The sequence below is a fragment of the Myroides sp. DW712 genome, from assembly GCF_046557355.1.
In the GTDB taxonomy this organism is placed as follows: domain Bacteria; phylum Bacteroidota; class Bacteroidia; order Flavobacteriales; family Flavobacteriaceae; genus Flavobacterium.
This window is the reverse complement of sequence record NZ_JBKFDO010000002.1, coordinates 115,344-230,686: the sequence shown is the minus strand read 5'-3', so window position 1 is coordinate 230,686 and position 115,343 is coordinate 115,344. Positions and strand designations below refer to the sequence as shown.

At 37.7% G+C, this 115,343-nt stretch carries 97 protein-coding genes and 3 tRNA genes (2 of these 100 cut by a window edge); 50 read left to right on the top strand and 50 right to left on the bottom strand.

The features are described from left to right. Nucleotides 1-144, bottom strand: the beginning of a protein-coding gene (panC, locus tag ACLJX0_RS02560) for a pantoate--beta-alanine ligase (protein WP_410878118.1). Its footprint begins 705 nt before the window's first position; the window shows 144 of its 849 coding nt (coding positions 1-144); it begins with the start codon at nucleotides 142-144; the stop codon falls past the left edge of the window. Nucleotides 145-253: 109 nt separating this feature from the next. Between panC and ACLJX0_RS02555 the strand changes: the two genes are divergently transcribed. The 5 genes from ACLJX0_RS02555 to ACLJX0_RS02535 all read left to right on the top strand — a co-directional run bounded on the left by ACLJX0_RS02555 (nucleotide 254) and on the right by ACLJX0_RS02535 (nucleotide 6,562). Then, complete coding sequence (locus tag ACLJX0_RS02555) at nucleotides 254-1,057, top strand: glycogen/starch synthase (protein WP_410878116.1); 804 nt, start codon at nucleotides 254-256, stop codon at nucleotides 1,055-1,057. 26 nt (nucleotides 1,058-1,083) lie between these two features. Further along, nucleotides 1,084-2,742, top strand: a complete 1,659-nt coding sequence (locus ACLJX0_RS02550) for a DUF4270 domain-containing protein (RefSeq protein ID WP_410878114.1) — start codon at nucleotides 1,084-1,086, stop codon at nucleotides 2,740-2,742. Between the two features lie 6 nt (nucleotides 2,743-2,748). Continuing rightward, nucleotides 2,749-4,593 carry a glutamine--fructose-6-phosphate transaminase (isomerizing) gene (glmS, locus tag ACLJX0_RS02545; protein WP_410878112.1) on the top strand — a complete coding sequence of 615 codons (1,845 nt, stop codon included), beginning with the start codon at nucleotides 2,749-2,751 and terminating at the stop codon, nucleotides 4,591-4,593. A gap of 152 nt (nucleotides 4,594-4,745) precedes the next feature. Continuing rightward, nucleotides 4,746-6,257 (top strand): F0F1 ATP synthase subunit beta, encoded by a 1,512-nt coding sequence (atpD, locus tag ACLJX0_RS02540; RefSeq protein WP_410878110.1) that lies wholly within the window; start codon nucleotides 4,746-4,748, stop codon nucleotides 6,255-6,257. 23 nt (nucleotides 6,258-6,280) lie between these two features. Continuing rightward, nucleotides 6,281-6,562, top strand: a complete 282-nt coding sequence (locus ACLJX0_RS02535) for a F0F1 ATP synthase subunit epsilon (RefSeq protein WP_410878108.1) — start codon at nucleotides 6,281-6,283, stop codon at nucleotides 6,560-6,562. Between the two features lie 312 nt (nucleotides 6,563-6,874). On the opposite strand, the gene ACLJX0_RS02530 is transcribed toward ACLJX0_RS02535, so the two are convergent. From ACLJX0_RS02530 to ACLJX0_RS02500, 7 genes are all read right to left on the bottom strand, one after another. Then, on the bottom strand, nucleotides 6,875-8,269 hold the full coding sequence (locus tag ACLJX0_RS02530; protein WP_410878106.1) for a hypothetical protein: 1,395 nt from the start codon (nucleotides 8,267-8,269) through the stop codon (nucleotides 6,875-6,877). 292 nt (nucleotides 8,270-8,561) lie between these two features. Next, nucleotides 8,562-9,932: a hypothetical protein gene (locus ACLJX0_RS02525; protein WP_410878104.1), complete on the bottom strand. Its 1,371-nt coding sequence runs from the start codon at nucleotides 9,930-9,932 to the stop codon at nucleotides 8,562-8,564. A gap of 435 nt (nucleotides 9,933-10,367) precedes the next feature. Continuing rightward, nucleotides 10,368-10,961 carry a hypothetical protein gene (locus ACLJX0_RS02520; RefSeq protein ID WP_410878102.1) on the bottom strand — a complete coding sequence of 198 codons (594 nt, stop codon included), beginning with the start codon at nucleotides 10,959-10,961 and terminating at the stop codon, nucleotides 10,368-10,370. A gap of 221 nt (nucleotides 10,962-11,182) precedes the next feature. Continuing rightward, nucleotides 11,183-11,256: transfer RNA gene (locus tag ACLJX0_RS02515), tRNA-Asn, on the bottom strand. A 48-nt stretch (nucleotides 11,257-11,304) separates the two neighbouring features. Further along, nucleotides 11,305-11,378, bottom strand: a tRNA-Asn gene (locus ACLJX0_RS02510). An 82-nt stretch (nucleotides 11,379-11,460) separates the two neighbouring features. Then, the gene (locus ACLJX0_RS02505; protein WP_410878100.1) at nucleotides 11,461-12,111 is read right to left on the bottom strand and encodes a trimeric intracellular cation channel family protein; all 651 of its coding nucleotides are present in this window, start codon (nucleotides 12,109-12,111) and stop codon (nucleotides 11,461-11,463) included. Nucleotides 12,112-12,135: 24 nt separating this feature from the next. Further along, the gene (locus ACLJX0_RS02500) at nucleotides 12,136-13,428 is read right to left on the bottom strand and encodes an aldehyde dehydrogenase family protein (RefSeq protein ID WP_410878098.1); all 1,293 of its coding nucleotides are present in this window, start codon (nucleotides 13,426-13,428) and stop codon (nucleotides 12,136-12,138) included. Nucleotides 13,429-13,620: 192 nt separating this feature from the next. Here ACLJX0_RS02500 and ACLJX0_RS02495 point away from each other — a divergent pair, with 192 nt between their 5' ends. Continuing rightward, complete coding sequence (locus tag ACLJX0_RS02495; RefSeq protein WP_410878096.1) at nucleotides 13,621-13,797, top strand: hypothetical protein; 177 nt, start codon at nucleotides 13,621-13,623, stop codon at nucleotides 13,795-13,797. Between the two features lie 136 nt (nucleotides 13,798-13,933). Here ACLJX0_RS02495 and ACLJX0_RS02490 read toward each other — a convergent pair whose 3' ends face one another. Further along, nucleotides 13,934-14,887: an NAD-dependent epimerase/dehydratase family protein gene (locus ACLJX0_RS02490; RefSeq protein ID WP_410878094.1), complete on the bottom strand. Its 954-nt coding sequence runs from the start codon at nucleotides 14,885-14,887 to the stop codon at nucleotides 13,934-13,936. A gap of 196 nt (nucleotides 14,888-15,083) precedes the next feature. Between ACLJX0_RS02490 and ACLJX0_RS02485 the strand changes: the two genes are divergently transcribed. Both ACLJX0_RS02485 and mfd read left to right on the top strand, forming a co-directional pair. Further along, entirely contained in the window at nucleotides 15,084-15,683 is a 600-nt protein-coding gene (locus ACLJX0_RS02485) for a hypothetical protein (protein WP_410878092.1), read from the top strand. A 3-nt stretch (nucleotides 15,684-15,686) separates the two neighbouring features. Further along, nucleotides 15,687-19,061: a transcription-repair coupling factor gene (gene mfd, locus ACLJX0_RS02480; protein WP_410878090.1), complete on the top strand. Its 3,375-nt coding sequence runs from the start codon at nucleotides 15,687-15,689 to the stop codon at nucleotides 19,059-19,061. Nucleotides 19,062-19,151: 90 nt separating this feature from the next. Here mfd and ACLJX0_RS02475 read toward each other — a convergent pair whose 3' ends face one another. Together ACLJX0_RS02475 and pafA are read right to left on the bottom strand one after the other, a co-directional pair. Beyond that, the gene (locus ACLJX0_RS02475; RefSeq protein WP_410878088.1) at nucleotides 19,152-22,076 is read right to left on the bottom strand and encodes a M16 family metallopeptidase; all 2,925 of its coding nucleotides are present in this window, start codon (nucleotides 22,074-22,076) and stop codon (nucleotides 19,152-19,154) included. A gap of 112 nt (nucleotides 22,077-22,188) precedes the next feature. Continuing rightward, nucleotides 22,189-23,838 (bottom strand): alkaline phosphatase PafA, encoded by a 1,650-nt coding sequence (pafA, locus tag ACLJX0_RS02470; protein ID WP_410878087.1) that lies wholly within the window; start codon nucleotides 23,836-23,838, stop codon nucleotides 22,189-22,191. A gap of 302 nt (nucleotides 23,839-24,140) precedes the next feature. On the opposite strand from pafA, the gene ACLJX0_RS02465 reads away from it, so the two are divergent. Both ACLJX0_RS02465 and ACLJX0_RS02460 read left to right on the top strand, forming a co-directional pair. Further along, nucleotides 24,141-24,701, top strand: coding sequence for a Crp/Fnr family transcriptional regulator (locus ACLJX0_RS02465; protein ID WP_410878085.1), 561 nt, complete (start codon nucleotides 24,141-24,143; stop codon nucleotides 24,699-24,701). 76 nt (nucleotides 24,702-24,777) lie between these two features. Next, nucleotides 24,778-25,464, top strand: a complete 687-nt coding sequence (locus ACLJX0_RS02460) for an HAD family hydrolase (protein WP_410878083.1) — start codon at nucleotides 24,778-24,780, stop codon at nucleotides 25,462-25,464. 221 nt (nucleotides 25,465-25,685) lie between these two features. Here the strand turns inward: ACLJX0_RS02460 and ACLJX0_RS02455 are convergent, their stop codons facing one another. The 9 genes from ACLJX0_RS02455 to ACLJX0_RS02415 form a co-directional block, all read right to left on the bottom strand. Next, nucleotides 25,686-26,387: an outer membrane beta-barrel protein gene (locus ACLJX0_RS02455; RefSeq protein ID WP_410878081.1), complete on the bottom strand. Its 702-nt coding sequence runs from the start codon at nucleotides 26,385-26,387 to the stop codon at nucleotides 25,686-25,688. Between the two features lie 10 nt (nucleotides 26,388-26,397). Continuing rightward, a complete protein-coding gene (locus tag ACLJX0_RS02450; RefSeq protein ID WP_410878079.1) occupies nucleotides 26,398-27,663 on the bottom strand; it encodes a TolC family protein in 1,266 nt (421 codons plus the stop codon). Between the two features lie 34 nt (nucleotides 27,664-27,697). After that, complete coding sequence (locus ACLJX0_RS02445) at nucleotides 27,698-30,811, bottom strand: efflux RND transporter permease subunit (protein WP_410878078.1); 3,114 nt, start codon at nucleotides 30,809-30,811, stop codon at nucleotides 27,698-27,700. A 22-nt stretch (nucleotides 30,812-30,833) separates the two neighbouring features. Continuing rightward, a complete protein-coding gene (locus ACLJX0_RS02440; protein ID WP_410878076.1) occupies nucleotides 30,834-31,949 on the bottom strand; it encodes an efflux RND transporter periplasmic adaptor subunit in 1,116 nt (371 codons plus the stop codon). A gap of 200 nt (nucleotides 31,950-32,149) precedes the next feature. Next, a complete protein-coding gene (mgtE, locus tag ACLJX0_RS02435; protein WP_410878075.1) occupies nucleotides 32,150-33,547 on the bottom strand; it encodes a magnesium transporter in 1,398 nt (465 codons plus the stop codon). Between the two features lie 19 nt (nucleotides 33,548-33,566). Continuing rightward, nucleotides 33,567-34,262, bottom strand: coding sequence for an MgtC/SapB family protein (locus ACLJX0_RS02430; RefSeq protein ID WP_410878073.1), 696 nt, complete (start codon nucleotides 34,260-34,262; stop codon nucleotides 33,567-33,569). Nucleotides 34,263-34,490: 228 nt separating this feature from the next. Next, nucleotides 34,491-35,849, bottom strand: coding sequence for an ATP-binding protein (locus tag ACLJX0_RS02425; RefSeq protein ID WP_410878071.1), 1,359 nt, complete (start codon nucleotides 35,847-35,849; stop codon nucleotides 34,491-34,493). Next, nucleotides 35,839-36,528, bottom strand: coding sequence for a response regulator transcription factor (locus ACLJX0_RS02420; RefSeq protein ID WP_410878069.1), 690 nt, complete (start codon nucleotides 36,526-36,528; stop codon nucleotides 35,839-35,841). Before ACLJX0_RS02420 ends, ACLJX0_RS02425 begins: the two co-directional genes overlap by 11 nt. A gap of 99 nt (nucleotides 36,529-36,627) precedes the next feature. Next, nucleotides 36,628-36,951: a single-stranded DNA-binding protein gene (locus tag ACLJX0_RS02415; RefSeq protein ID WP_410878068.1), complete on the bottom strand. Its 324-nt coding sequence runs from the start codon at nucleotides 36,949-36,951 to the stop codon at nucleotides 36,628-36,630. Between the two features lie 137 nt (nucleotides 36,952-37,088). Between ACLJX0_RS02415 and ACLJX0_RS02410 the strand changes: the two genes are divergently transcribed. The 3 genes from ACLJX0_RS02410 to ACLJX0_RS02400 all read left to right on the top strand — a co-directional run bounded on the left by ACLJX0_RS02410 (nucleotide 37,089) and on the right by ACLJX0_RS02400 (nucleotide 40,316). Then, complete coding sequence (locus ACLJX0_RS02410; RefSeq protein ID WP_410878067.1) at nucleotides 37,089-38,624, top strand: GNAT family N-acetyltransferase; 1,536 nt, start codon at nucleotides 37,089-37,091, stop codon at nucleotides 38,622-38,624. A 220-nt stretch (nucleotides 38,625-38,844) separates the two neighbouring features. After that, entirely contained in the window at nucleotides 38,845-39,702 is an 858-nt protein-coding gene (locus ACLJX0_RS02405; protein ID WP_410878066.1) for a methylated-DNA--[protein]-cysteine S-methyltransferase, read from the top strand. A gap of 5 nt (nucleotides 39,703-39,707) precedes the next feature. Next, nucleotides 39,708-40,316: an alpha-ketoglutarate-dependent dioxygenase AlkB family protein gene (locus ACLJX0_RS02400; RefSeq protein ID WP_410878065.1), complete on the top strand. Its 609-nt coding sequence runs from the start codon at nucleotides 39,708-39,710 to the stop codon at nucleotides 40,314-40,316. Between the two features lie 111 nt (nucleotides 40,317-40,427). Here ACLJX0_RS02400 and ACLJX0_RS02395 read toward each other — a convergent pair whose 3' ends face one another. Beyond that, nucleotides 40,428-41,846 carry an MBL fold metallo-hydrolase gene (locus tag ACLJX0_RS02395; protein WP_410878064.1) on the bottom strand — a complete coding sequence of 473 codons (1,419 nt, stop codon included), beginning with the start codon at nucleotides 41,844-41,846 and terminating at the stop codon, nucleotides 40,428-40,430. A gap of 161 nt (nucleotides 41,847-42,007) precedes the next feature. Here ACLJX0_RS02395 and acnA point away from each other — a divergent pair, with 161 nt between their 5' ends. Beyond that, entirely contained in the window at nucleotides 42,008-44,740 is a 2,733-nt protein-coding gene (gene acnA / locus ACLJX0_RS02390) for an aconitate hydratase AcnA (RefSeq protein ID WP_410878063.1), read from the top strand. Nucleotides 44,741-44,776: 36 nt separating this feature from the next. Here acnA and ACLJX0_RS02385 read toward each other — a convergent pair whose 3' ends face one another. The 6 genes from ACLJX0_RS02385 to ACLJX0_RS02360 form a co-directional block, all read right to left on the bottom strand. After that, nucleotides 44,777-45,436, bottom strand: coding sequence for a DNA-binding response regulator (locus ACLJX0_RS02385; protein WP_410878062.1), 660 nt, complete (start codon nucleotides 45,434-45,436; stop codon nucleotides 44,777-44,779). 277 nt (nucleotides 45,437-45,713) lie between these two features. After that, complete coding sequence (locus ACLJX0_RS02380) at nucleotides 45,714-46,703, bottom strand: aspartate-semialdehyde dehydrogenase (RefSeq protein WP_410878061.1); 990 nt, start codon at nucleotides 46,701-46,703, stop codon at nucleotides 45,714-45,716. Nucleotides 46,704-46,739: 36 nt separating this feature from the next. Then, nucleotides 46,740-48,440 (bottom strand): single-stranded-DNA-specific exonuclease RecJ, encoded by a 1,701-nt coding sequence (gene recJ, locus ACLJX0_RS02375; protein ID WP_410878060.1) that lies wholly within the window; start codon nucleotides 48,438-48,440, stop codon nucleotides 46,740-46,742. A gap of 2 nt (nucleotides 48,441-48,442) precedes the next feature. Beyond that, nucleotides 48,443-48,865: an OsmC family protein gene (locus ACLJX0_RS02370; RefSeq protein WP_410878059.1), complete on the bottom strand. Its 423-nt coding sequence runs from the start codon at nucleotides 48,863-48,865 to the stop codon at nucleotides 48,443-48,445. 42 nt (nucleotides 48,866-48,907) lie between these two features. Next, nucleotides 48,908-49,582, bottom strand: a complete 675-nt coding sequence (gene rsmI / locus ACLJX0_RS02365; protein WP_410878058.1) for a 16S rRNA (cytidine(1402)-2'-O)-methyltransferase — start codon at nucleotides 49,580-49,582, stop codon at nucleotides 48,908-48,910. Nucleotides 49,583-49,586: 4 nt separating this feature from the next. Further along, nucleotides 49,587-50,756 (bottom strand): hypothetical protein, encoded by a 1,170-nt coding sequence (locus ACLJX0_RS02360; RefSeq protein WP_410878057.1) that lies wholly within the window; start codon nucleotides 50,754-50,756, stop codon nucleotides 49,587-49,589. A gap of 100 nt (nucleotides 50,757-50,856) precedes the next feature. On the opposite strand from ACLJX0_RS02360, the gene ACLJX0_RS02355 reads away from it, so the two are divergent. The 3 genes from ACLJX0_RS02355 (at nucleotide 50,857) to ACLJX0_RS02345 (ending at nucleotide 53,026) form a co-directional block, all read left to right on the top strand. Then, entirely contained in the window at nucleotides 50,857-51,468 is a 612-nt protein-coding gene (locus ACLJX0_RS02355; RefSeq protein WP_410878056.1) for a thymidine kinase, read from the top strand. Nucleotides 51,469-51,489: 21 nt separating this feature from the next. Further along, nucleotides 51,490-52,725 (top strand): MFS transporter, encoded by a 1,236-nt coding sequence (locus ACLJX0_RS02350; protein WP_410878055.1) that lies wholly within the window; start codon nucleotides 51,490-51,492, stop codon nucleotides 52,723-52,725. A 227-nt stretch (nucleotides 52,726-52,952) separates the two neighbouring features. Next, nucleotides 52,953-53,026 (top strand) — tRNA-Met (locus ACLJX0_RS02345). 172 nt (nucleotides 53,027-53,198) lie between these two features. Here ACLJX0_RS02345 and ACLJX0_RS02340 read toward each other — a convergent pair. After that, entirely contained in the window at nucleotides 53,199-56,075 is a 2,877-nt protein-coding gene (locus ACLJX0_RS02340) for a tetratricopeptide repeat protein (protein WP_410878054.1), read from the bottom strand. A gap of 591 nt (nucleotides 56,076-56,666) precedes the next feature. Between ACLJX0_RS02340 and ACLJX0_RS02335 the strand changes: the two genes are divergently transcribed. Together ACLJX0_RS02335 and ACLJX0_RS02330 are read left to right on the top strand one after the other, a co-directional pair. After that, nucleotides 56,667-57,074 carry a hypothetical protein gene (locus ACLJX0_RS02335; RefSeq protein WP_410878053.1) on the top strand — a complete coding sequence of 136 codons (408 nt, stop codon included), beginning with the start codon at nucleotides 56,667-56,669 and terminating at the stop codon, nucleotides 57,072-57,074. Nucleotides 57,075-57,139: 65 nt separating this feature from the next. After that, nucleotides 57,140-57,448: a hypothetical protein gene (locus tag ACLJX0_RS02330; RefSeq protein ID WP_410878052.1), complete on the top strand. Its 309-nt coding sequence runs from the start codon at nucleotides 57,140-57,142 to the stop codon at nucleotides 57,446-57,448. Nucleotides 57,449-57,747: 299 nt separating this feature from the next. Here the strand turns inward: ACLJX0_RS02330 and ACLJX0_RS02325 are convergent, their stop codons facing one another. After that, complete coding sequence (locus tag ACLJX0_RS02325; protein WP_410878051.1) at nucleotides 57,748-58,245, bottom strand: DUF6265 family protein; 498 nt, start codon at nucleotides 58,243-58,245, stop codon at nucleotides 57,748-57,750. Between the two features lie 145 nt (nucleotides 58,246-58,390). On the opposite strand from ACLJX0_RS02325, the gene ACLJX0_RS02320 reads away from it, so the two are divergent. After that, entirely contained in the window at nucleotides 58,391-58,753 is a 363-nt protein-coding gene (locus tag ACLJX0_RS02320) for a hypothetical protein (RefSeq protein WP_410878050.1), read from the top strand. A 158-nt stretch (nucleotides 58,754-58,911) separates the two neighbouring features. On the opposite strand, the gene ACLJX0_RS02315 is transcribed toward ACLJX0_RS02320, so the two are convergent. From ACLJX0_RS02315 to ACLJX0_RS02290, 6 genes are all read right to left on the bottom strand, one after another. Then, the gene (locus ACLJX0_RS02315; RefSeq protein WP_410878049.1) at nucleotides 58,912-60,885 is read right to left on the bottom strand and encodes an OmpA family protein; all 1,974 of its coding nucleotides are present in this window, start codon (nucleotides 60,883-60,885) and stop codon (nucleotides 58,912-58,914) included. Between the two features lie 17 nt (nucleotides 60,886-60,902). Further along, nucleotides 60,903-61,835, bottom strand: coding sequence for a type IX secretion system membrane protein PorP/SprF (locus tag ACLJX0_RS02310; RefSeq protein WP_410878048.1), 933 nt, complete (start codon nucleotides 61,833-61,835; stop codon nucleotides 60,903-60,905). A gap of 8 nt (nucleotides 61,836-61,843) precedes the next feature. Beyond that, nucleotides 61,844-63,097: a gliding motility-associated C-terminal domain-containing protein gene (locus tag ACLJX0_RS02305; protein WP_410878047.1), complete on the bottom strand. Its 1,254-nt coding sequence runs from the start codon at nucleotides 63,095-63,097 to the stop codon at nucleotides 61,844-61,846. An 11-nt stretch (nucleotides 63,098-63,108) separates the two neighbouring features. Continuing rightward, nucleotides 63,109-63,714, bottom strand: coding sequence for a hypothetical protein (locus ACLJX0_RS02300; protein WP_410878046.1), 606 nt, complete (start codon nucleotides 63,712-63,714; stop codon nucleotides 63,109-63,111). An 89-nt stretch (nucleotides 63,715-63,803) separates the two neighbouring features. Next, nucleotides 63,804-65,498 (bottom strand): hypothetical protein, encoded by a 1,695-nt coding sequence (locus ACLJX0_RS02295; RefSeq protein ID WP_410878045.1) that lies wholly within the window; start codon nucleotides 65,496-65,498, stop codon nucleotides 63,804-63,806. 30 nt (nucleotides 65,499-65,528) lie between these two features. Next, nucleotides 65,529-71,201 (bottom strand): DUF11 domain-containing protein, encoded by a 5,673-nt coding sequence (locus ACLJX0_RS02290; protein WP_410878044.1) that lies wholly within the window; start codon nucleotides 71,199-71,201, stop codon nucleotides 65,529-65,531. 1,149 nt (nucleotides 71,202-72,350) lie between these two features. On the opposite strand from ACLJX0_RS02290, the gene ACLJX0_RS02285 reads away from it, so the two are divergent. The 4 genes from ACLJX0_RS02285 to ACLJX0_RS02270 all read left to right on the top strand — a co-directional run bounded on the left by ACLJX0_RS02285 (nucleotide 72,351) and on the right by ACLJX0_RS02270 (nucleotide 75,273). Then, complete coding sequence (locus tag ACLJX0_RS02285; protein WP_410878043.1) at nucleotides 72,351-73,112, top strand: enoyl-CoA hydratase/isomerase family protein; 762 nt, start codon at nucleotides 72,351-72,353, stop codon at nucleotides 73,110-73,112. A gap of 65 nt (nucleotides 73,113-73,177) precedes the next feature. Beyond that, entirely contained in the window at nucleotides 73,178-73,960 is a 783-nt protein-coding gene (locus ACLJX0_RS02280; RefSeq protein WP_410878042.1) for a hypothetical protein, read from the top strand. An 81-nt stretch (nucleotides 73,961-74,041) separates the two neighbouring features. After that, nucleotides 74,042-74,494, top strand: a complete 453-nt coding sequence (locus tag ACLJX0_RS02275; protein WP_410878041.1) for a 6-pyruvoyl trahydropterin synthase family protein — start codon at nucleotides 74,042-74,044, stop codon at nucleotides 74,492-74,494. 8 nt (nucleotides 74,495-74,502) lie between these two features. Next, nucleotides 74,503-75,273 (top strand): UDP-2,3-diacylglucosamine diphosphatase, encoded by a 771-nt coding sequence (locus ACLJX0_RS02270; RefSeq protein WP_410878040.1) that lies wholly within the window; start codon nucleotides 74,503-74,505, stop codon nucleotides 75,271-75,273. Between the two features lie 95 nt (nucleotides 75,274-75,368). Here the strand turns inward: ACLJX0_RS02270 and ACLJX0_RS02265 are convergent, their stop codons facing one another. Next, on the bottom strand, nucleotides 75,369-76,679 hold the full coding sequence (locus ACLJX0_RS02265) for an HTTM domain-containing protein (RefSeq protein WP_410878302.1): 1,311 nt from the start codon (nucleotides 76,677-76,679) through the stop codon (nucleotides 75,369-75,371). Further along, nucleotides 76,651-77,604, bottom strand: coding sequence for a bifunctional riboflavin kinase/FAD synthetase (locus tag ACLJX0_RS02260; protein WP_410878039.1), 954 nt, complete (start codon nucleotides 77,602-77,604; stop codon nucleotides 76,651-76,653). The genes ACLJX0_RS02265 and ACLJX0_RS02260 overlap by 29 nt, the downstream gene beginning before the upstream one ends. 143 nt (nucleotides 77,605-77,747) lie before the next feature. Between ACLJX0_RS02260 and ACLJX0_RS02255 the strand changes: the two genes are divergently transcribed. Then, on the top strand, nucleotides 77,748-78,560 hold the full coding sequence (locus ACLJX0_RS02255; RefSeq protein ID WP_410878038.1) for an endonuclease/exonuclease/phosphatase family protein: 813 nt from the start codon (nucleotides 77,748-77,750) through the stop codon (nucleotides 78,558-78,560). Between the two features lie 60 nt (nucleotides 78,561-78,620). Here the strand turns inward: ACLJX0_RS02255 and ACLJX0_RS02250 are convergent, their stop codons facing one another. From ACLJX0_RS02250 to rimP, 4 genes are all read right to left on the bottom strand, one after another. After that, entirely contained in the window at nucleotides 78,621-79,292 is a 672-nt protein-coding gene (locus ACLJX0_RS02250) for a zinc metallopeptidase (protein ID WP_410878300.1), read from the bottom strand. A gap of 131 nt (nucleotides 79,293-79,423) precedes the next feature. Continuing rightward, entirely contained in the window at nucleotides 79,424-82,411 is a 2,988-nt protein-coding gene (infB, locus tag ACLJX0_RS02245) for a translation initiation factor IF-2 (protein ID WP_410878037.1), read from the bottom strand. A 51-nt stretch (nucleotides 82,412-82,462) separates the two neighbouring features. Beyond that, nucleotides 82,463-83,701, bottom strand: a complete 1,239-nt coding sequence (gene nusA, locus ACLJX0_RS02240) for a transcription termination factor NusA (protein ID WP_410878036.1) — start codon at nucleotides 83,699-83,701, stop codon at nucleotides 82,463-82,465. 11 nt (nucleotides 83,702-83,712) lie between these two features. Beyond that, nucleotides 83,713-84,180, bottom strand: coding sequence for a ribosome assembly cofactor RimP (rimP, locus tag ACLJX0_RS02235; protein ID WP_410878035.1), 468 nt, complete (start codon nucleotides 84,178-84,180; stop codon nucleotides 83,713-83,715). A gap of 180 nt (nucleotides 84,181-84,360) precedes the next feature. Here rimP and ACLJX0_RS02230 point away from each other — a divergent pair, with 180 nt between their 5' ends. Next, nucleotides 84,361-85,188, top strand: a complete 828-nt coding sequence (locus ACLJX0_RS02230; RefSeq protein WP_410878034.1) for a universal stress protein — start codon at nucleotides 84,361-84,363, stop codon at nucleotides 85,186-85,188. 370 nt (nucleotides 85,189-85,558) lie between these two features. On the opposite strand, the gene ACLJX0_RS02225 is transcribed toward ACLJX0_RS02230, so the two are convergent. From ACLJX0_RS02225 to ACLJX0_RS02210, 4 genes are all read right to left on the bottom strand, one after another. Next, a complete protein-coding gene (locus ACLJX0_RS02225) occupies nucleotides 85,559-86,386 on the bottom strand; it encodes a mechanosensitive ion channel family protein (protein WP_410878033.1) in 828 nt (275 codons plus the stop codon). Beyond that, complete coding sequence (locus ACLJX0_RS02220; RefSeq protein ID WP_410878032.1) at nucleotides 86,367-86,600, bottom strand: hypothetical protein; 234 nt, start codon at nucleotides 86,598-86,600, stop codon at nucleotides 86,367-86,369. Before ACLJX0_RS02220 ends, ACLJX0_RS02225 begins: the two co-directional genes overlap by 20 nt. Beyond that, nucleotides 86,597-87,181: an RNA polymerase sigma factor gene (locus ACLJX0_RS02215; protein ID WP_410878031.1), complete on the bottom strand. Its 585-nt coding sequence runs from the start codon at nucleotides 87,179-87,181 to the stop codon at nucleotides 86,597-86,599. The genes ACLJX0_RS02220 and ACLJX0_RS02215 overlap by 4 nt, the downstream gene beginning before the upstream one ends. Nucleotides 87,182-87,247: 66 nt before the next feature. Further along, nucleotides 87,248-87,841 (bottom strand): riboflavin synthase, encoded by a 594-nt coding sequence (locus ACLJX0_RS02210; RefSeq protein ID WP_410878030.1) that lies wholly within the window; start codon nucleotides 87,839-87,841, stop codon nucleotides 87,248-87,250. 57 nt (nucleotides 87,842-87,898) lie between these two features. Here ACLJX0_RS02210 and pdxA point away from each other — a divergent pair, with 57 nt between their 5' ends. From pdxA to ACLJX0_RS02090, 24 genes are all read left to right on the top strand, one after another. Next, nucleotides 87,899-88,969, top strand: coding sequence for a 4-hydroxythreonine-4-phosphate dehydrogenase PdxA (pdxA, locus tag ACLJX0_RS02205; RefSeq protein WP_410878029.1), 1,071 nt, complete (start codon nucleotides 87,899-87,901; stop codon nucleotides 88,967-88,969). A gap of 50 nt (nucleotides 88,970-89,019) precedes the next feature. After that, nucleotides 89,020-89,592: a YceD family protein gene (locus ACLJX0_RS02200; RefSeq protein ID WP_410878028.1), complete on the top strand. Its 573-nt coding sequence runs from the start codon at nucleotides 89,020-89,022 to the stop codon at nucleotides 89,590-89,592. Nucleotides 89,593-89,601: 9 nt separating this feature from the next. After that, nucleotides 89,602-89,799, top strand: coding sequence for a 50S ribosomal protein L32 (gene rpmF / locus ACLJX0_RS02195; RefSeq protein WP_002989043.1), 198 nt, complete (start codon nucleotides 89,602-89,604; stop codon nucleotides 89,797-89,799). A 161-nt stretch (nucleotides 89,800-89,960) separates the two neighbouring features. Further along, complete coding sequence (locus ACLJX0_RS02190; RefSeq protein WP_410878027.1) at nucleotides 89,961-90,956, top strand: beta-ketoacyl-ACP synthase III; 996 nt, start codon at nucleotides 89,961-89,963, stop codon at nucleotides 90,954-90,956. 36 nt (nucleotides 90,957-90,992) lie between these two features. Further along, the gene (gene accB / locus ACLJX0_RS02185; protein WP_410878026.1) at nucleotides 90,993-91,478 is read left to right on the top strand and encodes an acetyl-CoA carboxylase biotin carboxyl carrier protein; all 486 of its coding nucleotides are present in this window, start codon (nucleotides 90,993-90,995) and stop codon (nucleotides 91,476-91,478) included. A 66-nt stretch (nucleotides 91,479-91,544) separates the two neighbouring features. Beyond that, nucleotides 91,545-92,897 (top strand): acetyl-CoA carboxylase biotin carboxylase subunit, encoded by a 1,353-nt coding sequence (gene accC, locus ACLJX0_RS02180; protein WP_410878025.1) that lies wholly within the window; start codon nucleotides 91,545-91,547, stop codon nucleotides 92,895-92,897. A gap of 176 nt (nucleotides 92,898-93,073) precedes the next feature. Next, nucleotides 93,074-93,451, top strand: a complete 378-nt coding sequence (locus ACLJX0_RS02175) for a hypothetical protein (RefSeq protein WP_410878024.1) — start codon at nucleotides 93,074-93,076, stop codon at nucleotides 93,449-93,451. Nucleotides 93,452-93,530: 79 nt separating this feature from the next. Beyond that, nucleotides 93,531-94,820, top strand: a complete 1,290-nt coding sequence (locus tag ACLJX0_RS02170; RefSeq protein ID WP_410878023.1) for a hypothetical protein — start codon at nucleotides 93,531-93,533, stop codon at nucleotides 94,818-94,820. 146 nt (nucleotides 94,821-94,966) lie between these two features. Continuing rightward, nucleotides 94,967-95,167 (top strand): cold-shock protein, encoded by a 201-nt coding sequence (locus ACLJX0_RS02165; RefSeq protein ID WP_410878022.1) that lies wholly within the window; start codon nucleotides 94,967-94,969, stop codon nucleotides 95,165-95,167. A gap of 208 nt (nucleotides 95,168-95,375) precedes the next feature. Next, nucleotides 95,376-95,741: an NADH-quinone oxidoreductase subunit A gene (locus ACLJX0_RS02160; protein ID WP_410878021.1), complete on the top strand. Its 366-nt coding sequence runs from the start codon at nucleotides 95,376-95,378 to the stop codon at nucleotides 95,739-95,741. A gap of 12 nt (nucleotides 95,742-95,753) precedes the next feature. Continuing rightward, on the top strand, nucleotides 95,754-96,308 hold the full coding sequence (locus tag ACLJX0_RS02155) for an NADH-quinone oxidoreductase subunit B (RefSeq protein ID WP_182625874.1): 555 nt from the start codon (nucleotides 95,754-95,756) through the stop codon (nucleotides 96,306-96,308). 2 nt (nucleotides 96,309-96,310) lie between these two features. Beyond that, nucleotides 96,311-96,832: an NADH-quinone oxidoreductase subunit C gene (locus tag ACLJX0_RS02150; protein WP_410878020.1), complete on the top strand. Its 522-nt coding sequence runs from the start codon at nucleotides 96,311-96,313 to the stop codon at nucleotides 96,830-96,832. A 21-nt stretch (nucleotides 96,833-96,853) separates the two neighbouring features. Continuing rightward, the gene (locus ACLJX0_RS02145) at nucleotides 96,854-98,089 is read left to right on the top strand and encodes an NADH-quinone oxidoreductase subunit D (protein ID WP_410878019.1); all 1,236 of its coding nucleotides are present in this window, start codon (nucleotides 96,854-96,856) and stop codon (nucleotides 98,087-98,089) included. 3 nt (nucleotides 98,090-98,092) lie between these two features. Further along, the gene (gene nuoE / locus ACLJX0_RS02140; protein WP_410878018.1) at nucleotides 98,093-98,623 is read left to right on the top strand and encodes an NADH-quinone oxidoreductase subunit NuoE; all 531 of its coding nucleotides are present in this window, start codon (nucleotides 98,093-98,095) and stop codon (nucleotides 98,621-98,623) included. A 4-nt stretch (nucleotides 98,624-98,627) separates the two neighbouring features. Continuing rightward, the gene (gene nuoF / locus ACLJX0_RS02135) at nucleotides 98,628-99,986 is read left to right on the top strand and encodes an NADH-quinone oxidoreductase subunit NuoF (RefSeq protein ID WP_410878017.1); all 1,359 of its coding nucleotides are present in this window, start codon (nucleotides 98,628-98,630) and stop codon (nucleotides 99,984-99,986) included. 34 nt (nucleotides 99,987-100,020) lie between these two features. Continuing rightward, entirely contained in the window at nucleotides 100,021-101,046 is a 1,026-nt protein-coding gene (locus ACLJX0_RS02130) for a 2Fe-2S iron-sulfur cluster-binding protein (protein WP_410878016.1), read from the top strand. An 11-nt stretch (nucleotides 101,047-101,057) separates the two neighbouring features. Further along, nucleotides 101,058-102,089: an NADH-quinone oxidoreductase subunit NuoH gene (gene nuoH, locus ACLJX0_RS02125; RefSeq protein ID WP_410878015.1), complete on the top strand. Its 1,032-nt coding sequence runs from the start codon at nucleotides 101,058-101,060 to the stop codon at nucleotides 102,087-102,089. Between the two features lie 6 nt (nucleotides 102,090-102,095). After that, entirely contained in the window at nucleotides 102,096-102,644 is a 549-nt protein-coding gene (locus ACLJX0_RS02120) for a NuoI/complex I 23 kDa subunit family protein (RefSeq protein ID WP_410878014.1), read from the top strand. A gap of 2 nt (nucleotides 102,645-102,646) precedes the next feature. After that, entirely contained in the window at nucleotides 102,647-103,162 is a 516-nt protein-coding gene (locus ACLJX0_RS02115) for an NADH-quinone oxidoreductase subunit J (protein ID WP_410878013.1), read from the top strand. A 2-nt stretch (nucleotides 103,163-103,164) separates the two neighbouring features. Beyond that, a complete protein-coding gene (nuoK, locus tag ACLJX0_RS02110; protein WP_410878012.1) occupies nucleotides 103,165-103,485 on the top strand; it encodes an NADH-quinone oxidoreductase subunit NuoK in 321 nt (106 codons plus the stop codon). A 6-nt stretch (nucleotides 103,486-103,491) separates the two neighbouring features. Beyond that, nucleotides 103,492-105,378 carry an NADH-quinone oxidoreductase subunit L gene (nuoL, locus tag ACLJX0_RS02105; RefSeq protein WP_410878011.1) on the top strand — a complete coding sequence of 629 codons (1,887 nt, stop codon included), beginning with the start codon at nucleotides 103,492-103,494 and terminating at the stop codon, nucleotides 105,376-105,378. 9 nt (nucleotides 105,379-105,387) lie between these two features. Continuing rightward, a complete protein-coding gene (locus ACLJX0_RS02100) occupies nucleotides 105,388-106,821 on the top strand; it encodes a complex I subunit 4 family protein (RefSeq protein ID WP_410878010.1) in 1,434 nt (477 codons plus the stop codon). Nucleotides 106,822-106,869: 48 nt separating this feature from the next. Then, entirely contained in the window at nucleotides 106,870-108,255 is a 1,386-nt protein-coding gene (locus ACLJX0_RS02095; RefSeq protein WP_410878009.1) for an NADH-quinone oxidoreductase subunit N, read from the top strand. Nucleotides 108,256-108,768: 513 nt separating this feature from the next. Next, complete coding sequence (locus ACLJX0_RS02090) at nucleotides 108,769-109,014, top strand: hypothetical protein (protein ID WP_410878008.1); 246 nt, start codon at nucleotides 108,769-108,771, stop codon at nucleotides 109,012-109,014. 118 nt (nucleotides 109,015-109,132) lie between these two features. Here ACLJX0_RS02090 and ACLJX0_RS02085 read toward each other — a convergent pair whose 3' ends face one another. The 5 genes from ACLJX0_RS02085 to ACLJX0_RS02065 all read right to left on the bottom strand — a co-directional run. Then, entirely contained in the window at nucleotides 109,133-109,549 is a 417-nt protein-coding gene (locus tag ACLJX0_RS02085) for a hypothetical protein (RefSeq protein ID WP_410878007.1), read from the bottom strand. Between the two features lie 472 nt (nucleotides 109,550-110,021). Beyond that, nucleotides 110,022-112,382: a TonB-dependent receptor domain-containing protein gene (locus tag ACLJX0_RS02080; RefSeq protein ID WP_410878006.1), complete on the bottom strand. Its 2,361-nt coding sequence runs from the start codon at nucleotides 112,380-112,382 to the stop codon at nucleotides 110,022-110,024. 392 nt (nucleotides 112,383-112,774) lie between these two features. Next, on the bottom strand, nucleotides 112,775-114,883 hold the full coding sequence (gene feoB, locus ACLJX0_RS02075) for a ferrous iron transport protein B (RefSeq protein WP_410878005.1): 2,109 nt from the start codon (nucleotides 114,881-114,883) through the stop codon (nucleotides 112,775-112,777). Between the two features lie 18 nt (nucleotides 114,884-114,901). Further along, nucleotides 114,902-115,141 carry a ferrous iron transport protein A gene (locus tag ACLJX0_RS02070; RefSeq protein WP_410878004.1) on the bottom strand — a complete coding sequence of 80 codons (240 nt, stop codon included), beginning with the start codon at nucleotides 115,139-115,141 and terminating at the stop codon, nucleotides 114,902-114,904. A gap of 201 nt (nucleotides 115,142-115,342) precedes the next feature. Further along, a protein-coding gene (locus ACLJX0_RS02065) for an SCO family protein (RefSeq protein WP_410878003.1) crosses the window boundary here: on the bottom strand, nucleotide 115,343 shows a 1-nt sliver of it. 707 nt of this gene lie beyond the right edge of the window; only 1 of the gene's 708 nt is visible here; its start codon lies beyond the right edge, outside the window; only part of the stop codon is in view: it crosses the right edge, with 1 base visible at nucleotide 115,343.

The following is a 115,343-nucleotide window of genomic DNA, read 5'->3' as shown; positions in this document are numbered from 1 at the left end:
ATTTTCTTGTAAGGATTGCTCCATCAAAGAAAGGTGTCCACGGTGTATAGCCCCCATTGTAGGCACTAAACCAATGGTTTGGTTTGCCTGATGAAAAGTCTCTAAATAAGCTTGTAATTCGACTTTTGTATGAAAAAGAAACATTTGCTTCGCGTTTTAAATAATGGCAAAATTAGTTAATTCGCGAAATAACTCCATAAAATTTCGTAAATTTGCACAGTTTTATTTATTTCAACAGAAACTATTTTTGAAGATGAAAGATAAGAGGATATTGTACGTATCATCGGAAGTGGTACCTTATTTAGCAGAAAATGAAGTCTCATTAATGTCTTATGATGCGCCTAAAATGATTAATGAACAGGGAGGCCAAATAAGAATTTTTATGCCGAAATACGGTAGCATCAATGAACGAAGACATCAATTACATGAAGTAATCCGCCTATCAGGGATGAATCTCGTGGTCAATGATATGGATATGCCTTTGATTATCAAAGTGGCTTCTATCCCCAAAGAGCGAATTCAAGTGTACTTCATTGATAATGATGAATACTTTAAACGAAAATCAACCTTTTCGGATGAAGATGGGGTTTTATACCCTGACAATGACGAACGAGCGATTTTCTTTACCAAAGGTGTGATTGAAACCATTAAGAAATTAAATTGGGTTCCTGATATCATCCACGTACAAGGTTGGATGGCATCCTTATTGCCTACCTATTTAAAAAATTACTATAAAGACGAAGCTATTTTTGCAGACACAAAAATCGTTACCTCTATATTTGAAGAAGGTTTTGAAGGCACTTTAAGCGCATCCATGCACAACAAAGTGGCTTTTGACAACTTGCCAAAAGAAGATATTGCAGATTTTGAAAAAGCAACCTACCAGAACATCATGGTTAATGCTATAAAAAATTCAGACGGTGTGATTCTTGCGTCAGCGAACATCCCTTCAGATTTAACAAAATATATAGAATCTTCTAATAAACCTTTCTTACCTTACGCTACTAAAGAAGCTTTTGCAGAGGCTTATACTACTTTTTACAACCAATTTTTATAATACTAACGCATATATCGATTTAGTAGATGAATTATAAAAACATCATAAAGACATTCGTAATCTTAGCTAGTATCGCAAGTTTACAATCCTGTGACAAAGATTTCAGCGAAGTTGGAGGAGATATTATCGGAGATAACAATTTAAACATTGATACCTATCAAGTTCAAGATATAAAAGCTTATACGCAACCTTATGGCGCGTTAAGTACCAAAAATTTACCCAACGTTCCTTTTGGTTCGATTGATAACGGCGAATTTGGTCGTACAAACAACAGTTTCGTAACGCAAGTATTGTCCGCATCAACTTCTTTTGACTTGATGAAAAGCAATGCAGTCATCGACTCTGTCTATGTTTATATTCCCTACTATTCACAATATGACAAAGTAGAAGATGAAATTACCTGGTATAAATTACAAAACGTAACAGGCGAAGGAAGTTTCAAATTAGAAGTTTACGAAAACGGGTACTATCTCAACGATGTTAATCCAGGAACAGGAAAAGATTTGACTTATTTTTCTGACGCACAACCGCAATTTGAACAGTTCAAAAAACCAACGGTTTTGAATAATTCAGCGGACATCAAACAGAATAACGAGTTCACCTTCACCAAGAAAAACATTATCATCTACAAAAGAGACGAAAATGGAAACATGGTTTATGATGAAAATACGAATAAACCCGTTGAAGCAGAACGATTGGCTCCAGGTGTATGGCTAGATTTAGACAAGGATTATTTCAAAAAATTCGTAGATGATAAGGATCTTTTAAAAGATCAATCACAGTTTAAAAATTACTTCCGCGGCTTATATTTCAAAGCGACAGGAAATAGTTCAACAGGAATCGTAGGTTTACTGAATATGGCTCAAGGTAAAATGGTGATTAAGTACCACCAAGAGACTGAGGAAACTAATAGTGAAGGAGAAAAGATAAAAAAAATCCAACGTGTTGGTGTTACCCTACCTTTTACCAAAGAAGCAGTACAAGATGGGGGAACTTCTTTTGATTCTCATATCAACGTGAGTTTAACAACAACCGAAGGAAATACCCACAACCAAGAAGGAGATAAAATTAACGGAGATTCATTCTTATACATCAAGGGAAGCGAAGGAAACGTAGCAGTCATTAATTTATTTAGCGCAAATGATTTTGAAGAATTAAAAGCATTAAAAGAAAAAGAATATTTAATTAATGACGCTATTTTAACCGTTCATGTAGATCAATCCGCCATGAATAAGAATCAAATTCCACAGCGTTTATACTTGTATAATTACGATAATGGCACGCCTATTTCTGATTTCTTAAATGACAATACAGCCAACGCAGACTACAGTAAATTACTGTATGGAGGGATTTATCAAGCTGCAAGTGAAGCTAATGCCATAAAAGGAGACTTCTACAAATTTAGAGTTACGGAATACATCCGCGCCATGTTAAAAAGCAAAGAATTAAAAAGTCCTAAGCTGGCTATTGCAGCGACCTATAATTACAACGATGCCTTATTGAATACCGTAACTAAAGGAATAAACAGTAAATTAAAAACTGAAATACCCAACACACCTGAAAATGTAACCTATGTACCTACACTATCAGCCATCTATCCGATGGGTACCGTAGTTTACGGAACGAATACTAGCTCAGACAAAAAAATGACACTGCAAATATTTTATACTAAAACTAAAAACTAATTATTTATGTGTGGAATCGTTGGATACATAGGTCATAGAGATGCATATCCAGTAATCATCAAAGGACTAACTAGACTAGAATATCGTGGGTATGACAGCGCTGGATTGGCTGTTTTTGATGGAGAAACGATTAATCTTTGCAAAACAAAAGGTAAAGTAGCTGATTTAGAAGAAAAAGCTACAGATGCTATAAAGAAAGGAACGATTGGAATTGGTCACACGCGTTGGGCAACCCACGGTGTACCAAACGACGTAAACTCACATCCTCATTTTTCCAATTCAGGTGAATTAGTTCTAATTCACAATGGTATTATTGAGAATTATGATTCGCTAAAACAAGAATTAATCAAACGCGGCTATACGTTTCAATCAGAAACCGATACAGAAGTATTGATTAACCTGATAGAGGACGTTCAAAAAACGCAAAAAGTAAAACTAGGAAAAGCCGTTCAAATTGCATTAAACCAAGTGATTGGAGCTTATGCAATTGCAGTAATGGACATCAAGAAACCCAATGAAATTATTGCGGCTCGTTTAGGAAGCCCCTTAGCTATTGGAATTGGAGAGAACGAATATTTCATCACCTCCGATGCTTCTCCATTTATTGAATACACCAATAATGCCATTTATCTTGAAGATGAAGAAATGGCAATTATCCGCTTACACAAGCCTCTAAGTATTCGAAAAATCAAAGATGACTCTTTGGTTAATCACTATGCACAAGAATTGCAATTAAACTTAGAGCAAATAGAGAAAAACGGATATGATCACTTCATGTTAAAAGAGATCTACGAGCAACCAGATGTCATTCGCGATACCTTTAGAGGGCGTTTACTGGCTGACCAAGGATTGATTAAGATGGCTGGAATTGAAGACAACTTGGATAAATTCCTCAATGCCAAACGCATCATTATTGTGGCTTGTGGAACTTCTTGGCATGCTGGATTAGTAGCGGAATACATCATTGAAGAATTCGCAAGAATTCCTGTTGAAGTAGAATATGCCTCTGAATTCAGATATAGAAATCCAATTATCAGCAGTGATGATGTCATTATTGCCATCTCACAATCGGGTGAAACCGCTGATACATTAGCTGCAATTAAATTAGCGAAAACCAAAGGAGCCTTTGTCTTTGGTGTATGTAACGTAGTAGGGTCATCCATTTCTAGAGAAACACATGCAGGTGCTTATACCCATGCAGGACCGGAAATTGGAGTAGCTTCAACCAAAGCATTTACGACGCAAATTACAGTACTTACGTTAATTGCTTTGCGTTTAGCAAAGTCAAAAGGAACCTTATCTCATTCGGAGTATTTGAAATACTTACGTGAATTAGAATTGATTCCAGAGCGTGTAAAAGAAGCTTTAGTACAAAACGAAGAAGTTTTAAAAATTGCCGAAGTCTATAAACAAGCGACAAACTGTTTATATCTAGGAAGAGGATACAACTATCCTGTAGCTCTAGAAGGTGCTTTAAAACTAAAAGAAATATCATACATTCACGCTGAAGGCTATCCTGCAGCAGAGATGAAGCACGGCCCTATTGCCTTGATTGATGAACATATGCCTGTTATTGTTATTGCGCCTGATCAAATGCACTATGACAAAGTGGTTAGTAACATCCAAGAAATCAAAGCTCGCCGTGGAAAAATCATTGCAGTGGTGACAAAAGGCGACAAACAAGTAAGAGCATTAGCGGATCACGTGATTGAAGTGCCAGGTATTTCAGAAGCATTGACGCCAATTTTAACGACAATTCCCTTGCAATTACTATCGTATCACATTGCCGTTTTAAGAGATTGTAACGTGGACCAGCCTCGTAATTTAGCGAAGTCGGTGACGGTTGAATAAATACAAAATGCGATTCCTTATTGGGCTCGCATTTTTTATATATAAATAAATTTTTAATCATTTTCATATTAAGAGAAAAAAACTATCTTTGCACTCTGAAAAAGTAGTTTTTTTCACTAAACGTAAATAGCTGTTAAATAAATACATAAGCAATGTCTAAAGTTACAGGAAAAGTTGCGCAAGTTATCGGACCAGTAGTTGACGTAGTCTTCAACACTGAGAACGCCGAACTTCCAAAAATTTATGATTCATTAGAAATCACTAAACCAGATGGTTCTAAATTAGTACTTGAAGTACAATCACACATTGGAGAAGATACAGTTCGTACAATTTCAATGGACTCAACAGACGGATTAAGTAGAGGTTACGCAGTAGCTGCTACAGGATCTCCTATCCAAGTTCCAATTGGAAAAGAGGTATTTGGTCGATTGTTTAATGTTGTGGGAGACGCTATTGACGGTCTTGGAAACTTACCAAAAGCAGGAGCTAACGGATTACCAATCCACAGACCTGCACCAAAATTCGAAGACTTATCTACTTCTACAGAAGTATTATTCACAGGAATTAAAGTAATCGACTTAATTGAGCCTTATGCAAAAGGAGGTAAAATTGGATTATTCGGTGGAGCTGGAGTAGGTAAAACAGTATTGATTCAAGAGTTAATTAACAATATCGCAAAAGGTCACGGTGGACTTTCTGTATTCGCAGGAGTTGGAGAGCGTACACGTGAAGGAAATGACTTACTTCGTGAGATGTTAGAGTCAGGTATTATTAAATACGGAGACGATTTCATGCACTCTATGGAAAATGGCGGATGGGATTTATCAAAAGTAGACCGTGAGTTAATGAAAGAGTCTAAATGTACATTCTTATTCGGTCAGATGAATGAGCCACCAGGAGCACGTGCACGTGTTGCTTTATCAGGATTAACAATTGCGGAATTCTTCCGTGATGGTGCTGGAGACGACCAAGGAAAAGACGTTCTTTTCTTCGTTGACAACATCTTCCGTTTTACACAAGCAGGATCTGAAGTATCGGCTTTATTAGGTCGTATGCCATCTGCAGTAGGATACCAACCGACATTAGCAACAGAAATGGGTGCGATGCAAGAGCGTATTACTTCAACTACAAAAGGATCTATTACTTCGGTTCAAGCGGTTTATGTACCTGCGGATGACTTAACTGACCCGGCGCCAGCTACAACATTCGCCCACTTAGATGCTACAACTGTATTGTCTCGTAAAATTGCTGAGTTAGGTATTTACCCTGCAGTAGACCCATTGGATTCTACTTCTCGTATCTTATCTCCAGAAATTTTAGGAAAAGAACACTATGCTTGTGCACAACGTGTGAAAGAAATCTTACAAAAATACAAAGAACTACAAGATATCATCGCAATCTTAGGTATGGAAGAGTTATCTGAAGAAGATAAACTAGCGGTACACAGAGCACGTCGTGTTCAACGTTTCCTATCTCAACCGTTCCACGTTGCTGAGCAATTTACAGGTATCCCAGGTGTTCTTGTAGACATCAAAGATACAATCAAAGGGTTCAATATGATTATTGATGGTGAATTAGACCATTTACCAGAAGCAGCTTTCAACTTGAAAGGTTCAATCGAAGAAGCGATTGTAGCTGGAGAGAAAATGCTTGCTGAAGTTTAATCATCACTTAAAACAGAACTATTATGAGATTAGAAATTGTATCACCGGAAGCTACCTTATTTGCTGGAGAAGTTACTTCTGTATCGGTTCCAGGTGTTAATGGTGAGTTTCAAATGTTAAACAATCACGCGGCTATTGTTTCTTTATTGACAAAGGGTAACGTGAAGTTTACAGGAACTAACATTTCTATTGCAGAACCATTTAATTCAAAATTCGTGAAAGTGAGTAACGATACCTACCACCTGCCTATTACGATGGGAACAGTTGAATTAAGTGACAACAAGATTATCATTTTAGCGAACTAAATCGCTATACCACATAAAAAAAGCCCGATTCATTCGAATGAATCGGGCTTTTTCTTTTACACACTACTTATTTCACCTTAATCTATCCTTTATCTCGCATTTAAACACCTATCTCAAAAAAAATAGAGCAACCTTGCTAAAGAATAAAGCATTCGCTTTACAGCTCCTTTAATGCGCTATATCTACAAAACCAAACGCCCTACAGCACAAACATTCCTTTTCGTCTTACCTACAAACAAAATAGGGGACCGAAGTCCCCTATTTTCAATTTTTAATACACTTTCTTACCAATAAAAAAGTTTCATTTATTCGTTATCTACTTAACGCACGAAGTGTATTTGTTTTTTTCACCATACGACCTGCATTTACCGGAAGATTTCCTTGTCCAGCTTTCGCTGAAACTGCGCCTCTAATTCCTTGAGAACTATCATTTACAAAATTCGTTGATCCATTGAAATTCATGCTAAAAGGTGCTCCTCCCATATCTGCAGCAGCAGCGTCATATCGTCCCACATACACCAAACCATTAGAAGTTGTAGCACTAAATGCAAAATCAATATTATCTTCTGCAAAACCTAATGTACTTTCACCTTGAACCACTCCTGCTAAATAAGGAACCGTATTCGTAGGGCCTGGTCTCTGATAGCTAAAATCTCCATTCCCATTATGAGTAGCAGCTGTTAAAAACATAACAATAGCGATCTTACCACCAGCTTCAGCAGCTTCCACTTGCCAAGAAGCAGCAAATACAGTCTCATTTTCATCTATAGCTACAATACCTGAAAAGAACAACGTACTTTGTGCAATATTATACGTACGTCCAAGAAAACTAAAACTATTAGCCACTACTTGCTTTTGCTTCACCGTAACATTTACCCCATTACTTTCCACACCCTCTTGAACAGCTTTTAACGCATACGTACCAACAGCATCCAACGTTACATCAAACACTCCATTTACAGAGGTCATCGCAGTAGGCATTTCATTTTTATACAAAATCGCATTCGAAACAGCTGCTCCTTGTCCGTCTTTAATTGTCAAACGGAATCTTTCATTTACATATAGTTCATTGGGATTTCCTTCTAAAGCTAAAACTAATTTTTTTTCTACTTTCTCTTTTACCGTTATAATAACTCCTTCACTTTTTTCATATCCATTCTTAAAAGCAAATGCTTTATAAGTACCTGGTGCTGAAGGGGTCCAACGATACCCAACCTGCAAACCATCAGACAACTCAATTGATGCAGTTGTAATATTAATTCCTTCTTCATCTTTCACTTCAAACTTAACTTCATCGTCAACTTCTACCTCTGTTACTCCCCCAACAACACTAATCGTTAATTTCCCTTTATCCTCAGGCCCTACAATATATCCTTCAACTACTTTAATAATCAAGGTATTACTATCTTTGTATCCTTTTTTCTTTGCCACCACTTTGAACTCGCCAAGTTCCGTAAATGTATAGGGATTTGTAACTTCCTTCCCGTCCACGTAGAAACTCACGCCTTCTTCAACCTCAACAACATCCCCATTTGCTTCTGCCATCACAGTAAATTCAACTGCTGTTCCTTGGTAGATTCCATCTTCATCAGCGTCAGAGAAAAGCGCTAATTCCTTGTTACTTCCTCCTTTGCTGTCATCGCTACTACAAGCCGTACCCAGTACCGCTAAACTAGCCATCATAAAAAATAGTAATAATTTTCTCATAAATATTTGTTTAAATTTTGTTAGTAAAATTGCCTGCGAAAGTACAAATAAATCCAATACCACCAAACAAAAATAACTTAAAAATCTGAAATACAATACAATAAATGCACGAGGCCCCTAAAAACGGTACGTGAATAAAAACAGAAAAATAGCATCCTTTTCAAATTCACTTGTTAAAAAAAGAAAACACAGCAACCCATCATAAAAAAACGGACAAACTTCTCAGTCTATCCGTCTTTCTATTTCCCTTTGATTGGTAATGAAACCAAGGAACAAACACCTTATATTTCTTTTAGATACGGCCTAATTGACGAAGTGTTTTTGTTGTTTTTTTAACACGATCTACCTTCACCGTAAGATATCTTCCTGTACCTGTAATTCCTTGCGACTCTGAATCATCGATATACTTAGTATCTCCATTATAATTTAAACTAAAGAAACTCCCTCCTATATCTAATGCACTAGCAAGATATTGTCCCGTATAATTCGTTGGACTATTGGAAACTGCTCTAAAAACAAGTTGAAGATCAGTCGTTGCTATCCCTAAAACATTGCCATTATGCATGACACCCATAGCTATAGTCACTGTATTTTCAGCATTTGGATTTTCAAAATCAAACACTCCCTCACTGCGTTGAGTAGCCGGTGTATAAAAAACCACAACGGCTGTTTTTCCATCTGCATCATAAGCTTCCACTTGCCATTCTGCTTTAAAAACTGCTGTTCTAACCTCTACGATTCCAGTATAAAATAAGGTACTCTTTATAATAGTATACGTATCCTCTTTAAATACAAACGTATTAACTGCTGCAGTCTTTTTTACCGTAATGGTCACTGTATTACTTTCTAACTCATCCACTTTAGCCTTTAATTCATACGTCCCGGCCTCAGTAAAGATTACATCAAAAACACCTTCAACAGAAACAGTAGCTAAAGCAATTCCATCTTTATATAATACCGCTTGAGAAACCCCTCTTCCTCTTTCATCTTTAATACTCATCTGCAAGGTATCATTGACAAATAAACGATCGGAATCAGAGATCAAAGCCAAAATCAGCTGTTTTTCTGGTTTTTCTTTTACGGTAACAACAATAACGTCACTTTTAGTGTAGCCTTCTTTTTTGGCAAAAAGTTCATACGTACCAGGCTCCTTAGGAATCCATTCATACCCAACATTCGTTTTATTGTCTAACACAATAGTTGCATCCTTAACAAGTGCCCCATCCTCATCTACTACCTCAAAAACTACTTTATCTTCTGCCATGACTTCCGTTACTTCTCCTACAACACGAATAGTTAACTTTTCCTCATCTATAGCTTCTTTCTCTTCCACTACTATGATGGTCAATGTATTACTATCTTTATAGCCATTTTTCTTAGCCACAACATCAAATGTTCCAAGTTCCGTAAAAGTATAAGGATTCTTTACCTCTACGTCATTAATATAAAAACTTACGTCTGTATCAATTTCAATTACTTCTTCTCCTTCTTCTGTTGTCACCGAGAACTTAACCGTTGATCCTTGAGTCACTTTACCCTGCTTGCCATCAGCAGTAAGGAATAATTCTTTTTTATTATTTTCTCCTTTACTATCATCACTACTACAAGCTAAACTAAGCACAGACAAGGTAGTCACCATTAGAAATAGTACTAGTTTTTTCATAAATATTTGTTTTAAAAATGTTATAAAAATTAACATTTTGAATTTACTAACTTTTTCCATAAAACAAACTATTTTTTAAATAAAAATAAAAACAACAATAAAAAAACTAAAAAACAAAGAATTTACTAATACAAAATCAATCCGTGATGAGGTAAACTTTCAGATTTGAACATTATATTTGTCTTTCTTATTGTTTGGTTGTACCTTGAAGATATTTGTTTTTGAGGACAAACAATGAAAAAACCCCGTCTAAAAAAGGCGGGGTTTTGTTTTTCAGGCTTTTTAGACAGCCTCATTTTTTATTTTTTACTAAACCTTTTTATCCCTAAAAAAGTCTAGTACTCTTCTTAACTACTTAACAAATGAAGTGTTCTTGTTGTTTTTTTTAACACAACCTACTTTTATCCTAGAATTTTGCTCTAAAACAAGAGCTACTTATTTGTTTACTCTCTCTTTTACTGTTACGATTAATCCTTCACTTCTTTCATACTCATCTTTAAAAGCAAATATTTTATAAGTACCTGAAGCTGATGGAGCCCAAATATACCCTATATACGTATCATCTGACAACACAATTGTTGCATTTGTAATATTTATTCCTTCTTCGTCTTTTACTTCAAAATTAGCAATACCGCCATATTCTATCTCCGTTACTCCACCTACAACACTGACAACTAATTTCCCCTTATTAATTTGCTCAATAACTTTAATAATCAGCGTATTGCTCTCTCTATATCCTTTTTTCTTAGCTACAACTTTGAATTCACCTAATTCATTAAATGTATAAGAATCTCCAACTTCGGTTCCATCAACATAATAACTAACTCCAGAATTAATCCATACAAGCCCATCTTCTTCTTCACCCATTACCGCAAAAACTACCTTTGTTCCTGGGTAGATTCCATCATAATTAGCATCAGAAGAAAGTGCCAACCTCTTGTTACCTCCATCATTGCTGTCATCGCTACTACAAGCCACACCTAGTGCCACAAAGCTAGCTATCATAAAAAATAATAATAATTTTTTCATAAATATTTGTTTAAATTTTGTTAGTAAAATTTACGAGCAAAAGTAGAAACAATTTCGACAAACACAAAAGATTAATCAAACAAAACATTAAAAGTCAGTAGTATACAAATTTTTCATCGTATATCAGCATAAAAAAAGGGAGATTATTTCTTTTAAAAGAGAAAAATTATTTCTTAACTATAAAAAAAAGCCTTACAAGAAATCTTGTAAGGCTTTTTTTGCTCCCCCTCTTGGGCTCGAACCAAGGACCCTCTGATTAACAGTCAGATGCTCTAACCAACTGAGCTAAGGAGGAAGGTATTTTATACCTACCTAAAGGTTACACGTTTAAAGCATTGCTTTGCTCCCCCTCTTGGGCTCGAACCAAGGACCCTCTGATTAACAGTCAGATGCTCTAACCAACTGAGCTAAGGAGGAAGGTGTGTTACCTTTATTGCGATGCAAATATAGTGTGTTTTCTGCTTTCTGCAAATATTTTATACAAAAAAACGTACTTTTTTCAGCTCTCTCCTTTGAGTGTAGGTAGTCCTAATCGATAACGGGTTGCTATCAAACGAATTACAAAAACAGCTGCTGCTGTAGAAATTTGGACAATAACAGCATCGAACCCTATTGATTGGAGAATATAGTAAATAAACACGCCAAAAATACAAGCTAAGGCATACCATTCTTGTCTAAAAATAGCGGGAATCTCATTAATCAAAATATCGCGAATCATTCCTCCTACCACGCCCGTAATTGTTGCCATAATAACAACCACCCAAAAGGGATAGCCCAAAGCTAGTGTCTTCTCGGTTCCCACCACAACAAACAAGCCTAATCCAATACTGTCAAACCACAAGAAAGTATTGTTTAAGCGTATTAATTTTTGCGGAAATATTATAACAAGCAAAAGCGCCACGATGGTACACCAAACATACACACTGGTCAACATCCAAAAGGGCGTTACGCCAAGGAGTAAATCACGCAATGTTCCACCTCCTGTTGCGGTAACAAAGCCAACTACAAACGCGCCAAACCAATCCACGCTCTTAGCAGAAGCAAGGCGAATTCCCGATATAGCAAAAGCAATTGTGCCAAAAAACTCAATAACATCGACAAATTCAATTGTCAACCAAAACTTTACAAAGGTGTCCATTAACTCATTCATAGACTCAACCGTATTACAGGCTATTTACTTAATTACAACCGTTTTCTTATTGACGAAAGCAAGCAAACCTTCGGCGGACATTTCCCTACCTATACCAGAAAACTTACTTCCTCCAAAAGGTACACGGGGGTCAGAAATCACCATTTCATTGATAAAAACAGCCCCATCGTCAAACAAATGAACATATTTTTTCATTTGCTCAAGGTCTTTCCCAAAAATGGAAACCCCTAATCCAAAATGCGAATCATTACTCAGGGCAATAGCTTCCTCTATCGTATCAAAACCAACGACAACCGCTAAAGGTCCGAATGTTTCTTGGATAAACACGGGCATATTAGGAGTAACATCGGTGACCACGGTAGGTTCAAACCAGTTTTTGTCTCGTTTTCCTCCACAAACAACACGGGCACCTAAGGCTACAGATTCTTTTAAGAGCGTTTCGAGTTCCATAGCGAGATCTTCTCTAGCCATGAGTCCTATTCTTGTATCGAGATTCATTAAATCGCCCTGTTTAAATTTTTTAGCTTCTTTTGCTAGGCGACGAGTAAATTCTTCCTTCAACGATTCATGAACTAAAAAGCGCTTGGCTGCGATACAACTTTGTCCCGTATTTTGAAAACGCGCATTTACTGCAACGGGGATAATTTCATCCAAATCAACTTCCTTTGTAACAATAAAAGCATTACTCCCCCCTAATTCCAATAGCACAGGTTTAATCAAACTACCCGCTTTCTGAGCAACAGCGCTTCCCGCTGGTTCACTTCCCGTGAGGGATACTCCTTTTACTGCGGCATGTGAAATAATTTCTTCTACTTCCTTTCCAGGAACTGTTAGATTGAAATACACCTGTTCAAATCCCTCTATTGCAAAACAAGATTCGAGTGCTTTAGCTGAAAATGGAACATTACTCGCATGTTTCAACAAAACGGTATTTCCGGCTAGCAACGTGGGTATGGCAAAGCGAAACACTTGCCAAAAGGGAAAGTTCCAGGGCATCACCCCTAAAATTACCCCCATCGGATCGTGAACAATATAAGTCTCAGACCAGTTGGTTTGAATATGGCGTCCCTGTAAAATTGCCTTCCCTTCTTGAATATAGTATTCAATTAATGTGGCGCATTTTTCTACTTCGGCAATAGCTTGCCCTAGAGGTTTAAACATATCCTGTGTCATCACCGCTCCATATCGCTCTTTATTCAGCAATAATTTTTCCTTTACTTTTTTAAGATATTCGATGCGATCATCAAGCGACACGCTGCGCCATCTTTCATAAGCTTCTTGTGCTTCATCTATCTTACTTTCAATTTCTTTTCTCATAGTATAGCTCTTTTATTAGCTAAATTTACAACATCATCTACACTAATCTCAATGATTCTACAAAAAAAAGATAGATTCTTTTTATTTTAGGTTCCTATCTCCCCTCCTTGAAAAAATATATCCATCACTTAAAAGTAGAAAGTCATCCTTTTCAATATAAGGCTTATCTTTGTGGAATCAAATTATACTGTCATGGATAAAAATGCAAAATTACTGACCTTCGGATTAGTGCTATTCGCCCTAAGTCTCATTTTAAAAGCCGTGCAAATCATAACGAATACAATTAGTACCATACTTATTCTACTTGGTTTCGCCTTTGTTGTAGTAGCCTTATACAATTTGGTTTTTAAACGCTTGCGCAAGAAGTAAGCGCATTTTTATTCTTTTCTACTCACTCTTCGATAAGAAAAAACACATTCTCGACGTTTGAAAAAACAAATCATAAAAAAACAGCAGTAAATGTCTATTTACTACTGTCTTTATTTTATTTCGACTTTTAATGTTCTTATTTCTTTAAAACTTTCCCTAAGTTCTCCAACATTACTTCAGTCATTGCTGCTAGATCATACTTGTGCTTCCAGTTCCAATCTTGTTGTGCACTGCTGTCATCAATACTTGCTGGCCAGCTATCTGCAATGGCTTGACGGAAATCGGGTTCATAAGCAATGGTAAAATCGGGAATATGCTTGGTAATTTCTGCCGCAATTTCTTCTGGTGTAAAAGAAATTCCGCCTAGATTGTAGGACGAGCGAATTTTAACGGCTTCTTTGGGCGCTTGCATAATACCAACCGTAGCATCTAGTGCATCATCCATATACATCATCGGCAAACCTGTTTTTTCCGATAGAAAACAGTTGTAGTGTTTATCTTCAATTGCTTTATAGAAAATATCTACAGCATAGTCTGTTGTTCCCCCTCCTGGAGGTGTTGTCCAAGAAATTAATCCAGGATAACGGATACTGCGAACATCTACACCATATTTATTGAAGTAATATTCACACCAACGTTCTCCCGTTTGTTTAGAGATTCCATATACCGTACTTGGTTCCATTACAGTATACTGAGGGGTATTTTCTCTTGGCGTTGTTGGACCAAAAACCGCAATGGAAGAGGGCCAAAATATTTTTTTAATTTTTCCTTCTTTCGCTAAGTTTAACACGTGAAACAACGAGTTCATATTCAACTCCCAAGCAAAAGCAGGATTTTTCTCTGCTGTTGCAGAAAGCAAGGCAGCCATTAAATAGACTTCTTCTACTTGATGTTTTTCAATCACCTGAGCAACGGCATCAAACTCCATTGCATTGACGATTTCAAAAGGTCCTGAACGCATTAATGCTTCATTTCCCTCACGAATATCTGAAGCGATAACTTGTTCATTTCCATAGATACCACGCAACTTTAACGTCAGTTCAGAGCCAATTTGTCCACAAGCTCCAATAATTAATATTTTGGTTCCCATTTGTTTTGTATTTAGTGCCACAAATATAGCCGTTGCTAGACAATAAATCAATGTAAAAAGGGACAATTCTACAAGAGAATAAATAAAATAGTCCTGTATCACGCTCTAAATTGGTTGAAATTCGCTATGGTTTATCGCAAAGCAAGTCAAATAAATACAATAACATTCGTAAATTTGAGGTTTGAAATTCAAGCATATGAAAAATAGTTGGACAATTATCCTGTTGATCCTTAGTTTGCATCTTACTTCTTGTAAAAAAGAAGTGGACCAAAATGCCCTAGAACAAACCAAACTACAACAGTACAACGATAGTATTTTTAGCCATTTAATGAAGGAGTGGAAATTCAAAATTCCCAAACCATCCAAAGAGCTTAATCCTATTCTTGAGGATTGGAAAGCTTGGACAACGCTAATTAATGAACTAAAATTGCGCCCTGTATCAACGATTGGCGCCTTTCAAAAAAAGGCCGTTACCCTAAGTGAAGTTGCCGAAAACCTAACGTATATGGGATATCCGAGCCAACTCGATTCACCTGATATACGGATTCGATATTCTACTTTGTTGACTGCCTTCCAGAATTTGGATATGTATATTCATCTAAATCCCATTGATGTCGAAAAAGTCGATTATTGGTTGGACAATATTCAAATTAGTTTGGATGATATTGTCCGCATGATGGACGAAAACTTAGTGCGTCAAAACTACGTTAAAGAAGCAGGAGAAGAGGAGATGTTGGAAGAAATGGAAGAATTAAGAAATGAGGCGCGCCGAGCGAATCCCGAAGAAGTAGAATAAACTATGGAAGTAAAGCAATATTTTAATGAGGCTGTACAAACGCAACAGGTTGTACACGATTTATTAAATAGTCGTCAACCTATCCTTTTCAAAGGGCTAATTGGATCCGCACTTTCTTTTCAATTTGAGAGTCTATTTCGACAGACGGAACTGCCTTTTTTATTTATTTTTAATGACAAAGAAGAAGCCGCTTATTACCTCAATGACTTAGAGCACTTTATCAACAAGCAAGATGTGCTCTTCTATCCTGGATCATACCGCCGTCCCTATCAAATTGAAGAGACGGACAATGCGAACGTCTTGTTACGTGCTGAAGTATTGAACCGCATTAGCTCTCGTAAGAAACCCGCGATTATCGTTTCCTATGCTGAAGCTATTTTTGAAAAGGTGGTGACTAAAAAAGTACTGGAAAAGAACACCTTAAAAGTGCATGTGGGAGACCAGTTATCGATTGATTTTGTCAATGAAACGTTGTTTGAGTACAATTTTAAACGCGTAGATTTTGTTGCTGAACCGGGGGAATTTTCTGTACGTGGAGGAATTATTGATGTATTTTCTTTTTCTAATGATAACCCCTATCGCCTTGAATTTTTCGGAGAGGAAATTGACAGTATCCGAACCTTTGATGTGGAAACGCAATTATCAGTCGATAAGCAAAAGAAAATAACTATTATTCCCAATGTAGAAAACAAATTTACAGCGGAAAACAGGGAAAGTTTTTTGGAGTATATTCCCGAAAAAACGGTAATTTTTGCACAAAACACAGCTTTTATTGTCGATCAATTGAATCACAATTTTGAAAAAGCCCAAACTATTTTTGAGAAATTAAACAAGGAGCTCAAATACTCTAATCCCAACGAAATGTTCTTGCGAGGCGATGTATTTTTGCACCAAGCAGAACGCTTTAATTATATTGAGCTAACGGATAGTCAATACATTGTACCAAAAAAGGAATATGTATTTCACACCAAACCTCAACCATCATTTAACAAGCAATTTGATTTACTCGTTCGCAATTTGAACGACAACTCCGATAATGGGTATACGAATTATCTATTCTGTGCCAACGAAAATCAAGCGCGTCGATTCAAAGACATTTTTGATGCCATGCGTGATGAGCATCAACAGCAAGTGGTTCAGCAATATAAAACGATTGTCACACCTATTTATCAAGGGTTTATCGATGAAGAGAAACAAATTGCTTGTTATACGGATCACCAGATTTTTGAGCGATACCACAAGTTTTCCCTCAAAAATGGCTACACCAAAAAACAAACCATCACGCTAAAAGAGATTAATTCTTTAACTGTTGGTGATTATGTCACCCATATTGATCACGGCATTGGAAAATTTGGTGGACTACAAAAAATACAAGTAGAAGGAAAAACGCAAGAGGCGATTAAGCTAGTCTATGCGGATAATGACATTGTTTATGTCAGCATCCACTCCCTCCACAAGATTGCCAAATACAACGGTAAAGATGGAGCTATACCTAAAATTCACAAATTAGGTTCCTCTGCATGGAAGAATTTAAAAACCAAGACAAAGGCACGTGTCAAACACATTGCCTTTAATTTGATTCAATTATACGCCAAAAGGCGAACACAAAAAGGATTTGCTTGTGCTTCTGATAGCTACTTGCAACACGAATTAGAGAGTTCCTTTATTTATGAGGATACACCCGATCAATTCAAAGCAACACAGGAAGTAAAAGCAGATATGGAGCTTGATCGTCCCATGGATCGCTTGGTATGTGGAGACGTAGGATTCGGAAAAACGGAGGTTGCGATTCGCGCGGCTTTCAAAATGGTAGACAATGGCAAACAAGTTGCCATCTTAGTTCCCACGACCATCTTGGCTTTTCAGCATTTTAAAACATTTTCCGAGCGGTTGAAAGATATGCCCGTTCGCGTGAGTTACATCAATCGCTTCCGAACCGCCAAACAAAAGAGTGAGATTTTACGCGATTTAGAGGCTGGCCAGATTGATATTCTCATTGGAACCCATCAGTTGGTAAATAAGAATGTGATATTCAAAGACCTGGGCCTCTTAATCATTGATGAAGAGCAGAAATTTGGAGTTGCTGTGAAGGATAAATTAAAGACAATTTCAGAAAATGTAGATACGCTAACCCTAACCGCGACACCGATTCCGAGAACCTTGCAATTTTCGTTGATGGCTGCGCGAGATTTGTCAGTCATTACGACACCTCCACCAAATCGATATCCTATTGAAACGAGTGTGGTTGGATTTAATGAGGAGATAATACGCGATGCGGTAGCTTACGAACTAGAACGCGGTGGTCAGGTGTATTTCATCAACAACCGCATTGAGAATATTCGCGAAGTTGCGGGAATGATTCAGCGCTTAGTACCCGATGCAAAAGTTGGGGTTGGTCATGGTCAAATGGATGGTAAAAAACTCGAAGAGCTCATGTTGGCCTTTATGGATGGGGAATTTGATGTATTGGTTGCCACGACGATTATCGAGAGTGGTTTGGATGTTCCCAATGCCAATACGATTCTCATCAACAATGCCAATAACTTTGGGTTGTCGGATTTACACCAAATGCGCGGTCGCGTAGGGCGCAGCAATAAAAAAGCCTTTTGTTATTTTATTTGTCCTCCTTACTCCGCTATGACAGAAGAGGCGCGTAAACGCATCCAAGCGCTGGAGCAATTTAGTGACTTAGGCAGTGGATTTAATATCGCGATGAAAGATTTAGAAATCCGTGGTGCTGGAGATATCTTAGGAGGTGAACAAAGTGGATTCATCAATGAGATTGGCTTTGAAACCTACCAAAAAATCATGCAGGAGGCCATTGAAGAGTTAAAAGAAAATGAATTCAAGGATTTATACCTCGAAGAGCAAAAAGAAGAAAACAAAGTATTCGTTCGCGATTGTCAAATCGATACGGATTTTGAAATTTTATTTCCCGATGAATACGTCAATAATATTACGGAGCGCTTGAACTTGTATAACGAGTTGAGCACAATTACCACCGAAGCGGTATTACAAGAATACGAACAACGCTTGATTGACCGTTTTGGTCCCCTTCCAAGGCAAGCAATTGCCCTTTTAGATAGCTTGCGCATCAAATGGCATGCAAGTAACCTGGGAATAGAAAAAGTGATTTTAAAGCAAGGAAAAATGGTATGCTATTTTATCGGGGATCAAAAATCAGGATTCTATTCGTCACCAAAATTTAGACAGGTCTTGACTTTTGTTCAACAGAGCTCCCACTTGTGTAAAATGCGCGAAAAAGAAACGAAAAATGGCTTACGCCTTATGCTTTCTTTTGATCAAGTAAAATCAGTGAAAAAAGCATTAGAGTATTTAGCTGGAATCGATATGATGGAAACGGGGAAAGGAAGATAGGCTATTTTTTGGCTTTTGGCTTTTGTTATTTGGCTTTCGTGAAAACCGTTAACTATAAAAAAAGCCAGCTCGATGAGCTGGCTTTTTTTATTAATATCCGAATAAATCCTCTAAGGTTAATTCTTTGATTGTTCCGAATTTTTTCACGGCTTCCCAATCTAAGTTTTCTTTCTTCCCTAAAAGACCTACGTTAAACGTTTTCCCTTTTACGTGTTGGTTAAAGAAATTCACGAGATCAGACAGTTGCATTGTTTGCGTTTGTTTGTAAATATCTTTGTTGATATCGTAGTTAATTCCTCTTTCTTGTAGACTTAACCAATAGTAGAAAATTTGCGCTTTGGTATAACGTTGAGCTGCAATGTTTTTCAAGGCTGAATTCTTTGCATTTTCAAACTGGTTTTGTGCTTGTGGCATATCGTTCATCAATTCCATCATTGCATCAACCGCTTGTGGCAATTTATTTGCTTGTGTTCCCACATAAGCCATTACGTAGTTGTATTTATCTGATTTTCCAGCATTTGCATACGCGGCATAAGCCGAATACGCCAATGATTTAGATTCTCTAATTTCTTGGAAAACCACAGAAGCCATTCCTCCACCAAAGTAGCTATTGAATACGCTTGAAGTTGCTAATAAGTTTTTATCAAACTTAGATTCTCTACCACGGTATGAAATTTCTGCTTGTACCATGTCATAAGGAGCAAAATAAACCGTTCCGTCTGTAGCAGGTTCAGCATATACTCGTTTCACAGGTGTTACCTTTCCTTTTCCTAAGTTATGATTGGCAACAATGGCTTTTTTCACTGTCGCTAAATCATTTCCGTAGTAGAATACTTCTTGATTATAATCAAAGAAATTGTGCAATAATCCTACTAATTCTGTTGGTTTAATTGCTTTTAATTCTGTTTCACTCAAGATGTCTTTGAATCGACTCAACTGATTTCCAGACATAATATAACTATTCAAAGCACGTTGGATTCCTCCTTTACTAGACTTTGCATCAAAACGAGCTTTTAAAATTTGATCTACTAAATTGTCATACGACTCTTGATCTGCTTTTGCATCAGTCAATAGGTGCTCTAACAATTTAATTCCTGCAGGTATATTTTCCTTTAATCCAGATAAGCTGATATAGGATTTATCTACTCCCGTATTCAAGGCATAATCCACACCTAATTTGTAGAATTCTTTGCGAATATCAGCTGGTGAATATTTATTCGTTCCGATATAATCTAGATATTCTAACGCTAAGCTTAATTTTTTATCATGATCTGATCCAACTGGCGTGATATATGTAACTGTTGCTAAATCATTAGTTACATTTTCAATGCTGTACAACGTTGTTTTGATTTTTCCGATCGTTTCTTTCTTTAACGCTTTGTTGAAATCAATGAATTCTGGTTGGATATCTTTTACCGCTACTTTATTTAGTGCTTTATAGAATTCTGATTCACTATCTCTATTTAAATCAATAGGTGTAATTCCTGGATTTTCAACGCGAACTAAATCTTTATTCTCTCCTTGGCGTTTGTACACAATGGCATAATTGTCTTGGTAGTTTGCCTTAACAAAGTTTACAATATCTGCCTTTGTGATTTTTTCCATACGGTCAATTTCACTCACGGCTTCTTCCCAGGTTCTACCTTGGATAAATGCTTGATACATTTCTGTAGCCATAGCATCAGAATCTTCCAAGGCCTTCATTGAATTCTTTTTCAATTCATTAATTACCGCTTGTAACAACCACTCATCAAATTCACCTTTTTTCAGCTTTTCAATTTGCTCTAGCATAATATCTCTTACCTCTTCTAAGGTTTGTCCTTCATTTGGCATTCCTGTCAATTCGTGAACCGAGTAATCTTTCATAATCATCGATGAACTACCCGCATACAATGCTCTTTGTTTTTGGTTGATGTCTAAGTCGATCAATCCCGCTTGACCGTTGCTCAACAACATATCAATCATGGTGATGTACAACGCATCTTGTGTTTTTGCCCCTCCTACACGGAAGCCCATTTCCACGCGCTCTGCTTGTGGACTAAATACCTCAGCCGATTTAATTCCTTGAATCGGTTGTTCTACCGCAACATATTCTTTCGGTTGAACGCCTTTTTTCATCGCACCGAAATACTTATTTACCATTTGAATCGTCTCATCAAACTGGATATCTCCCACTAAAACAACCGCAATATTATTTGGCACATAATATTGATCAAAATAGTTGTGAATAGCCACCATGGATGGGTTTTTCAAGTGCTCTGAGGTACCGATAGTCGTTTGTGTTCCATAGTGTGAAGCAGGGAACAACAAAGCCATCATCTTCTCGTGAGAAGCCCAAAAATCATTATCTTGACCGCGGTTAAATTCTTCATATACCGCCTCTAATTCCGTATGAAATAAACGCAACACCAATTGAGAAAAACGCTCCTTTTCAATCATTAAGAATTTTTCTAACTCATTCGATGGAATTACGTTTTTATATACCGTTTCATCAAACCAGGTGTGTGCATTGGTTCCCGTTGCTCCAATTGAAGCTACAGATTTATCATATTCATTCGCTACAGCATATTGAGACGCTTCTTTCGAAATTTCATCAATGCGTTTGTAGATTTCCTTTTTCTTTTCCGGATTTGTTTCATTTTTATGTTGCTCATACAAGTCTGATATTTGTTTAATCAGCACTTGTTCTACTTCCCAATTAACGGTTCCCAATTTAGACGTTCCCTTAAACAACATATGTTCAAGGTAATGTGCTAACCCTGTACTGTCTTCTGGGTCATTATTTGAACCTGTACGGACAGGGATATAGGTTTGAATTCTTGGCTCATCTTGATTTTGAGCTAAGTAAACTTTCAGTCCATTATTTAACGTGTAAATTCTCGCTTTTGCTGGATCATTTTCTACGTACTCATACGTAAATCCGTTAGCATCTGTTTTTGTAAGCGTTTTATACTGAGCGTGTAATACACTACTCATTGAAAATATAAAACCAAACAATAGGTATCTTTTTTTCATAAATAGTAATTTGTCAGCCCAAAGCTAAACATAATTCTTCGTTCTCCTGCAAAAATAGTATACGGTAAAAAAAGAAAATGCCTCTAGTTTCGTACTAAAGGCATTTTCAATATTATTTCTGTTCAATTGCTTCTTGAATTGGCGTTCCAATGTTACCATTTGGAAATTCAATTTTCAGGATTTGAGCAATGGTGGGCGCAATATCCGTCATATGGGTTTGACGGGTCGTTTTACCTGGTTTTACTCCCCATCCTAAAAAGACAGCTGGAATATGAGCATCATACGAATTCCAACTTCCATGTGTGGTTCCTTTTCCGTCTTTCGATCCACTAAACCACTGCGGTTCTAAAATAATTTGAATTGCTCCGCTGCGTTTATAGTTATATCCATTGACAATGCGCTCTCGTAAGATAGCAGGAATCGCTGCAGAAGCTGCTTTATTCATATCCACTACAAAAGCCACACCGTCTACTTTTTTCAGCCATTGGATGGCCGCTTCAATCACCTCATCTTCTTCTACGTTGTTGGCCTTAATCGCCTCGTAGTTTAAATGTACTTGATAATTCGCTAAGCTTTTTACCAGATCGGCTATACCAAACTTTTCCTGTAATTGTTCATTCAAATTTTGGCGAACTATTCTCGTCTCAAAATAGCCCGAATTCCCTTTTTGATCTGCAAAGAACTTTGGATTGTGTGCTGCTCCATGATCTGCACTTAGAAATAAGGTATAATTTCCTTTTCCAATATGTTGATCTAAATAGGTTAAGAAATCAGCGATATCGCGGTCTAAACGCAAATAGGTGTCTTCAATTTCAATTGAGTTAATTGCAAATTGATGGCCAATATAATCCGTTGAGGATAAACTAATCGCTAGAAAATCCGTTACGTTTAAAGGATTATTTCCCAATTGTTCACTTTCAATCGCGCGTTTTGCAAAATCAAGTGTTAGTGTATTTCCTTGCGGTGTACTCTTAATCAATTCATACCCATTTTCTTTTTTTAGCTTCACGAGATCACGTGGGAAGATTGGCGTTTTTTCTCCCTTGAAGGTTTCTTCATACAGATTATCATCTGCTGTACTCAATACATAGGTATCGATAGGGTATAGCGTTTTCCACCCTTGTTTATAATATTGATCCACTAGCTTTTCTTTGTTGAATCCCTTTACCCATTTTGGTAAATCCTTCATATAATACGTACTTGTAATCCAATCACCTGTTTGACCGTCTAACCAATAAGCCGCATTGGCAAAATGCCCAGCCGGAAGGATTCCTCCTCTATCTTTGATGGCAATTCCAATAACTTTCGATTGAAAATTAGTCGCTAATTTCAACTGATCCGTCACGGTAGAAACCAATAAGTTCTTTGGTGATTGTTGGCCTACTTTTCCCTCTCCACCAACAGCTTGTACACTGTCATCTTGGGTACAGTACATATTTTGTCCTGTGGCTTGAATGATAAAATCATTTCCTGCAATTCCGTGTATGGCAGGGACACTTCCTGTATAGATAGTACTGTGTCCAATAGCAGTATAGGTAGGTACATAATCAATTAAGGTATTTTCACTAGAAAATCCTTCATTTAATAGCCGTTTAAATCCATTTTCACTGTATCGATCGTAATAACGATATAAATAATCCCAGCGCATTTGATCTACAACAAGCCCCACCACTAATTTAGGTTTCTCTAATTTCTCACTCGCTAGCACAGCAAAGGAAAACAAGCTGCACAACGCTGTAATGACTATTGATCTACTATTCATCTTTTCTTTATTTGGGTGTTATTTAAGTATTTAATAAGGATTAACAAAGCTATTAAAGACATTCTACATAGAAAACATCTGGCATCATAAAGTTTGTTAGCATATTGAACGACTTCAAAAAATCATTTTGACAAATAAAGACCTTTTGCCCTAATTTCATATTATCTAAATATTAAATATCAATAATACAGGAGATAAATTAAATATCTTCTTGTTTTACACGCTTGCAATTCCTCTTACCCTTTTCTCGCAGAATTCCTATCTTTGTATCTTCTCAACCCATCAATTTCATTCCTTTTATTATGGATATTGACCAAATTCTAACGACGATTTACCCGCTACCTGAGCCCTCACTGACTGCACTAAAGCAGTTGTGTCATAAATTACATCTACCCAAAGGGCATATTATCTTGCAAGCCGATCGCATTGAGCACAATATCTACTTCATCAAACAAGGAGTCGTTCGCGCTTTTTCGTCTCATGAGGAGGGAGAGATTACCTTTTGGTTTGGGGAAGAAGGGAGTACGATTCTATCAATGAACAATTATGTTGAAAATCGAAAAAGCTATGAAAGTATTGAACTTTTAGTGGATTGTGAACTCTATCAGGTAAATGTTCACGAACTTGGAGCTTATTACCTCACCGATATTCACATTGCCAATTTTGGACGAAAATTAGCAGAAAAGGAATTAATGCGGGTAGAAAGACGAATTATCTCTCGGGATTTACTTTCTGCCACCGAACGCTATAAGGATCTAATCACCAACTATCCCACGATTATTCAGCGCGTGCCGCTCAAACACATTGCTTCTTATTTAGGGATTACCCAAGTGAGTTTAAGCCGCATTCGCAAAGATGTATAAGAAGCGTTAAAGTTCGATTCTCTTATACTTGTAGCTAAATCTTTACTTATCTTTAAGCTCATTCTAACAACACGCCATGAATAAACTTAAAGTTGTTGCATTTGATGCAGACGATACCCTATGGATTAATGAGCCCTATTTCAAAGAAGCTGAACAACAGTTTTGTATTTTGTTAGAGGATTACTTAACTCATCAAAGTATTTCTCAAATTCTTTTTAAAACACAGATAGATAATTTACCACTTTATGGCTACGGAATCAAAGGGTTTACTCTATCGATGATTGAAGCAGCTGAAATTATATCCAAGGGAACACTCAACATAAAAATCATTGATAAAATTGTCAAAATAGGAAAAGAATTACTAACCAAACCGGTCGAATTGATTGACGATGTAGAGGCAATCCTTCAAGAATTACAAGGCAAATACCGCTTAGTCGTGGCGACAAAAGGTGATTTAAAAGATCAACACCGCAAACTCCACAAATCAGGGTTAGGATCCTATTTCCATCACATTGAGGTCATGACAGACAAGGAAAAAATCGATTATGAAAAATTGCTTAAACGCTTAGATGTACAACCAGAAGAATTTATCATGATTGGCAATTCCCTGCGTTCAGATGTTTTGCCCGTTTTAGAACTAGGTGCTTATGCGGTACATGTGCCTTTTCATACGACTTGGCTACATGAACACATTGATCATGCAGTAGTACATGAAAATTTCACATCGATTAAGAAATTGTCAGAAATAAAGGAATTGTTGTGAGGGTTTGGTGAGGGTTTAGTGAGGTTGGGTGAGGGTTGGTGAGGGTTGGTGAGGGTTGGGTGAGGATTGGGTGAGAATTGGTGAGAAATCGTAGGGGGTGGATGGCAATCCGCCCTGTTATTGAGAATCGGTGAGGATTAAACAAAATCAAGTAACAAAAAACAGAAAAAGGAAACCGTTACGGTCTCCTTTTTCTGTTTCATAAGCAATTTTATTTTTCATTAAAAACGGTATCCTACATAAACACCAAAATTCTGATTGTATATTTTGAGGTCATTTGCTCCTGTATTTTCTTCGACACCAAAGGTATTGGAGTTGTCGAAAATAGAGGCAAATCCACGGGTATATTGCGCCCCTAAGATTAAACCAAATTTGAACTGGTACTCAATCCCTGCTGTAAACCCATAATCCATTTTTTGTAGGTATTTACTATCTTCTTGATCATCTTCTGTTGAACCAAAAATACCGTGATCTTTATAGGTTTTTCCATTTTCATCAACAGAAGTAATGGAAGAGTACAACAACATATTGATATAAGGTCCTGCGTAAACCTGCAATCCTCCAACTTTAAACGTTGGACTGATTGGATTCAATCGCAAGCTGTGCATTTCTAACGTTGCATTAAACGTATGATCCTCTAATTCGCGTTTGAAATCTGCACCATAGTTTTGGTAAAACAATTCATGCTTCAATCCGAAATACGTTCCGATACTGTTATCGACACTAATCCCTGCAAAGAAATTATTGCGATGGTCTATTTTTCCATCTACGGCTAATTCACTTACGTCATCGCCTTTTAAAGTAGATTGCAACCAACCTGCTTTTATGCTAAACGATGTTCTGCCTTTTAAATCATCCTTGAAATCCTGTGCTTTCACAGAAAGCCCAGTTAATACTAGTAAACTGAATATAATGTGTTTCATGCTGCGCTTCTTAAAAATCAATATCCCAAATTCCAACGGCCTTCTCTAGCTCCACTAACGATTCAGCATAACCAAATAAGGTTTCTGCATACGCTTGTTGTGTTTCATTATAAGTACGCTGTGCATCTAACACTTCCAACAAGCTACTTGCCCCTCGTTGGTAGCTGTACTTAATTCCTTCAAATACTTGTTTCGCCTCTTCTAACATCCCATTTTCAAAGCGTTGGATTTGCTTTTGCTTAGTTAAATAATTGCGATAAGCCTGCGTAATTTCCTTTTCTAGTTCCAGCTCCACCATCTCATATTCCAATTCAGCTTGTCTTTCTTCGTATAATGCCGTTTTCAATCCAGCATCACGTCGATTCGAGAATTTTAAAGGCACTGAAATTCCTGCTTTTACTACCGTATTTCCTGGTGTAGGTGCCACTGCATTTTTTACAAAGGAATTGTTCTCTACTCCTACATTTAATCCTAGATCAATGACGCGTTCTGCACGAGCCAAGGCTACTTGACGCCCCGCTACTACTTTATTTTGCTGTGCAACTAAGAAGTCGGCGCGATTATTCTGTGCAGTTACAATTAAATCTTCCAAGGCAAACAAACGCACAAATTGACTAAAATCACCTTGAGGGAGATAAACCGAATCAATGCGACGAGCACTAATAATATTGCGCACTTCCATCAAACTATTTTCCCAGGCGTCATCCGCATCTTGCAGATCATTCAACATGGACTTGGCTTCCAACTTACTTTGGATCGCATCAACTTTGCTAATTTGCCCTAGTGAATAGCGAATACTATCCGATTGAGCTACTTGTAACATGGATGCATAGGAATCTCGTTGGATATCATACAGCATTTTATTTTGCATGGCTTCAAGGAAAGTCACCGTAGATTCTGCTCGTAGGGTGTGAAAAAACTCTTGCAATTCTAACTCTGCCAATACTTTTTGATCGTATGCTAAATTTTTTCTTGCTTTTCGTTTTCCTCCAAGCTCTAAGTCCCAAGATAATTCTGCTTCAAATCCATACCCCATCTGCATGCGCTTCTGTTGGTTATCCGCCCAACCAAAACTCAACTCTGGATCTGGGAAAGCTTTGGCTGCCTGTACTTCCGCCTCTGCAATGTTAATATTGTATTTTTCAGCTGCATAGCTCAAGTTGTTTGTTATCATTTTCGATAGAAACTCCTTGTAGGTCAATGGACTCTTGTTTGGGGCTTGCTCTGTATGTCCTTCTTGTGCATACAAAGTAGATCCACCAACGAGAACCATCATACTTATATATTTTTTTAAAATATTCATCTCAATGCTAGTTTTCTTCTATTTCTTCTTCTTTTACAAAGTCGCTATCTTTGCCCCATTTGCGCTCTACTAGATAGTACAAAGCAGGCAATACAAACAGTGTTAATATTGTAGCGAATAATAATCCATATACGATTACTGTAGCTAGTGGACGTTGTACATCCGAACCAATTCCAGTAGCCATAGACGCTGGGAATAACCCCAAAATAGCCACGGTTGCAGTCATTAATACGGGTCTGAATCGTTGTTCCGCTCCCAGTAAAACCGCTGCTAACAAGGCATGTCCTTTTTTTCGTAAATCGTTAATATGCGAAATCATAATAACCCCATTTTGAATAGCCACCCCAAACAAAGCGATGAATCCAACAGCCGAAGATACGTTTAATGACATCCCTCTGACATTCAAGGCTAACATTCCTCCAAACAGCGCTAAAGGAACCACAACCATCAATAACCCCGCTTGTCTAAATTGGCCAAAAGCTCCGTATAACAAAACAAACATCAGACACAGCGTCAACGGTACAATAATCGCCAATCGGTTATAAGCACGGTGTTGATTTTCAAACTGTCCCCCCCATTCAATATGGAACTTATTGTGATCGTAGGTAATATTGTTTTCAATTTTTTGTTGAGCCTCTTTCAATAAAGAACCTAAATCGCGGTTGCGCACGTTCAATTTCACGGTTAAGTGACGTCGATTCATCTCACGAGTAATCGTACTTTCCCCTGTACTTGTTTTTACATCAGCCACTTGTGAAAGAGGAATCTTCGCTCCTGTACTTGAGGTCAACATTAAGTTGGCAATTTTTTCGGGTGTATTTCTGCTTTCTTCCGTATAACGTGCACTAATATCGTACACTTTATTCCCGATAAAGATTTGAGAAATAGCTTTCCCTCCGATTGCTACTTCGATCAACTCTGCTACATCTGCTACGTTTAGTCCATATTGAGCAATCTTATCACGGTTGGCGTGAATCTGTAACTGTGGCAATGGTGGTTCTTGATCAATCGCCAAATCTACTGCTCCGTCCACTGTTTTTAACGTGCCTAAAACTTCATTGGCAATACGTCTTGTTTCGTGAAAATCCTCTCCATATACTTTGACTACTAATTCACTGTGTGCTCCCGAAATCTTATCCATTACCCCATCAATCATCGGCTGGGCGAATCCAACTGTAAAACCAGGAAGCGATTCATATTCTGCTGCTAATTCTTCAATTAAATCGTTTTTCGTTTTACCTCTTGGCCATTCCTTATAGGGTTTAATTCCAATCGAGCACTCAAAGTGAGAAGGCGTAAACGGATCCGTTCCATCGTCATTTCTACCCGCTTGTACCATCACATAAGTTACTTCCTCATATTTCATGGTACGCGCTCTCAAGGTATCACTCATTTCTTTGGATTTCTCTAAAGAAATGCCTGGTGGTAGTGTTACCTGTAACCAAATGGACCCTTCATCCAATGGCGGCAAGAAATCCTTTCCCACTTTAGCTGTCAAACCAATAGTAATAGCCAATACAATCACGATAGGCAAAAACACTTGTTTGGGCTTTTTCATAATCTTTTCAATGCGATTATGGTATAAAGCCGTTAGTTTTTCCAACCATTTGTTGTGGTATATTTTTCTCGGTTTTTTATACACCGCATAGGCTAATCCTGGGATTAAAAACAAGGCTACTAAAAGCGCACCTAACAAGGCAAATCCAACCGTAAAAGCCATAGGTGTAAACAGCTTCTTCTCTACGCGTTCAAACGCAAACAGCGGTAAATAAGCTGTGATAATAATAATCGTAGCAAAGAACACGGGTTTCGCTACCTCTTTGGTGCGTTGAGCAATGGATTTTTCTTTCAATTCTTCCTTTGGATTATCCTCTCGTTTCTTGAGTATGGACTCCATCATAACAATTGCTCCATCGACAATAATACCAAAGTCAATTGCTCCTAGTGATAATAAGTTTGCTGGGATATCTGTGAAGTGCATCAAAATAAAAGCAAACAACAAGGATACAGGGATGGTAATTGCTACAAGCAAAGCTCCTCTCCAGCTACCCAAAAAGACAATTAATACAATAATGACCAAACTGATCCCCTCGATTAAAGTCGTCGATACCGTATGTAACGTCGTGTCTACTAATTCTGTGCGATCTAAGAATGTGTGAATTTTCACACCTTCTGGCAGTAATTCATTGTTTAATTCATCTACATATTGGTGGATTTTCTCCAAAACTACCGATGGATTTTCTCCTTTTAACAAGAGTACAATTCCCTCAATACTATCAGAGTAATTGCGCTCTTTATCAGAATAACCTAAGATTCCTTTGCGCTCAACGTTTCCATATTTTAAACGACCTAAATCCTTCAAAAAGATTGGAATTCCATTGTCAGCCTTTACGACAATTTTCCCTAAATCTTCTAAATCCTTTACCAGTCCGATTCCGCGAACCACATAGCCTAAGTCTCCACGTGTTAATACACTTCCACCTGAGTTTACGTTATTTTCCTCAATAGTTTCAGTAACATCACTTAAGGATAAATCATATTGTTCTAATTTATGTGGATCTAATTCGATTTGAAATTGGGTTGTAATTCCTCCGAAGTTCGTTACCTCAGCAACCCCAGACACTTGGTTAAGTTTAGGGATAATCACAAAGTTTTGAATATCCGTTAACTCGCGTAAACTATAGCCATCCCCTTCAATAATATAGCGGTATACCTCTCCAATAGGCGAAGTTAACGGGTCTAGTTCAGGTATAGCTTCGTAGGGCAATTCTACTCCATTGAGTCGTTCTTGAATACGTTGACGGGCAAAGTAGTCATCCACTCCATCTTCAAACACAATGGTAATCATGGAAAGTCCGAACGTACTATTGCTACGCATCACGTGCATACCTGGCATTCCATTTAGCGCACGTTCAATGGGAATGGTAATTTGCAATTCAATTTCTTCTGCAGCGAGTCCTGGTACTTGCGTCACGACTTGTGAGGTTGTATCTGCAATATCGGGATACGCTTCTATGGATAACTGTTTCCAAGAATAATAGCCGAAGATACACAGTAAGCCAAACAAAGCAGCAACAAGCCATCTTTTGTGTATAGCTGTATCAATTATATTTTTTTTCATTTTTGCTGTTTTTATAGGATTACTACAGTTGAGGTAAGTAAATACCCCCTTCGCTTACTACTTTATCTCCTTTTTCTAGTCCTGATAGAATTACGGTTTGATTGCCTGATACCCCACCAATGGTTACATTTTTTCGGATGTATTCATTCGATGCTACCTCCACAAAAACAAAAGAATCATCTTCTCCTTGTAAGACCGCACGAGAAGGCACTAAAATTACTTTTTCGGGTTGATCAATAAAGCGTACATTCACGTACATGCCTGGTTTTAAGATGCGTTTGTCGTTGGTCACTTCAATCAATACATCAATACTTCTTGTTTCTTCATCTACCATTTCATTCACATGGTATATCGTTCCCTCAATAGGTGCACCTGGATACGCTGATAACTCAATTTGAACTTTGTTTAACTTGGCTAAATGCTGAATGTCTTTTTCCTTCACTTTACCAACAATCCAAATTTTGTTCAACGATGCAATCTTCACTACAGGATCTGCATCATCGTTGATGTATTGTCCTAAAACGATAGTATTTTCTAAGACTTCTCCTTCAATAGGAGAACGCACAATCAAGGGCTGTCCTAAAACAAGAGAAGAAGGTTGTACATTGTAGATTTTAATCGCTGCAGAAGCATTGTCAAAAGCCGCTTTTGCAATCGAATTTTCTGTTTCTGCTTCTTCGTATTCTTGACGAACGCCGACGCCATTCGCTAGTAAATCCGCTTGTCTTTTTAAATTTAAAGACGCTTGTTTGTATTCTTGTTTAGAGTCAAAATAATCTTTCTGTGCTTCAAAATAATCGGGGGAAGAAACTTCAAATAAAGGTTGATTTACTCCCACTTTTTGACCTAATTTGACAAAGGATTTAATAATCCTTCCAGAGAAAGGAGACGCAATTTCCGCATAATGGTTCGGTATTGCTTTTACTAAACCCGCAGTTACTAAATCAAATGTAAAGTCTTCCTCCCCTACCTCTGTAACTTTAATTCTACTTTTAAGGTTTGAATTTTCTGTTAAGGAAATCACTTGATTGTTCACTTGATACTGTGCAACATCACTGCTTTGTTCCTTTTTATCCGAGCAAAAACTCAATAAGATACTCAAGCTTAAAACACCTGCTAATTGTACTTTTTTTGCCATTATGATTGTTTTAAATTTTTACTTTATAATATTCTCTTAATTTACGAAACTTTACACTATAATTTTCATTATAAAAATAAAACATTACGTTTATTTAACAATAAAAACAAGCATCTATTAGCCATAAGGGGTCAAATCACAGCGAAACCGTCCTTTTTTCATTTTATTCAATTTTATAATAGCGTTTACATGTAAGATACTTAGTGTAGATCAAAGATATAAGCAGCCAAACCAAAGTAGATTAACAGTCCAAGGATATTGACAATAGTACGAATCGCTGGACTAGCAACTACGGCAGGATCGGCTCCCATTTTTTTGACCAATAAGGGCAGAGCTGCTCCAATTACTGTTGAAAAAACAACTTGTAGAAATAAGGCTACCGCAATTACACCGCCAATAATCCACAAAGCTGTTGTTTCTGGCGACTCGGTTTCCCAACTAAAAAAGACCACTTTACCAAAAGCTAACACGCCAAGACACAGCGCTAACATCAGTGCAATTCTCGTTTCTTTCCACAGCACACGCATCCATGATTTTACCGTTATTTGTTCCAGAGCCATAGCCCGTACCACTACAGTGGCAGATTGGCTTCCGGCATTTCCTCCAGCATCGGCTACCATGGGCATATAGAGTGCTAGAATAACCATTTGAGCAAGAGCTCCCTCAAAACTGTGAATAATTAATCCTGAAATTAACCCAACAATTGCCAAGGTAACTAGCCAAAACACTCGTTTTTTAAAGTGTCCAAAAATCGACGTTTGCTCATAATTTGCATCTTCACTACTCCCCATCACCCCCATAAATTTCTGCATGTCTTCGGTATGTTCGGCCTGAATAATATCTAGTGCATCGTCATGGGTAACAATCCCCACCAATTGCTTCTTTCGATTGAGGATAGGCAACGCCACCAATTCATATTTATCGATTTTAGCTGCCACGAGTTCATTGTCTTCGTCTACATAACCAAAGACAAAATCGCGGTGCAATTCTTCCTCTACCAACTGATGGGGTTCGGCGATAATCAAATCTTTCAAGGTAATGAATCCCAATAGTGTTTGGTCTTCATTGACTACATAGATATAATAAATCGTCTTTTTTGACGGGGCATCTAAACGCACCTTATGGATGGCCTCAAAACAGGTCATATCCTTAGAAACGGTTGCAAAATCCGTACTCATAATCCCTCCAGCCGTATCTTCTGGATAGGAGCTCAATGCCAATACATTCTCTCGCACTGGTTTAGTCAAAAAGGGCAAGAGATCAATCTGCTCCTGTTGAGTTAAAATTTGAAATAAATCTGCGCGATCCTCCGAGGGCATTTGCTCAAATAATCGAGCAAATCGCTTCATGCTTAACTGTTGAAAAACGGAAAGCTGTTTCACCAAAGGGAAGGAGGCAAAAATTTCCGCTTGATGTTCTAAAGGGAATTCGCGCAAAATGAGAAATAGCTCTTTGGTTTCCATCAAAGACAGAGCCTCACTGACGTCAATAACAGGCATTTTCTTCAATACAGGCAACATCTTAATCATCTGATCCAATCCCTGAAAATCTTGTGCGATTTTACGTAAACTTGTTGGTTCATACTTCATTGTTCTCATGACCTTTCACTTTTAACGATTAATAGGTAATTAACTCCCAGGATACTTCAGAAACACCAAATTCTAAAGATACTTTCTGTGTAATCTGCTCTAAAATATCATCTTTACGTCCGATGCAGTACACCTCAAACTTGAGGTAAGAAAAAGCGGGATTCCCATTATCCGAACTTTTTAACGAACGCATTTGCAATTCTTTTTGCGCCTTGAGGTGTTTGAGCACCATCACGCGAATATCATTTTCTACTTGCTCTTTGCATCCCACGACAATTTCATAAAACACCTCTGCAGAATCACTTTCAGTCTCAAACGACATTTTATTCATGAGGTTTCCGATGGGACGTAGTAGCAAATGTGCACCTACAATAAGGATGGTCATGGCGATAGCTTCTTGCCATAATCCTACACCACACATAGAGCCAACCGAAGCCGAGCACCAAATCGTCGCTGCCGTATTCAATCCACGGATGCTAAATCCATCCTTCATAATCACGCCAGCTCCTAGAAAACCAATTCCACTTACAACATAAGAAGCCACACGCCCCACTGCAGTTCCACCAATTTGATACGACATTAATACAAATCCAGCGGCACCAATACAAACCAACGTATTGGTTCTCAATCCAGCGCTTTTTTGTCTTACTTGACGCTCAGCCCCAATCAATGCTCCTAAAATAAAAGCTAGTAATAATCTTAAAATAAATACTGTAATTGCCATAACTTCATCTCTTTTACTCCTACTTACTGCATATCATCTTCGTTATAAACAAGTAACAGGAGAATTAACATTCTTTTCTTCGAAAGGATTCTGTGTCCATCTTTTATTTTTTTTGCTGGGACAAAAGTAGAAGTTATGAGGCTTGACGGCTATTAGAAAGCCTTTAGAATAAAATTAGAATTCTATTAGAATAAAAAAGCGCTTGTTAAAAAACAAGCGCTTGATGTATTATAGTTGTATGGTAAACGTCGTTCCTTCTCCTACTTGAGACTCGACCTTCAACTTGCCTTTGTGTAAGTTGATAATTTTATGCGTTAATGGCAATCCAATCCCGTTGCCTTCTTTGTAGTTTTGATTCTTACCACGGTAAAAAGGAATAAAAATAGACTCCAAGTCTTCTTCCGCAATACCAATGCCTTTGTCTCGCACACGAATAGTCAACTGATAATCTTCATAGGCAATTTGAATCGTACACGCTTTCTGTTCTGAAAACTTACAAGCATTCTCCAATAAATTAACCAAAGCCACCTCTAATAAGTAGGGGTTGGCATTTACAATCATCATTTCTTCCGCCGTGACCGATTCATCTATGACAAAATTAAATTTGTATGAGGCATCCATCTTTTGTAACTTCTGACAGGCATCTAAAATCACCTCATCCACGCGAATAGGTTTGAATACAATTTCAGTAGGATCATAACTCGCCTTAGCAAAATCCAATAGGCTATTGGATAAACGCACGATTTTTTGCGAATCGTTTAATGCATTTTCAATCGTCTGTATGTAATAGGCTTGATTTTGTTCTTTACTTAAAGCCAGCTCCAATTCCGCAATAATAGCGGCCAAAGGAGTTCTCAATTCATGTGAAATATTCGATACAAATTGCTTCTGTGCATCAAAAGAATTCTCTAATCGATTGAGCATTTCATTGAAGGTATTGGCTAGTGCTCCAAGTTCATCCTTATTTTTCTCCGTACTGATGCGCAAATCTAAATTTGTTGCCGTGATTTTATTTACCTCATCATTCATCTTTTTGATGGGCAACAATACTTTATCTGCAAAAAACAGCCCGACAAAATAAATAACCAAAAGAGAAATGACCACTAAAACAACAATGGTTACAAACAAGTTTTGCAACTTAGTGTAGCCATACTCATCATAAGCTGTTGCAGTTATCACATAATCTCGATTATTCAGCGAATACGTAATTCCAATGACTTGCCAATCCTCTTGAGTGCAGTGTAAACGTCCCTTTTGGATAATGCTGCCGATCATCTCTTTCGTTTCTTTCACTCGATCAATTTCCTCTGCATCGTGATACAACAGGTTGAAATCATAATCATAAACAGCAACTTCTACTTCATTGATAATTTCGCTATTGTTGAGGTAAATCTTGTGTAAAGTTGTTGGTTTGACTTGAGCTTCCAAAAAGAGTTTGGCTTTGGTAATGGCCTCTTTTTCTAATTCTTCATAAAACTCAACTTCTCTGCCTTTGGAGGACGACCAATAGATGACACTGGCGAAAACCAGTAATATAGAAGCCACTAATAACGTAAACAACAGGGTCAGTCTCGTTTTAATTCTCATGACTTTTTAGTATAAAACCCATACCTGATTTCGTATGAATCAATTTATTTGCTGCATCTAGCTCAATCTTCTTTCTCAGGTAATTGATGTACACATCGATAAAATTGGTTCCTGTATCAAAATGCGTATCCCATACTTTCTCTGAAATCTCTGCACGCGACAATACCCGTTCTGGATTTTCCATCATGTACTGCATCAAGTTAAATTCCTTAGGGGTTAGGTGAATCTCTTTTCCTGCTCGTTTGAATTTTTTCTGATTGAGGTCCATTTCTAAATCCGCATAGTTCAAAATGGGATTATTCGCTTCCGTTGCCTTTTCGAAGCGCTTAAGCAACGCGCGAATACGCACATAAAGTTCTCTTAATTCAAAAGGTTTCACCAAATAATCATCCGCTCCTGCATCAAATCCCTCCACCTTATCGTCTGTTGTTCCCAAAGCGGTCAACATGATAATAGGTGTATTGGGTAATGATTGCTTGAGTTCTTTACACAAATCAATACCATTAATCTTGGGTAAAATAACATCAGTAATAATCAGCTGATATTTTTTTTGTAGGGCTAATTTCTTCCCCATATAGCCATCATAAGCCACATCAACCGTAAAGTTTTGATCTTGCAAGCTGCGTTGAAGCAGTTCTGCCACGCGAATATCGTCTTCAATTACTAATAGTTGGCTCAAAAGAAATTCCTTTTAAATTAATTGGGACCAAGATAAGTCTTTTTGCAAAAAAAGAGGTTATTTATGCGGCAAAACAACCTCTAATTCTTTTTCAAACCACTAAAAAAGCAATTCAGAAACAACGATTTCGGTTATGTATCGCTTGTTATTTGCTTTGTCTTCGTACGAGCGATTCACCAATTTTCCTTCAATTGCTACTTCTTTCCCTTTGACTACATACTTCTCCGCAATGTCTGCTAATTTTCCCCAAGCGACTACCTGGTGCCACTGCACATTTTCAATCTTTTCTCCTTTATCGTTGAAATAAAATTCATTGATAGCAATTGAAAAAGTCGCTCGCTTTTTCTCTGATCCAAAGACGATGATTTCTGCATTTTGTCCTGCTCGTCCAATTAATTGAACGCGATTTCGTAGTGAACTCATAATATGTACTTTTAAATTATAAAAAACCTTATCTGTTTTTTAGCAAAAAACACACCAAACACCAGCCCTTTCCTTCATTTAGCTTTCAAAATATTTACTTGTTACAAGTATTATTTGTAATTTGCAATAAAAAATTCATGGAAACGACAATTAACAAGATTGAACTTCGCAACCTCCAATTGGATGACTACTTGGAGCTTAAAAATTCAATGCTTGAATCCTATACGGGCATGGAAGATCCGTATTGGGATAAAAGTGAAATAGAAAACCTACTGAGTATTTTTCCTGAAGGGCAACTAGTCGTTTTAGTTGACGATATTGTTGTAGGGTCAGCGCTTTCTATTATCATTGATGAGAAAAAAGCCATGTCCACCCATAATTACGATCAAATTACGGGCTATTCTTCTTTTAGTACACATAATCCCAAAGGCAATGTTTTATACGGAATTGATGTATTCATTCACCCCAAGTATAGAGGCTTGCGCTTAGGTCGTCGTTTATATGATGCGCGTAAAGAATTGTGTGAACAACTAAACTTAAAATCAATTGTATTTGCGGGACGCATCCCGAAGTACGCAAAATATGCCAATGAGCTTACTCCTAAACAGTATTTAGACAAGGTAAAAGCGAAAGAAATCAACGATCCGGTGATGTCTTTTCAAATGTCAAATGACTTTCACATGGTGCGTTTGATGCGCAACTACCTCGACGGGGATAAGGAATCTAAAGATTATGCGGTGCTTTTGGAGTGGAATAACATCTACTATGAAAAGGACGTTCAACTCATCAACACCAGAAAGAGTGTGGTGCGTTTGGGGTTAATTCAATGGCAGATGCGTCCGTTTAATGATTTAGAGGAATTCTTTGATCAAGCGGAATTCTTCATCAACGCGGTTTCTGATTACGAAAGTGACTTTGCCATGTTCCCAGAACTATTTACAGCTCCTTTGATGGCAGCGTACAACCACTTGTCCGAAGCGGATTCAATTCGCGAGCTTGCGCGTTATACAACACCTATTCGCAAGCGATTCCAAGAGTTTGCCATTTCGTATAACATCAATATCATCTCAGGTAGTATGCCGTATTTGATTGATGGAACCTTATACAATGTCGGTTTCCTTTGCAAACGTGACGGAACCTATGAGATGTATTCCAAAATTCACATTACGCCCAATGAGGTACACTATTGGGGAATGCAAGGCGGATCGGGTATTCAAACCTTTGATACCGATTGCGGAAAAATCGGAATTATCGTTTGTTATGATGTAGAATTTCCCGAATTGCCACGTCTACTTGCAGAAGAAGGTATGGAAATTCTTTTCGTTCCTTTTTTAACGGATACACAAAACGGTTATACCCGCGTGCGTAACTGTGCTGCTGCACGAGCCATCGAAAATGAGTGTTATGTAGCCATTGCAGGCTGTGTAGGAAACCTTCCAAAAGTGAATAACATGGATATTCAATTTGCTCAAGCCGCCGTATTCACCCCTTCTGATTTTGCCTTCCCAACCAATGGAGTCAAAGCAGAAGCAACTCCGAATACAGAAATGACCTTGATTGTAGATGTTAACCTCGATTTACTAAAGGAATTACACGAGCACGGAAGTGTGCGAATTATGAAGGATAGACGACTGGATTTATACGATTTGCAGAAAAAAAACAGTCCAAAATAACCCAAAAAGCTTGAGCCAACACTCAAGCTTTTTTTTAGTCCTTTTTTGCGTGAATAATTAGCATATTTCGGATTTTAGAATTGAGGAAATAGCAAGATCTTTGTTGGGCGGTTGACGGTTGACAGTTTATAGTTGGCAATGAAAATAAAGTATGAAACAGAAATGACAAACCTCACCTAATTCTCACCAAAAACAAAAAAACCTCACCAATCATTAGAAAATGAATGACCAAGCCCATATAAATTATACCCGTATTGCTGAAGCCATTGCGTACATTCAGCAAAACTTCAAGCAGCAGCCTCATTTAGATGTGGTGGCGGATGTCTTGCATTTGAGTCCGGCGCATTTTCAGCGTTTATTTACGGAATGGGCAGGCACGAGCCCGAAGAAATTCTTGCAGTTTACGAGTTTAGAATATGCGAAATCCCTATTGAAAGACAAACAAGCCACTTTATTTGATGCCACTTTTGAAACGGGTTTATCAAGTACGAGTCGCTTGCATGATTTATTTATCACTTTAGAAGGAATGACTCCTGCGGAGTATCAAAATGGTGGTCAACACCTAACCATCAACTACAGTTTTGCCTCTAGTTTTTTTGGTCCACTGTTGATTGCGTCAACTGCGAAAGGGATTTGTCATTTGGTTTTTGTGGAAGAGGAAGAAATTGCGAAACAAGAACTAATCGCCAAATTTCCACAAGCGAAGTTTATCGAACAAACGGATGCCTTACAAAACCAGGCCTTGCAATTTTTTCAAAGCAAGACCCCTGATTTACACCAAATTAAATTGCACTTAAAAGGAACCGATTTTCAGCTCAAAGTATGGCAAAGTTTATTGGCGATTCCCATGGGTGAACTCACTACGTATGGGGCTATTGCACAGGCCATAGACAACCCCAAAGCCTCCCGAGCAGTAGGAACGGCTATTGGAAGTAACCCTATTGCCTTTTTAATCCCTTGTCATCGCGTCATTCAAGCATCGGGTGTCTTTGGAAATTATATGTGGGGAGCTACGCGCAAAACGGCTATCATTGGCTGGGAAGGAGCTCAAGTATATGGAGAACCAACTTTTAAATAAAAAAAATGGACTTATTTCATTCCGCCGACGATACTCAACACAATCACCTTCCCTACCAAGGAACGGTACATTTTTACGGGTATCTGCTAACTACTGAAGAAGCTGCATTTTACTATAATCATTTGTTGCACTACATCGAGTGGAAAAATGACGAAGCGATTATTTTTGGTAAAAAAGTCATCACCAAGCGCAAAGTAGCTTGGTATGGCTCAAAGCCCTTTCCCTATACCTATTCCAACGTGACCAAATTTGCTTTACCATGGACACCTGAGTTGTTAGCGCTAAAAAAACGCATTGAGGTTCAAACAGGTGAAACCTATAATTCTTGCTTGCTTAACTTGTATCACGATGGCAGTGAAGGTATGGCCTGGCATAGTGATGCCGAAAAAGATTTAAAGAAAAATGGTGCCATTGCTTCCTTGAGTTTAGGAGCAACCCGTAAATTTTTATTCAAACACAAATCAACCCAAGAAAAAGTGACTTTTACCTTGGAGAGCGGACACTTACTAGTAATGAAAGGAGATACCCAAACCTTTTGGTTGCATCGATTACCTCCGACAAAGACGGTCCACCACCCGCGAATTAATTTGACCTTTCGCTCCATTGAAAACTAAAAAAAACAGCTCCCAAACCCAGAGAGCTGTCTTAAACTAAAAACATAATAACTATTCTGAGATTGTATCGTATTAAAACACCCAGAACGTATAAACAACTGAATTCCTTCTTTACAATAGGGATGTTGGACAAACAAAAGTTGTTTTATCCAATGCAGTAATGGGAGCAAGTGCTTGAAATCCGCCCACAACATCAACTACTTTTAAAAACCCTTTCGCGCGTAGCATAGAAGCCGCAATCATACTGCGGTATCCGCCTGCACAAAACACCACTTGTGTTTTATTTTGATCAAGTGTATCTATTTTTTCTTCTAATCTATTCAGGGAAACAAAAGTTGCTTCTACCAAATGTTCTGCTTGATATTCACTTTCTTTACGAACATCTACCAATACAGGAGCTTCACTTTTCACATAGGCATCCACTTGGTGTGCTTCTAATCGAGGAATAACATCTAACGGTCTATCTGCCGTTTTCCACGTATCAATTCCTCCCGCCAAAAATCCCACCGTGTGGTCATATCCCACTCGAGACAAGCGCACCATACTCTCCTCTTCTTTACCTGGATCTGTGATTAATATCAAGGGCTGTTGAATATTTTTAATCAACTCGCCCACCCATACCGCAAAAGGACCATTCAATCCGATATTGATACTTTTGGGAATAAATCCCCGAGCAAAGTCCTGCGGCGCTCGTGTATCAAGAAGCAAAACATCCCCTGTGGCAAGCATTGCATCAAACATAGCCAAAGTCAAAGGTTTGTATGCACGATCCAAAACTTCATCCAGCTGTTCATAGCCGCCAATATTCAACAAGACATTTTTTGGAAAATACTGCGGCGGCGTAACTAAGCCAGTTAATACCTCTTCAACAAACTCATCTTCCGACATATCCGCGCGTAGCGCATAGTTGGTTTTCTTTTGATTTCCCAACGTATCTGTTGTTTCCTTACTCATATTTTTACCACATGCACTACCTGCTCCGTGATTCGGATACACAATGAGATGATCAGGTAAAGGCATTATTTTGTTGCGTAGCGACTGGTATAAATGTCTTGCTAGTTTTTCTTGTGTTAGTTCTGACTTGACTAGTTGCACCAAATCTGGACGGCCTACATCTCCAATAAATAATGTATCTCCAGTAATAATAGCCTGTGGCTCTCCTTCTTCATCAAATATCAAATACGTACTACTCTCCATCGTATGTCCAGGCGTGTGTAATACTTGTATTTTGACTCCACCTACGGTAAACACTTGATTGTCCATCGCAATAATGGCTTCGTAATTAGGTGTAGCCGTTGGGCCAAAAACAATTTGAGCCCCTGTTTTTTGCATCAAATCCAAGTGACCACTGACAAAGTCAGCATGAAAATGCGTCTCAAATACATACTTGATGCTTGTCTGATCCTTTGTCGCTCGATCGATATATGGCTGTACATCGCGTAAAGGGTCAAAAATAGCGGCTTCTCCTTGGCTAGAAAGATAATAAGCGGCATGTGCAATACATCCCGTATAGATTTGTTCGATTTTCATGACTCACAATTTTGTAACGTAAAAGTAATTCATTCTCAAGGATTTAAAAATGACAATTATCATAATCCCTAGGCATATTTTAGTTTTTTTTTAAGACTAAAGCTTTGTTTTCAGGCCATATAATCCATTATTTTTTCGTAAATTGGGAAAAACTAACAATTATGAGAAATTACAAAATAGCCTCGCTTAAAAAGCTACAAGAGGAAGGCAAAGACATGCATCGATTGCCTTTTTCTATTCGTATTCTATTAGAAAATGTGTTGCGTAATCACGACGGATTTGCTATTACAGATGAGCACATCGATACGTTAGTCAATTGGCAACCTCAACCCACCGACAAAGACATTCCCTTTAAACCTGCACGTGTATTGATGCAAGATTTTACGGGAGTACCTGGTGTAGTAGATTTGGCTTCTTTACGTGCTGAATACGTGCGTCAAGGCAAAAATGGGGAAAAAATAACCCCTGCTATTCCCGTTGACTTAGTTATTGACCACTCGGTGCAAGTAGATTATTTTGGAACCGATTACGCTTATAAAGAAAATGTGACCAAAGAGTACGAACGCAACGCGGAACGCTACGAGCTACTGAAATGGGCCCAACAAGAATTAAAAGGATTTACTGTGGTTCCTCCTGGAATGGGGATTTGCCACCAGGTAAACTTAGAATACCTCGCCAAAGGAGTGATCAATCGAGATGGTTGGTTATTTCCTGACACCTTAGTCGGCACCGATTCTCACACTCCTATGGTAAACGGAATTGGAGTTATTGCTTGGGGAGTGGGAGGAATTGAAGCCGAAGCAGCCATGTTAGGTCAACCGATTTACTTCACCTGTCCAGAAGTGGTGGGGCTTAAACTAACGGGGAAAATTCCTCAAGGAGCAACTGCTACCGATATGGTATTGTCCATTACAAAAATATTGCGTAAGCAAGGAGTAGTAGGAAAATTTGTGGAAGTTTTTGGCGATGGATTAGATCATTTATCTGTAACCGATCGCGCGACTATTTCCAATATGTCCCCAGAATTTGGATGTACCGTGACCTACTTCCCAATTGATGACCAAACTTTACACTATATGCGTCAAACCAATCGAGACGAAGATCACGTTCAGTTGGTAGAAGAATACTGCAAAGAAAACTTATTATGGCGAACAGGAAAAGAGGATATTACCTATTCTGCTGTGGTAGAATTAGACTTAAATACCTTAGAGCCTACTGTTTCAGGACCTAAACGTCCACAAGACAAAATTTTAGTGCGTGAATTAGATCAAACGTTCTCCACTTTATTAGAAGAGGAGTACAACCGCGCCTATGTTTCGATGAAAGATCGACGCGAATCCGCTTGGTTATCTGAAGGTGGATCAGGAACAGAATTTATCTATACACAAAATGAAGCAGCTACAAGTCAACCCACGGAAGTAGTCAAAGAAAACATGCGTGCTGTGCGCATCAAACAGAAAAATAAAGAATATGTACTAGGTGATGGAAGTATTGTGCTGGCAGCTATTACTAGTTGTACCAATACCTCTAATCCTGAAGTAATGATTGGAGCAGGACTCGTAGCTCGCAAGGCTATCCAACGAGGGTTACGCACCAAATCTTGGGTAAAAACGAGCTTAGCTCCTGGATCAAAAGTCGTAACACACTATCTAGATCGTTCTGGTTTATCCGAAGATTTAGAAGCTTTGCGTTTCCATACAGTAGGATATGGATGTACGTCGTGTATTGGAAATAGTGGACCGCTTCCAGCGCCTATTGCAGAAGCTGTTACCCAAGGGGATCTAGTTGTTGCTTCTGTGCTTTCTGGAAACAGAAACTTCGAAGCAAGGGTACACCCCCAAGTAAAGATGAATTTCTTGATGTCTCCCATGTTAGTCGTAGCCTATGCCTTAGTAGGCCGCGTGGATATCAACTTAATGACAGACCCACTAGATTATGATCCAAATGGAGAACCTGTATATTTACGCGATATTTGGCCAACACATGAGGAAATTCGAGCAGTTATCAACGATTCCTTAAAACGCGAGGACTTCAAAGAAGTATATGATCAAATTTTTGAAGGAGAAGAGAACTGGAAAAACCTTCATGCTCCGAAAGGCGCAAGCTTTGAGTGGAATCCAGCTTCTACCTATATCCGTCACGCACCTTTCTTTGAGAACCTACCAAAAGAACCGAAACCATTAACAGACATTCATGCAGCCCGTGTTTTACTTTATTTAGGTGATTCTGTTACAACCGACCATATCTCTCCTGCGGGATCTTTCAATGAAGAATCTGCTGCTGGAAAGTACTTGCTATCTCAAGGAGTGAAACCTGAAGATTTTAACTCGTACGGATCAAGACGCGGAAACCATGAAGTGATGATGAGAGGAACTTTTGCCAACGTTCGTATCAAGAATAAAATAGCACAACGTGAAGGTGGATATAGTACGTATTTACCTACTAACGAATCCTTAACTGTTTATGATACCGCAATGAAATACAAAGAAACGGAAACCCCGTTAATTGTACTAGCTGGAAAAGAATACGGTAGTGGATCTTCTCGAGATTGGGCCGCAAAAGGAGCATATCTTTTGGGAATTAAGGCGGTTATTGCGGAAAGTTTTGAACGTATTCACCGCAGTAACTTAATTGGAATGGGAATTGCTCCATTGCAGTTCTTGCCCAATCAGTCGGCAGAAAGCTTAGGATTAACAGGAAGAGAAACCTATAGTATCACTGGCTTAGCAGAAAATCTAACACCGCATAAGGTGGTTGAGGTCACTGCAACGACAGAAAATAATCAAGCGATTATCTTCCAAGCCTTAGCGCGATTCGATTCGCTTATCGAAATTGAATATTACAAAAACGATGGAATTCTCCAATACGTATTGAGAGACTTCTTAAAACACTAAAAAACAAAGGCTGTTCTTCCGAACAGCCTTTGTTTTTTATACAAATCCTTGTTTAATTGCTTCCTGTACCAGCGTTGCAGAATCTGCAGCTCCAAAGGCCACTTTCATCTTAGCAATTCGCTTTTTGATGGTCGGCGCAGCTAAAGGCACAAATTGTTCTAAGTCAACAAGCTTATGTCCTTTGGCCAATAATACTAAAATAGCTCGATTGTAATCATCGTACATCACTTCTTTATAAACCATTTCTTCCAAACAATGTTTCACCATTGGACTTTGATATTCATTTCCACTACAAATTGCTTCTACCAAATCAACTAATACTTGGGGTGTAATTTCATTTTTTCCAATAATACTCGTTGGTCGAATATTTTTTACGATATCATAAATGGTTAATACTTCTCTATGTCCTGTAATAGTAATGGTTTTACAAGAGGGCATTTCCTTCTTAAGGTATCGAATAATATCTCCGCCATCATCCCAAACAGAGTCATCCCCTTTGGGCAAGGAAAAATCAACAAGCGCAATATCATAGGGTTGCTTGTTGACAATTGCTTCGTCAATTTTTTGTTTTGCCTGCGTACAATCAAACGCTTTTTCAAAAATGAAGTCTTGAGCAAATGCAGCATGACTCAACAGTGCCATTCGATATCCCTCCAGAATTAAAGGATGATCATCTATTAATAAAATTCTCTTCATACCACAAACTTGACTATCTCAGAGCGCTGTTTCCTTAAACGCATTTTCTTATTCACCTCGACCCTTTCATAAAAGCGAAAGAATAGTGTAAATGCATTCAAACACGTTGCCCTATTACCTGCTAATGTAATAAAAAACCTGTTCTATTCCTTATTATTCCGCTGTATTTGGCTTTTTTTATCCCAAAAGGATACACTCCATACAAGCCTGGTTTTTCTACAAAATAAAAAAGCCAATTAGCGAGCTAATTGGCTTTCAAGTGAAATTCTTTTATTTTTTACAACAGTGCGTTTGCTACTAAATACTCTGCAATTTGGATGGTATTGGTTGCTGCTCCTTTTCTCAAGTTATCAGATACAATCCACATATTTAAGGTATTAGGTTGCGTTTCATCACGACGAATACGCCCCACAAATACCTCATCTTTACCTTGCGCATATAATGGCATCGGATATGTATTGGTATCTGTATTATCTTGTACAACAATACCTGGGGTTTCGTGTAAAAGTCGACGCACTTCATCAATAGCAAAATCCTGTTCAAAAGCTACATTAACTGCCTCACTATGGCCTCCAACAACAGGGATACGAACGGCCGTTGCAGTGACTAAAACCGTATCATCTGCTAAGATTTTTTTCGTTTCTTTTACCAATTTCATTTCTTCTTTGGTATATCCATTATCTTCAAAAACATCGCAATGTGGAATAGCATTGCGGTGGATAGGATAAGCATATGCCATTTCTCCTGCTTCACCCACATATTCGTTTTCCAATTGTCTTACTGCCTTAACCCCTGTCCCGGTGATAGATTGATACGTAGAAACCACAACGCGTTTCACCTTGTATTTTTTGTGTAAGGGAGCCAAAGCCATGACCAACTGAATTGTTGAACAATTGGGGTTGGCAATAATCTTATCGTCTTTTGTTAAACTTGAAGCATTAATTTCGGGAACCACTAACTTTTTGGTTACATCCATACGCCAAGCAGATGAATTGTCAATCACCGTTGTTCCAACAGCAGCAAATTCTGGTGCCCATTCTAATGAAATGGAGCCGCCTGCAGAGAACAGTGCAAGCGCTGGTTTCATCTTTACAGCTTCGGCCATGGATTGCACTACGAATTTCTTCCCTTTGAACTCTATTTCACTTCCTACTGATTTCTCAGAAGCGACAGGTATTAATTCTGTTACTGGAAAATTGCGTTCTGCTAATACTTTTAGCATAATCTCTCCTACCATTCCGGTAGCGCCTACTACTGCTACTTTCATTTTAAATAATAAAAATTATAGTTATTCTATTTTGTTTTACACTAATTGCATATCCTTAATTTGCAATTGATTACTGACCTCTCCTTTCCATTCATTTTCTTCAATGGTATACACCAAATTAAAAAAGGTGCGGTTTTGAATATCGTCTAAATACTTCCCGAAGGAAAAGCCGATTGCGCTAAATCCTTTGTCCAAATGTCCGCGTTGTCTAACATACATCTTAAGATGTTCTTTATTGGCTCCTAATCCTCTCGCATATCCTGTGTCATAGACATTTTTGGTCAAAAAAACGGGACTCATATTTTGAGGACCAAAGGGTTCAAACTGCTTCAAGATACGACAAAACTTTGGTGTTATATCCGCAAAGTCTAACAGCGCATCAATTTCAACTTCAGGTATCAAATCGCGTTCATGAATGGTGCTCGAAACTACTTCTTCAAATTTTGCTTTAAAGTTGAGGTAATTTTCTTTTTTACACGTCATTCCAGCTGCATACATATGTCCCCCAAACTGAATGAGCTCCTCTGAACAAGCTTCCAAAGCGGCATACAGATCAAAATTTTTCACTGATCGGGCCGAAGCAGCTAATACATCTCCGCTAGCAGTAAACACCACCGTTGGTCGATAATAGGTTTCAATTAAACGAGAGGCAACGATGCCGATTACTCCTTTATGCCAGGATTGATGAAATACGACGGTTGCTTTATTGTTAATTTCCTTATTTTCAATAATTTGATCTTTTGCCTCTTCTGTTATATTTTGGTCTAATAGCTTTCGTTCTTCATTGAATGCAATAATCATCTCTGCCGTTTCTTCTGCTTCTCTCATGGAAAAACGCGTCAGTAAATCTACCGCATAATTACCATGTTGAATTCGCCCAGCAGCATTAATTTTTGGTGCCACTTTGAACACGATATCACTAACCGTATAGCTACTTTGTTTATAAACATTCAGCAATGCTTTGATTCCGGGTCTTGGATTGCTATTGAGCACTTCTAATCCGAAATAAGCTAAGATTCTATTTTCACCTGTAATAGGAACAATATCAGCTCCAATTGCTGTAACCACCAAATCGAGATAAGGGAGTAAATCCTCTATCGTCTGATTCCGATTTGCGGCTAACGCTTGTACTAATTTAAACCCAACCCCACAGCCACATAATTCGTCATAGGGATATGTACAATCGCTGCGTTTAGGATCTAATACAGCTACCGCATTGGGAATTTGGCTACCTGGTAAATGATGATCGCCAATGACGAAATCTACTCCTTTTTGTTTCGCATATTCCACATGATCGATGGATTTAATTCCACAATCTAGTGCAATAATAAGTGTAATATCATTATCCGCAGCATAATCAATACCTTGATAGGATATTCCATATCCCTCTTTATAGCGATCTGGAATATAGCGATCCACGTTCGGGTAATAAGATTGGAGATAAGAGTAGACCAATGCTACTGCAGTGGTACCATCCACATCATAATCACCAAAAACGAGGATATTTTCCTTTTTAGCAATAGCTTCTTCAATTCTTTGTACAGCCTTATCCATATCCTTCATGAGATAAGGGTCATGCAATTCATCCAAAGATGGACGGAAAAAACTCTTGGCTTGTTGATAGGTAGTAATTCCGCGATCAACCAGTAGTTGAGCTAAAACGGGTTCAATGCCCAGCACTTGAACAAGATGATTAACGCTTTTTTTATCTTTTACTTCTTTTAATGTCCACCGCATTCTTATTGTTTATGGTAATGAATATTGGTCTCCACTTTTGCAAACTGTGTGAACATATGCATTACTCCACAATATTTTTCTATAGACAGATCCACTGCTTTCTTTAGTTTAGCTTCATCCAAATTGGTCCCATAAAAATGGTAATCTACAATAACGGTATGGTAAACTGCAGGATCTTCATCTGTTAACAATCCTTCGGTTTCGATTTTAAAATCGGCAACCTCTAACCTCATTTTTTTGATTAAAGAGGCAACATCCAATCCAGAGCATCCTGCCAAGGCAGATAACATCAATGCTTTGGGTCTAAACCCTTTATTGTCTCCTCCATTTTCTGGTCCGGCATCAATACGCATGGTTTCTCCACTTGGATTCGTTGATTCAAATTGCATATTCTCTAACCAAGTAGTTGTAACTTTATGTGACATATCCTTTATCTTTTATCAAAAATGTAGTATTATTTTTTTGTCCTATTGTCTCTTCCCAGCGACAACGACTACGATTTCTCCTTTAGGTGGTTTTTCTTCGAAATGCTTTAGCACTTCAAGCACTGTCCCTCTCACGGTTTCTTCGTGTAATTTAGACAATTCTCGAGAAACCGAAAGGATGCGATCTTCACCAAAATAGGTTTGAAATTCGCCTAGTGTCTTTACCAATTTGTGGGGAGAAACATAAATAATCATTGTTCTCACCTCTTCTGCCAATTGGAGATAACGCGTTTGACGTCCTTTTTTATCGGGTAAGAAGCCTTCAAATACAAATTTATCATTGGGTAAACCACTGTTTACTAGGGCTGGTACAAAAGCTGTAGCTCCAGGTAAACACTCTACTTCAATTTGATTCTCAATACAAGCTCTTGTCAATAAGAAGCCTGGATCGGAAATTGCAGGAGTTCCTGCATCAGAAATCAGAGCAAATGTTTCCCCTGTTTGCATGCGTTTCACTAGTCCTTCTACCGTTTTGTGTTCATTGTGCATGTGATGGCTCATCATGGGGGTATTTACCTCAAAATGCTTCAATAACTTTCCACTATTTCTCGTGTCTTCTGCTAAAATATAATCGACTTCTTTCAACACCTTTAAGGCGCGAAACGTCATATCTTCTAAGTTGCCAATCGGTGTTGGTACAACGTATAATTTTCCCATACTCTTATTCGAAACGCTTTTCAATTAACGCCATAAAACGCTCCGCATATTCATCTTTACCTTCCCAGTTGTTGTATTCTGGTTTTACTAAATGCTCTACAAAACTTCTTGCTTCTTCGTATGTACTTACGGTATTTAGTTGAGATAATACACGATTAAAATCTTCTGAGCTATTGGCAAACAGGTGTTTTTCAAAAGCAATGCGATCGTTTAATCCAACCATAATCGTACCGCGATAAATATCATTAATCGCCGTTTTTACAATACGCGGTTCTCTCACCGATACTTGGTCAAGATTAAACAACATATTCTGCTGACGTTCTGCTTTATCTTCTTCCTCTTTACTTTCTTCTTCTTTTACCTGTTGCTGTGCAAAAAAAGTATCCGTAGATTGATTTTCTTCTTCAGCCTGTGCTTGTTCTGCTACTACACGCTCAAACATACTGTCATCCACGATATGGGCATCTTCCTTTGCCACATCTTCTACGCGAATAAACTCAATTTCCCCAAAGTCAAAGCCTTCAAATGGATTATCTTCTCGTTGATCGCCCGTTAAAGGAGTAAACGTCACCGCCTCTTCTTTTGCCTCCACGTTTGATTCAATAGGAGTTTCACTTGCAACTTCCGCTACCGCTTGGTCTGTTAATTCCTCCTCTTCCAACACCCTTACCATATCTTCTTCCGTCTGCACATCTTCCTCTTCTTCCTCTTCTATTTCTTCTTCAACAGCATCTTCCTCTTCTTCCTCAAAAACAAGCGTTGTATGTTCTTCTTCCGTTTCCTCTACTGCCCCTTCTTCTTTTTCTTCTTGACTCAACGCTGGAGATTCAAAATCAATGACTGTTTCTTTCTCTGCTTCCACCACTAGTGGATAATCTTCCACAATTAAATCAGCGGGAATTTGAGATCGTTCTTCTTCCTCTTCCACATTTGCAGCTAAAGTTTCTGTGGGCTCCTTTGCTACGGGTGCGAAGGCGCTTAATTTAGCTACTAACTGATCTTCAGCTATGTCGTTTACAAGTCCTAATGCTAGGTTATCTTGATAAAATTTTAAAATTTGAAGCTTCTCATATAGTTCTTTCGCTTCAACATATAACTTATCTACATCCGTATCCTTCATCTGCAACACGCGATGAACGATGCTCAACAACTCTCCCTCTAAGACTTTCTTCATAACTTTTAATTTCATTAGTCAATTATACAAGCTTTTTTTGATAAATTTGTCCTTCACAAAGTAACAAAAAAACTACTGGTTTCGACCTGAAAATTACAAAATGTTTCTAGAAATTCCTGTTAATCACAAAGAACAGTTTGGTTGGATTGAAGTAATCTGTGGATCCATGTTTTCTGGAAAAACAGAAGAACTGATTCGCCGGCTGAAAAGAGCCCAATTTGCCAAGCAAAAAATTGAAATTTTTAAACCTGCAGTAGATACGCGTTATCACGATGAATACGTAGTCTCGCACGACTCGAATGAGATTCGATCCACTCCAGTACCCACGGCAGATAGCATTCGTCTTTTAGCGAGTGGTTGTGATGTGGTTGGTATAGATGAAGCTCAATTCTTCGACGATGAGATTGTACATGTATGCAATGAATTGGCTAATTCTGGTATTCGGGTAATCGTAGCTGGGTTGGACATGGATTTTAAAGGAAATCCTTTTGGTCCTATGCCAGCGCTGATGGCGACTGCAGAATACGTAACCAAGGTACACGCTGTTTGCACGCGAACAGGAAATTTAGCACATTACAGCTATCGAAAAGCCGCCAGTGATGCTATTGTGATGCTTGGTGAAACCGAAGAATACGAACCCTTAAGCAGAGCTGCCTATTACAACGCCATGCGAGAGGCAGAACGAATAAAACAAGAAAAAAACAAACCCTGATCTTATAGATTCAACCTTTTTATGAAGAAAATATACCAAATCTATCTAGACTCTTATCGAGGATTATCCTCTGCATCTTGGATGTTAGCCATCGTTATGTTAATCAATAGAGCTGGATCGATGGTATTTCCTTTCCTAGGAGTTTACATGTCCAAAGAACTTCACTTTGAGGATGAACAAACAGGCTACGTCTTAGCGTGTTATGGAATTGGTTCCATGATTGGCTCTACCTTAGGTGGGTGGATTACGGATAAAATAGGGAACTATAAGTTGCAGTATTTGAGTTTATTGGGTAGTATCCCCATGTTCATTTTACTCCCTCATTTTACCTCTGTGGTGAGTTTAGCCTTGATGATTCTCTTTCAAAGCACCATCAGTGAGATGTTCCGTCCTGCCAACTCGGTAGCGATTACCAGATACGCGAAACCTGAAAATATTACGCGTGCATTCTCCTTGAACCGCATGGCAGTCAATTTAGGATTCTCGGTAGGTCCTGCAATGGGTGGAATGCTAGCGGCTATTTCTTACTCCTTGTTGTTTTACATCAATGCAGGAGCAGCATTCTTTGCTGCGGTTGTCTTTATTTACTTCTTTAAAGGGCGCAAAGAAAACCCGAAGCCTACTGTTGATGTAGCGGACGATACAGAGATTACGGTAGCTTCCACAACAGTTCAGCGACAATCTCCATATAAAGATGGCCTGTTCTTGTTTTACAGCTTTTTCTGTACCCTGTATTCTATTGCTTTTTTACAACTTTTCAGCACCCTACCAATCTTCTATGAAAAAGTAGGGGGACTTGATGAGTTTGAAATTGGAATTGTTTTAGGCTATAGTGGGTTATTGATTTTCTTAACGGAAATGCTATTGGTACATATGGCTGAACGCCATTTGACCACACAAAAAACCATTTTCTATGGTGCACTTATTGCACCTTTAACCTTTGGTATTTTCTTGTTGGATCATAGCCTGCTTTCAATTTTCCTTTCCATTACGTTTTTAAGCGCCTCAGAAATGCTGATTTTCCCGTATACCTCAACGGTTACAGCAATGCGAGCCAATGACTCTAGCAAAGGATCTTATATGGGAGTGAACGGTTTGACTTTTGCAATTGGATTTATTATTTCTCCTATTTTAGGAACAAAACTAGTTACTTATTTTGGCTATGATGTCCTGTGGATTGTCATGGGCTCCATCTTCTTAGTAGCTGCTTTTGGACTTAACTACACCGTCGGTAAAATGGTGCAACCAAAAGCATAATGCTGTTTCTTCTTTATTTTTAGATGAATTGACCGAGCAGTAATTTGTAGCGTTTATTTTTGACAGAAACAATAAATTATTGATTACAAATAGAATAGACGTAGCAGATTAAAAAATAAATGTTAAAATTTAAAACTCTGAATAAAATCAAGCTTTTACAGCTTGCTTTGTTTATATTTTGTTCTATATTTGCACTCGCATTAACAAAATAATGTAGACCAACATTTGGCGAGGTAGCTCAGTTGGTTAGAGCGCAGGATTCATAACCCTGAGGTCACGGGTTCAACTCCCGTCTTCGCTACAAGATAAAAAGACTTAATCGAAAGATTAGGTCTTTTTTTGTTTAGAATGAAAGAACTTAACTCCAATTCATAAAAGTTGGTGACGAAACAAGAAATTAGCTCTTCTACCAATTAAATGCAAGTGCAATATTGACGTTTTATAACCTGAAACCAATACGAGATACTACCTATTTATTTTTTGACTGAGGAAGGAGGAAAACCAAAGTGTTTTTTAAATACTTTGCTAAAATAAACGGGATCATCAAATCCAACTGCCCATGAAGTTTCTGCTACACTTGCTCCCTCTCTTAACAATTGAATCGCTTTTTCAAAACGAAGACCTCGTATAAAATCTGCAGGTGTTTTTCCTGTTATGGTCTTCAATTTTCGAGAAAGTTGACTCACGGACAGAAATACTGCTTCTGCTAAGATATTTACGCCAAACTGCACATTAGAAAAATTTTGCTGAACGGTTAATTCTAAATCATCAATAAATTTTCTGTCTTTCTTGTTTAATTCGGGGACTATCTCCTGCGACGGTATACTATTTCCGCTGAATTTTTCACGAAGTAATGCTTTAAATTTCAGCATATTTCTTACACGAAGCTTTAATTCCGCCAAAGAGAAAGGCTTGGCAAGATAATCATCTGCTCCTGTTTCCAAGCCAAACAGCATATCTTTCTGCTCCGCTTTTGCAGTTAATACTATAATTGGAATATGAGACGTTGCTACGTTATTTTTCAATATTTCGCATAATTGAAAACCATTCGTATCAGGCATCATTACATCACTAATAATCAAATCAGGCAATAACTCCTCTGCCAATTTGATCCCTTCCTTTCCATTCGAAGCTTCTACATATCGATATTCTTTTCCGATATTTTGAACAATAAAATGGCGCAATTCGGGTTGATCCTCCACAATAAGCAATAGTGGAAGCTCTGTATCTTGCTGTTCTTGACGCTCAAGCTGATTTTCCTCTTTAACAGGAAAAGCCAAATTTTGTCTAGTAAAAGCTAGATCTTTATTATTTTCTGTTAAGCCACTTTCAATCCAAAATGTAAAAATACAGCCCCCATCAGATGGAGATTCTACCTTGATATCTCCTCCATGTAGTACAACTAACTCTTTAACCAAAGCTAATCCAATACCGAAACCAGCATAAGCCCTCTTCCCGGGATCATCCACCTGATAAAATCGATCAAAAATTTTAGGCAAATCTTCTGCATCTATCCCTTTACCTGTATCGATAACCTTGATCAACAGTTTATTCTTTTTATACGCTATTTCAACCATTACACTTCCTCCAGAAGGAGTGTATTTAATCGCATTGGACAGTAAATTAGTAATAATCACAGTTAATGCTTCGGAAGAATAGATAAACGGATGTTCTGTCAAGGATTCTCGTACACCTTCTGCTTGGTTTATTTGGAGTAAAATATTGTGTTGTTCTGCATAGGAATGAAAAGATTGCACAAGCATACTTGCTTCGTTCAATACATCCCCCTTTTTGTAATGAAGTTTATATTCTCCACTTTCCATTTTGGAAAGGTCGAGCAACTGATTGATTAAAGTAAGAAGTCTTTTTCCGTTTTGTTCTATTTCATCAAAATGAGAAAAATCTTCTTTTCTCCCATTTTCTTTTAAAACTTCAATATGTCCGTTGATTAACGTAAGAGGAGTTCTGAACTCATGTGAAATATTCGCCAAAAATCGAGATTTAAACTGCTCGGTTTGTTTAATGGTCTCCACCTCTCTACGTTGCAATTCTAAATTTTGTTTTTCAACTTTCAATTTTTTATTTCTCAACCTGTAAAAATAAACGCCGAGAAGGGCAAATAGAACCATCACAACTAAACCAGCAAAAGCAAAATTGCGTTGTAATTTTTTCGTTTTAAGCTCTTCTTGGATTACAGCCTCTTTTTTATCAAACTCGTACTCCAGGGCAACCGCCAAGCTTTTCCTTTCAGTATCTTCATTCATCAAGCTATCACGATACACGATATACTGTTTATAGTTTTCATACGCATCTTTATAATCACCCAACGTGCTATCATCCAAAGTCGCATTGTAGTAAATATTCATTATAATTTCTTTTCGCCCCATTTCTTTTGCAATAGCTAAGGCTTTTTTATAATGTTCTTTTGCTGCGGCCGGTCGGTCTAATGTAGACTCTACAATTCCTATATTCAGATAGGTCATGGCGATCCCTCCCTTTTCATTAATTTCTTCAAACCCTTGTAAAGAGTTCAAGAAATTCTCTAGTGCCTCCTTGTTTTTACCTTGTCGCTGATAAACAGCACCAATATTGTTATAAACACCCGCAATTCCACGCTTATTCCCTAATTCTTTTTTTATTTCCAAAGCGGAAAAGTAATTTTCCAATGCCTCGGAGTATTTGCCTTGAAACTCATAAATAAGCCCCATATTGTTATAACATTCTGAGAGACCTAAGACATCCCCAGCTTCTTTCCATACTTTTAACGCTATACCGTGATTTTTTAAAGCTTCTTCGTGTTTATCTGTATTTCCATAAATAATACCAATGCCACTGTAACATAATCCAATTCCCTTTTTATGTCCAATTTTTTCAAATAGTTTTAACCCAGCGTATAAGTTTTGTAGTGCTTCTGGAAAATCTCCTTGATACGAATAAAGTGTCCCAATGTAGTAATAAGAAAAAGCAACTTGTCGTTCATCTCCAATTTCTTCAAATAGTTTTAACCCAACGGTATAATTTTTCACCGCTTCAAGATCCTTTTCTTGTTTATCATAGAACTTTCCGAGCACATGATACGTATTGGCTTTTCCTTTTTTAAAATCCAGCTTTTCTGATAAATTCAGTGCCTTTTGAGCATAACTAAAAGCACGATCAAATTGTTTCTCCTCAACTAAAAGACGGGCAAGTGTATTCATTTGACCAACTGTTAAAGTATCAGTAGCAGTATTTTTAGTAAGAATATTCGTTAAAGAATCTATCTTTTTTTCTAAAACCTGCTTGTCTGATTGGGAAAAAATCACAGAATGAATTAAAAAGAAAAGAAGTAAGAAAAAAAAGGGCTTTTTCATTATGTGAATTTAAGAAAAGGCAAAATTAACAAAATAAAAAACAAAATGCCTTACATAATAGATATATTAAAAAATACATTAGTCATGTTTATTGATTAAACAAGCTTTTTTGAATAACATGTACATTTTGACGTATTAAAATACAGCTGTTCCCTATCCATAATTTCTCTCTACTTCCTTCTTGCAAAAGCTGTTGTTCCTTATATGATTTCTTTAGCCTCTCTTTTAAAAACTCCTGGGAGAATGAATTAAAAAGATGACCAATCACTGTCTTATCGCTTCAGAAAATCAGAATCAATTAGTTCTAAAAAGAAGATGAACGACAACTAAGATCGAGTATATCTTTCGGTTTAAAAAAAGAAAACACTTTTGTAGCCAAATAAACATAACAAACTAATATCCACTATTTTACTTTATTTAATGTAGCATTAAAAAACTATTTTATGCGCAAAAAACACCAACTATTTGCTTCATTTTTACCTAGAAGAATCATCAATACGGCTATACATTTGTAACAGAGTTTCAAACAGAAAACGCGTTGGACATAGACTTTACTTTACTATTAATAAATAACTAAAAATTCGAAACAACATGGTTAAAAAACCCTACTTATTTGGATCGTTACTTGTTTTATCACTAATCCTTGCTTCTTGCGGAGGAGCGCAACCCTACTCAACAGGAATTAACTCACAAACACAACGTGTGGAATCAAAATTAAAAAGAAGTGATTATACGATGTTGGATCAGCAATACCAAGGTGTTGTAGTTAATAAGAAAAAACTCAAGAAATACAATGTAGATCAACTCAAAGAACTAGCTTTCATGGAAGCAGAGAAAGCGGCGATAAAAGCTGGAGCAGACGGTGTTCTAAACCCTGTTTTTATGGTTGATCAAAAAGGAAAAAGATTCTATGTTACAGCTCGTGTCAAAGCCTATAAGTTGAAAGGCGACAACGAATACCTTGACATGGAAAACAATTTAAAACACAATCCAAACTAGATAATCCTATTTAATTTGGAGTAAAAATCAATGCTAAAGAAATAAAATCCACTGTACTTTAAAAAGTGCAGATTACAATAGCTTTAAGTTTAATTAAAAACACCTATACTAAAATGATGAAAAAATTTCTAAAAATTTCAATTGTAGCTACCTTATTTATGTTCATATCTTGCAGCAGCGATGACAGTGGAAGTGGAAGCTGTAATGAGGCTTCACTTACTGAAGCGTATGAAAAAGCTTATAACAATTACCAAAAAGATCAATCTAATGCAAACTGTCTAGCAGTTGTTAAAGTGATTAAGGAAGCGTTAAACAACAAATGTATTGACCAAGAAGAAGCTGATTCTTATGGTCAAGGAATGCCTTGTTACTAATAGCTTAAAAGAACTCAACGTGATTCACTAAACCTTCTATTCAACTAACTTAAATTCTTTCGTAAGAATTTAAAAGGATAATAGACCATGAAGTACAATTATTAATACTAGTTATTGCATTAGAAGAAGAATCCCGTTTTTAAATGAAATTCAAAATTTAACTAAAGATTCACCTTACTATGATATTTAGATTAATAGCAATCCTGAATTTCAAGAGAAACCGCCAATTCATGGCGGTTTTTTTATTGTTGGCAAATTCATTTTAGCTCATCCTTTAGCAACTCTATACGTCAGAAATGCTACTCTTTCACAAATTCAAAATCAATTGCCATATCCTTGTTAGACACTTTCGCTTGGAGCTTATCACCGTTTAATTGATAGGCGATATGCGTTGGAAAATCATGTGTTTCGTTTACACAAACAAAAGAATTTTCTTTTAATTCGGTCATTTTGAATTCAACCAATTCTGCATCGTCAGCTGTTTTCACGATTAGGCTCCACTTTCCGTTTATTTGTTGCAATTTCATATGTTCCTTACTCAGAGTATCATCTTGTACTAAGGTATAACCAATACCGTCATACTGGTTGTCCTTTATTTTGCTCCAAGATTCAAAGGTAGAACGCCCTGCTTTATCATTAGTTCGTCTCCAGTTACCCAACAACCAATCGAATGTTGTTCCTTGTACCATTTCTGTTCGAGTTTGTTCTTCGGTTGACGTTTGTTGAAGGAGTTTTTTATTGTCTTTACAGGCAATCAAAGCCACTGCCATCAAGGCAAATAGTAGACCTTTTTTCATGAGATTGAATTTGTTTTGTTGATTTATCAATTAAAGATAATCAATTTTGCGTTTTTTTGCACGCCTCTATTTCTATCTTTTTCTTGCTAAACTTTACCTAAAAAGAAAGGAAGATGAGTAAAATCTAAATATATTTGTTGGATTCATGACGAAGTACAACCGACATATCGCTCAGTTATTATGCCTTATTTTTGTTTTGTTAGGGGTAGAGAAAATCAATTTTTTCACACCACAGGACTGTGAGGCTCGACAATCTTTTTGTCCGACAGCGAATATGTATGTGTATCATTTAGGCACTTCCTCTATTGCTGACGGTGGCAATCAAACTACCAAAACCAAAGACTGCAAGGCAACTAACATCAGTTGTGAAACTTTTTTTATTGGGCAAACATTAGAACAGCCTCTACTCAAAAATCGCATTCTATTTGCCACTAAATTGTACTTTTATCAACCTATCATCCATTCGAATCCTTATATAACCTTAGTAGATCCACCTCCTATGGTTTAAATCCGATAACTAAAAGAGCTCCCATGTGGAGCTCTTTTAGTTGACACGATTATCTTATGAATTTTCTGGACTTGCTCATATCAAGATATAGAAAGGGCCACTCTATCCGAGCGGCCCTTTAGGGAATTAAAAATTGTTGTTTCTTGTAGTGGCTACCTCTACATTTTTATAATAATAAATTCGCTTCTTCTGTTTTCCTGGTGTTGCTCTTTAGTACAAGGAACTCCATTTTTACAAGCGTTAATTAACTGCGTTTCTCCATATCCTCTTCCTGAGATTCTGGATGGATCAATGCCTTGTTTAATCATCCACTGCATTGTTGCTTTTGCTCGACGATCTGATAACTTCATATTATACGCATCGTTTCCACGGCTATCGGTATGCGAACGTACGTCAAGCTTGATGTTTGGGTATAGTTTCAATACTTCCACCACCTGAGCCAATTCAGCCGCAGCATCTGGACGGATATCAGCTTTATCAAAATCAAAATAAATCGGTTGTAGGTTTAGCTTCTTAAACAAATCATCCTCTTCGGCAATTGTTTCTTGTAGCGGTTCTAATCCGATTTCAACTTGTTCAACTGCTTGTAGTTGATACCCCGTAGTATGCGCTACTTCTTTCGTTTGAAATCCAGTAGCTTCTGCTTTGAAACGGTATTTCTTCCCACAATCCAAATCGGTTAGCGTAAATCTTCCTTCCTCATTCGCTTGGATCTGATCTAATTGGGTATAGGTGGCATCATATACCGTAATGGTAGCAGCAGCCAATGCTTCTCTTGTTGTTGCATGGAATACCCACCCCTCTATACTTTGTGTGCACACCACTTCTTTTTTCTCTTGTACGAAGTAAATATCATCACCACCGCTTTCTCCTATTCGGTTTGAACTAACAAATCCTTTTTGTGTTTTAGGGTCGAAGTAATACCCAAAATCATCCGCTGGACTGTTCATAGGCTCTCCAATATTGGTTACAGTACCAAAAGATCCGTCAACATTTATTTTCGCCATAAAAATATCTAATCCACCTAAACCTGGACGCCCATCCGTAGAGAAGTACAGCATATAATCACTAGAGATAAACGGAAATGTTTCTCGTCCTTCTGTATTAATTTGCTGGCCCAAATTTTCCACTTGAGCAAAACTTCCGTCTTCTTGTATGGCTACACGATAGAGGTCACTTTGTCCGATGGATCCACGCCGATCAGAAACAAAGTACAGCCATTTACCATCTGGTGTTAAAGCAGGATGTGCATTATTCGCTTTTGGGTCATTAATGGACAGCGCAAGGGGTTTACTCCATGTACCATCTTCTTGCATCGTCGATTGGAACAACTGCAACCAAGCGTTTTTAAACTTATGCTGTTGTACCTCATCGTTCGTAGCAGTCGCATTTTGAGTAAAATACATCGTTTTACCATCACTAGTAAAAACTGCCGTTGATTGATTGCTATCTTTTCCATCACCCATAAAAAACAACTGCGGCTCATCAAACGTTCCATCATTTTTTATTCTGGAGGCGTACAAACTCGTATACGCTTCATTGGTCCATTTGTGTACATTGTTACCTGAAACCTCAGCTGAATTTCGTGCAGAAGTATAGATCAATTGATCTTTGTAAATCGCTGCGCCATAGTCTGAATACGCACTATTTAGTTCCAATGCTTCAACTTCATACCGATTGGATCGCTTTTCAATATCCATTCGGTAATTGTTTTTGTTGGCTTCAAACAATTGCGCTCTAGAATCACCTTGTTCTAAGGCAGTAAACTGACTCATATACACATCAGCCTCTTCATATTCCTGAGCCGCACGCAAGGTTTGCGCATAGCGATAGTAGTACTCGGATTCAATTGTCGTTTGCTGTTCTTGAGCGAATCGAAACAGCTCCTGATACCATTTCTTTGCTTCTGTCAACTTGCCATTGAAATAGTAAGCATCTCCAAGTTTTTGCAGCATATTTACGCTTTTAAACCCCTTTTCGACCGCTTTTTCATAAATTTCAATCGCGTTGATGTATTCGTATTTTTCAAATTTTTGATTCGCTTTATTTTCCCGTCTTTCTTGAGCCCACCCTAAGGATGTAGTCAAGGCAATAGACGATAAAACGAGTAATTTAACTAGTCTCTTTTGCATAGTGTAGCATCTTTAGGTTAGAAGAAACGCGGAGATGTTTTTCTTGTATAACGATTAAAAATATCGGCACGTAAGAAAAACTCATGAGATCCGCTGTTGTAATGTTTCAATTTGGATGTATCTGCATCATACGAATAACCGACGAATAAGCTTTCATTGATTTGAAATCCAACTAAGCCACTTACTGCAGCATCCCAACGATAAGCTACTCCTGCAGTTAATTTTTCATAGATTAAGAAATTAGCAGTTAAGTCAAGCTGCATGGGAGCCCCTTGCACGGCTTTCATTAAGAAAGCAGGCTTCAACTTCACATCAGGATTGAGTTCAAAAACATAACCTCCCATCAGATACAGCTGCATGCGTTGCTTCATGGTCGTCACCTTGTTATCGTCATAGCGGTGTGTTTCTAAGAAACTAGGTACCGATACTCCCAAATAAGATCGATCGGAATACAAGTACACCCCAGCCCCGATATTCGGGGTGAATTTATTCGAGATATTCTCTTGAATATTCGCATCAGAGGGATCGAAAGGATGTCCTTTGGTATAATCTACACTCAGGATATCCGCCGAAGCTTTTAAACCAAAAGCCAACTGATAGTGGTAATTCAATTTGATCTTATAGGAGAAATCGACCGCGAGGTTGTTCTCATCCATAATACCGATTTTCTCATTGACAAAAGAAAACCCCAATCCCACATTCGAATCATTGATTGGTGTTGTTACAGCGAGGCTAGCTGTTTTTGGCGCTCCATCTAATCCCACCCATTGGGTTCTATAATTTCCAAATACACTTAATACCTCTCTCGTACCCGCATAGGCAGGGTTGTACGTTGAAGTGTTGTACATATATTGGGCAAACTGTGGTTCTTGTTGTGCAAAACCGTGTTGAGCAGCACTTATTAATACTAAGGCTGTACCCACTTTTTTGAGTTTATTTAAAAAATTCATCCTTACTATTAATTCGTTTCTAAATGTAAATACCCTGCTTTCTTGATTGTTCGTGATACGCCGTCTTTTACTACCTCATAAACAATCACATAGTAGTAGGTTCCTGAAGGCAATTTTTCACTCTCATTCAAGGTCATTTTTCCTTTAGAGTGGCCATCAAAAACGTTTCCATTGGAGTCATAATTTTTTGTTTCAAACACTTTCGCTCCCCATCTATTAAAGATTTGAACGCTGTTGTTTGGAAATCGTTGGATATTGTCAATGAGGAAATAGTCATTGACTCCATCTCCATCCGCCGTAACGATGTTGTAAATAACCACATCCCCTTCCAACAACCAATCAGTTTTCACGGTAGCTAGGGTAAAATATCCTAATCCTTTTACTGTAGTGGGTGTAGTAATGGTACGCGTCTCTACATCGACGATTCCCCCTTCATCTACCCAGATTTTCTTCGCTGCATCCCAACGAACAATATGTAAGTCACTTTCTGGGTTTTCGAGTACTAGTGGAGAAGTTGTACGCTCATCCCAACTTAATTCTAAGATGACGTTTTTCTCTTCTTTACTCATTTTATTCACATACCAGTATTCGCTGGTATTAAGTGTTTTGATTACCCCAGCGGCATTCGATTTGTCTTCAAAAAACGCAGCATCTTTATATTTATACTCCCCTTCATAGACCTCCGTATCCTTTTCTGGAGCCGTAATACGCGCTGGTCGAAAGTATTGTTTGTTTCCAATGGGAAAGGTAAATGCTTCATTTCCGACTTTATCCACCACCCCATCTACGTGGCTATGGTCTGTCGGATTGATTGCCCTTGCACCTTTCAAAAAAGCAAAAGCACCTTTTGCCTCTTCATAGGTTACAATACCATCGATGAACTCCACGTCCCCTTGTGCAGCAATACCATTACTCAGATGGAAGGCACTTGCTGCTGTTGAATTATTCAGTTCAATATTATTGAGGCGAATCAATTGACTTCCGCTGATGTTCTGTTGCTGGTTGGAAGTAAAAATAGTTTTACCTGTGTTTTTCAACTTCCCCCCTTCTCTAAAATCGAACACCCCATCATTGATTAAATGGCTGTAAACATACAACGTCCCGTTGTTGAATACCTTCGCATCGTTTTTGTTTTCTAAGGAAAATAGCGTTGCCATTTCTGTATCTGGCATAATGTACAAACCACCATAATTAACGGTTTGTCCAAAGGCTAAACTACCTGTGAAAGCAAAAACACAAAGTGAGATTTTATGTTTTATCATCCTCTTTCGGTTTATTCTTTAACTACGAAAACAATGTTCATCATAGAATAAGGGTTACCTGATCCAATTACCTTATACGTCATTTTTCCGTCTTCCGTAATGAGGATATCCGAAAAAACGGTCGTGTCATAATCCGTTACATAGTAGTATAAGTCTGTTGCCTCTGGAAAATGAGGAATCACCGCAGGAGCACCTACGCTACTTGCTGTATTACCTGTTAAGGTAAATTGATTCACATACTCTTGGTATAAATCCTTTGTCCCATTACCAGCAACGGCTGTATCAAACACAATAGAAGGCATGTAGAAAAACTTCACCGCTTTATTGTCGGAAGTCACCATTTGCTGCCATTTACTTCCGTCGTTGTAGTAAAAGCCAGGAACCACATCATTTTGTCTTTTGGTGTTATACACGGTCATACCCGCCACATGATCCGCTAAAGGAGCTGCACTGGTGGTTTCTTCCAGTTCCAAGCGAGGTAATAACAATCCTTTGTTTGTTGCTTCTACCTCCAACATAGCGTTAGCATTAATAACAGGTGAACCCCCTACTTTCGTCTGAGCAAAAGCAACAGTACTCAATAATGAGCATACGATTCCTAAATATATCTTTTTCATTTTATTGTTGTGTTTACGTTTAAAAGGATGAGGGGGTACGCTACATTGAGACTATCCCCCACCCTTTCGCTATTGATTAATTTACTTTACTATTGAACTGCTTCGTTTGACGCATATTCAACGACAACTTCATAACTACCAGCTGGTAACATCGTGTATTGATTCCCGACACCAATATTAAATTTAATACTTGTTCCACCAGTCACTTCAACATCTGTTGTATTTGCCGTAACAATGTGTCCAGTTGCATCGATTAATTTAATAGCCAATACTTGTCTGATTTGTTTATTGCCATCCAAGCTAAAAGTCACTGGAGCCGCCACGGCTGAATAGGCCGTAATCGTCGTTGCTCCTTTCCCTAAATACACTTTATACCCGTTGTAAACATTTCCGGTGAACACCGTATCTCCTTCAACAGTAATATGATCTCCAAGTGTTTGCTTGACAATGTCTTTGTACTTATTAATCAGATTCACCAAGAAAGATTCTGGTAATTCAATCTCTTTGTTCTCTTTCGTACCATCTTGATGTGTAATAACTTTGTAGAATATTTCAGGTGTATTCACATCATTATCGTGATCTCCGAAGTACACGTTTCCACCAAGATTCAATACATTCGTGATTGCATTCTTAATCTCATCATTATTGTTGATTGCATTTAAGATATCTTCCGTCATGTTGATGTAATCCTTATTCTCTCCCTCCGCACTGTACTCATAAAAGATTTCACCTTTTTTTACATCCGCTGCAACTGGTGCTGTACGTACTGCATCAAAATCTGGTAATGTGCCGTTTACTAAAACTTCACTGCGCTTGATTTGCGTTTTCGTTTCCGTTTCTGCTACTAAATCTCTTAGGTTAATAGTCTTGTACTCCGTTCCATTCCAATATTGAAGAACCCATATTTTTTGTCCTGCATTATTTGGGTCTTCAATTTGTGTATAGATTACATTTCCTTCAGAGAATTGAGTGATATATTGCAAATACTCTTCTACTGTAGTAAATGTTTGATCTCCTTCAACGGTAGTAATTGTAATATTGGTTGGTGACTCTAAGATTTCTTGGATGTTATTTACAACAATTCCCGTTACTTCAATCGGCATTGCACCCGGTGCATTATTGGGAATATTGCCAATTGTATTGGCAGTATCAGCTGCTAACCAATCGATGATGGTTTGCTCTGAAAAATAAATAAATCCAGTTACTTTTCCATTTGCATTCGCCACCTCCCTCATAAAGGTTTTAGTTTCTACCCCGTTTACAAGATCATTAAAGTTAATTTCTTGTGTGGTATACGTCTGCGTTGATGCGTCATAGGTCACGGTGTAAAAAGTACCATTCTTGTATACTACTGTGGTATGCGCTTCTGGCGTTGTATCTTCATTTGATGGGTTTGAAGGCAAGATGTAATTAATCACTGCTTGTAGATTTTTGATATCTCCTTCAATATTGGTGATATTATCTCCTAAGTTTTCTATTACCGTATCTAGCTCTGCTTTACCTACAATTCTATTCCATTTAGCATCTACCCAGTAATAAAAACCTACAGGCACCTCTGTAGAACCTAAACTATTATATACTAATAAACTTTCTGTCTTTGCGCCTTGAATCGGGTCAAATTCTGTCAGTTTTTTCAATTCAACACGTGGAATTAAAATACCTTTATCTGTAGCTGTAACATCTAATTGTGTAGATGTGATAGGCGTTGGTGTTCCGATACCAACTTGAGCGTGTGAAAAATACGATGCTCCTAAAACTGCTGCTGCTACTATTATTTTTTTCATTGTGATTTATGCTTTAATTCTTATGTATGCTTATTTTACTTGTTGTGTGACGTTCAGATTTGATTTTACTGAACAGTTTTTCATTTTTAAACGGATAGGTAATCGTCTTCCTACTACGCAACCATTTCTATAGGTTTGTACGTAAACCACGCTATACTTTGGACCTAATCCTTGATTTTCTGGTAGTTCATCTTGATATTCCGGAAGATTAAACGGCAGTTTGAAATTATTTCTACCCGCTGTAGGTAGTGGATTTCCTCCTGTTTCCTCCGTATAAACTTCATAGGTAGAACATCCATCTTCTACATTTATCGTCAAGATTCCTCCTTGACACATATCTAGATATTCTTCTTCTATATCAATACCAACATCAACTTTAGGAGCTACTGTTACTTCGTATATTTTAGTAAAGTTTCCTAGTACCCCTACGACACTTCCGTACGAGATTTTAACACGATCAAAAGGTTTATCAATATCTTTGATAATCATTTTGTACTTGTTGCGATAGCCTAAACCAAGCAGTTTAAGGTCAATTACTTGTACTCCTCCAGTACCATCAATTTCTTCACCTACTTTTTGATCTCCTAAATAGCGTTGGATTTTGTATCCTTTAATTAGCTCTAAGCTTAAAATTGGATTTCCTGGCACTTCGGTAACAATGTGTAATTGATCTCCTGGCATGGCTTGTTGTTTAAAGATTACGGTCAAACTTGCCGCATTCAAAACAGCCACCCCTCTTGAGATTAGGGCATAAGTATTTAGATTTCCATCTACTGCATTCCATGGATTAACCACAGAAGCTGTTGCACTGGCAGCACCAATACCCAAATCTTGCACCCCGTGTAAAACGTCAAGTACCCCTGGATGAACGCCAGGTGCTACAGGCGCGCAATAATCTGGAGCGAATGAGCCTGTATTTTTTGTATAATACACATGGTATACTTTCGCCAATTGAGCTACACTCAATAACGAACCTTGAGAAATACGAACTCCCTTGTATTTTTTAGGACCACTGCTGTTGGATGGAACGAAAGTAAATTCAATCACATTATCTGCGGCTAATAAATCCAATAAACCACCTTGTACAGATTTTAACGTTCCAATTGTATTTCCGTTGGCGTCTAATCCGATGGCTGAAATTCCTCCAGCAAGCATTAGTCCGCTGTATTCTTTTCCAAGCTTAATCGTTACAGGTGTCCCTGCAGCAACCTCCTCATCAAAGTAAATATTCTGCCATACCGTACCAATACCCAAGAGTCCTAATCCTGTTGTTAAGGTAGAGTGCGTTTGAGGGTTTCCATCAATTGCTTTACTCTGACCTGCAACCCCGCCTGTGATGATAGAGCCCACACTTGTTCTAGCTTTAGCATAAACACGCTCTACAGTTGGAGGACAATTGGAATCATCAAAAACGGTAACAATTACACTTTCTACACTTGTACAACCTTCATTTGACGTAGCCACAACAGTAAACGTATACACTCCTGGAGTGTCAAACGATACGGTTAGGTCATTCATGTGATTTCCTGTATCGTTATACCAGTCAATAGTAGCATTTGCTCCAGCAACTGTTGCCGTAGGTAAGGTAATGGTCTCTCCCAACATGGCAGTAATACGCTGACTATCTGAAAACTGAATACTCGGACTTGGCAATTGCGTCACCACAAAAGCATCCGATCGCTCAGCTATTTCTGCACCTTTGGTATAGATTACGGTATAACTTCCAGGATGATTAGTCTCTAACGTTTTTTCTTTTCCATAATTTGGATTTGTACTCCCTGCCATAGCGGCATCAATTGCTTCTTCATTAAAATACCATTGGTAGGTATCTGCATCCGTTTCCGCAATATTCGAATCCAACACAAACGTTTCTTCCGCACATAAATCTTGTGCTTTATTCGATGTAATGATTGCTTTAGGCAAGGTAACGACATGCGTAACTTGAATAATCGTTCCTGGGTTTTTAGTCAAATCAGCTTCCGTAGGATTTGTATTATCTAGGGGAGGATACGAAGGATAGCTCAAATCCGAACCACTTTCTTTGGTAAAAGCCACATTCTTAATCTCCAATATCCCTGCTAGATTGGACTGAACGTCTACACGGAATACAAATTGTCTTTCACTTCCTGGGTTCATCGTACCAGCAACATCAAAAAGCACTTGCGTTCCATCATTTGAAAGCCTTCCACCTATAGCCGAAGTAAATGTTGTTCCTGTAGGCAATTTATCTGTAATGTTAAATTGACTTATTGGAGTATCCCCTACATTTTTCACATGGATCGTATATTCCACTTGTTCTCCTCCTGAAACCGAAGTAATAGCAGCATCGCCATTTACTTTGTACGATTTCCAAGAAACTAATTTTTGATCCGATCCAAGTGGTTTACACAAGCGTTCTACTTTGTAAATATCTAGGGAAGAAAGTACATCTACACTCACTAGCGATTTAAGTCCAATAGAAATGCGGTCGTACTGTCCATTAGGTTTGAATGGAAGATCGATGATACTAGAAGAGTTGAGTAATCCCAGCAATTCTGTACCTTGTAACAATCCATTGTCCCAATCTAAACGATCAACGAACGTATCCCCTTTATAAGCGGCAATTTCCAATTTTTCTAAAATAGGAAGCGTCACTAATCCTCCTGTTCCTACTTTCAGACGAATATTTGTCACATCGCCGATTTCTGAAAGAGAGTTGAAATAGAACCATTGTTTAACTTGTCCTGCCACGTTCAACGCACCTAAACTTAATTTTGATGCATGGGTAGAATTATCGTCAATCGCACGTTGTGGGTCTGTTACCCCAGTGCTATTCAAATCATTGACAGACAAGTTTAGTCCATCATATTCATAAGAAGTAACAAATGGCGCTACACAAGCATCCGTAGCAGTTTCATAACACATACCATATACATTCATGGCATTGAGTTTTCCTCCGCCCACTAAGGCTTTAGAGACATCTGTAATACGAACAGATTGATAGGCTTGTGTAGGGGTAATGGCTAAATAGGTACGTCCTACCTTATCCACTACTACGCGGATTTTTCCTGCTCTATGTGTCGAATTCAGCATTTGACTGCCTTCTTCTAACAAGATATTGCCATTTTTATCTTTGACCGCTACTTTAAAATAATGGTTGCCCAATAGTAATCCATCTACTACAGAAGTCAATAAATTACCTAAACTTCCACCTAATAGCTGTTTTAGCACGGTATCTTCAAAATCAATGCGAACATAAGAGGTCGTATTGGCTGGAACTTCGGTTTCGTAGCCTAATTCTACAAATCCTTCCAATTGACCTAATCCCAATAAAACACCAGCGCCAGATTGTAGCGTTGCAAAAGAATCAAAGTCCTCGTCAACTAAATGATTAAGGTCATTGGCATTACTAGCTTCCAACACTTTCGTTGCGCAAATAGGTGCTATAAATGGCGAAGGCGTGCTCGTTACAGGGCAAGTTGCACTCAGGCGTTTTACCTCATATAATCGAACCGTTGCTGCCGTAGCTACATTCAACAAAGACCCCACTTGTAGTTCCACACGATCAAAGCGCTGGGTTGTATCAAACACAAGGGTTTGAATTCCTCCCGATTTAAATAAATTCAAGACATTTAGATTCGTAATAAGCCCTTGTTGTAAGGTGAACGACTCTTTTTGTTCATCACCTAAATACGTCACCACTTTACATCTGCCCAATACATCCAAAGACAAGGCACTTGGATTAGTTAGTTGCAGACGCATTTTAACTTGATCACCTGGTTGAGAAGGTTTATTGAAATAAATAGTCTGGTTTAAATGCCCAGCTACAGAAACTAAACCATTATTGAGCTCTGCATATTCTGAAGAGTTTTCACTAATAGCATACTGCGGATTCTTTACCCCTGGTTTTCCAAGGTCTCCAGCACCTAAAGTCAATCCTTTTTGATTAAAAGAAGTAAATTGAGGAGCAAAACAAGCATCCATACCTATTTCGCGACACATATTGTACACCTTCAACGTGCGAATTGCCCCATTGGGAATACTGCTTACTTTATTTGTAATTTTAATACTTTGATACGGTACGTTTGGCGTAACCGCAATATAATAACGCCCTAGAGTATCTTGTACCAAGGTCATTTTTCCACCTCTAACGGTCTTAATACCATTTTGACTCGTTGCATGGAGAACCTCATTCGCTCCTTCATACGCATCCACCTCAAAATAGTGGTTGCCAATCAAAGCACCGACAACGCCCCCTAACAAGTTTCCGAGGGTTCCTCCTAATAAATTACCCAATAATTCGCCTTCCGTATCAATGCGGATATACGAAGTGGTATAAGCCGGAACTACCTCATTATAGGCCATGTGAATCATTCCTTTTGACGCAAACGAAGATAGTAACGCTCCAGCATCTGCATATAGCGTAGCAAAGGTTTCATTGTTATTATCTACTGCATTTAATGCAAAATTGCTATTTTCTGTATCTAAAATTGATACAGCACAACTTGCTGTTTCAAATGGAACTTCAGTTGCTATAGGCGTCTCGATTTTTTGATTGATACAAGTAGTACCATCATAAGATGCTACATCATATATATTTAAAGAAGAACCTAAAAGAGTTAAACCTATGGGTGAGTTTAACCGTATTTCTAACTTGTCGAAAACTTTAGTTGGCGCAATCGTTACTGTAATTGGTTCACCTCGATCTAATAATCCTAAGACATTAGTTTCTCTTAAAATCCCTCCACTTAAAGGCATTCTATATACCACATTATTTTCGTTCCAAGCAATCACCTCTACTGACCCTAACAAATCCAAATTAGCAACATTAGCTCCTTTGGTAGTCGATAATTTAATATTAACTGTAGATTCAGGAGTTGTCTTATTCGAAAAATAAAAATACTGGGATAAATATCCACCAATATTTAAATCTAATAAACTTGCTGATTTAAGCGTAGAATAGGTTTCTAAGCTATCGTCGATTGCCTGCGATAATTTTCCATCTCCAATAGGCAAGACAGATAGATTAATTCCTTTTCCATCGAAAGAAGTTCCCAAAGGCTTTCCACAAATAGAGGCATTTTCTGTATAGGTAAATGCTTCATAGACCTTTAACTCATATTCAGCAAACAAGCCAACTAGTGATAATGCCTTATTGCTTATTTTTATTTTACTATAAGCTACATCGGGTTTTATTGCTAAGAGATAATTCCCTTGTTGATCTTGTATTAATCGAACATTATCTTTATTAAAGCCTTGATTATTTGTTCTAGTTAAAACTACATCATTATCACTGTTTAAAGCTTCGATTTTAATCTCTTGTTTTCCCAGTAAAACTGCTCCTAAAACTCTTCCCAATCCCTCTCCTAAAGAGCCTCCTAATAAGGCACTAAATAAATTAGAATCGCCTTCTAATTGGATGTAAGACCATGTATCAGCTTCTAAGGTAACAGGAAACTGCAATTGCAAATAACTTGCATAGTTCCCCAATGCAACTGCTCCTCCAGGAGAGGCATATAATGTAGCGTATGTGTTATCTCGCTGATTAACAGCCTTAGGGAGATCTACAACTGGATCACCAACTAAAGCTACTTTTAATCCAGTAGCATGTGACTCATAAGTCGCAAAAACCTTTGTTTGTCCATATCCATGGACCAATGGTACTAAGAGTACCAGAAAAAGTAACACCCTCATCCAGAGGGAAAAAGTAGTTTTCTCTTTCATGTGTTGTGTGTTAAACATATTATTTTATAATTTTTTTGGTGTAAGGTGTATATGCGTAGCACGACAACGATGCACGTGAATGCACCTGTGTCATAAATAGAAGATCTACTAAAAAAACATGAGGGTAGTACGCCCAATACAACAGCGTATTGAGATACAATAAAACACATAGAAATACTGGGCATAGTGGGATACACTATGCCTTTCTTTCAACTACTAGTCTTTGGTTATCTATCACTCAGCCCAAGCTTCAATAACCGACTAATGGTCATTCACTTTTTTTTCGATCAATCCTGCGTAGTTTTCAAGCATCCCACTTAAAAGATCTACAGAAATAGATGTTCCTTTCTTCTTATATCTCTTTTTGAAGTTATTTTAATTTTCCTGCGTGTAGTACTCTTTTTTGATGCTTCCTGAACAGATTATTAGAAAAACAGTAAAAAGTACTATACACTTATAAATACGTATAATTTTTACGCCTTTTTTTTACTTTTATACGCTTTTAGAAGTAAAAGATATAAATATATCTTCACGTTTTTATACAATTATCAATAAAATCTGTACAAAAATAATGAATAACCTGAACATACTAAACTTTTTACACAACTTAGCCTCATATAAATCAAAACAAACAATTATCAAAAACACAGCTAAACAGAGAAATAAAAATCACCTAAAGTAAAATGATAGTTAATAAGAAGTAAAAATCTCATAACAAGAGTTAATAAAACAATATTTTCACATTTATTCACTTTATTCCTATTCCTCTCTATTAAAATCCTCAAAAATAAGTTGCCTAAAAGAGACATAAGATGGCGTAAAAAACACCTAAAAAAGAAAATCAAACCAAAAAAAACGTCTCATTATTCCGCAACAAAAAGGACGACAAAGGTAGATGATCCTTCATTTTACTGTCCTTTGTCTAACTCTTCTCTATGCAAAATAAATGGCCGAATCTCTGCATTTTTACTTCTTTTCCTTTAACTTTTTTCTCCTCTCAAAAAAGCGTTAAAAAATGACAAAATGCGACTTAATAAAAACTTAATTTATAATAAATCTAAATAATTAAATTAAGAATCCTTTCCGTAAGGAATAAACATTTTACTGCCTTGGCAAGATTGCTTACATTTGACGAAACACAAAGTATTTATGGAACAAAATGCCAACATTAAAACTGTCCTTACCGATAAAATAGCAACAATTACTTTTTATAGTCCAGCGAGTAATTCATTTCCTAGTTTTTTATTAGAAGAGTTGACGCAAGCCATTACTAGTTTAAATACGAATACGGAAGTAACCACCGTGATTCTTCAAAGCGAAGGAACGGGGGCTTTCTGCGCAGGTGCTTCTTTTGATGAGTTATTAGCCATTCAAGATACAGCTACGGGTAAAAAATTCTTTTCTGGATTTGCCAACGTTATCAATGCCATACGCAAAAGTCCAAAACTATTCATCGGTCGTATTCACGGGAAAACCGTTGGGGGTGGGGTAGGATTAGCAGCTTCTTGTGATTATTGTTTTGCCACTGAAAATGCATCCATCAAATTATCCGAATTAGCAATTGGTATCGGTCCTTTTGTTATTGAGCCCGCCGTATCTCGAAAAATAGGAAAAACAGCTTTTACCTCGATGTCTTTAGTCGCCCATGAGTGGAAAACAGCTACTTGGGCAGCGCAACAGGGCCTATACGATGAAGTATATGAATCTGTAACGCGCTTAGACCTCGAACTAAATACCTTCGCCAAACGCGTCAGTGCCTATAACCCAGAGGCTTTGTCCGAAATGAAGCAAATCTTTTGGGAAGGTACTTCCCATTGGGATGAGCTGTTAACAGAACGAGCAGAAATTTCGGGAAGACTCGTTTTATCAGACTTTACTATTCAAGCCTTACATGCTTTCAAACAAAAATAAAAAAGATAATTTCAACGCGATTTTCAATAAATCGCGTTTGTTTTTTACTTACTTTTAAATGAAAAATGCAGATCAAGTCGCCCTCTTTCGCTTTGCGAGACTATCTTATACTTCTTCTAGTGATTTGTCTCACACATCCTACAGTCGCACAAGATGAAACACCTGCTTTCAAATCGATCACTGTTGCAACTGGTCTTTCCACTTTAGGATTCAACCTGGAAGTTGCCACACCTGTAGCTACTCATTTTTTGCTTAAAGCAGGTTTCAATACTTATAGCTATAATACCCAGTCCCATCGCTTTAACTTAGACGATCCCTATGGTGCTCTACAGGAAGCATTTGGACAACGCGTAGCCTATGATATGAAGGCGAAGATACGCAATGTACACGCAAATCTTGTTGTGGATTACTACCCTTTTATAGGCGGAATTCTATACCTTAGTGGAGGAATTTACATAGGAAAGACTACACTTTCTACCCGTGGGACAATCGTTAATCGAGATGGGAGCCCTGCCCAATTACAGCCACCCTATTTTTGGCCTGAACTTGATTTTAACGGACAAAAGCTAGACATTACTAATGGCCGCTTGGATACAGAGTTGACCTTAGGAAATACCCTCAAACCCTATATCGGTCTTGGATTGGGTCGAGCAGTACCCAAAAGACGTCTCGGTATTAAAGTAGAAATGGGACTCCTATATGCAGGTGAATATTCCTTAAAGCAAAATGGCGTAAACTTAGGTCCTGTAGAAAAAAGAGCACACAATTTTGAAGAAGCAGACACTTACATCCGATGGTTTAAATATTATCCCATGGCGAAATTTCAACTCCAGTACCGCCTATTTTAAAATTCAAACCCAAACCAAAACCCATCCAAAGAAGGGAGGAGCGAAGTAGATTTTTCACTACCTTTGTCAAAATTTTTGGTTATGTCTAAAATTAGAATTACAAAACAATTCACCTTTGAAACGGGTCATGCCTTATATGGATATGATGGTAAATGTCGAAATGTACACGGGCACAGTTATAAACTAGCAGTTACCGTTATTGGTACTCCAATTACTGATGCTACCCATGTAAAATTTGGTATGGTGATTGATTTCAGTGATTTAAAAAAAATAGTAAAAGAAGAAATTGTTGATATTTTTGATCATGCTACTGTATTCAATCAGAACACCCCACATGTTGAATTGGCTCAAGAACTAAAAGAGCGCGGACATCATGTTATTCTTGTTGACTATCAACCAACTAGCGAAAACATGGTCATTGATTTTGCTACTAAAATTAAAAATCGTCTACCAGAAGGTCTAGCGTTGTATTCTTTGCGTCTACAAGAAACAGATTCTTCCTATGCTGAATGGTACCAATCTGATAATTTATAAAACGCCACGTGAATTTTACAATCCATACATCTAAAGGCATCTATTTTGCTTCTGATCAACATTTCGGAGCGCCTACCCGTGAAAAAAGCTTACCACGAGAAAAGCTTTTTTTGGAATGGCTGAACGAAAAAGAAGAAGATATGGGGGCTCTATTCATTCTAGGCGACCTCTTCGACTTTTGGTTCGAATATAAAACCGTTGTTCCTAAAGGATTTGTACGCGTATTGGGTAAATTAGCCCAACTCAAAGACAAGGGTATCCCCGTTTATTTTTTTGTTGGAAATCACGATTTATGGATGAATGATTACTTCCAAACAGAATTGGGCATTCCAGTCTTTCATGAACCACAAGTCTTTACCATCAACGGGAAGGAGTTTTTTATTGGTCATGGAGATGGATTAGGTCCTGGTGATTTGGGCTACAAACGCATGAAAAAAGTATTTACCAACAAGTTTTCTAAATGGTTATTCAATTGGCTACATCCCGATATTGGCGTGCGGCTAGCTCAATATCTTTCTGTGAAAAACAAGTTGATTTCAGGCGATGAAGATATTCGATTTTTAGGAGAAGACAACGAATGGTTAGTCCTGTACGCCAAGCGAAAATTAGAGGCTAAACACTATGATTACTTCGTCTTTGGTCATCGCCATTTACCAATGGTTATTGAACTCAACGACACATCAAAATATATCAATCTCGGCGATTGGATTAATTATTTCACTTATGGTTATTTTGACGGTGAATTTCACCTAGAAAAATATAAAAAGCCCTCTTTATAGCGGGCTTTTTTTATAGAATACTTTATTGTTTGTTTTTTGTTGTTTGGCTTTCGTTTCATCATACGCATCGCTCATTACGCATTTACGCATCACCCTTAAAAAGGTTTATCTAAAATCCATTCACTGTGTCCAAAGTAGTTCCAAGGAACACTAGCTAAATCAACATTTTCATCTATATAGCGGCTGTAATCTCGACCGTTAATTGAAACCCAAGTATCTGCATAAACAGCGACATCTACACCTTTTGCAGCGTATTCTTTTTTGATGTACTGCGCCATTTGCCAAATCATATCTGAAGTATTCAATCGTGCCTCTTGCTTACTACTTAAAACTCCTTCTGTAGTATAAAAATGACGTTTCTTTGTCGCTTTATCTTCTACAATAAAGGTGGTGTACCCTCCTCTAGAACGCAACATCATACGCCAGCTTAGACGATGGGCCTCATCTGTCCATAAGATATCACCAGCAATAAAATGCTGGCGCAAAGGCAGTGCAAATTGAATAAACATAAATACTGCGAGGAATCCCAATACAGGTTTACTTAACTGAGGCGTAGCAAAATGCTCTTTTTGTTCAACTGCTGGTTTCTTTTTCAAGAAAATGCGTCTTATTTGGTCAGATGGATAGAAAAATAAGGCAAACGTAAGAGCGAAATAAGGGAAAATCCCGATATGCAACGTAACAGAGTTAAACAAATGGAAAATCAACGAAGCAATTAATGCCAATGTACGCGTGCGTTTCCACAATAAAGCTGGCACAATCAATCCATCGAAAATAATCCCCATATACGCAATTAACATATAGAATTCTTTTTGCGTAAAGATTGTTTTAAAAAAATCTGGAATATTGGCTGACTGATACATAATTTCCGTAAACGTTCCATCTAACCAATCCGGATAAAACTTAGCAATCGTTCCATAGACATACAATACGCTGACCTGAAAGATAAAAATCCAGTTAAAATACAACGGCATGCTTACTTCTTCTTTGACGCGATTGGCTTTCACATCTAAAGATTTATACGATGCCGCTGGCAAAAAACACATATATACACAAATAATCATCAAAAGATAGTAGTGATTATTGTAGGAGGTTTTTTGCAGAAAATACGTTCCCGCCCATAACAGGGTAAGCAAAGGCATCGTCCATTTATAGCGATAACCAAGCATAACGGCTAAAGAAGCCAGCCCCATGACAAAGAAGTATACATACATCTGAGGGCCAACGAGAACTTGTAGAAAGTCCATATAAATGTGGGAAAAGGTAAACTTTACATCCACCATATTTATTCTTACCCATCCTGTAGCAATCGCACCAAACGATTCACAAGCGAATAAAAATCCAAAGAAAATTCTAAATATAATTAACGGAGCATTATCAACGGGTTGGAGCGCTTTTTTCCACATGGCTATCAAAATAAGCTCTTGTTGCAAGTTCATCCTCTTTCAAGCGATTGACAAGCTCCTCGAGCGAGTTAAATTTTTGTTCATCTCTAATGCGATCCAAGATACGAACTTTTAACGTTTTATTATATAAATCACCTGACCAATCTAGAAAGTTTACTTCTATTGTATGCGGGTGATTTTCAAAAGTGGGATTAATACCAATACTCATCATCCCTTTTACTGGTTTTCCTTCTATATCAGATTCTACCACATAAATTCCATTCTGCGGAATCATTTTATACGATTCGGAAATTTGGAAATTTGCTGTCGGGAACCCTAGCGTACGACCTAGTTTTTTTCCATGGATTACTTCCCCTGAAAAGTGATACGTATGCCCTAAAAACTCATTTGCCAAGGCGATATTACCTCCTTCCAAAGCTGTTCTAATTTTAGTTGAGCTAATCGATACATGATCAATTTCTTGGGCTGAAATTTCTTCCACCTCAAATCCATAAAATGCGCCAAAGCGCTTTAAATCGTGAATATCTGCTGTTCTATTTTTTCCGAAACGGTGGTCATAACCAATAATGATTTTAGAAATATTAAAGGTCTCAACCAAGACTTGTTTCACAAATTCTTCAGCTGTTAAGTTCGCAAAATCCAGATCAAATTTTTGCACTACTAGATTATCTAATCCCAAATCTGCCAGTAGTTCTTGTTTTTCTTCCAGCGTATTGAGTAATCGAATGCCGTGATCTTGCTTCAAAACCATCCGTGGATGAGGAAAGAAGGTCAACACCAAACTCTCAGCTTCTAATTCTTTGGCAGCATCTACTAACTTTTTGATAATCATTTGATGTCCAAGATGAACACCATCAAAAGTTCCTAATGTTGCAACAACTTTTTTATCGGTTTTAAATTCGCCTATGGAAGAAAATATTTTCACGATGATAACTTTAGTCTTTTAAAGGGATTTTACTTAGTTTTGCCCCGTTTTTCGAAATGAAAATTCAAGTGGTAAAAATACTTCATTTTTTACAAATCACATGAATTATTACACAATAATACGCCTAATCTAAAGTAATTAACATGCCTCGCTTCTCTAGAACCACCTTAGTTTTTCTTTTGTGGCTAAGTCCCATTCTTCTGTTTTCTCAAGTAAAAATCATGACGTGGAACTTAAAAAATGTTGGGAGTAGCAAAACAACAGGACACCTCAGCTACATTGCGAAAATTGTCCAACAAGCAGATATCGTTGCTATACAGGAAGTAGTCACCAACCCCAGTGGAGCACAAACCATTGCTGCCTTACACGAAGAACTCAATCGCAAAAGCGGTGCCACATGGGCATATGCTATAAGTGATCCTACAGTGAGTTCTCCTTACCGTTCAGAGCGCTACGCCTACCTATGGAAAACCAAGCACGTAAAACTGCAGAAGAAACCCTTTTTAGAGCCAATCTATCAAGAAGAAATTGAGCGCGAACCTTATATGGCCACCTTTCGCTATAAGGATATTCACTTTACCTTGGTCAGCTTACATGCGCTACCCAAAAAACATCAACCTGAAAAAGAAATTAAATACCTAAAGTTTCTACCCGAAGCATATCCAGATCTAAACTTAATTTTCCTGGGCGATTTCAATACTCCAGAATCTAACACTGTATTCAATCCCCTTAAAAAGCAAGGATATACCCCTGCTTTTACGAATCAAAAAACTTCGCTACGTCAAAAGTGTATCGAGCATGATTGCTTAGCGAGTGAATATGATAATATTTTTCTCCAGCAGACGCTTTTTACAATCAAATCGGCCGAGGCTATCTTATTTTTCACGGATTTTGACACCCTCAAAGAAGCGAATAAAGTATCCGATCATCTTCCTTTATTAATTGAGATACAATAAAAAACAGGATTTCAAGTTGAAATCCTGTTTAAACAATTAAAATATAATAAAAACTTCTACTTATCTTCTGTTCATATAAATCATGACGTAGTATAACAGCGTACCTAAAGAAGATAAAGCGGCAACCACATACGTTCGTGCGGCCCATTTCAGGGCATCTTTCGAGCCCACTAATTCTTGAGGCGTGACGATGTGTTTTGCTTCTAACCATTTCAGTGCGCGATTACTTGCATCATACTCTACTGGAAGGGTAATAAAAGAAAACAGCGTCGTTAAGGCAAACAATACAATACCCAACAATAAAAGCTGTGGAAACGTTTGTAGCATTAGAACCCCGCCAATCAACACAAAGGGCATAAAACGCGAAGATACCTCTAAAATAGGCACCATTCTCGAGCGCATGGTTAACCAAGAGTACGCTTGTGCATGTTGTACGGCGTGTCCAACCTCATGAGCAGCTACAGCCGCAGCCGCAGCATTGCGTTGATTATACACTGCCTCACTTAAATTTACCGTTTTATCCATCGGATTATAATGATCGGTTAATCTACCTGGTGTAGAAATTACACGTACATCGCGAATACCGTGGTCAAAAAGCATTTGCTGTGCAATTTCAGCACCACTCATCCCATTTTGCAAATGAACCTCAGAATACTTTTTAAATTTAGCTTGTAACCGATTACCAACCCACCAACTGGCAAGCATCATGGCAATCATAAAAACCCATATCATCATAGATAATACAATTAATGTTCAGCAAGAATATAGCAAATGACGCGCCAAATAAAAAACCCAGCCATTTTGTCATAAAAAAAGAGAGACACTTGCGAATCTCTCTTCTCTTTACTATACTATATTTTAGCTTATTTAAGCTTTTTCTTCACTTCCACTTCTTGGAATGCCTCAATCGTATCGTATTCTTTGATATCGTTGTAGTTTTTAATTTGGATACCACAATCATATCCTTTCGATACTTCTTTCACGTCATCTTTGAAACGCTTCAACGCAGTAAGTTCACCCGTATAGATTACAACTCCTTCGCGAATTAAGCGGATTCTAGAATTACGGAAGATTTTACCATCCAATACCATACATCCAGCAATCGTACCCACTTTTGAAATTTTGAATAGCTCTCTAATCTCAGCTGTACCAGTAACTTCTTCTTTCAGCTCTGGAGATAACATACCTTCCATAGCATCTTTTAAGTCGTCGATGGCATCATAAATGATGGAGTAGTTACGGATATCGATTTCTTCTTTGTCCGCTAACACTTTGGCAGAAGCCATAGGACGCACGTTAAATCCGATGATAATTGCATCTGATGCAGAAGCTAACAATACGTCAGATTCTGTAATTGCCCCCACTCCTTTGTGAATGATATTGATTTGAATTTCTTCTGTTGATAATTTTGAGAAGGAATCCGAAAGTGCTTCAACAGATCCGTCCACGTCTCCTTTTAAGATGATGTTCAATTCTTTGAAATCTCCTAAAGCAATACGACGTCCAATCTCTGCCAACGTAATGTGACGTTGTGCTCGAACAGATTGCTCGCGTAGTAATTGCGTACGTTTTGCGGCGATTTGTTTTGCTTCTTTTTCCTCTTCGAATACGTTGAATTTATCTCCAGCACCTGGGGCTCCATCTAATCCCAATACAGAGATTGGTCTTGATGGTCCGGCTTCTTGTACCGCATTTCCACGCTCATCGTGCATTGCACGTACTTTACCGTGGTTACATCCTGCTAATAGGTAATCCCCTACTCTCAAGGTACCTGCTTGTACTAATACCGTAGACACATATCCACGTCCTTTATCTAAATAAGCCTCTACAACCGTTCCGGATGCTAATTTGTCTGGATTGGCTTTTAACTCTAACATTTCTGCTTCAAGTAAAACTTTCTCCAACAGTTCTTTCATTCCGATCCCTTGTTTCGCTGAGATATCTTGTGATTGGTAGGTACCTCCCCACTCTTCAACCAATAAATTCATCGAAGCTAATTTCTCTTTAATCTTCTCTGGATTCGCCGTTGGCTTATCGACTTTATTGATGGCAAAAATGATAGGTACACCTGCCGCTTGTGCGTGACTGATTGCCTCTTTTGTTTGTGGCATGATGTCATCATCCGCTGCAATTACGATAATTACGATATCGGTTACTTGAGCTCCACGTGCACGCATGGCAGTAAACGCCTCGTGACCTGGTGTATCCAAGAACGTAATTTGTTGTCCGTTCTCTAAGGTTACTCCGTACGCTCCAATATGCTGGGTAATTCCTCCTGATTCACCTGCAATTACGTTTGCTTTACGCACATAATCCAGCAAGGAAGTCTTACCGTGATCCACGTGTCCCATTACCGTAACAATTGGCGCACGCGATTTTAAATCCTCTGGTCTATCTGGTGTTTCTTCGATTGCTTCTTCTAAGTCCGCCGTTGTGAAGTCAACTTCATATCCGAATTCATCTGCAACAATTGTCAGCGTTTCAGCATCCAAACGTTGGTTCATCGTCACCATAATTCCCAAAGACATACACGTTCCAATTACTTTGGTAATTGGCACATCCATCATGGTCGCAATTTCACCTACCGTAACGAATTCCGTTACTTTTAGGATTTTGCTACCTGCTTCTAAAGCTCTTTGTTCCTCATCTGATTTTTTACGGTGAACATCACGCTTATCTCTACGATATTTCGCTGCTTTAGATTTATTTCCTTTTCCTTGTAAACGCTCAAGCGTTTCCTTGATTTGGTTTTTAACTTCTTCTTCCGTTGGCTCTGCTTTTACCACAGGAGCATTTCTACGGTTGTTGTTTTTATTGAACTTCCCATTATTCCCACCGGGTCTATTTGCATTATTCCCACCTGGGCGGTTGTTATTTCCGCCAGGTCTTGCGTTATTCCCCCCTGGTTTATTGGCTGTTCCACCTGCATTATTTGCAGTAGTAGCACCTCCTTCTGCATTCGCAGGTTTTGCAATACGTTTTCTTTTATTACGTCCAGCAACATTGCCTTTTTTGTCGTCTTTCTTCTCCTCCTTCTTCTTTTTCGGCTTGTCAAACTGGGATAAATCGATCGTTTGCCCTGTAAAAGTAGTCCCCGAAAGTTTTTGATAGTTCGTTTTGATGATTTCATCACCTAACTTCGCTTCCACTTTATCGTCTTCAACTACTTTAGTTTCTTCGTTTGCTATTTTAGCAGACTCCTTCTGTTGCTTTTCTTCCACAGGTTTGTCTTTTACTTTTGATTCTTTATTCGCTACTTTCTTCGCTTCAACTTTTTTTGTCGTATTTTTTGCTGAATCAGTTTTCGAATCGACATCAACCTTAGCAACAGGACCAGCTTCTGCTTTTTCCTCTACTTTTTCTTGTGCAACGCTTTCTTTCGCAACTGGTTCTTCACTCTTTTTAGGCTCAGCTTTCTTTTCTTCTTTTTCAACCACTTTTTCCGATACAGCTGAAGAAGATTCTAAAGTTTTTTTAGGTTCAAGATCAATTTGCCCCACAGTTTTAATTGCAACTTGCTCTTCTGCTTTGGCTCTAATAATCTCTTGTTCTTTCTTGATACGAGCTTGTTCTTCTTGTTTTCTCTTTTCTTCTAGTTCGCGTTCACGCTCAATTTTAAGCGCTTCCTTTTCTTTTCTCTTCTCTTCACTCACTTCAATAGAAGCTTCCTTTTTCCCTCTATCAGCAGAAAACTGTTTGTTCAGAACGTTAAATTCTTCTTGTGAAATCTTTGCATTTGGCGTTGCATCAATTTCATACCCTTTGCCTTTCAAAAAGTCCACGGCTCTATCCAGAGAAATATTTAATTCCCTTAAAACTTTATTTATTCTTATTGCTCTTTCTTCAGACATATTATCTTTTTAGTGTATTATTTGTGTTGTGTTGTGCTTAGAAGTGTCGGATTAATCCTCAAACTCCTCTCTTAGAATACGGAAAACGTCTTGAATGGTTTCCTCTTCTAAATCTGTGCGTTTGATTAATTCTTCCACACTTAAATTCAACACGCTTTTTGCTGTATCTAATCCAATTTTAGCAAACTCTTCAATCACCCACATATCGATTTCATCGCTGAATTCTCTCAATTCAACATCGTCATCTTCTGGGTTTAATTCGCGCATTACATCGATATCAAATCCCGTTAACATTCCTGCTAACTTAATGTTTTGCCCTCCTTTTCCAATTGCTCTAGAAACTTCTTCCGTATCTAAATAAACATTTGCTTTTTTAGTTTCTTCGTCAAATACAACCTTATTTACTTTTGCAGGCGCCAACGCACGTTTAATAAACAAGTCTGTATTGGTTGTGTAGTGAATCACGTCGATATTTTCGTTTCCAAGTTCTCTTACGATACCATGGATACGCGACCCTTTCATTCCCACACAAGCTCCTACAGGATCAATGCGATCATCTGATCCTTCTACTGCAATTTTCGCTTTTTCTCCTGGAATACGAACGACTCTTTTCACGTAGATTTTATCCTCTCCAATTTCTGGAATTTCCTGTTCTAACAGGCGCTCTAAAAATCGGTTTGAGGTTCTAGACATGATAATTTGAGGTTTTGCTCCTTTCAATTCAACGGCCTCAATAATCCCTTTTACGGTATCTCCTTTTCTGAAAAAGTCAGAAGGAATTTGTTTTTCTTTCGGCAAAACAATTTCATTTCCTTCATCATCCATCAAAATTACAACTTTTGGTCGAATATGATGTACTTCTGCTACGTAAATCTCTCCGATTACCTCTTTAAACTGCTTATATAACGTAGCATTGTCATGCTCTGTTACTTTTGAATTCAAATATTGACGCAAAGCTAAAACTGCTCTTCGTCCAATATCTTCTAACTTTACTTCTTCTGAAACTTCTTCTCCTACTTCAAAATCCGACTCAATCTTTCTAGCTTCACTTAATGAAATCTCGTATTTATCATCTTCAACCTCCCCATCGTTTACCACGACTCTACTTCTAAAAACCTGGAAATCTCCTTTATCAGGGTTAATAATGATATCAAAGTTATCGTCATCACCATATTTCTTTTTCAATGCATTTCGGAATACATCTTCTAAGATGGCCATTAACGTAACTCGATCAATGTATTTTAACTCTTGAAATTCTGAGAACGATTCTACTAAACCACTATTCTCCATCTGATATTTTTTTAAAATGAAATTATTATACTAGCTTCTTTTATATTTTCGAATGGTATAACAGCTTCTTTTTCAACTGTCACCTTTCCTTTTCCAACAGTTTTAGCCTCACGTGCCTTCCACTGTAATACGATCGATGTTGCGCTGACTTCCGCGATTGTTGCTTCGTATTTTTCTTGGTTTACTGTGATTAGTTTCACTTTTCTACCAATATTTTTGTTATACTGACGCAACATTTTTAACGGTGAGGTCGCTCCCGCAGAGGCAACTTCTAAACCGAAATCGTATTCTTCTCTATCTAAGTTGTGCTCAATAGCCCTACTTACATCGATACAGTCTTGCAAATTAACCCCGTTATCTCCATCTAAAACCACGAGGATTTTATTGTCTGGAGAAATCGTCATTTCAATCAAAAACAACTCTGGCTTCTCAGCTAAAGCTGCATCCAACAACTCTTGTACTCTGTTTTTAAATGTCATATGCTATAAAAAGAGGGGACTATTATGTCCCCTCATTATTTAACTTCTTTAATAAATAACGGTGCAAATATACTATTTTTTTTGTACTAATAAAAACTTTTGTGTATTGATAATTATATGCTTAAATTTAGAACACTAAAAAAACATGTTAAATACTTAATCCACTTTTACACTTAAATTATGAAAAAAATACTAATACCTACGGATTTTTCACAACAGGCACACAACGCAATCAAAGCAGGGGTAAATTTTGCGAAGAAACACAACGCTGAAATCATTTTACTACACATCCTCGACTTACCTCAAGAAGCTAGTGACGGTATTAGTAAAGGTACACCCGCACCAGAAGTGATGTTTTTCAAAAATGCGGCAGAACAAAAATTACAACAAATTGCCTTAGATTCTTTATTTGAAGGCCTAACGGTTTCCACCAGCTTAATTCTAGACCGCACTTCACAAGGTGTGACAAAATCAGCCATTCACAACGACGTGGATTTAATCGTTATGGGATCTCATGGAGCAAGTGGGATGAAAGAATATTTTGTAGGATCTAACACACAAAAAGTCGTGCGTACTTCGCCAGTACCTGTTTTTGTTGTAAAAGGAGAATTTGAGGATAGCTGCATCAAAGACATCGTTTTTGCTTCAGACTTCACCAGTGAGATGAAAGACTCGTTCAAAAGCACACTAGCACTAAACAGAGTAGTTGGCGCTGACCTACACCTGCTTATGGTGAATACGCCGAACAGTTTTAAACCCACACACGTAGCTGAGGAAACATTAGACAGCTTTTTGGCGGATATTACAGACAAAGAATTTGACTTAAGCATCTACAATGACATCAATGTAGAAAAGGGAATTTTAAACTACTGTAAAAAAATTGACGCAGATCTAATTGCTATTGCTACCCATGGTCGCACAGGATTAGCTCATTTCTTCAATGGAAGTATTAGCGAAGATTTAGTGAACCACTCGCCTATTTCTGTTTTGACCTTTAAAATTGACTAATTTCTTTTACTGGAGATCAGAGCAGGATATGAGTGAATATATTTAATAAAAAAAGGGGCAAATCTTAAACATAAGATTTGCCCCTTTTTTAATGCCTCGACGGGATTAAGTAAGGCTTTTGCTTGAACTTTCTTCGAGAATACTAGGAGAATGCTTCGAGAATACTTAGAAAAACAGCTGTTTTATCGAAGAAAGGTCGAAGGAAGATCGAAAGAAGATTGCAAGAGTTCCGAAACATTCCCAATAAAAACTCTTATTTTTCACACTTGATTGATGCCTACTCCTAAAGATTTGGTGAGCGTTGTGAAGTACCATCCCACTCCCTTTTCTCCTCTCTTATCTCCAAAAAAAAAATGCCCGAAGGCATTTTTTATTTTAATATTTCAATATGACTTTCCGAAACCGTTTTTATCGGAATATAATTTTTTCGTCCTTCTACCAGCAGACACAAGTAGATATTATCAATGGAGATTACATATCCTTTCAATCCATTTATCGCTACATATTGCCCTACCTCTAAATTCTTTCTTGCATAAAAAGAATACAACAGTTTAGTCACCACATCCTTTGCACCTAATCCTAAAGACAAGGCAACTGTGAGTAGGATAGCACCTATAATAATAGAGATATTACTCGTAATAATAGACGTATCAATTCCCATTTGATTTAAGGTTGTAATCACAACAAAAATTAAAATCAAATAGAACAAGATATTTCCGATCATCCGTGCGCCTACAAAATCGACGGCTTTCAACACTTCAACAATCACTTTTTTAATCCAAGAAGCAAAGTAAAGTCCCCCAATAAAAATCAACAAAGCCACAAATAGCTTGGGCACAAACATCATCAGATTTCCAATTTCACGAGAAACAATCTCAAGTCCAAAGAGCTCCGCACCGATAAGCACCATAAGAAAGACCAAAAACACTTTGACAAAGAAGAGTAAAATAGCATCCACTTTCACTCGAATTTTTATTTTACCTAAAAATTCATTATCGTCTAACCCCTCCTGAATTTTATCTAGGCGAATGAGCTTAAACATTTTCTTCAGGACATAAGAAAAAAGCTTGAGCATTAGCCAACAAAGCAGCACATAACCTGCAATGAGCAGAAAACCAAAAACGCCCTTAACTAGTGAATTCATCACCTCGTTAATCATCTCACTTGGATATTCAAAATTATATAACTTCTCCATCATGATCTTCTTTTTTAATTCTTTCTATTATTTTATTTTCCTTCTCTTTATCAACATCTCCGATAAATGACTCCACCACTTTAGGCACTTGAACCGTGTACAGTTCGGATACATCTAAGGAAAGTTTAATAAAATTCAAATTGTCAATCACCCGATCTTTCAGATAGTCCGGCAATTTCTCGTCTTGCAGTATTTTCTTAAAAGGATTCTCCATCATGACAACGAATTATATAATTCCACAATCTTCTTTTTAGCCCGGTGCAAACGCATTTTAACAGCACTTTCCCCCAACTCGAGTAGTTGTGCAATTTCTTTGATTGACTTATCATCTTGATACTTCATCAATAAAACGATTTTATCTTCCGGGTCAATTAAGCCAAGTGCCTCTTGAAGTTTTTCCACCGTAAGTGAAAAAATTTCTTCATCCGTCACTTCCTCGTCCGCAGTAGAAACATATAGCGCTTCTTCCTGCAATTCCACATTATCTCTATGCCGTTTCAGGATAGACTTAGAATAATTTACGCAATGATTATAAGTAAAGGAATAAAGCCAAGTGGAAAATTTTGCTTCTCCTCTAAACGACTTTAAATTCAGATATAATTTCACGAAAACATCCTGCGTCAAGTCTTCCGCAGCATCCCGGGATTCGGCGAATCCCAAGCATTTTTGATACACCTTCTGGCCGTAGCGGTCATAGAGAATACCAAACAAACTTGTGTTTCCATTGTGAATGATGAATTGCACTAACTCCTCATCCGTCATAGAAACAAAGTTTTGACTTTGCGTCTGCATTTTCATATTTATGTTTTACCGCACCAATGTACTCGATAAAAACAACTACATTGAATTTTTAACAAAATGTTCTTAACTAGTCCTAATTTGCAATAATTTTTCCACATATTTTCCAATAACATCAAATTCTAAATTAACGAATTGTCCTAATGTATAGTGTTTAAAAACAGTATGCTCTTTCGTATACGGAATAATCGCTACACTAAAGGTATTGACTCCTGAATTCACCACAGTTAAACTCGTCCCATCAATGGTAATTGACCCTTTTGAAATGGTGGTGTGTTTCACTTTTTGGTCATATTCAAATCCGTAGTACGTACTCCCTGCCGCATCCTTAATCGACACACAACGTCCTACTGCATCCACATGCCCCTGTACAATATGTCCATCTAAGCGAGCATTCGCCAACATACCGCGTTCTATGTTAATTTCTTGACCGATTACCCACTGTCCAATTGTCGTTACATCAATGGTTTCTTTGATCGCCGTCACAGTAAAAGTTTCGTCTTCAATCGCCACGACGGTCAAACAGATTCCATTGTGTAAAACGCTTTGATCAACTTTCAACTCGTGCACGAATGAACACGATACAGTCAGGTGTATATTCTCTTGCTCTCGTACAATATTTTTAACAATTGCAATTTCTTCAACAATTCCTGTAAACATTACTCCATTTATTTTATTAAATTTGTTTTCAAAATTACTAATAATTTATACGAAACTATGAGTCATAAAGAAGAAAATGTTAGGGTAGGTATATCAATAGGCGATTTAAACGGTATTGGACCCGAAGTTATCCTTAAATGTTTCGAAGACAACAGAATGCTCGAGCTTTGTACTCCCGTGATATTCGGAAGTTCGAAGCCTTTATCTTATATTAAAAAGAACATCAATAGCAATGTAAATTTTCAGGGCATTGAGAGTTTAGACCAAGCTATTCCAGGGAAATTAAATGTATTGAACCTATGGAAAGAGAACGTCAACATTAACTTTGGCGAGAATGATCCCGTAGTTGGCGGCTATGCCATTCAATCCTTTGTAGCAGCGACAGAAGCATTAAAAAACGACGAAATTGACCTCTTAATCACAGCGCCAATTAACAAGTACAATACACAATCAGAAGATTTTCAACACCCTGGGCACACCAATTACTTAAATGAACAGTTAGAAGGTAATGCCATGATGTTGTTAGTTAGCGACGATTTAAAAGTGGGATTACTTACGGATCACCTTCCTTTAAAAGACATAGCATCTGCTATTACTCCAGCGCGCATTGTAGAAAAAGTAAAAACAATACGTGAGACATTGATGAATGATTTCAACATTTTTAATCCGCGGATTGCCGTTTTAGGGTTGAATCCCCATGCAGGAGATGACGGAGTAATTGGAACAGAAGAACAAGAGATTATCAAACCCACTATAACAAAACTAGCCGAAGAAGGCATTCTTGTTTCCGGTCCATTTCCAGCCGATGGCTTTTTTGGATCTCAGCTTTACAACAGCTTTGACGCTGTCATTGCGTGTTATCACGACCAGGGCTTAGCACCTTTCAAAGCACTTTCGTTCAGTAAAGGTGTTAACTACACCGCAGGTTTAAACAAAATTAGAACCTCGCCTGATCACGGAACAGCTTATGACATAGCAGGTAAGAACCTAGCTGACCCCACTTCTTTTCGCGAGGCTTTATACTTAGCTCTTGATGTTTTCAGAAATAGAAACCGCAACCTGGAAGCCAAGAGTAACCCTTTACTTCCTCAAGAAAAAGAAAATAGTACAAAAAAATTTGATAATTAGCTTGTAATAATAATAATTTTTTATCTTTGCACGCTCAAATCATGTATTTGATGAATACTGAAAAAACATATTCGATATCCTTTATAGGATTGAAAAATGGAGAACATACATTTGAATATCAAATCGATAGCGATTTTTTTAAAAATTACGATTACGATGATTTCAACCGTATACAAGCAAATATTAGCGTTCTTTTAAATAAAAAAGCTACCCATTTAGAGGTAAACTTTAAGGCGAAAGGAGTGGTAAATGTTCCTTGTGATGTGACCAACGAGGATTTTGATCTTCCTATTGAAAATGAATTTAACCTCATTGTCAAGTTTGGAGAAGAATTCAACGATGATCACGACGAGATACTAATTATTCCGATGAATGAGTATGAGATTACACTCACTCAATACATTTATGAATTAATTGTGTTATCGATTCCTGCCAAACGAGTAAGCCCTGAAGCAAGAGAAGACGAAGACTTTGACGAAGAAGACTTTGATTTTTTATTTGATGACGAAGAAGAAGACAGTGAAATGGACGAGACACCAGAAGAAGAAACGGAAGGTGATTCAGACCAGAACGATATAGACCCTAGATGGGAAAAATTAAAAAAACTATTAACGGATAAATAATATAGTAAAATGGCACATCCTAAGAGAAAGACCTCGAAAACAAGAAGAGATAAAAGAAGAACACACTACAAAGCTGTAGCTCCAACTATCGCTACTTGTCCTGTTACTGGTGAAGCTCACTTATTCCACAGAGCTTACTGGCACGAAGGAAAACTTTACTACAGAGGACAAGTTGTAATAGACAAAACAACAGCAGTAGAAGCATAAGCTTTTCAAAAACACAATAAACTCTCACAATGTGTGAGAGTTTTTTTTTGTCGAATTTTACCAAAGGAGGGAGTTTTAAGACTTAAAAAGGCTTCGATTCGTTTTTTTTTCGTAATTTTCGCTTCTTTTTGGAATGTTTTTATAAAGTAAAGCAACACCATATGACAAAAATACATGCAGCCATTACTGCAGTTGGTTGTTATTTGCCCGAGACAAAGTTAACCAACGCGGATTTAGAAAAAATGGTTGAAACAAACGACGAGTGGATAACCTCTCGAACAGGAATTAAAGAACGTCGCATTCTTAAAGAACCTGGACAAGGAGCTTCGTATATGGCTATTAAAGCTGCGGAGAACTTAATTAAAAAATCCGGAGTAGACCCAAAAGAGATAGACTTAGTCCTATTATCAACCGCTACCCCAGATATGCCTGTAGCGATCACAGGTGTGTATGTAGCCACTCAAATTGGCGCTACTAACGCGTTTGCCTTTGACCTACAAGCCGCTTGTTCAAGTTTCTTATATGGAATGTCTGTTGCTTCAGCCTATATTGAATCTGGCAAGTACAAAAAAGTACTGTTAATCGGATCGGATAAAATGTCTTCTATTATTGACTATACTGACCGTGCTACATGTATCATTTTTGGAGATGCTGCCGGAGCTGTTTTATTTGAACCGAACACCGATGGTTACGGCATTATAGATGAATATCTACGCAGTGACGGAATCGGAAGAGAATATTTAAAAATTGACGCGGGTGGATCTATCCTCCCAACAAGTGCTGAAACAGTTGCCAACAAACAACACTATGTGTTCCAAGACGGAAAAACTGTTTTCAAATACGCCGTATCCAACATGGCTGATGTCAGCGAGAAAATCATGCAACGCAACAATTTAACACATAGTGATGTAAATTGGTTGGCTGCACATCAAGCAAACAAACGCATCATCGATGCTACTGCTCACCGTATGGGAGTAGATGATTCTAAAGTTCTCATGAACATCGAGCGATACGGAAACACAACCTCTGCTACTTTACCCTTATTATTATGTGATTACGAAAGCCAATTGAAGAAAGGTGATAACATTATCTTTGCTACCTTTGGTGGAGGCTTCACGTGGGGATCGATATATTTAAAGTGGGCTTACAATAGTTAATTAATTTAGGAAAAAACAACTAACCAATACATTAGTATGGACATTAAAGAAATTCAAAACCTAATCAAATTCGTAGCGAAATCAGGAGCTACAGAAGTAAAATTAGAAATGGATGATTTTAAAATCACCATCAAAACGACAGAAACAGGAAGCACTGAAACAACGTATATCCAACAAGTTCCAGTAGCACCATCAATGCCACAAGCGCCTGTAGCTACAGCAGCAGCACCCGTTGCAACTGAAGCTCCTGCAGCAGCAGCTCCAGCAGGTGATGATGCGAAATACATCACTGTAAAATCGCCAATCATCGGAACATTCTACAGAAAACCAGCACCAGACAAAGCGCCTTTCGCAGAAGTTGGTACGGTAATCAAACCTGGAGATGTAGTTTGTGTTATTGAGGCAATGAAGTTATTCAACGAAATTGAATCTGAAGTATCAGGTAAAATCGTGAAAATCTTAGTTGACGATTCGTCACCTGTTGAGTTTGATCAACCTTTATTCTTAGTTGACCCATCTTAAGAAATTAAACAGCCCTTCTTTGCTTGCAAGGAAGAAAAGTAGAATTACAATTTAAAATTTCAGAAGATGTTTAAAAAAATATTAGTAGCTAATAGAGGTGAAATTGCTTTACGCATCATTAGAACGTGTAAAGAAATGGGAATTAAAACTGTAGCGGTATATTCTACAGTAGATGCAGATAGCCTTCACGTACGCTTCGCAGACGAAGCTGTATGTATCGGACCTGCTCCCTCAAACCTATCGTATTTAAAAATTTCCAACATTATCGCTGCAGCTGAAATCACAAATGCTGATGCGATACACCCGGGATATGGTTTCTTAGCTGAAAATGCAAAGTTTTCTAAAATCTGTCAAGAACACGGTGTGAAATTCATCGGAGCTTCACCTGAGATGATTGAGAAAATGGGAGACAAAGCGACGGCAAAAGAAACAATGAAGTTAGCTGGAGTACCAACAGTTCCAGGTTCTGATGGATTGTTAGAATCTTTAGAGCACGCGAAAAAAACAGCCAAAGCAATTGGCTACCCTGTCATGATGAAAGCAACTGCTGGAGGTGGTGGTAAAGGGATGCGCGAAATCTTCAAAGAAGAAGAAATCGAAAGAGCTTGGGAAAGTGCGCGTCAAGAGGCAGCTGCTGCATTTGGAAATGACGGAATGTACATGGAAAAACTAATCGTTGATCCTCGTCACATCGAAATCCAAGTGGTAGGAGATTCATATGGTAAAGCGTGTCACTTATCTGAAAGAGACTGTTCTATCCAAAGACGTCACCAAAAACTTACTGAAGAAACTCCTTCTCCATTCATGACTGATGAATTGAGAGATAAGATGGGATTAGCAGCTGTAAAAGCGGCTGAATTTATCAAATATGAAGGAGCAGGAACGATTGAGTTCTTAGTGGACAAAGATCGCAACTTCTACTTCATGGAAATGAATACACGTATCCAAGTGGAGCACCCAATCACTGAACAAGTAATTGATTACGATTTAATTCGCGAACAAATCTTAGTGGCTGCTGGTGTGCCAATCTCTGGTAAAAACTATACGCCTAAATTACACTCGATCGAATGTCGTATCAACGCAGAAGATCCATTCAACGACTTTAGACCTTCTCCAGGAAGAATCACGACGTTGCATGCACCAGGAGGACACGGCGTGCGTTTAGATACACACGTGTACTCTGGATATTCTATTCCGCCAAACTACGATTCAATGATTGCTAAGTTGATCACAACTGCTCAAACAAGAGAAGAAGCAATCAACAAAATGAAACGTGCGTTAGACGAGTTTGTCATCGAAGGAATTAAAACAACGATTCCTTTCCACAGACAATTGATGGATGATCCAAATTACAGAGCAGGAAACTACACCACTGCTTTCATGGAATCATTCCACATGAAACCACTAGAAGAAGAATAGTATTTTTATTTATCTATAGAAAAGGCCACCTGCTAGCAGGTGGCCTTTTTTTTATTAAACAATTCAAATTAAAACTTAATTTTTATTACATAATTCACATCAAAACAATAATTTTTTTGCATTTATAATACATTTGAATTAAATTGTAAGATATATCAACCTTAATCCCCTTTATTATGCAAAAACTATTTTTAATTCTACCTTTCCTATTTATGGGAATTTTTAGTTCTGGATGGGCACAAACACAGAACTACAGTATGACAGGGAATCCTACAATAGCAACAACGAAAGCAAACGATGCCAATGGAAAAGAAATAATTATGACAACGATTCTGTGCGATGGCTCAACAACCACAAACTGCTTTGATTTAGTTTGCGAATCTGAATTCCTTCCGTCTTCTACAACGAAACCTTTTGATCTAAATCTAGACATCAAAGGAACCTTAACCTATTATCAAGGAGAAACAAAGATTGTAACCTCAGGGCTAATCAGACGATTCAAAGGAGATTTTTTCCAAAAATCCTCTTCCTTTCTTATTGAAATGGTTAAGTAAAAGACTGTTCTACAGTTAAAAATGAACGGCTTTTTAAATAAAAGTCGTTCATTACTATCTATTCTAAATTTCTACTATCATGAAAAAACGACTCCTCTATACCCTATTCTTTCTTTTGCCCTATGGCTTATTTGCACAGGATTATGCAGCGATTGATCAATACCTTCAAACCAATCTTGATTTAAAAGGTCAAGCAGCAGAAGGTGAAGACGAAAGTCTCACTTTATTACTCACTGTCAACGATTGTGACAATTGCATTCCTCTACTCTACAGCTATCTCAAAAACATACCAAAAAACAAGCCTTATGCCGTTAACATCGTTACTGATAATATAGCGTATGCAAAAAAAGTATTAGGCGATGCAGCTGCATCGAATGACCATCTATATCACAACGCAACTGTTTTTACTACGTTCTTAGCAGGTCGATCTGGTCTCTACTTTAAAGATATGAATGGTGCTATTTTCGGAGACAAGCAGGACATACAAATCAAACTGAAAAACGCACAAGATCGACAAGCTTTTTTTGGTAATCTAAACAAAAAACCCCAAGTACTCCTACAAGATTCATTATTGAGTAGCATTCCGTTTATTTCCTCAACCGCTTTGCCTAATAATCAGCTCTTGGTCTTTGATAGCAAAATGGGGCTTGGTCTGTTCTTAGACATCAAGGAGCATCCAGATTCACTCGCCGTTGTACATAGCCAGTATTACACCCCAATGTTTACAAATCCAACAAAACTCTTCCATCTGTCTGGCGCTACCAGCGAGGATGTATCTTTTGAAGAGATGCAAAAAATTGCCCTTGCCATACATACTCATATGATAAAACTATACACCATCACCTATTGGGATGGACAATACTATGCCACCTTTAGCATCACCAGAGCCTTTAAAAAAGACAATCAAACCAAGCTATACTCCACCTATTTTGTAGGTACTAAAAAGGCCGAACATCTTGACCCCCAAACCACCCTTGATCCTTCTACTTATGACCACTACTATAGGCTAGAAGACTTACCTTATGAAGGGAACACCTACAGAATGACCGTCTACGCTGGAGCGAAACCGCAAATTGTCGATGGCAATAAATTAAATTGGAGGTTGCGCATGCCCAACAACCAAGGATTGAATCAACGCTATTCAGGTTTAGGCACACTTGAACTTCAAGACAAAACAGCACAACTCATCGCCATTGACCCGGCTTTCGAGGAATTCATAGACCTAAATCTTCTACTAAAATGGAAAAACAAAACCTACTACCTCAGTAGGCAAATTACAGATGAAGCAACCAACCAAGGCTATTTATTCCTCAGAGAATTCAATAGTCCCTATATCAACGATTATTTACAAAAAGTAAAAACATTATAAAAACGCCCTGCTATAAGTAGCGTTGCTCCCATAAAAAATAAAAAAAACACAAGCTGGAATATTTTTTAATAAAAAATTCAAATTCAATTCCTTTAGACACTAAAAAAACTATATATTTGGTGTTCTAATATTTTTATTTTTTTAAAATGCACACAGGCGTAATTAAATTCTTCAACGAAGACAAAGGATTTGGTTTCATTACAAATGAAGCTACTAAAGAAGACATCTTTGTTCACATCACAGGTTTAAGAACAAAGAATGTTGAACAAGGAAACCGCGTTTCTTATGATGAGGAACAAGGGAAAAAAGGGCTTATTGCCACTAATGTACAAGTGATAGAAGATTAAGAAAATATATATAATTTTCCGTTACAGTAAAGCTATCTAACTCGCGTTAGGTAGCTTTTTTTATTCCTACAACCACTATTTATAATTAATCTAAATACATATTGGGCTATATTAAAGGATTCGGACAAGACCAAGAGTTCCAAAGCTTTGTAAAGACGATCTAGGGCTCTATATTTGTATGTTGTATTCTAACATAAAACTTGTACTTATGCAATCAAGTCAACTCGATTTTATACCAATTTTAATGCAAATTGCTCTAGCTGCGGGATTTGTATCTATGACAATCTGGATTTCAGGGAAACTTGGACCGAAGAAAAATTCAAAAATCAAGGATAGTACTTGGGAATGTGGACTAGAATCATTGGGAAATGCCCGTATTCCTTTTAATGTAAAGTATTTCTTAGTAGCTATTCTCTTTGTTCTCTTTGATGTCGAAGTGGTATTCATGTACCCTTGGGCGATGAACTTTCAGGAATTGGGATGGGACGGATTTGCTAAAATGGGGATTTTCTTATTCCTATTGGTAGTTGGACTATTATATGAATTTAAAAAGAAGGGTCTCGAATGGGATTAAAAAACGAGGAAGATGAGCGATAAAAAATATAAAACAGTAGAAGCTCCTGAAGGATATGTAGGAGAGGGTTTTTTTGCCACAAAATTAAGTGAAGTTGTTGGTTTGGCACGTTCGAATTCGATGTGGCCCTTACCTTTTGCTACTTCATGTTGTGGGATTGAGTTCATGGCAACCATGGCTGCAACCTATGATATTGCGCGTTTTGGATCAGAACGTATGAGTTTCTCGCCTAGACAAGCCGATATGTTGATGGTGATGGGGACAATTTCAAAGAAAATGGCTCCTATCTTACGTCAAGTATACGAACAAATGGCTGAACCGAAATGGGTTATTGCTGTTGGTGCTTGTGCTTCTTCAGGCGGTATTTTCGACACGTATTCTGTCTTACAAGGAATCGACAAAGTCATTCCTGTAGATGTATATGTCCCTGGATGTCCACCTCGACCAGAGCAAATTCTAGATGGCGTAATGCGATTGCACGAAATCGTTAAAGCAGAATCTATCTATAGACGAGGAACCAAAGAATATGATGAGTTATTAAAATCTTATAACATAGAAAGTAAATAAATATGGCATTAGATAATCAAACCATTCAAAAAGCTTTAATCGACCAATTTGGGTTGTCGGTTAAGGAATTTCACGAACAACACGACATGCTTATTTTGGAAGTCGCGCCTGATTCACTTCACGCAGTTGTTCAGTTTTTGAAAGAAAATGACCAGATGAATTTCAACTTTCTAACAGACGTTTGTGGAGTGCATTACCCAGATTCGCAAGAAGATCGTCAATTGGCTGTAGTGTATCATATGCACAATTGGATGGACAACGTGAGAATTCGCATCAAAACCTTTTTGAGCGGTAAAAATCCAACGGTTGATTCCGTAGTAGATTTGTTTAAATCTGCCAACTGGCAAGAAAGAGAAACGTATGATTTCTACGGCATTAAGTTCAAAAACCATCCACAATTAAAACGTATTTTAAATATGGATGAAATGGAGTCTTTCCCGTTGCGCAAAGAATTCCCATTGGAAGATGAAGGAAGAACAGACAAAGACGATCGATTCTTTGGTAGAACGATTCACAATTGTTAATAACTGAGTAAGATCAAGAGTATGTCAGATTTATTATTACCACCAGAACAGCGATACGCGAAGCTTATCGAGGAGAAGTTTAAAGAAGATGGAACTGAGTTACAAATCTTAAACTTAGGTCCTACGCACCCAGCAACGCATGGTATCTTTCAAAATATTATCCTACTAGACGGAGAGAAAGTGTTAGATGGAGAGGGAACAGTGGGATACATCCACCGTGCCTTTGAAAAAATTGCTGAAAACCGTCCTTTCTACCAAATTAACGTATTAACGGATCGTTTGAACTACTGTTCTTCACCAATTAACAATACGGCTTGGTGGATGACTGTAGAAAAAGCTTTGGGTATTGATATTCCAAAACGCGTACAATATATGCGCATAATTGTGATGGAATTAGCTCGTATTGCAGACCACATTATTTGTAGCTCTGTAATGGGAGTAGATACTGGAGCCTTAACTGGATTCTTATATGTATTTCAATACAGAGAAAAAATCTACGAAATCTACGAAGAAATCTCAGGGGCTCGTTTAACGACAAACATGGGACGTATTGGTGGTTTCGAAAGAGAATGGAGCCCAACGGTATTCAAAAAAATCGAAGAATTTTTAGCTGAATTTCCTGCGATTTGGAGCGAATTTGAAGGTTTATTGACCCGAAACAGAATCTTCATGGATCGTACCGTAGGTGTTGGTGGGATTTCTGCTGAAGAAGCAATTAACTTCGGATTTACAGGACCAAACTTACGTGCAGCAGGCGTGGATTACGATGTTCGCGTGGCAACTCCTTACTGCTCATACGAAGATTTTGACTTTGAAATTCCAGTAGGAACTGCTGGTGATTGTTATGACCGTTTCTGCGTGCGAAATGCAGAAGTTTGGGAGAGTTTAAAAATCATTCGTCAAGCATTAGACAAAATGCCAGAAGGCCCCTTCCACGCGGATGTTCCTGAATATTATCTTCCTCCAAAAGAGGACGTATACACGAATATGGAGGCTTTAATTTATCACTTTAAAATTGTGATGGGTGAAGTACCGGTTCCAGTGACAGAACTGTATCACGCAGTAGAAGGAGGTAATGGTGAACTAGGATTCTACTTAATCACAGATGGTAGTAGAACACCGTATCGCTTGCATTTCAGAAGACCTTGCTTTATCATCTACCAAGCGTATAATGATATCGTAAGAGGAGGTATGCTATCCGATGCGATTATTACCCTATCGAGTTTAAACATCATTGCTGGAGAATTAGACGCTTAAATCATGGAAACGAAGAAATACAAACAAACGATACATATCACGCCTGAGCTACAACAGCGCATTGACGAATTGTTGAGCCACTACCCTGCTGATAAAAAAAAATCAGCACTTTTACCTGTTTTACATGCTGTACAAGATGCACATGATAACTGGTTGAGCGTGGAGTTAATGGATAAAGTAGCGGAGATATTAGGCATTTCCTCTATCGAAGTATACGAAGTGGTGACTTTCTATACCATGTACAACCAAAAACCAATGGGTACGTATATGTTTGAGTTTTGCTTAACCTCATGCTGCGGCATTCGTGGAGCAGACGATATGATGGAATACGCTTGTGAAAAACTAGGTATTAAACCCGGAGAAACAACACCTGATGGGTTATTTTCAGTAGTTGGTGTTCAATGTTTAGGTGCCTGTGGTTATGCGCCCATGATGCAACTAGGTGACTTCTACAAGGAGCACTTAACACCCGAAAAAATCGACCAAATCATCGCTGATTGTAAGGCAGGAAAAGTAATTCTTCACGACAAATAGTACTATGGCGACAAAAATATTATTAGACAAGATCAATATCCCAGGGATAAAATCATACGACGTATACCGTCAAAATGGTGGCTATGCATCGGTGGAGAAAGCATTGAAAACCATGGCTCCCGATGATATTACGGAACAAGTAAAAGCATCAGGACTTAGAGGTCGTGGTGGTGCGGGGTTCCCTGTGGGTTTAAAATGGAGTTTTATCGACAAGAAATCAGGCAAACCCAGACACTTAGTTTGCAATGCCGATGAGTCAGAACCAGGTACATTCAAAGATCGATACTTAATGGAATATATCCCTCACTTATTGATTGAGGGTATGATTACGGCAAGTTATGCTTTAGGAGCTAACTTATCGTATATCTATATTCGCGGTGAATATATGTGGGTATTCAAAACCCTAGAAAGAGCCATCAAAGAGGCGTATGCTGCTGGATGGTTAGGGAAGAATATCTTAGGGACGGATTACTCCTTAGATTTACACGTGCACTGTGGTGCAGGAGCGTATATTTGTGGAGAAGAAACGGCTCTAATTGAATCCTTAGAAGGAAAAAGAGGAAATCCTCGTATCAAACCTCCTTTCCCTGCGGTAAGTGGTTTATGGGGAAATCCAACGGTAGTAAACAACGTAGAGTCTATCGCTAATATTCCGTGGATTGTCAACAATTCTGGAGATGATTATGCGAAAATCGGACTAGGCCGTTCTACGGGAACCAAATTAATTTCAGCTTCTGGACACATCAGAAAACCAGGGGTTTACGAAATTGAAATGGGCATTACAGTGGATGAATTTATCAATTCAGACGAATACTGTGGTGGAATGATGGACGACAGACCCATCAAAGCATTAATTCCCGGAGGTTCTTCTGTGCCCATCTTACCTGCCCATTTAATCTATAAAACGGCGAACGGTGAAGATCGTTTAATGACTTACGAATCACTATCTGATGGTGGTTTTGAATCAGGGTCGATGTTGGGATCAGGTGGTTTTATTGTCTATAATGATACCGCTTGTATCGTGAGAAATACGTGGAACTTTGCTCGTTTTTACGCACATGAAAGTTGTGGACAATGTTCACCATGTCGCGAAGGAACAGGATGGATGGAAAAAGTGTTACACCGCATTGAAACAGGTCACGGAACCATGGAGGATATCGACTTACTGTGGAATATTCAAAGTAATATTGAAGGAAATACCATTTGTCCTTTAGGAGATGCTGCTGCTTGGCCAGTTGCCGCTGCTATTAGACATTTTAGAGCCGAATTTGAATATCACGTTTTATTCCCAGAAAAAGTAAAAGATAGAAATCACTATGTTAGCGAACCTTTTTCGAGCATAGAACACCTGATTAATAAATAATTCACGCTAATTTTTTAGCTAAAAAGCACAATTTATGAAAGTTACTATAGACGGACATGAAATAGAAGTAGAACCAGGAACATCCATTCTACAAGCAGCAAGAATGATTGGTGGGGAATCAGTACCACCAGCGATGTGCTATTACTCCAAACTGGAAGGAACAGGCGGAAAATGTAGAGCCTGTTTAGTAGAAGTTTCAAAAGGTAGTGAAGCGGATCCACGTCCGATGCCTAAACTCATGGCTTCTTGTAAAACAGGTGTAATGGATGGTATGGAAGTAAAGAGCATCACTTCTCCACGCGTTCTAGAAGCAAGAAAATCAGTGACGGAATTTCTATTAATCAATCACCCCTTAGATTGCCCTGTATGTGATCAAGCAGGGGAATGTGATTTACAAAACTTGGCTTTCCAACACGGAAAAGAACAAAAAAGATACCAGGAAGAAAAGCGAACGTTTGAACCTGAAAATATAGGAGATAATATCCAACTACACATGAATCGTTGTATTCTATGCTATCGCTGTGTAAAAACAGCGGAACAATTAACAGATGAACGCGTTCATGGTGTATGTGGTCGAGGAGAACACGCGCAGATTTCTACCTACATTTCTGCAGCCATTGAAAATGAGTTTTCTGGAAATATGATTGACGTATGTCCTGTGGGAGCCTTAACGGATAAAACTTTCCGCTTTAAATCACGTGTATGGTTCAATAAACCGTACAATGCCCACCGCAATTGCCCAACTTGTTCTGGAAAAGTAACCTTGTGGATGTTCGGAGAAGAAATTCAACGTGTAACAGCTCGCAAAGATGAATTCCATGAAGTAGAAGAATTTATCTGTAACTCTTGTCGTTTTGACCACAAGGAATCTACGGATTGGGTAATTGAAGGACCACGTAAATTCGAAAAATTCTCTGTAATTAATCAAAACAACTACACGAAAAAGTTAGATCATGTTGTGATTAAAACAGAGCAACACATTTTAGAAGGACGTGAACAAGATCGCAAGAAAATTAGTATGAAGGCGATTCCTTTTACAAACGATGAATCTAAAGAATAAAACGGTAAAAAATGGATAAAGCTATTATTATTGATAAAGCAGTTATTATTGTAGTTGTATTCGCAATTACAATGCTTATGGCGATGTATGCTACGTTAGCAGAACGAAAGATTGCAGCGTGGATACAAGATCGTTTAGGTCCAAACCGTGCAGGTAAAGGAGGGGTTTTACAACCTTTGGCCGATGGTTTAAAACTATTCGCTAAAGAGGAGTACGAACCGAATACCCCTAACCGATTCTTATTCAAATTTGGTCCTTTCTTGGCGATGACTTTAGCGCTTATGACGAGTGCTGCACTGCCTTGGGGTGACAAATTTGTTTTATTTGGAAGAGAAATTATTTTACAAGCTGCCGATATCAACGTGGGACTTTTGTATATTCTTGCGGTATTATCCGTTGGGGTTTACGGGATCATGATTGGAGCATGGGCATCAAACAATAAGTATTCCTTGATGAGTGGTATTCGTGCTGCTTCTCAAATGATTTCTTACGAAATTGCCATGGGGCTTTCGTTAATTGCGTTGTTGTTGTTAACGCAAACCATGAGCATGAGAGAAATCGCCTTGCAACAAAGTGGAATGAACTGGAACGTATTTTATCAACCAATTGGTTTTATAATCTTCTTAATTTGTTCATTCGCTGAAACCAATCGAGCACCTTTTGACTTAGCCGAATGTGAACAAGAGCTAATTGGTGGATTCCACACAGAATATTCATCTATGAAAATGGGATTCTATTTATTTGCGGAGTACGCAAATTTATTTATCTCTTCGGCGATTATCGCTGTGTTGTTCTTCGGAGCATTTAACTACCCTGGGATGGCCTGGGCTGTTGAAAACTGGGGCGTAAATATTGCAAATGTATTGGGTATTATTGCCCTATTTGTAAAAATTTGTTTCTTCATCTTTGTGTATATGTGGGTACGTTGGACACTTCCGCGTTTCCGTTATGACCAATTGATGAACTTAGGATGGAAAACCTTAATCCCATTGGCATTATTGAACCTAATTGTTACAGCTGTTGTAATCTTACTTTTAAACTAATTAAACATGTCATCAACTACTACCTATTCTTTATCAGGAAGAAAAAAGATGGTTTCAAACAAGAAGCTATCTTGGAGCGAACGCATCTATTTGGTTGCGATTATCAAAGGAATGATGGTTACCTTAAAACACATGTTTAAGAAAAAGGTGACAATCTCTTATCCAGAACAAACCCGTCCATTTAGCCCCGTTTACCGCGGTAGACATACGCTAATGCGCGACGATGAAGGAAGAGAGCGCTGTACGGCTTGTGGTCTTTGCGCCTTATCTTGCCCTGCAGAAGCAATCACAATGAAAGCAGCTGAACGAAAACCAGAAGAAAAACACTTGTACCGCGAAGAAAAGTATGCTGAAATCTACGAAATCAACATGTTGCGTTGTATCTTCTGTGGGTTATGTGAAGAGTCTTGTCCAAAACAAGCGATTTACTTAACAAAGTCTGGAGAAATTACCAAGGCCGATATTACCCGTGAGAACTTTATCTACGGAAAAGATAAATTAGTGATGCCGTTAGAGGCCGCTATTGCGAATACAAACAAACAGAATCAAGCGTAATCATGGTAGAAATTTTATTTTATATCCTTTCGACAATTACTCTAGGGAGTGCAGCCTTAACGCTGTTGAGTAAAAACCCGATTCACAGCGCTTTGTGGTTGGTTGTTAGTTTCTTCTCTATCGCGGGTCACTACATTCTATTGAACTCGCAGTTCTTAGGTATGATTCACATTATGGTGTACTCTGGGGCCATTATGATTTTAATGTTATTTACCATCATGTTAATGAACTTAAATATCAGCCACGAGGTATCTAAACCACTTGTATCAAAAGTAACAGCAACAATTGCCTTCTGTTTAGTAGGTTTACTGTTGCTATCGATTACCTTAAGAGGAAATCAAGCCTATGAATTACAATATGCCACACCTGGACAAGATTTCCAATCGGTTCACGTCTTAGGGAAAGTATTGTTAAATGAATACGTTGTTCCTTTCGAGATGATTGCAGTATTGTTATTGCTAGCAATGATTGGAGCGGTATTGATTTCGAAAAAAGACAAATCTGAAAAAGCAGTATAAACATGGAAAATGTAATTGAAATCATCGGTATTGATAAATACATCTACTTATCAATTTTATTATTCTGCATCGGAGTATTTGGAATATTATATAGACGAAACGCAATTGTAATGTTTATGTGTATTGAGATTATGTTGAACTCAGCCAACATGTTGATGGTTGCCTTTTCTACCTATCATCAAGATGCACAAGGACAAGTTTTCGTATTCTTTACCATGGCTGTTGCTGCAGCAGAAGTTGCTGTAGGATTGGCTATTCTGGTATCGATTTACAGAAATATTGGCGCAATTGACATTGATAAATTAAAGAACTTAAAAGGATAATTCCTTATGGATACAAACGTAATTTTACTTTTATTATTGGTCCCATTAATTGGGTCTTTGGTTAATGTTTTCTTCGGAAAAAAATTAGGTAATGGTTCAGGAATTATCGCAACTGTAGCAGTTTTAATTTCTTTTATCATTTCCCTATTGGCCTTCATCCAGGTAAACAATAGCAAACAACCTATTGAAATCGAACTATTCGAATGGATGGCTTTAGCGAACTTCAAGGTAAACTTTGGTTTTTTACTAGATCAACTTTCGCTCTTGTGGTTGTTATTTGTTACAGGAATCGGAACCTTGATTCACTGGTATTCGACCAACTACATGAAAAATGACGAAAACTACGCTAAGTTTTTCGCTTATTTGAATCTATTTATCTTCTTCATGATTGTGTTAGTTACGGGAAGTAACTTGTTAATCACGTTCATCGGATGGGAAGGTGTAGGATTGTGTTCGTACTTATTAATCGGATTTTGGCATAAAAACCAGTCGTATAACGACGCTGCTAAAAAAGCTTTTATCATGAACCGCATTGGGGATTTAGGCTTTTTAGTGGGTGTATTTATCTTGGCTTTCTTGTTCCAATCTTTAGATTATATGACAATTAAAGAAGCCTTGTTACAAGGAACTAACCACCAAATCAATATGTGGATCGGATGGGCAGCCTTAGCGTTATTCATTGGAGCAGTAGGAAAAAGTGCTCAAATTCCATTGTACACGTGGTTACCCGATGCGATGGCAGGACCAACGCCTGTATCTGCGTTAATTCACGCAGCAACTATGGTAACTGCAGGGATTTTCTTAATCACACGATTAAACTTTGTTTTTGACTTAGCCCCCCATATCCAAAACATCATTGCCATTGTAGGTGCAGTAACCTCTTTGTTTGCAGCAACCATTGGTCTGGTACAAACGGATATCAAAAAGGTATTGGCTTATTCAACCGTATCTCAATTGGGATTAATGTTTATGGCTGTCGGATTTGGTGCTTACGAAATCGCGGTGTTCCACGTGGTAACCCATGCGTTCTTCAAAGCTTGTTTATTCTTAGGATCAGGATCAGTGATCCACGCTATGGGCGGAGAACAAGACATGAGAAATATGGGTGGTTTAAAGAAATTTATGCCAGCAACCTATGCGACTTTCCTCCTAGCGACAATCGCTATTTCTGGATTCCCACCGTTCTCTGGTTTCTTCTCAAAAGACGAAATCTTACTCACGGCATTCAGTCATAATCCTGTACTTTATGTCATCGGATCAATCGCATCTATCATGACGGCGTTCTATATGTTCCGCTTGTTGTACTTGACCTTCTTCAAAAATTTCAGAGGAACACAAGAACAAAAGAATCATTTGCATGAAAGCCCAGCAGCTATTACCATTCCTTTATGGATCTTAGGTATTTTATCCGTAGTTGGTGGAGTAATTAGCCTGCCAGGAAACAGCTGGTTAAATAGCTATTTAGAACCTATTATCGTCAACAGTGCAAACGCACATCCACACGTATTGGGTACAACCGAATACATCTTGATGGCTATTGCAGTTGTTGGTGCATGTATTGGTTTATTTATCGCGTATAGCAAATACATCAAAAAAGGTGAACTTCCTCCTGCAGATGAAGAAATGACAGGATTCCATAAAGTCTTATACAACAAATACTACATAGACGAAATCTACATGAGAGTGATTGTTAAACCAATCTATACGCTTTCCGTTTTCTTTAGAGACGTCATCGAAGTAATCTTGTCTGAAGCCATTTATGGACTAGGAAAGATAGCAGATGGATTGTCTTTACAAGGGAAAAAAGCACAAAACGGAAACATCGGACTGTACTTATTCGCCTTTGTATTTGGAATCTGTTTGATGTTGTATTATTTATTCATTGCAAGATAATTTAGAGAGATGAACGTAACTATAGTATTATTAACGTTATTAGTTGGAGCATTTGCTACGTTTTTAGCAAACAAAACACTAGCCCCTAAAATTGCATTGCTCTTTGGGTTAGTGGCATTTGTAGAAACAATTGCCATCATTTGCCAACACAATTCAGGCGTAAATGCCGGTTTTACCACGCAATGGATTATGAATCCCAACATTCACATTGCCCTAAAAGCAGATGGATTAGCGTTAGCACTTGTTTTATTAACAACGATGTTAACACCGCTAATCATTCTATCTTCTTTTGGAAATCACATTGAAAAATCAAACCTATTCTACGGCTTGGTGATGTTTATGTCATTCGCTATGACAGGAACTTTCTTAGCTGCAGATGGATTTTTATACTATATTTTCTGGGAGTTATCTTTAATTCCTATCTACTTTATTGCTTTACTATGGGGGAATGATACCTTCGAAGCACGTAAAAAAGCGATTTTCAAATTCTTTATTTACACCTTTGCAGGATCCTTATTCATGTTGGTTGGGTTTATCTACCTTTACCAAAAAGCAGGTAGTTTCTTATTGGCAGACTTATATCATGTAACGCTAACAAGCCAAGAGCAATACTGGATTTTCCTTGCTTTCTTCTTAGCTTATGCCATTAAAATTCCCATCTTCCCTTTCCATACATGGCAGGCGTCAACGTATGAAAAAGCACCTACTGTTGGAACCATGCTTTTATCGGGGATTATGCTAAAAATGGGATTATACTCGATTATTCGTTGGCAATTGCCTATCGCTCCATCAGCAGCGAAAGACTTAATGCCTACTATTTTAGTTTTGTGTATCATTGGGGTAGTTTATGGATCAATCGTAGCACTAAAGCAAGTGAATATCAAGCGTTTCTTCGCTTATTCATCTTTAGCACACGTTGGGTTAATTGCCGCTGGTGCTTATACCTTAACTTTAGACGGTTTATTAGGAGCCGTATACCAAATGTTAGCACACGGTTTCGTTATTGTTGGTTTATTCTACGTAGCAGAAATCATGTTCAACCGATTCGGAACAAGAGCCATCAATGAAATGGGAGGAATTCGCCAACAAGCGCCACAATTCGCCTCTTTATTCATGATCTTGTTGTTTGCGTCGATTGGTTTACCCGGAACGTTCAGTTTCATCGGAGAATTTAGCTTGCTATACGGTCTATCGCAAATCAATATCTGGTACGCGATCATCGGAGGAACAAGTATCATTTTTGGTGCCTTCTATATGTTGCGCATGTTCCAACGATCTATGCTAGGGGAAACGAATGAGAAAGTATTTAAAGAAGTAACAGTGAACGAGAAAATCGTACTCGGGATATTAGTAATCACCGTGATTTTCTTAGGGGTATACCCGAAACCAATTACCGATTTAATTACACCAAGTTTGGTTGAAATCGTATCCTATATTAAATAACAATTGAGATTCAGCTTATTCTGAAGCCATAATTCCAAAATATAAAAGATGAATACATTAATAGCAGTTGGCGTATTAGCGGTTATCGTTCTACTAGCAGAGATTATTAATTTGAGAAAATTAATCATCCCGCTTACGGTTGTAGGACTACTGGGAATTCTGGGGTACACACTTTGCAACATTGATGTGGTGGAAGCTCACTACAACAATATGATTGTGACTACTAAGTTTTCAAGTGCCTTTTCTTCTTTATTTATTGCCCTAACCATTTTGTTAGTAGCGTTGAGTAAAGACTTTTATCAAGCGCAATTTTCTAAACTATCAGACTATATTTCACTCAAATTATTCTTGCTCATGGGAGCGATTTCCATGGTGAGTTTCGGAAATATGGCGATGTTTTTTGTGGGACTAGAAATTCTTTCTATCACCCTATATATTCTTTGTGGATCTGATCGTACCAACATTAAGAGTAACGAATCCGCCATGAAATACTTCCTACTGGGGTCTTTCGCTTCTGGTGTAGTGCTATTCGGAATTGCCCTTGTGTATGGAGCAACAGGTTCTTTCGACTTGGCTCAAATTGCAAAATTAACAACGAGTAACCCTATGCCCATTTGGTATGCCTTAGGGGTAACAATGATTATCATTGGAATGTTGTTCAAAATTGCAGCGGTTCCGTTCCACTTCTGGGCACCAGATGTATACCAAGGTGCACCAAACTTAACGACTGCGATGATGAGTACGTTAGTTAAGGTAACAGCTGTTGCGACGCTATACAAAGTGTCGATAAACTTATTACACCAAATGCCTTCGCATTATACTACGGCTATTGTTATTATCGCCATCTTAACGATGACTGTCGGTAATATCATGGCCTTGCGTCAAGATAATATGAAGCGTTTATTGGCGTATTCAGGTATTTCACATGCTGGTTTTATGATGATGGCTCTAACAGCTTTGGGCAGTGCAACACCTAACTTATTCTACTATGCAACATCATACGCATTTGCTGGTATCGCTGCTTTTACTGTATTGACCATCGTAACCAAAGGAAAAGACAACGAACACATTGATAACTTCAAAGGATTAGGCAAATCTAACCCCCTTTTAGCGGTTATCTTATCTGTAGCGTTATTATCTATGGGAGGGATTCCAATCTTTGCTGGTTTCTTCGGAAAATTCTTCTTGTTTACAGAAGCAGTGAAAAACGGATTTATCACCTTAGTCATCTTCGGGGTAATTAACTCGTTCATCAGCATCTATTACTACTTGAAAATTATCATCTTGATGTTTGCTAAAAACCAAGAGGAAGAAGAAGTAAAACCGGCAAAAATTCAAGTGCCACTAGCCTATTCGATCGTAGGACTCCTTGCTGTAGCTGCAGTCGTAGTTTTCGGTTTATACCCGTCCCTTTTATTAGGCTTATTCAACTAAGAACAAATAAATAACAATTCAATAAATTACGGAAGACCAAGTATTCTTTTTAGAAACTTGGTCTTTTTTTTGGTATTTGTTCTGCGTTCTTTGTTGTTTGTGCTTCGCTTTTTTGTTGGCATTTACTCACCAAACCTCACCAAACCTCGCCAATCCCTCACCAATCCCTCACCAAACTCTCACCCAATCCTCACCAAACCTCACCAAACCCTCACCAATCCCTCACCAATCCCTCACCAATCCCTCACCAATCCCTCACCAATCCTCACCAATCCTCACCAATCCTCACCAAAATAAAACATTCAAACAACAATCAAAAATCTCGTTCACAAATCAAACAAACTACAGATTTTCAATCAATTAAACAGAAAAGCAATACCAAAAAAACTTATTTTAGTGCTCTTAATAACAACTTTTAACCTACTATATACCTGTCTCAATGGGTTTGTTTAAGTCATCGAACAACCATGGAGCAAATAACCCGTTTGAACAGGTAAACCTAAATCACAAATTATGAGTACAAAACCCCTACACCGTGTAATTTCAGACCATGATTCGCACAACCTCACCTTAATCCAACAATTGTATAACCACAATTCCAACTTTGCTGCTTATGCGAAAAGTATAACAGCACTTTTTTATTACTATATGCATCATTGCACCCAAACCCATGACGATTTTTCTTTGAATACGGATGATGTACAGGATGTATTGGAACTAGTCCATCTGCTCCAAAATCTAAAACAACCAACGATTTAGCTCGTTTTTTTAAAATCATTTTCTCATCATGACGAAAAAGCCGTAGCAAACTTAGTTTACTACGGCTTTTTATTCTTTTAAAACTATCCATTAAAGAATCTCAACGTTCTGTTTTCATTTATTCCCAATACTCCATCGTTCTTTCATAACACTCGAGGCTTTTCAACGTATTGTGCTGCTGTTTATTTCGAAACAAGGTTCTCAATGAATCAATATATTGCTTCAAATCTTCACTTTCATAAAAATCAAAAGCGCGTCTAAATGTCAGATGTGCTTTTAAATTTTTATCATCTAAAGGCATATTGGGTTTATATTCCTTTTCTAACCACTTATCAATTAACCGATAGTAGTTCGCATTGTCATACGTTGGATGATCTTTGGAATAAAAATCCATAATGATACAAAATTCATGATATAATTCTATACTTGAAAGGTCAACTAAGGAATCATATTGAATCTTAAGTTGTTCCTTCTCTTTCTTTAAAGCTCTATGGTATAAATCCATAAAAGCATACTGCCGATGAATAGCCAACAAACCTTCTATTTTTTGATCATTTAGATCCTGCTCTTTTTTTATAGCTGTTGAACAACTAATCAAGAAAATACAACCGAAAATAAAAATTACTTTTTCATATCGTTTAATTCAAAATGAATTATAATCGCACCTAGACTACAAGGTAAACAAAAACACCAATGATGAGACCAAATATACACAGAATATAAATTTCATTTACTAATCAAAAATTACCCGTTGTATTTCCTTTCTACTACTCCTTTTTCTTTAAAATAACCCACAAAAAAAACAGCAATAAACTCAAGTCTATTGCTGTTTTCTATTTTATACTACATAGGGTACAAAAACCCTTTATTTACTGTCTTTATGAACAGCCACAATCGCCGCTCCCGCAAGAGCCTCTGACATTTTTACCGTTGATAATCTATGCGCGATAATAATAACCGTTTTAATACATTAGACTCTCATTGGTATTCGTTTGCAAACAGTATCTTCAATTTGCTCTTGAGGTTTCTTCAAAGTCAATGGTTTTTCTTTTTTCGGCATCTTTTGATTTGCCAAAATTATAGGTTGCTGAAAAAGATATATTTCTAGCATCATAATAGTTATTAAATTGCTGGTAATTTGTATCAAATTTCTTTTCTCCTTTGGCTCTAAGTTGTTGAAACAAATCGTTAGCCACAATATTAAAGGAGAGCTTCTGATCAAAAAAAAGAAATTTAAACCCCATATCAAAAGAAGCCATATTTCGCAACGAACTATTCCCTTTTTTGGAAGGAAGTCTTTGCCAATAATTGACCAAGAGAAAACTATGTTCTGGATTTAACGTTAGGGTATTATTGATATAGTAACTTGTAGACAATCCTGTTTCTCCAATAATATGTTCCATTTTAGGCTGCGCTTTGACATAGGCCATATTGAAAGAAATACTATTTTCTAAAAAAGGAACCAATGACTTTGTGTACATAACATTTACTCCTAAATTATTTTGGTTATAATAATTGTAATAGGAAGATACTTCTATATCATTTTCAAAATTCGAAATTTGTCCAAACTCATTGTGTAATTCCTGATAATACAGGTCTATAGACAAATAATTATGGAATAAATAACCTAACTCAAAATTGTAATTGTAAGAAGGAGATAATAAAGGATTTCCTTCTGAATAGGAATAAGGATTACTGTACCACCTAAAAGGATCTACTTCTCTAAAACTAGGTCTATTAATTCGTTTATTATAAGAAATATAAAAAACATGAGAGTCATTCAATGTATGCGTTAAATATACAGATGGGAAAAAATTGTCGTATTCCGTCTTTTTACTTTGATCTACTGTCTTAGAAATACCTTGTGTATTCGTATACTCATAGCGCAAGCCAAGTTTCAATTCCCACGTCTTGAAAAATATCTTACTAAAATCAAAATACCCTGCATAAATATTCTCTTTGTAGTTAAATAATGCGGATTTAGTGGGATCAATCCAATATCCACGATCAGTCCAATTGAAATAGCCTACATCAGAATTATTGTGCATAGCAACATATTTCACACCGAAAGAAAGATTACTCCATGTATTATTCAACACGAAGTCCGCAGTAGCTGATAAAATTCTATAATTAACAGCTGAACTCGTTTTTACTCTATCTGCAAGCGAAGGATTTAATACGTCCATAGTTGTAAAATCAACAATCGAATTAGCAGAGGTATCAAAATAATTCATTCCAATATCTACTTGATCCCCTCTATTCGAAAGTTTACTTTGGGCATAAAGGTTAAGCGTATGTACTGGTGCCTTACTGTTATGTGTAGCTGCTGTCGACAAATCTTTATACAATGCATTCTGATCATAAAAGCTAGCGCTATTATGTACATCTTTATCATCATCTGCAGTTCCATAATTATAAATAAAACCTAATTTTGTGTTTTTCGACCATGCATAATTAAAACTGGTTTCAACTCCCGTTCCTTTATAAAAATCATGTCGATTTTCTTTTGAAACTAGCGATTGTTTATTCCATATTGCATAATTTTCTACGGCTTTAAGAGACGTATAATAGTGTCTTAAAGATACAGAAGAGGTTAATTTACTTGAACTGTAATTTAAACTCATGTTATTGGACAAACTAGTATAAGTCGCTTGTTTTACTGTACTTGTTAAACTACCATTCCATCCCAAATTTTCATTTTTCTTTAATACGATGTTAATTAACCCACTATTACCCTGTGCATCATACTTAGACGGTGGGGAGGTAAGAACTTCTATCCGAGCAATATTCTCAGAACGTATATTATTTAGATAAGATGTAAGTTCATTCCCTGATAAATACACAATTTTATCATCAATCAATATTCCAACCTTATTCTTTCCAACGATTGCTACTTCTCCTTGACCATTGACAGAGACTAAAGGAGTTAATGCTAGCTTTTCTAATGCACTAAATCCTGTAGCAGATGTCGATTGAGAAACATTAAAAATAATTCGATCCGTTTTTCGCTCAAACATTTTCTTTCTTGCAGTAATGGAAATCTCATCAAGATATATATTTTCATTTAGGACTAACTCCCCTAGATCCAAATCATGAGTTAGAACAATTTTTTTTGTGATAACCTCTGCATTTAACCACGAAACAGTTAGTCTATACTGCCCCACTTTTTGATTCAAAATAAAATTACCTAAACTATCCGTATACGCAGTAGCAACAGGTATACTATCATGTTCAAATAGAACAACAGTAGCAAAGGATATTGGATTGCCATATTCATTGTGAACTTTTCCTTTCACATCAACCTCTTGCCCTATAAGTATCTGGTTACAGCAAAATACCAAAAAAAAGAAAATAACATTTTTTTTCATAAACGGAACATTATATCAATCAATAATTATCAAAATTATATATTTTATTTAAATATTATTAATTTATTTCATTATAATATCAAATAATTTGCACTATTATTAATAATAATCAAATTTAATTTCATACCGTTTCCTTTCTACTACTCCTTTTTCTTTAAAATAACCCACAAAAAAAACAGCAATAAACTCAAGTCTATTGCTGTTTTCTATTTTATACTACATAGGGTACAAAAACCCTTTATTTACTGTCTTTACGAACATCCACAATCGCCGCTCCCGCAAGAGCCTCCGCCTTTTTTATTATTCTTTTTACCCCAGGCTTTCTTGATGAAAAACCCAATAGCAAAAAGCAATAGGCCATAAACGATAATCTCTTGGTAATCCATCGTGCTTTACTTTAAGAGTTGATAGGCTATAAACGCTGCCACATAAGCGAGAACCGTCATAAATACCAATTGGTAAATCGTCCATTTCCACGATTTTGTTTCTCTTCGTACAATAGCCACTGTAGCGGTACACTGCATGGCAAAAGCGTAGAAAAACATCAAGGATACTCCACTAGCCAAGGTAAATACTTTTTCACCTGTATCGGGCCATATTTCAGCAGCCATTTTTTGTTTGATACGGCCGTCTTCGTCGTTTTCATCTCCAGATCCTACATTATAAATCGTTCCTAAAACCCCGACAAAAATCTCACGTCCTACAAAAGAAGACAATACCGCAATACCCACTTTCCAATCGTACCCTAAGGGTTTAATTACCGGTTCGATTGATTTACCTAAAATTCCAATATAGGAGTTCTCCAAGCGGTAACTTGCCACATATTCACTCATTTCTTCTTCGGATACCTCTTGATTTTGGTGTGCTTGAGCCATGTGCTCCTCTGCATTTTCAAATTTATCGCCTGGGCCATGTGCACCTAAAAACCAAATAATAATGGACAAAACAAAGATAATCTTTCCGGCTCCTACTACGAATGCCTTGGTCTTCTCGTACATATTCGTCACAACGTTCTTGATAATTGGTGTACGGTAATTCGGCATTTCAATAACAAAATACGATTTACGCTCACTTTTGATGTACTTACTCAACGCCCAAGACGACAGTAAAGCCGCTAGGAATCCGATGAAATAAAATAAGGTTAACGTCAATCCTTGTAAACTCAAAAACCCAAATAAACGCGTTTCTGGAATCACTAAGGCAATAATGATAATATAGACTGGAATACGGGCAGAACAGGTTGTAAATGGTGTCACTAAGATCGTAATCAAACGCTCTTTGGGATTTTCAATGTTACGTGCAGACATAATCGCCGGAATTGCACAAGCATTTCCAGAAATTAAAGGCACCACTGACTTTCCACTTAATCCAAACGGACGCATGAGCTTGTCCATCAAGAACACCACGCGACTCATATACCCTGTTTCCTCTAAAATCGAAATGAACATGAATAAGATGGCAATTTGCGGAATAAAAGGCATCACACCTCCAATACCTGGTACAATACCATCAGCAATTAAATCCGTCAGTTTACCAGGCTCCATCACTTCATGTACCCAAGAACCTAAATTGGAGAATTGTTCATCAATCCAATCCATGGGTATACTCGACCATTCAAAAATCGCTTGAAACACCAACGTCATAATACCAAAGAAAATCAAATATCCATAAACTTTATGCGTTAAGATGCGATCTACTTTGCTGCGCAAACCTGTAGCTTTGCTCGTATCACGGGTATAAGTTTCCTTTAGCGTATCGTTGATAAACTGATAGCGTTTAATGGTCTTTTTATGTTGTAATTTTTTAATCTCGTTGTCTGACAACTGAATCCCTTTGGCTTCAATGTCCTTTTTCCCAATATTGCCTATGGTAATATCTTGGGAGTAAATCATCCACAATTTAAAAACCGAGAGGTTAGAAAACGTCAAAGCTAATTTTCCAAAGAAATCGGGATCGACATCCGTTGCATTTAAACAAGGCTCAATGGAGTAGTTTTTGTAATCCACTATCGCTTGTTTTAATTCCTGAATGCCCAATTTCTTCTTGGCACTCATCAACACAATTTTGGTATTGAGTTTCTTTTCTAAGGCCGCTACTTGAATGCTAATTCCCTTCTCCTCCATGTGATCGGCCATATTAATGGCTAACACCGTAGGGAATCCCAACTCTTTCACTTGGGTAAATAGCAAAAGATTTCGCTTTAGATTTTCTATTTCAGCCACAACAACAGCTACATCAGGATAGTCTTCATTGGTGGAATCAAACAACAAATCTAAGACAATGCGCTCATCTTCTGAACTGGCATTGATACTATAGGTTCCAGGTAAATCGATAATAGTAGCCGTTACCTCATCGTTTAACTTGGTTGTTCCTGATTTCTTGTCAACTGTAATACCGGGATAGTTTCCGATTTTGTGATTTAAACCTGTTAAGGCATTGAATACAGAGGTTTTACCTACATTAGGATTACCTATGAGGGCAACTTTTATGTCTTTTTTCATCAATTGGTCTTGCTAATCTTACTTCAAATTGCCTTCTAGGCTCACGACAATTTCTTTGGCTAACTCCTTGCGGATAGATAGATGGGTATCATTAATACAGAAATAAATAGGATCTCCTAACGGAGCTACTTCCAAAAGCTCAACAGCATTACCTGGCAAACAGCCCATTTCTAATAATTTTAAAGGTACTTTATGCATATCAAAATCAGCTATAATCCCCTTTTCATTTCTTTTCAATAAGTCTAATGTTGTATTCACCTTATTTAGATTTAATTCACATTGCAAAAATAAACAATAAAAAAAGAATTTGAATATATTTTTGGAGTTAATTAGTCCAAATACTACTAAGTCAAGGCCTTGAATCGACTCTACTGCTTGGGATTAATCGAAAAGCAAAAAAGCCAACGGGATTATCTTCCGTTGGCTTTTTTGTTATTTATGTGGAGCGCTTTCTACCGCT

Excerpts from the sequence above, each read along its gene's own strand:
- ACLJX0_RS02380 (WP_410878061.1), bottom strand. The coding sequence starts at position 46,703 with ATGAAAGTAGCAGTAGTAGGCGCTACCGGAATGGTAGGAGAGATTATG.
- ACLJX0_RS02425 (WP_410878071.1), bottom strand. The coding sequence starts at position 35,849 with ATGAGAATTAAAACGAGACTGACCCTGTTGTTTACGTTATTAGTGGCT.
- atpD (WP_410878110.1), top strand. The coding sequence starts at position 4,746 with ATGTCTAAAGTTACAGGAAAAGTTGCGCAAGTTATCGGACCAGTAGTT.
- ACLJX0_RS02405 (WP_410878066.1), top strand. The coding sequence starts at position 38,845 with ATGAATGACCAAGCCCATATAAATTATACCCGTATTGCTGAAGCCATT.
- ACLJX0_RS02090 (WP_410878008.1), top strand. The coding sequence starts at position 108,769 with ATGAGTACAAAACCCCTACACCGTGTAATTTCAGACCATGATTCGCAC.
- ACLJX0_RS02160 (WP_410878021.1), top strand. The coding sequence starts at position 95,376 with ATGCAATCAAGTCAACTCGATTTTATACCAATTTTAATGCAAATTGCT.
- ACLJX0_RS02325 (WP_410878051.1), bottom strand. The coding sequence starts at position 58,245 with ATGAAAAAAGGTCTACTATTTGCCTTGATGGCAGTGGCTTTGATTGCC.
- ACLJX0_RS02415 (WP_410878068.1), bottom strand. The coding sequence starts at position 36,951 with ATGAGTTCACTACGAAATCGCGTTCAATTAATTGGACGAGCAGGACAA.
- ACLJX0_RS02170 (WP_410878023.1), top strand. The coding sequence starts at position 93,531 with ATGAAAAAACGACTCCTCTATACCCTATTCTTTCTTTTGCCCTATGGC.
- ACLJX0_RS02355 (WP_410878056.1), top strand. The coding sequence starts at position 50,857 with ATGTTTCTAGAAATTCCTGTTAATCACAAAGAACAGTTTGGTTGGATT.
- ACLJX0_RS02265 (WP_410878302.1), bottom strand. The coding sequence starts at position 76,679 with ATGTGGAAAAAAGCGCTCCAACCCGTTGATAATGCTCCGTTAATTATA.
- pafA (WP_410878087.1), bottom strand. The coding sequence starts at position 23,838 with ATGAATAGTAGATCAATAGTCATTACAGCGTTGTGCAGCTTGTTTTCC.
- ACLJX0_RS02215 (WP_410878031.1), bottom strand. The coding sequence starts at position 87,181 with ATGAAAATGCAGACGCAAAGTCAAAACTTTGTTTCTATGACGGATGAG.
- rsmI (WP_410878058.1), bottom strand. The coding sequence starts at position 49,582 with ATGGGAAAATTATACGTTGTACCAACACCGATTGGCAACTTAGAAGAT.
- ACLJX0_RS02490 (WP_410878094.1), bottom strand. The coding sequence starts at position 14,887 with ATGGGAACCAAAATATTAATTATTGGAGCTTGTGGACAAATTGGCTCT.
- ACLJX0_RS02255 (WP_410878038.1), top strand. The coding sequence starts at position 77,748 with ATGCCTCGCTTCTCTAGAACCACCTTAGTTTTTCTTTTGTGGCTAAGT.
- ACLJX0_RS02555 (WP_410878116.1), top strand. The coding sequence starts at position 254 with ATGAAAGATAAGAGGATATTGTACGTATCATCGGAAGTGGTACCTTAT.
- ACLJX0_RS02535 (WP_410878108.1), top strand. The coding sequence starts at position 6,281 with ATGAGATTAGAAATTGTATCACCGGAAGCTACCTTATTTGCTGGAGAA.
- mfd (WP_410878090.1), top strand. The coding sequence starts at position 15,687 with ATGGAAGTAAAGCAATATTTTAATGAGGCTGTACAAACGCAACAGGTT.
- infB (WP_410878037.1), bottom strand. The coding sequence starts at position 82,411 with ATGTCTGAAGAAAGAGCAATAAGAATAAATAAAGTTTTAAGGGAATTA.
- accC (WP_410878025.1), top strand. The coding sequence starts at position 91,545 with ATGTTTAAAAAAATATTAGTAGCTAATAGAGGTGAAATTGCTTTACGC.
- ACLJX0_RS02525 (WP_410878104.1), bottom strand. The coding sequence starts at position 9,932 with ATGAAAAAACTAGTACTATTTCTAATGGTGACTACCTTGTCTGTGCTT.
- ACLJX0_RS02120 (WP_410878014.1), top strand. The coding sequence starts at position 102,096 with ATGTCATCAACTACTACCTATTCTTTATCAGGAAGAAAAAAGATGGTT.
- ACLJX0_RS02095 (WP_410878009.1), top strand. The coding sequence starts at position 106,870 with ATGAATACATTAATAGCAGTTGGCGTATTAGCGGTTATCGTTCTACTA.
- nuoK (WP_410878012.1), top strand. The coding sequence starts at position 103,165 with ATGGAAAATGTAATTGAAATCATCGGTATTGATAAATACATCTACTTA.
- glmS (WP_410878112.1), top strand. The coding sequence starts at position 2,749 with ATGTGTGGAATCGTTGGATACATAGGTCATAGAGATGCATATCCAGTA.
- nuoH (WP_410878015.1), top strand. The coding sequence starts at position 101,058 with ATGGATAAAGCTATTATTATTGATAAAGCAGTTATTATTGTAGTTGTA.
- ACLJX0_RS02455 (WP_410878081.1), bottom strand. The coding sequence starts at position 26,387 with ATGAAACACATTATATTCAGTTTACTAGTATTAACTGGGCTTTCTGTG.
- nuoF (WP_410878017.1), top strand. The coding sequence starts at position 98,628 with ATGGCGACAAAAATATTATTAGACAAGATCAATATCCCAGGGATAAAA.
- ACLJX0_RS02145 (WP_410878019.1), top strand. The coding sequence starts at position 96,854 with ATGTCAGATTTATTATTACCACCAGAACAGCGATACGCGAAGCTTATC.
- ACLJX0_RS02445 (WP_410878078.1), bottom strand. The coding sequence starts at position 30,811 with ATGAAAAAAAATATAATTGATACAGCTATACACAAAAGATGGCTTGTT.
- ACLJX0_RS02230 (WP_410878034.1), top strand. The coding sequence starts at position 84,361 with ATGAAAAAAATACTAATACCTACGGATTTTTCACAACAGGCACACAAC.
- nusA (WP_410878036.1), bottom strand. The coding sequence starts at position 83,701 with ATGGAGAATAGTGGTTTAGTAGAATCGTTCTCAGAATTTCAAGAGTTA.
- ACLJX0_RS02130 (WP_410878016.1), top strand. The coding sequence starts at position 100,021 with ATGAAAGTTACTATAGACGGACATGAAATAGAAGTAGAACCAGGAACA.
- ACLJX0_RS02290 (WP_410878044.1), bottom strand. The coding sequence starts at position 71,201 with ATGAAAGAGAAAACTACTTTTTCCCTCTGGATGAGGGTGTTACTTTTT.
- ACLJX0_RS02300 (WP_410878046.1), bottom strand. The coding sequence starts at position 63,714 with ATGAAAAAGATATATTTAGGAATCGTATGCTCATTATTGAGTACTGTT.
- ACLJX0_RS02475 (WP_410878088.1), bottom strand. The coding sequence starts at position 22,076 with ATGAAAAAAAGATACCTATTGTTTGGTTTTATATTTTCAATGAGTAGT.
- recJ (WP_410878060.1), bottom strand. The coding sequence starts at position 48,440 with ATGCGGTGGACATTAAAAGAAGTAAAAGATAAAAAAAGCGTTAATCAT.
- feoB (WP_410878005.1), bottom strand. The coding sequence starts at position 114,883 with ATGAAAAAAGACATAAAAGTTGCCCTCATAGGTAATCCTAATGTAGGT.
- ACLJX0_RS02165 (WP_410878022.1), top strand. The coding sequence starts at position 94,967 with ATGCACACAGGCGTAATTAAATTCTTCAACGAAGACAAAGGATTTGGT.
- ACLJX0_RS02410 (WP_410878067.1), top strand. The coding sequence starts at position 37,089 with ATGGAAACGACAATTAACAAGATTGAACTTCGCAACCTCCAATTGGAT.
- acnA (WP_410878063.1), top strand. The coding sequence starts at position 42,008 with ATGAGAAATTACAAAATAGCCTCGCTTAAAAAGCTACAAGAGGAAGGC.
- ACLJX0_RS02520 (WP_410878102.1), bottom strand. The coding sequence starts at position 10,961 with ATGAAAAAATTATTATTATTTTTTATGATAGCTAGCTTTGTGGCACTA.
- ACLJX0_RS02465 (WP_410878085.1), top strand. The coding sequence starts at position 24,141 with ATGGATATTGACCAAATTCTAACGACGATTTACCCGCTACCTGAGCCC.
- rpmF (WP_002989043.1), top strand. The coding sequence starts at position 89,602 with ATGGCACATCCTAAGAGAAAGACCTCGAAAACAAGAAGAGATAAAAGA.
- ACLJX0_RS02315 (WP_410878049.1), bottom strand. The coding sequence starts at position 60,885 with ATGCAAAAGAGACTAGTTAAATTACTCGTTTTATCGTCTATTGCCTTG.
- ACLJX0_RS02385 (WP_410878062.1), bottom strand. The coding sequence starts at position 45,436 with ATGAAGAGAATTTTATTAATAGATGATCATCCTTTAATTCTGGAGGGA.
- ACLJX0_RS02175 (WP_410878024.1), top strand. The coding sequence starts at position 93,074 with ATGCAAAAACTATTTTTAATTCTACCTTTCCTATTTATGGGAATTTTT.
- ACLJX0_RS02505 (WP_410878100.1), bottom strand. The coding sequence starts at position 12,111 with ATGAATGAGTTAATGGACACCTTTGTAAAGTTTTGGTTGACAATTGAA.
- ACLJX0_RS02460 (WP_410878083.1), top strand. The coding sequence starts at position 24,778 with ATGAATAAACTTAAAGTTGTTGCATTTGATGCAGACGATACCCTATGG.
- accB (WP_410878026.1), top strand. The coding sequence starts at position 90,993 with ATGGACATTAAAGAAATTCAAAACCTAATCAAATTCGTAGCGAAATCA.
- ACLJX0_RS02115 (WP_410878013.1), top strand. The coding sequence starts at position 102,647 with ATGGTAGAAATTTTATTTTATATCCTTTCGACAATTACTCTAGGGAGT.
- ACLJX0_RS02190 (WP_410878027.1), top strand. The coding sequence starts at position 89,961 with ATGACAAAAATACATGCAGCCATTACTGCAGTTGGTTGTTATTTGCCC.
- ACLJX0_RS02530 (WP_410878106.1), bottom strand. The coding sequence starts at position 8,269 with ATGAGAAAATTATTACTATTTTTTATGATGGCTAGTTTAGCGGTACTG.
- ACLJX0_RS02220 (WP_410878032.1), bottom strand. The coding sequence starts at position 86,600 with ATGATGGAGAATCCTTTTAAGAAAATACTGCAAGACGAGAAATTGCCG.
- ACLJX0_RS02310 (WP_410878048.1), bottom strand. The coding sequence starts at position 61,835 with ATGAATTTTTTAAATAAACTCAAAAAAGTGGGTACAGCCTTAGTATTA.
- nuoE (WP_410878018.1), top strand. The coding sequence starts at position 98,093 with ATGGAAACGAAGAAATACAAACAAACGATACATATCACGCCTGAGCTA.
- ACLJX0_RS02285 (WP_410878043.1), top strand. The coding sequence starts at position 72,351 with ATGGAACAAAATGCCAACATTAAAACTGTCCTTACCGATAAAATAGCA.
- ACLJX0_RS02320 (WP_410878050.1), top strand. The coding sequence starts at position 58,391 with ATGACGAAGTACAACCGACATATCGCTCAGTTATTATGCCTTATTTTT.
- ACLJX0_RS02280 (WP_410878042.1), top strand. The coding sequence starts at position 73,178 with ATGCAGATCAAGTCGCCCTCTTTCGCTTTGCGAGACTATCTTATACTT.
- ACLJX0_RS02400 (WP_410878065.1), top strand. The coding sequence starts at position 39,708 with ATGGACTTATTTCATTCCGCCGACGATACTCAACACAATCACCTTCCC.
- ACLJX0_RS02450 (WP_410878079.1), bottom strand. The coding sequence starts at position 27,663 with ATGATGGTTCTCGTTGGTGGATCTACTTTGTATGCACAAGAAGGACAT.
- ACLJX0_RS02275 (WP_410878041.1), top strand. The coding sequence starts at position 74,042 with ATGTCTAAAATTAGAATTACAAAACAATTCACCTTTGAAACGGGTCAT.
- ACLJX0_RS02305 (WP_410878047.1), bottom strand. The coding sequence starts at position 63,097 with ATGATAAAACATAAAATCTCACTTTGTGTTTTTGCTTTCACAGGTAGT.
- ACLJX0_RS02295 (WP_410878045.1), bottom strand. The coding sequence starts at position 65,498 with ATGAAAAAAATAATAGTAGCAGCAGCAGTTTTAGGAGCATCGTATTTT.
- ACLJX0_RS02080 (WP_410878006.1), bottom strand. The coding sequence starts at position 112,382 with ATGAAAAAAAATGTTATTTTCTTTTTTTTGGTATTTTGCTGTAACCAG.
- ACLJX0_RS02430 (WP_410878073.1), bottom strand. The coding sequence starts at position 34,262 with ATGGCAATTACAGTATTTATTTTAAGATTATTACTAGCTTTTATTTTA.
- ACLJX0_RS02100 (WP_410878010.1), top strand. The coding sequence starts at position 105,388 with ATGAACGTAACTATAGTATTATTAACGTTATTAGTTGGAGCATTTGCT.
- ACLJX0_RS02155 (WP_182625874.1), top strand. The coding sequence starts at position 95,754 with ATGAGCGATAAAAAATATAAAACAGTAGAAGCTCCTGAAGGATATGTA.
- ACLJX0_RS02395 (WP_410878064.1), bottom strand. The coding sequence starts at position 41,846 with ATGAAAATCGAACAAATCTATACGGGATGTATTGCACATGCCGCTTAT.
- ACLJX0_RS02335 (WP_410878053.1), top strand. The coding sequence starts at position 56,667 with ATGGTTAAAAAACCCTACTTATTTGGATCGTTACTTGTTTTATCACTA.
- ACLJX0_RS02485 (WP_410878092.1), top strand. The coding sequence starts at position 15,084 with ATGAAAAATAGTTGGACAATTATCCTGTTGATCCTTAGTTTGCATCTT.
- ACLJX0_RS02350 (WP_410878055.1), top strand. The coding sequence starts at position 51,490 with ATGAAGAAAATATACCAAATCTATCTAGACTCTTATCGAGGATTATCC.
- ACLJX0_RS02360 (WP_410878057.1), bottom strand. The coding sequence starts at position 50,756 with ATGAAGAAAGTCTTAGAGGGAGAGTTGTTGAGCATCGTTCATCGCGTG.
- ACLJX0_RS02150 (WP_410878020.1), top strand. The coding sequence starts at position 96,311 with ATGGCATTAGATAATCAAACCATTCAAAAAGCTTTAATCGACCAATTT.
- ACLJX0_RS02500 (WP_410878098.1), bottom strand. The coding sequence starts at position 13,428 with ATGAGAAAAGAAATTGAAAGTAAGATAGATGAAGCACAAGAAGCTTAT.
- nuoL (WP_410878011.1), top strand. The coding sequence starts at position 103,492 with ATGGATACAAACGTAATTTTACTTTTATTATTGGTCCCATTAATTGGG.
- rimP (WP_410878035.1), bottom strand. The coding sequence starts at position 84,180 with ATGACATTTAAAAACAGAGTACAAGAGTTGTTGGATGCAGCTTTAGCT.
- ACLJX0_RS02370 (WP_410878059.1), bottom strand. The coding sequence starts at position 48,865 with ATGTCACATAAAGTTACAACTACTTGGTTAGAGAATATGCAATTTGAA.
- mgtE (WP_410878075.1), bottom strand. The coding sequence starts at position 33,547 with ATGAGAACAATGAAGTATGAACCAACAAGTTTACGTAAAATCGCACAA.
- ACLJX0_RS02340 (WP_410878054.1), bottom strand. The coding sequence starts at position 56,075 with ATGAAAAAGCCCTTTTTTTTCTTACTTCTTTTCTTTTTAATTCATTCT.
- pdxA (WP_410878029.1), top strand. The coding sequence starts at position 87,899 with ATGAGTCATAAAGAAGAAAATGTTAGGGTAGGTATATCAATAGGCGAT.
- ACLJX0_RS02250 (WP_410878300.1), bottom strand. The coding sequence starts at position 79,292 with ATGATATGGGTTTTTATGATTGCCATGATGCTTGCCAGTTGGTGGGTT.
- ACLJX0_RS02550 (WP_410878114.1), top strand. The coding sequence starts at position 1,084 with ATGAATTATAAAAACATCATAAAGACATTCGTAATCTTAGCTAGTATC.
- ACLJX0_RS02225 (WP_410878033.1), bottom strand. The coding sequence starts at position 86,386 with ATGATGGAGAAGTTATATAATTTTGAATATCCAAGTGAGATGATTAAC.
- ACLJX0_RS02440 (WP_410878076.1), bottom strand. The coding sequence starts at position 31,949 with ATGGCAAAAAAAGTACAATTAGCAGGTGTTTTAAGCTTGAGTATCTTA.
- ACLJX0_RS02210 (WP_410878030.1), bottom strand. The coding sequence starts at position 87,841 with ATGTTTACAGGAATTGTTGAAGAAATTGCAATTGTTAAAAATATTGTA.
- ACLJX0_RS02495 (WP_410878096.1), top strand. The coding sequence starts at position 13,621 with ATGGATAAAAATGCAAAATTACTGACCTTCGGATTAGTGCTATTCGCC.
- ACLJX0_RS02200 (WP_410878028.1), top strand. The coding sequence starts at position 89,020 with ATGAATACTGAAAAAACATATTCGATATCCTTTATAGGATTGAAAAAT.